Genomic DNA, 115,343 nt, shown 5'->3' with positions numbered 1-115,343 from the left:
TAAATCTTCAGAATGAATACCATGCCCATTATCAATAATTTCTATTAGGGTCGAACCACCTTGAGCAATTCGCACGATGAGTTCAGTTGCACCGGCATCGATAGAGTTTTCTAATAATTCTTTAACAACAGATGAAGGACGCTCAATCACCTCACCAGCAGCAATCTGGTTGGCTAACGCTGCGTCTAATGTATGGATACGACGTTGTGTTAGCTTTTCATCAGTCATGAAGCTGTTCCTGCAAAGTCTGATACAAATGTTCTGTAGGTAAAGTTAGGGTTACTAAACGGCTCAACTCATCATCTGACTTTTGAATATCAATAATGATATCGGCCTCTGGAATTTCATCACCACCTTTTGATGGCCATTCAAATAAAAATAATGCGTCTGCGATATCTAAATAATCACGGATTCCCATTAATTCAAGTTCGTACGGATCATTCAAACGATATAAGTCAAAATGAAAAATTTCTTTATCATTAATTTTATATGGCTCAACGAGTGTATAAGTTGGACTTTTAACAGAGCCTTTGTGGCCCAAAGCCTGTAAGAAATAGCGCGTAAGTGTGGTTTTACCCGCACCTAGATCCCCAATTAAATAAATTACACCCGACTGAACATGCTGCGCCAAAGCTTGAGCTAAACGCTCAGTATCTTCTTCATGATTTAAGACCAATTTCAATGAATACGACATAGCACACATAACATGATTCGAAATAATCGATATGATAACATTGCCCTGCCTTAAAAGCCTACTTAAGCCCTAGAAGTTGGCTTTTTTTATATCAATTTTCTTACATATTTACACTTTTTTATGACTAGTCCGAACGATTTTTTGCCACCTATGATTGATGGTGTAAGCGCAAGCCAAGTCTATCTTCCTGCACACACGAATACTCAAACTATTTATGAGTATCTATGCCAACATTTCCAACATATTAAAACGCAAGAGTGGCAACAACGATTTCAAGATGGACTTATTTATGGGGCGAATGGACAAAAACTAACATTAGACAGTCTATATCAAAGTAATACTCATATTTTTTATTATCGCTTTCTTGCATATGAATCACATGTTCCATTTGAACATCGGATTTTATTTGAGAATGATGATTTACTGGTGGTCGATAAACCCCATTTTCTAACGATCAGCCCGACTGGACAATATGTTCAAGAAACGCTTTTAGTCCGACTAAAAAAACAAACAGGCAATGAATTTTTAACTCCTATTCATCGTCTAGACCGTGAAACTGCTGGTGTTGTTCTATTTTGCAAACGGGTTGAGTCGCGTGGTATTTATCAACAATTATTTGCAGAGCGCCAAGTCAATAAAATTTATCACGCTATTGCACCTTATAAAAAAGATTTAAATTTTCCTCAGACACTACATTTGCATTTAGATAAAGGTCATCCTTTTTACACCATGCGGGTTATAGAAAATGCAAAAACAAATACCGAGACCTATATTGAACTCATCGAGCATAACCAGATTTGGGCCAAATATCGCTTAACACCGACAACAGGCAAACAGCACCAACTTCGCGTGCATTTAAGCCATTTGGGAATTCCGATTAAAAATGATCCATTTTATCCAGTAGTTCAACACAAGGCTGAAGATGATTTCTCGGAACCATTACAACTACTAGCTAAGCACATTTCATTTATAGATCCCCTCACAAAAGAGGGAATGTCTTTTAATTCTGAGTTTGAATTGACATTGTAATGTAACCGTAATGACAAAAAGATTATTTTTTATGCCAAAAAGCATTGAAATTACATTGCGATGGTTTAAAATAAATTCCTAAAAATTAAAAATCATTTGGTTTTGTTATTCATGCGAAAAACAGAAGTTTATCAGGTTCGACTTGACTCCCAAGAAAAAAAGCAGGCTTTTGCTGTTTTTAAACAACTGGGAATTACCCCTGCCCAAGCAGTACGACTTTTTTTTAAACAGGTCGTATTAACTAAATCTATTCCTTTTGCTATCGAAAATCAGAATATTAATATGGAACAATTATTAAAGCTGAGAAAAGCAAAAGCATCTTCATTAAGCCAAAATCCATCAACTTTAGCTGAAGATGATGACCATGAAGATTTATTTGAAGAACTTAATGCACTTCTTGGTGAAAGCGACAAAACTTAACACTGTTGCATTTATAAACAAGTTTTAACGTCAAAAAGCTGTTTTTTTCGTTATGCTCTCTTTGTAAAAACATAATGATAAGTTACAAGGAGTGCCAAATGATCGTTAGACGAGCGACTTTTGAAGATTTAGAGCAACTCGCCGTTTTATTTGATGAATACCGCCAATTTTATGGGGCCTCTTCTAATTTTAATGAATCACTTCACTTCCTTAAACAACGTTTTGAGAATAGAGAAAGTGTGTTTTTCATTCATATTAAAGACGATAAAATTACGGGTTTTATTTTACTCTATTTAGGTTTTTCTTCAGTTGCTTGTTCAACTTACTATATCTTAGATGATGTATATGTTACGCCCGTTTTCCGCCGTCAAGGTTCTGCTAAACAGCTAATCGATACAGCAATCTTATTTGCAAAACAAGAAAATGCTTTGCGGATTAGTTTGGAAACTCAAAGTAACAACCATGAATCTCATCGTTTATATGAACAAATGGGATTTATTCGAGATAGTGAGTTCCAAACCTTCCATTGTTTTCTCAAATGATATTTTGAGCGAGCTGTTTTTGTTGTTCAGATAAATAAACCCACTCACCATCTTCAAGTTCAGGCAAAACCAATTGCCCTACTTGATGGCGATGTAATGCTTCTACCTTATTTCCTACAGCTGCAATCATTCTTTTTACTTGATGATAAACACCTTGATGAATCGTCATAGTTAATTGATGCGTTTCTAATATCTTCACATCTGTTGCAGCAAAAACACCTTTTTCTTGATGCAAGCTCACACCTTGGCTCAACATCTCAATTTGCTCAGGTGTAACCGGATCTATAGTCGTAACATGATAAACCTTTGGTACATGTTTACGGGGATGAGTTAAAGCTTGAAGATATTTACCGTCATCGGTAAGTAAAAGTAAGCCCGTCGTATCTTGATCTAAACGACCAATGGCTTGCACACCACGTTGAATCAGGATTTCTGGTAAAAGGCTAAATACGCTTTGATGATGATGGGGCTGGTGTGAACACTCAAAACCTTTTGGTTTTTTTAGAGCAAGGTAAACTTTTTCTCGATATTGATAAGTTTCTCCAAAGAGAGAAAACTCTAAATTTTCTGGAGAGAATTGCTTTTTGAGATCATCTGCAACCTCCCCATCAATACTTACAGATCCGTTTTTTATTAACTGCTGACAATATTTACGTGAACCAAACCCTTGTGATTGTAAAATTTTTTCCAGCAGCATGAAGTTTTCTCATTAGAACTAAGCTGTTATTTTAACGTAGTTTCCACTTTTTACTAAACGCTACGAGCAGCTCTTTACATTTACTTCATGTAACTCGCACACTATTCTTCGACTACTCGATAAATATTTTCGTTCTGTTCACTTTCAAATAATAATTCGGTAGTAGGCAAAATAATTTCATTATCAACAATAATATGTTCAATACGTTGGCTCAGCTTTAACGATTCATTCTCATGTTCAACTAAATTTTTCTTTAGTTGCGCTTTTGCATCATGAATCTGATCAAACTGATCTTTGATTTTGATATCTATAATGTCCATAAATCTGTCCTGTACTCATGAGTAATGACTATTTTTATATCACAATTTTTAAAAACTAAAATTTTTAACTTGTTAATTTATATAACATTGTTTCCAAGCGTAACCAGAAATTAAAACTCTTTAGGATTGAGAGATATACAATCATTTATTCTTAAAAATAAGATTTAAAATCGGCTATATCTTTTAAAGCATTCACATTACGTGTCTTAAATATTATACAATTCCATTTATTTACTTCCTCCGCACTCCCCATGCTTGCCCAATTTGATGTTAATTTAGTTGTTCTACTCGTTCTGTTGATCTGCGGCTTATTAAGTCAAAATGCAGCTGTAACGATTGCAGCCGGTGTGCTCATTGTCGTTAAAATTACGCCATTAAATGAGTTTTTCCCCTATATTCAAGCTCACGGTCTTAATTTAGGAATTCTTATTTTAACGATTGGTGTACTTACTCCCATTGCCAGTGGGAAGCTCAGTGGGGAGAGTATTTTAAAGTCATTTGTTAGTTTTAAATCACTTCTGGCTATTGCAATTGGCTTATTAGTCGCTTGGTTGGGTGGTCGTGGAGTAAAACTAATGTCAAGCCAACCTGACGTGGTTGCAGGCTTACTGATTGGTACAGTTGCTGGTGTTGCTTTACTCCGTGGTGTACCAGTCGGTCCTCTGATTGCGGCAGGCTTACTCTCTTTATTTATTGGTAAATAAGAAGTCGATATAAAAAAGGTGCAATTAAGCACCTTTTTAACACTTAGGCTAAATTTTTATTTTTAGCCAGAATAATATGCATTCCGTTTCAAAGAGAACTTTTCTAACTGCTTTAAAAATCCTTCAAAATAACTTTTTTCTTTTTCTTCAGTTCGATAACCCGCATATAAAGTTCGTCTTAAACCTGTAGGAGAAACACAATCTAAACGGCGGCTTGTGACCCAACCTTTTTGTTCATATTCATTTACTACCCAATCAGGTAAAGCAGCAATACCTCGTCCACTTGCAACAAGCTGAATAAGCATTTGTGTTAAATCAGTTGTTCGTATTTGCCTAGGCTGAATATTCGCAGGAATGAAAAGTTTAGACATGATATCTAAACGGTGCTTATCAACAGGATAAGTAATTAAAACTTCTTCGGCCAACTCTTGAACTGTAATATTTTCAGCTCGTACCAAAGGATGCGTATTTGATAAGACTAACCGTGATTCATATTCAAAAATCGGAAAATACTCAATTCCTTTTAACGCAATTGGATCAGCTGTAATCAGTAAATCAAATTCTGCATTTTGCAAGAGTTCATGCGGATTGGCTTCAAAACCTGAAGCGAAGTCTAAATCGACATCTGGGTATTGCTGGCGATATTGATTTAATAAAGGCATTAACCAGTCAAAACAACTATGACATTCCGATGAAAAAATAATTCTGCCAGTCTGCCCATGCACAATACGCGTGATATCACTGTGGGTAATCTGAATTTGTGGCAAAACATCATCTGCTAACTTTAATAAGCGCTGTCCAACATTAGAAAAACTAACAGGTCTGCTTCGACGATTAACAACCTCTACCCCATACCAATGATCTAATTCTTTTAATTGATGGGAAATGGCAGATGGCGTTAAACAAAGGTCATTTGCTGCCGAAACTAATGAACCATGCTCGCGTAAAGCAACTAGAGTTTTAAGGTGTCGTATTTCTAACATGAGCACAAGCCTACAAAAAGAGATTTATCTATAAATGGGTAAAGCTCATGTTTGCTTTTCCATAAAATTTTCGACAAATCTTCATTAATGAATTTCATTCACTTTAACACAAAATTAGTTAGTTTGTCTCAACATGAATTTTATTTCACTATTTTTACATGGGATGAATGTAGGTATCTTCAAAAATAAAGGAAAATTAAAACGATTTTATAAAAATTTTAAAAGTGGTTAAAAAGCATAAGACAAAAATAGACCTTTATTAGGTCTATTTTTATAAAAAACTAAAAACTACTGTGCTAATACATTTAAACTAATAATCGTATAACTCTGATCTTTAGGTTTTAATTTCAAATTTAGAGGAGCTGTTACTTCTACTAAGTACTCTCCAGCTTTTGGAAAGCTAAGCTCGACCTGACCATTCTTTTCTACCTTAAACTGCTGCACTTGTTTGTCAGTCACACCCTTTTCTCTTACATTAACTTCAGCATAAGCTAAAGGCTGGCCCTTTTCAGTTATAGCTAATTTAACTGGTTGAGCAGCTTTAATCTGGTTTGGATGCACAGAGAAACTAACTTTAATCGGTGTATTAGGAAGCTGAATATCTGAAATTTTTCCCTTAGAAAGATAACTCTGCAATATCCACTCACGTGTTACTTGTTCTGTTTTAATTGTTTTTGTTTTAAGGTCAGTCGGAATCAAATATTCACGTTCTGCTTTCGATGGTGCTTTATCAGCTGGCATATCAACAAATAGATGCCATTCTTTTTGGTCATATACATATTTCAAAGGATAACTCGCCTGAGTTTGAACAATGTATGTGCCCTCTTCAGGTAGATCTACATCAAAAACAGTTACAGACTTATGCATAACTTCTGAGTTGACGGTTTTAAGCTCATTTTTAGGTGTAATTACAGTAAGCTTGGCATCCTTTAAGGCATATTCACTATTTAATGCTTCTTCAGCATAACCAGCAATTACAGGTACTTGAGTCTGTTCAGTTTTATAAGCTACAGGCGCTACATAAGGTTCATGAGCAAAGCCCGTTGTACATATCAATGCAAGTGACGTCATTAGAAATCTATTCATTATTACAAAATCCTGTTGTATGCAAAGTTGAAAAATCAGACAAAATATAAGCGAATATAGTATACACAAATAAAAATAATTCTTATTATCATTAATAGATTTAATTTTACATACAAAAAGACCCGAAGGTCTTTTCTTATTTAATTTGATTTTATTGCTGCTTTATCTTTGGAAATGTCTGATCGAAATCAATTAGCTTATAGCTTTTCACTAAATCATCTGGTCCGTAAGATACTTCGTATGAAGTTTCTTTACCATTAAAATATGCTTCTGTCGGAGTCCCAAATACTTCCCAAAGGCCGATTGAAGCCACATCTGCCACACCATGACCAAAAGCTCTGCCGACTTTCACCCACTTTGAATAACCTTGCTGAAAAGTATAGATCTCAACGCGTGTTCCATCACGGTATTCTGAAAGTACAGGCGCACCAAACTCAGCAATCACATAATTACGAGAACTGCCTGGATTTAGAACATTTAAATTTTTTTTACTTGGTTGATTACCCGCCATAAATACTGCGCAACCAGACATAGATAACATAGCCATACCCATAAGGCAGGTAATAAATAATTTTCTCACGTTTTAGCATCTCTTTTTTTAGATATTTATACAACTTGTTGTAATGCTTAAAGTATTACGCGCTAATCATATATAATTTTTAAAAGTTTTTCGATGAATTATTTCATATAAAAATTTAAATTTACCTCATTTAAATACGTAATCATTTTCTCAATATTTTAGTTTTTTATTATTCTGTTCTCTTTTCCCTTATACTTCTCTTTTTTTGTGTCTTCCCTTAACTTATTATGGCGTCCCCGCAATCCCCTCTTTCTACACATCAACACTATTCTCTCTTTTTAGCAATTTTCTCTCTCGCTGTAGGTGGTTTTTGTATTGGAACTACCGAATTCGTCGCAATGGGACTGATTCAAGAAATTGCAAATAATTTACATATTACAGTACCTGAAGCTGGCCACTTTATTAGTGCCTATGCATTAGGTGTAGTTATTGGTGCTCCTATCATTGCTATTCTCGGAGCCAAAGTTCCGAGAAAAACGTTGTTGCTTGGCTTAATGCTTTTTTATGGTGTAGCTAATGCCTGTACTGCTTTAGCTCATACACCTGAAACTGTTTTAATCTCACGTTTCATTGCAGGTTTACCACACGGAGCATATTTTGGAGTGGGTGCCTTAGTTGCAGCAGAACTAGCGGGTCCATCAAGAAGAGCTTCTGCGGTTGCCCAAATGATGATGGGTCTTACAGTGGCAACTGTAATTGGTGTTCCTCTCGCAACGTGGTTAGGTCAAAATTTTGGCTGGAGAGCAGGTTTTGAATTTTCAGCAACCATTGCATTCGTTACTTTAATTGCTGTTGGCTTCTTTGTACCCAATATTCCAGTCCAAGCTACTGCGAGTATAAAAACAGAGTTAGCTGGCCTTAAAAATATCAATATGTGGCTAACACTAGCGGTAGGTGCTATCGGTTTTGGAGGCATGTTTTCTGTTTATAGTTATGTCTCACCAATTTTGACTGAATATACTCAAGTTAATATCCAAATTGTCCCTATCGCTTTAGCTATCTGGGGTATCGGTATGGTTATTGGTGGTTTAGCAGCGGGATGGCTTGCTGATAAAAACCTAAACAAAACGATTGTAGGTGTATTAATTAGTTCAGCAATCGCTTTTGTTGTTGCCAGTTTCTTAATGAGTAATATCTATAGTGCTATTGCTTCATTATTTTTGATTGGTCTCACCGTAATGGGATTAGGCGGAGCTTTGCAAACCCGTCTAATGGATGTTGCAGGCGATGCCCAAACATTAGCAGCCTCACTTAACCACTCTGCCTTTAATATGGCCAATGCATTAGGTGCATTTTTAGGTGGATGGGTACTCAGCCACCAAATGGGTTGGATCGCGCCAATCTGGGTAGGTTTTGTTTTGAGTCTCGGTGGTCTTATCATTTTACTTATTGCATTTGCTGTTGAAAAAGCCAGTAAGTAAATTTAATCAAAGCAGATGCTAACTTATTATTTCTAATCAGTTAGCTTTCCACCACAGTGTGGACAATAACATTTTTTCTCTCTGACGGACTCTTCTTGTTCTAATACTTTTTCTCGCATAATTTGAACAATCAGGTTATGCGCCTGCTCTTTGGGTAAACCTACTTTTTGACGGATTCGTTCTATTTCAACTTCATCATGTAAAATATCAATGCCTCGTACTTGAAGTAATTCACGAAATTCTTGCTCTAGCCTTTGATTACGCTGGTTAAGTTCATTTGCAAGCCCCGATGCCAAAATACCAGCTGGTAAAGCCGCAATACCAACACCCAAAATTGTAATGAGTGCCCCCAATAACTTTCCTAAACTTGTCACTGGTGTTACATCGCCATAACCCACTGTGGTTAAAGTCACTACAGCCCACCACATAGATTTAGGTATTGAACTAAAAGCTTCTGGCTGAGCCTTGTTTTCAACCACATAAATTCCAGAAGCGGTCATAATAATCATAATGATTAAAATAAAAATAACTGCCTGAAAAGAACCTTTCTCCCGTTTGATCACGCATAACAATATCTGTAGTGAGATGAAATAGCGTGTTAATTTTAATAAACGAAGCAAACGTAAGATTCTGAGCATACGAAGATCAATTCGTACAAAGAAATTGAGATAGGCAGGCAAAATTGCCATCAAATCAATAATTGCTTCCCCGCTTTTCATCCAGTTCAAGCGAATTTTCCATGCAGATTGTGTCGTATCTCGATCTGCAACACTCCACAATCTTAATAAATATTCAATACTAAAAATTGCAATTGAAATAGCTTCAAAATAGTCGAACCAAACACGATAGCTTGTGTACAAATCATTTACTGTTTCTAATAAAACGGCAGCGACATTACCAACAATTAAAACAACTAAAAAATAATTAATACATCTACTTACGGTAGTTTCATAGTCATGATTATGAAGATTATTATAGAAAAACTTACGCAATCCCTTCAACGCTGAATTTTGCATATTGATCTGACCACTTGATATTGTAGATATAGTAAGCTCTCACTGCCTATTCACCAATACGGTCTTTAATAAATTTTCCTTAACACGCTTCGATAATTAAAATTTTATATTTTTCTACTTCAGCTCGCCGCTACACATCGGAATTCATTTTCTTTCCACCACATCACATCATAGATTCCTGGATGTGATTTTAAGATAATATTTATATAATTTTGCAGCACCATAATATGATGGGTAATATCAATTTTTCGAAATAAAAACTTTCTTAAAATAGGTGTATTGGGTGAAATAAAAATTGCGAATCCATTTCTATATTCTTCATAGACACTTATTCCCAGATACATCGTTATTTCAGGCAATGGAATTTCAATTTGCCATCCCCAATTTTCACTATATAGTTCAACATTTAAATGATATCTATTTCTCAATATACTAAAAATATATTGCGCGATGTCTTCAGTTTTTTGAACTAAAATTCCTCCTTCGCTGGAGTTTATTTTTTGTTCATATAGTTGATAATCATCAAATTTAAATTCAACTATTGTCTTTAGCATTCTCAAATTCCCTATATAAAATACCCATATTTTTTTTAATTATTTTTAAGTTCGTTTAATTATTTTAAAACAAAAAACCAGTTAATTACTACTACTATATTCAATTTTATATATATCAAATTTTAAAATGATATATTTAACGTTTTTAAATAAACTCATGACTCATTTCACGCTTTCAATAAAACCAACAACTCAGAAAGACCAATTTTTATCCAATATTATATCTAAGTTATTTTATTTAATAATTTTTTACACCCGTTATACCTTAATCTAGATATATAATTTATTTTTTGATCTTTAATATTTTCTAAAAATTAGTATTAGAATATATTAATTTAATTAGATATCTTTATAGCTTTTTTTAAAATTAACCATACTAAGTACTATTTATTAGACTGATATCTATACAAAGAATTTATCATTCTGACATCCATTTCAGAGTTAAAAGTTCAGAAAAAATTAATAATTTAAGTTTAAATTAAGAAATATTTAACTTAAAAGAATGACGTTTTCATAGAAATGAAAGCTAGTACTTATTGCTTGTGATTTTTTGAATTCTTGAATCATTTAATCGATAATAGAACTTTAATACTTATGTCTTTAGCGATTTACTCATAAAGAACTTTAATTCTTAATCATATGAAAACAAGGGGAAATTACATGGGATTTAAAGCCCTCCCTACACTTATTTCTTTATTTATTACATTGTTAATCTGGTTCGTGATTCCTGTACCAAATGGTGTTGATCCTGATGCTTGGCATTTGTTAGCGATGTTTGTCGGTGTAATTGCCGCAATCATCGGTAAAGCGATGCCAATTGGTGCCATTGCCATTATTGCAATAACTTTAGTCGCTATTACTGGTGTGACTAACACGAGCCCAAGCGGTGCAATTCAAGATGCCCTTAGTAGCTTTGCTAACCCACTCATCTGGTTGATTGGTATCTCCATTATGATCTCTAAAGGTTTGCAAAAAACTGGATTGGGTGCAAGGTTAGGCTATTTATTTATCGCAGTTTGGGGCAAGAAAACCATTGGGATTGGCTATAGCATGGTACTTTCAGAACTCATTCTCGCCCCTGTAACGCCAAGTAATACGGCTCGTGGTGGTGGAATAATTCATCCGATTGTACTGGCAATTTCTACTAGTTATGATTCTGATCCTGCTAAAGGTACCGAAGGTCGGATGGGAAAATATCTATCATTAGTTAACTACCAAGCCAACCCGATTACCTCTGCAATGTTCATTACGGCAACTGCCCCTAACCCATTAGTCGTTGATTTAGTGGCAAAGGCGACCAATAGTGAAATTTCATTGAGTTGGAGTACTTGGGCACTGGCAATGTTACTGCCTGGTTTGATTGCTTTAATTATTATGCCTTTGATTATGTATTTGATGTATCCACCCGAAGTCAAAGAAACACCTAATGCAGCTCAGTTTGCTAAAAGTAAATTAAAAGAAATGGGCCCAGTCAGTAAAAATGAAATCATCATGCTTGGTGTATTCGGTATTTTATTGATGTTATGGGCAGGAATTCCCGCCATGCTTTTGGGCTCTGCTTGGGCTGTTGACCCAACGACGACTGCTTTTATTGGTTTAGGATTATTGCTACTTACAGGTGTGCTCACTTGGGATGATATTCTGACGCAAAAGAACGCATGGGATACAATTACTTGGTTCGCTGCATTAGTCATGATGGCAACTTATTTAAATAAGCTTGGTTTAATCACGTGGTTCTCGAGTATGTTAGAAACCAGTATTGGTCATTTAGGTCTAAGCTGGATGCCTGCTTGTTTATTATTAATGCTTGCTTATCTCTATGCACATTATATGTTTGCTAGCACCACGGCGCATATTACCGCCATGTTTGCAGCCTTTTATACGGCAGGACTTGCACTTGGTGCACCGCCAATGCTCTTTGCTTTAATGATGGCAGCAGCTTCTAGCATTATGATGACCTTAACCCATTATGCGACTGGCACTTCCCCTGTTGTGTTTGGTTCAGGCTACACCACACTTGGTGAATGGTGGAAAGCTGGCTTTGTCATGAGCGTGGTTAATATCATTATTTTTGTAGTGATTGGCGGACTTTGGTGGAAAGTGTTGGGTTATTGGTGATTTTATAAATATGGAGGAACATTCTTATATTAATAGGAATGTTTCTCTAAATTTAAATGCCAATGTATAAATAATATTACCATCAGTATAGATATCTCTTAATCTTAAAAATCTTTTGCCTAATTTTAATTTAAATAAGAATTCTCTCTATCGATCAAGGCATTCCACTCTTCATGACTATAAAGTTTAAGATTGGTCAATTGAGTACCGACTAATAAAAAGTGATCATCCCATGTCAATACTTCTCTACTGTCCTCTAACGTTCTGTTTGAAAAAATGGGGAATAAAATCTCGTTAAAATGCATTATTCCAATTTCAAGTAAATGCTTCACCTCTTTAGGATTCTCAGGAATTGAATAAAAGACAGGTATATGTTTGATTAATTTAGAGGCGATTTCGCGCGGTTCAGAATATAAATCATCTAAATACCATTTTTCATCATCACATCTCCATAGATAGGCAGTAAAACTATTTTGCTTAATTAATAAGGTTTCAGTAATGGCATTTGGGTCTTGATACCAAACAATAAACTCTAGAGCCCTTGTTGGAATTATTGAAAACGTCGGTAATTTTAGATAAGGATAATCTTTTAATATTAGGGAGAATAATTGCTGAATTGAGCTTTCCAACTCTTCAATTTTTTGTTTTTTATTCAAAATATTTTCTAATTCAAAAATATTTTTTTCTATATTTAAAATGCTTTTCATTATAAAAAAATAAGGGCTGATTAATCAGCCCTTATTTTTAGCTAAATCAACAAATTAAGTCAATTGAGCAGCTTGGATTTTCTTAGTATCAACTTGATCAGCTTCTTTAGTATATTCGCTCATCTTGTCGAAGTTTAAGTATTTGTAGATGTCAGCAGAAGCGCTATCGATTTGCGACGCGTACTGTTGATATTCTTCTGGGCTTGGTAATTTACCAAGAACCGCAGCTACAGATGCAAGCTCAGCAGAAGCTAAGTAAACGTTTGCACCTTGACCTAAACGGTTCGGGAAGTTACGAGTAGAAGTCGATACACATGTTGTGTTCGGTGCTACACGTGCTTGGTTACCCATACATAATGAACAGCCTGGCATCTCTGTACGCGCACCAGCACGACCATAGATGTTATACAAGCCTTCTTCCATTAATTGGTGCTCGTCCATACGAGTTGGTGGAGCCAACCATAAACGAGTAGACAATGAACCACCAGGTACTTTATCAAGTAACTGACCCGCTGCACGGAAGTGACCGATGTTCGTCATACAAGAACCGATGAATACTTCATCAATTTTGTCGCCTTGAACGTCAGAAAGAAGTTTCGCGTCGTCTGGATCGTTCGGGCAGCAAAGAATTGGTTCTTTGATGTCAGCAAGATCGATTTCGTAAACTTTTAAGTATTCTGCATCAGCATCAGCTTTTAACAAGCTTGGGTTGTCTAACCACTTCTGCATGTTTTCAGCACGGCGCGCCATTGTACGAGCATCGCCATAACCTTCTGCGATCATCCACTTCAACATGGTGATGTTAGAACGCAAGTATTCAGCAACTTTCTCTTCAGAAAGTGTGATTGAACAGCCAGCAGCAGAACGTTCAGCAGAAGCATCAGAAAGTTCGAATGCTTGCTCAACAGTCAAGTCATTTTCCATTTCTGACAAATCAATCTCAAGGATACGACCAGAGAAGATGTTTTTCTTACCTTTCTTCTCTACAGTTAAGTCACCCGCTTGAATTGCGTAGTAAGGAATTGCATGTACAAGGTCACGTAAAGTGATACCAGGTTGCATTTTACCTTTGAACTTAACAAGTACAGACTCTGGCATGTCAAGTGGCATAACACCAGTTGCAGCTGCGAACGCAACCAGACCAGAACCCGCTGGGAATGAAATACCGATTGGGAAACGAGTATGTGAGTCACCACCAGTACCTACTGTATCTGGAAGTAACATACGGTTTAACCAAGAGTGGATAATACCGTCACCTGGACGTAAAGATACACCACCACGGTTCATGATGAAGTCAGGTAATGTATGGTGAGTTGTTACGTCAACTGGTTTTGGATACGCAGCAGTGTGACAGAAAGACTGCATTACCAAGTCCGCAGAGAAGCCCAAGCAAGCTAAGTCTTTTAACTCGTCACGAGTCATAGGACCAGTTGTATCTTGAGAACCAACTGTAGTCATCTTAGGTTCACAGTAAGTACCCGGACGGATACCTTGACCTTCAGCTAAACCACATGCACGACCAACCATTTTCTGAGCTTGCGTGAAGCCTTTACCAGTGTCAGCAGGTTGTACAGGTGTACGGAACAATGTAGAAGGTGCAAGACCTAATTCTTCACGTGCTTTAGCAGTTAAACCACGACCAATGATCAAGTTAATACGACCACCAGCACGTACTTCGTCTAAAAGTACTGGAGTTTTAAGTTCTGCTTCTGAAATTTGTACGCCATCTTTAAAAGCAGTAACTTTTGCAGCAGCGTGGTCAATTTTCAATACAACTTCGTCGCCCATGTTCATGTTAGCAACGTCGATTTCAACAGGTAATGCACCTGCATCTTCCATTGTATTAAAGAAAATTGGAGCGATTTTAGAACCTAAGCACACACCACCGTCTTTTTTGTTTGGAATGTGTGGAAGTTCGTCACCGAAGAACCAAAGTACAGAGTTAGTTGCAGATTTACGAGAAGAACCTGTACCAACAACGTCACCAACATAAGCAACTTGGTTGCCTTTCGCGATGAGTTCTTTGATTTGGCTTAATGGACCAACTTCACCTGGTTTTTCAGGGTTGATACCATCACGCTCGTTTTTCAACATTGCATTTGCATGTAATGGGATATCTGGACGGCTCCAAGCATCTTGAGCTGGAGACAAGTCATCAGTATTTGTTTCACCAGTTACTTTGAACACAGTGATTTTGATTTCTTCTGGAACATCAGGACGGCTAGTGAACCATTCTGCTTCTGCCCAAGATTGTAAAACAGCTTTAGCTGCAGCGTTACCAGCTTTTGCTTTATCTGCTACGTCATGGAATGCATCAAATACAAGAAGTGTTTTCTTTAATGCTTCAGCAGCTAGGTTTGCAAGTTCAGCATCGTCAAGAAGCTCAACAAGTGGCGCTACGTTATAACCACCAAGCATTGTGCCAAGTAAGTAAACTGCACGTTCTTTAGAAACGAGTGGTGAAGTTGCTTCGCCTTTTGCAATCGCTGCCAAGAACGCTGCCTTTACGTAAGCTGCTTGGTCAACACCTGCAGGAACACGGTTTTCAAGCAAATCAACCAAGAACGCTTCTTCGCCTGCTGGTGGATTTTTTAATAGTTCAACAAGCTGAGCTGTTTGAGCATCATCAAGTGGCTTCGGTGGGACTCCGAGTGCGGCACGTTCTTCAACGTGTTGGCGGTAAGCTTCTAGCACGGTGTTCATTCCTCTTTTTTTGAAAAATTACTTGCAAATTCCAGCTTTCTTAAAAAGCTTCACAAGTAATATGGACTACAAAAGTTTACTAGAGTTCAAGGTAAAAGTTAATGAAAACGGGGTGTTTCTCCGTGATGCCCATTATTTTGTATCTAAATACCCATGTATAAATAACGAACAAATTAGCTAAATTTGGATTGTTTTTGAGCAAAAACACCCCTCAAGAGAGGAAATTCAATAACCTTACACAATTAGAACGATTTATATTTTGGCATTTTGTCATGAGGCGTTATCAAACATTCATCCATCGCTTGCTTTCTAACTTTTTCTTGGAGTGCTTGAGAATCTTGAGTTAATTCTTCTTTTGGAATCGCATAGACTTTGTCAATAATATTAAGAATGAACTTTTTGGTAATATCATCTTCAATTTTATTTGCATGCTCAACGGCCTGAGTTTTTTCAATTGCTTGCTGACGGTCAAAAACAATGCTTCTAGCCGCATTTCCTACGCTAGTACAAAAGCCATGCCATTGCTCTTCAGGTGTTAATGGCTTCTTCTCTGAACAACCAACAAAAAATAAACTCACTGCAATCAATAAAATCTTTTTCATCATTTCACTACACTAATTATTGCTGCCCATATCATACGGAAAATCATCATTTTTGCAAAAACAGTCAAAAAAACCGAGATGATTTCCCCTCGGCCTTTTTTATATCAAGCATTAGAAATGCTAGTTTGAGTTAATTAAAAAATTTGATATCAGTCGGTGTTGATATTTTTGCTGCATCGCCAACGGGTTTTAAGGTGCCTTTGTTGGCATCAAAACGGAACAAGCTAATGTTATTACTATAAACATTGGTTACATATAGATATTTACCCGATGCATCGAATGAGAAAGCACGTGGTTCAATACCATTAGCTTTATAAACTTCTGGTTTAGCTAGCAATCCATTCTGCTGAATTTTAAATACCAAAAGTTTGTTGTCTGCCCCTCGGTTAGCAGCAATCACATATTTGCCATTTGGACTAAGAATAATTCCACTCGCGCTCTTAAATTCAGGTGTTTTGTCTTCATGAATTAGTTTTAACTCAGCCACTTTTTTCAAATGACCATCTTGCACATTAAATGTCACAATTTCGCTTCGCATTTCTGCGGTAACGTATGCATGTTTGCCATTTGGTGAAAAGACCATATGACGTGGGCCAGAACCATGCCTAAAAGTCACATCTCGGCTATTGTCTGCTTGGAGTGGTTGAGATTTATTTGGGTTATAGTGAAAAGTATAGACTTTGTCATTTCCAAGATCGCTTGCATATAGATACTTACCATCTGGACTAAATGTGGTCGAATGCGCATGACCACTGTCCTGACGACCTTTGACGTGACCAGAACCTTCGCTAAAAACAATATTTTGTACTTTTTCACCTAAATGACCGTTTGGCAAAATTGGAAAAACAGCTACCCCACCACGACCTTTATCAAATGCGGAATAGTTCGACACAAATAGGAATTTGCCATCTAAACTAATTGATGCGTGTGTTGGATGTCCACCATGGCTATCCACTGTGTTCAACACATTCACCTTTCCATTTTGAATTGATAATGCAGTCACCGCTCCTTCATTTTCTTCATTAGTGGTATAGGCAAAGCGGCTATCTTTCGATTTCACAATCCAAGAAGGGCTTTTCATTTTCAAGACATTAACATGAGTTAATGTGCCATCGCTGTTCACTTTAAACTGGTACAAACCTTCACTGGCTTGTTTTGGTTTTTGCGCAAGTGGTGCATTAGGGATCGATGTCCATGTCCCTACTAAAGCAATTTGTTGTTGTGCAGCATTTACGCTAGAACCCCATCCAAATGACAAAAGTGTCATCGACAATGTTGCTGTTAGTTTTTGAATTAGCCCACGATATTTAGTATTTGTATCGTTTTCCTTGTCATATTTAATTTCAACAGAAGTATCTATTTTCACTGCTATATCCTTGGAAAAAACCACCTTATTTGCACTTATCAACAAGGTATTATCAATTTAGTTTCATTTAATGATTCTGAAAACTAATTTATAAAATAGTAATTTTCAAGTGAGTTTTCTTTAATTAAAAGCCCCTGCAAGCTTTAGTTCTTTTTAAGAGAATCGATACTCTATATCGATAAATATTCAATTTTTTAAATTCTATAGAAGCGCTTAAAATAAAAGCCCACTAAGAAGTGAGCTTTTATTTCGTTATTACTTGAGACTAATCAAATCATTATAGGTACAAAGGTACTTTCTAATGTTTAATTTCCATCTACTAGAAACGCCAGTTATAGAAAAGATCGATCGCTCTTTCTAAAGACTGACTTGCTTCTAAGTATAAACGTCGATTCATTTGATAACGTAAAGTCAGTTTGTTCACTGGAGTGAATACGCCAACACCATAACGAATAAATAGATCAGGTGTGATATAACCCGTTAAGCTCACCTGCGTATCTTCACCCGTACCTTGTGCATCTAGAGCTAAGCCACTCAAACCGAAAGTACGTCCAATCTGATTCGTTAAAGCACGTGTACCACCCAAGCCCATACTAATCCCTGCGGCAGCAATGGTGTTATTTACATCGGACTTAAATCCTTCTGCATTACTTAAACCACTTGAACCTTCATTAATACGTCCCGTAACGAGTGCATTCAATGCTTCTTGCTCAGATAGTCCGGCATCATTGTAAACCTGAATGTTCGGCGATGTTGCAGTACCTGTAACACGTACCCCAACCATACTACCCTGAACATTTTTGTTTGCATCGATATCTAAAGTCGGATTTGCCAATGGACCATTAAAACGCGCAATTGCTCGATTCAAATCTAGACTTTGTCCATAGGCTTCGATTTTCACTTTTTGGCTGACACCAATTGCTCCATTCGCTCGCATTGCAGTCTCGTAGCCACGTTGGCTTAAATTTAAACGACCAACTAATGGAATATTACTATTGAAGCCTTGGAATATCACTTGGTTTCCAATATTAACAGCAATATCAGCTCGAATATCCCAAGGTTTAGCAGCTCGTAAAATTGCAAGCGGATCTTGGCCTTGTCGAACTATGCGAACATCTGATGAGGTGTTAATGACTGGAGCAGTTGTTTCTGGCATTGAAATACGTGCACGAGGAACATCTACCGATCCTTTTAAGCTTAAACGCTTATCGAAAGGATACATATCAAGTGTAAGGTTTGGATTAGCAATTGCAGTAATTAACGGAGCCTGACGTACAAGTAAATTATCACCTTTGAGGTTTAATTGAAGACGTGGCGAATCTTTCCATTCAAAACTACCTTTTAAAAGCCCTACACCTTGACCGCTGTTAAACGCACCATCAATTGTTGCCATGTCCTGACGAATTGATGAGTAAACCTGAACATTCGTTAAATTAACTGGAAGCGAAATCATACTGATTGCGCCATTTTTCAAACGCATTTCACCAGTAAATTGTGGCTGAGTTAATGTACCGTTGACTTTACCTGCTAAAGCTAAGGTACCACTCAGCTTTCGGACATCTTGAATAAATGGTTTTAAGACTTTTAATTGAACATCATTAAATGCGACTTCACCATGCATTGGCATTGATGGCTGGAATGGATTGATAATGACGTTCGCATAACCCGTACCAATATCAGGTGTTTTCACATCAACACGGAATAACAGTCCTTCAGATACACTTTTTGCAATAACACCCAGCTCATCATAAGCCAGCGTGGTTGCAGGATCTTGTGGATCTTCAGCAGCCAAACCAATTTCACCTTTACGCGTAATTAAACGTGCATCAAGTTTTGGATGTCCACCATTTACCCACGCAGCCTTAGCATAACCATTTAATTGCCCAGTCATCGCCAAGCCTTCTGGCATAAATGCCGCGAAGTCACTTAAATCCATGTTTTGGGTTACAAACGAAATATTACCGCGAGCCTTACTTACTCGTACTGGCTGATCAAAGCAGAGCTGGCTATTCGCACTTTGCCAACAATGTTGACCTACATATAGCTCAGATCTTGCAGAAGAATAAATCACCGGAGCATTTTGATTTTGTGCAAGACGAATACGTCTTGAATCAAAACTACCTTTTTGGATTTGACCTAACCAATCATTGTTCTGGTTAAACCCACCTGCTAACTGAACATAGAACTTAGAAATACTATTATTGCCAAGTACTTTCAATAAATGCGCTTTTCTTGTTCCTGTCAGATTCACTTCAGCGGACTGAATTTGTCTATTTCCACTACGTAAATTATCTAATTTTGCGGTTAATTGAGTTGGCGTTGTTTCCGATGTTGGAAGTTCACCCTGAATACTCAATCTCTTCACGCTCACTAAAGTATTAAAAGCAAAATCATCTACGGCAATATTTGCTGTTGCTTTTAAACGTGGCTGTGATTGTACATTCAGATCACCATAAGCTCGACCGCGTAATCCTGGGTATAACTCGTAAAGTGCTGGTGCATTGAGCTTGATTTTTAGATTTTGAGCATTACCTGTCGCTTGTAGCTGATTCTGCCCATAGACTAAAAATAAATTATTTGCTTCAAATTGCTGAGGTAAAAAGCCGTTTTGGTTAGAGTCCATCAATAAAGATAGATTACCCTTACCTCTAACAGGCTTATTATTTATAAAGCCAGCAAGATTCAGTTGTTGAATATTAATTCGTTTTAAATGATCTGCCCACACCCCTTGAGTTTTCAGATTACCTGAAATTTCACCTTTTACAGCTGAGGTAAAATATTGAGGTTTAAAGCGCACCAATGAACTATTAATATCCCATGCAATGCGATCTTTCAAATTTACAGAACCTGTTGCATAGATTTTCCCAGCGACACCATCATGCTGTAGCTGGTTAATTCGAATAAAATCTGGTGTGCCCGCTATAGAAAACTTCAATAAACCATTTGCCTGTTTTAGGGCTTTTAAAGATCCATCATAATTAACCGCAAAACCTTTAAAGCCACCACCAGCTTTTACATCATGGAATAATAATGCTGCGGTACTTTTCCCACCCAAACTAACAGTCTCTTGACCTGCTTGAGCCAGTCGACCAGTTAAATCAATTTTCTCAAATTGAATGATTTGCTGATTTGGTTTAGCAAAACCATTTGCTTTAATCGAACCATTTAAAAGATTAACAGGTGCTGCCGCATGAATACTTTGTGGATTAAAATCTTTTGCATTTAATAATGCATTCCAAACCAATTGACGTTTTTCAGTCGGAAGAAACACTTTAGCCTGACCAGTTAAGCTACCTTTTTCAGCAGCAAAACTAAAATTAGGAACATTTAAAATATTATCTTTAACATTCAGATTGGCTAGATATTGTCCTGCTGGCAATAAAGTTTTTTCATGCTGATATACTTTTGTCGCAACTTTAATATCTTGCTGGCCATCACGTAACATTAAATCGACCTGACCACTGTCACTACTTAACCACCCAATATAAGGCATTGCACGATCTATTTTCGTCCAAGCTACATTCATGAGCATTGGTTGAGGTTTATTATTTTTTTCAGGAGCCTGATTAAACTTAAGCTTCCAAGACTCATAACGGTCAAAGTCAACGTTAGCAAATACTTCAGTACCTTTTTCCAAGGAACCAGTTGAAGCAACAGCTGCGTCTAAACTTGGCGGTAAAAAGTCTTGTACAACCTGAGGAATGGCTTTGTCCTTCGGATTAATATGGTCTAAACGGCCTTTGATATCCCAAGTAACATGATCTTTCCAGCTGACTAAACCTTTCAGGTTAACAGCGCCTTTCATGACTTGGCCATTAAAATCAGTGATATTCAACTGATGAACCAAATCAGTATTCATTAAAGCGTTATATTGGCCTTCAGGTAAATTCTCACCTTTTAAATCTGTATCAACAGCCAAATTAAGTTGTTTAATATCACCTTGAAACTTGATCACACCATTTTTGGCAAATAATTTTTGTTCAACCAATAAAGGTAAGTGATAATTTTTTAGTAGTAACTCACCTTGCATTGGAACTTCATCACGAACAGGATGCAATACCACCCAACCCGTTAATAAATCGGGAGTTGTTGTTGCAACCCCAGCTTTTAAAGTATCTAAACTTCCACGTGCTACGACTTTAATATTTTGAATATTTAAACTTTTTAAAGATGGGATTCTTAAATCTGCTGTAGCATCTAATGGATATTTACCACTGAAATCCATTTTTCCTGTGGCATTGTGGACTGAAAGATACCCCATATCCATACTGGATTTTTCAAATTCCAGTTTAGTCTCTGACCAAAGTGCATCTTGCAAGTGAACATCATGGAAATTTACATCTGAGGTTGCTAGCTTAATTTCTAAATGATCAACATCAGCTTCATCGACGCGTAGAACAAATGGTAATTTAATTGGCTTAAATTCGAATGCCTTACCAGACGGCGGTGTTTTATTAATAATACGTAAATTACGCACATCTGCATGGCTTAAATGTACTTCTTTTTCTAATAATAAAGAGCGCCAACCTAAGCCTACGTCAGCTCTGTCTAATGAAACATCAACTTCCGTTAATTGCACCAAAACATTCTTAAGAATAATTCCGCGCAGTAAGTTTCCGCCTTCGTATTCATATTTAATTATTTTCTGAGCTTCTAAAACCCGATCTAATAAAAAACGACTTCCACGATCTGTTGACATCATGATGACTAACGAAGACGCTAATAATAAAAATATGATCAATATCGTCAGCAGGAAACTACGCAAAATGCGCCGCTTCTTAGGTGAGCGAGGTGCCGAAGTTGGCTGCTGTTCTACATCCGCCATAAAATAAACCTAATAAAATTTTATTTTTAAAGTTGTGGGCCTATAAAGAAATGTAAACGAATCGGATGGTTTTCATCTGAAATACCCGATGCGACATCTAAACGGATTGGTCCGATTGGAGACTTCCAGCGAATTCCAACCCCAACGCTATAAGCTGCTGGATTATTAAAGTCTTTATCATAGGCATTACCAAAGTCTGAGAAAACAGCGGCTCGCCAACCGTCTTTAAACTGATAGTTATATTCTAAAGAACCTACAGCCAAAGCTTGCCCCCCAATTTTATATCCATCTACTTCTGGAGAAAGACTCTTATAGTCAAAACCACGAATTGTCTGGTCACCACCAGTAAAGAATCGAAGATTGTACGGAACTTTGTCAAAATCGTCGGTAAAAATGTAGCTAAGGTCAGATCTTCCAACGAATTGATGATCATCATTTTCACCAAGAGAATAAATAAACCTCCAACCTGCACTTGCAATAGCCATATTGGCATCGGACAGTAAACTCTCACTACCTAATTCTAATTTATAAGTTTGTTTAAAAGCTTTCGTTGGGTTTAACCTTGTATTACTTGAAGTTTTAGAGGTTTCATAACTAAATAATAACGCTTCTTGCTCTGATGCCGCAGTTTTAAATGCGTCTGGTAGCTCAGAAATATCAACATTACCCTGTTGGGTTAAACGGTCTAAACGGTAGCGGACACCAAAAGTATGTTGCCAGTTCCCTAGTGGACGCTTAATTATTCGCTCGCCACCAACAACAGCGGATTCAGTAAGCAAACTTACATCTGGACCAATGTCATCACGAGTTTCACGCTCATAACCGCCCACGATGTTAAAATAGTCATTTAACGGATGCTTATAGGGAATACTATATCGGCCATCAATAGATTGACGAATTTGTGAGACTTCTAAGTTGGCATCAAAAGAATGACCATATTTGTTCACAATAGAGCGGCGATACTGACTACGTAAACGTGCACCTGTATCGGTCCCATAACCAATACCCGTTTCTAAACTATTTAGCTTATCTGCATTTAAAGTCACAATAACTGGAATTCTTTTCGTTTCACGTGCTTGAGCTTGTAAACGATCTTGTTCAGTTTCTTTATCATCTTGCTGACTTGGAGCACTTTGCAACATTGCTGTTTGAGGTTCTCCCTCTTTTACTTTTTGTGTTCCAGCAAACTGTTTTTCATCTACTACGTTTTGTGTAACTTCTTTATTAGATGTGGCTAATTGACGTGCTTTAGCAAGTTGCCTTTCTTCAGGTGAAAGTAAATTAGATTCATCAACATCGATATTTTGCTCATCGACTAAAGCTTGCAAATCTGGTGGTAGTTCAAGTGGTTTTTCAATTGGATCGGGCTTGATGCTATCAACTAAGGTGTAGTTAAAATAACGAGAGTTAGTTAGGTTATTTGCTAAAGTATTTACACGCCAAAATGCATAGTCATCACCCTCTTTCCAAGGGGCCATACTTTCTAAAATATTTTGATTCAAAGGCAACGGTTTCGATGGATCGCTCATGCGAAACTCAACCTTATCTAATTTATAGCGCTCACCTGTTTCGTAGCGCAAATTGATATCAGCCTTGTTTTCGGGCTGACTCACTTTCACATCATGCAACCGCCAATAAGCATCAAAATAACCGTTATCAGTGGCTGCGTTAACAATTCTGGTTTTCGTGGTTTCATATAAACCATGGTTAAATATATCCCCAACATCCTGATCAGGAATTAAGCGAATAACCTGAAACTGGGGGCGTTTTTCACCAGCACCAGTAAATTCGATATTTTGCTCATTAATTCGCACTGGTTCATTTGGGGTAACCTTAACGCGAACTCGGCTCGGACTTAATTTTTCAAATTTAAACTCAGCATTATAATAACCAACCGCTTGAGCTGCCTGATTACTTAATGTTCTGAGCTGAGGTAAAGCCGCATTAAAATCTTCGAATGATTCTTGGGTGAAGGTTGATAATTTCCCTTTAATATTTTTAGCCAGTGCATCTGAAGCACCCTCCACATCTGCACTAATACGCGGCACTTGCTCCATCGGAATTGCACGTGGTGGGCGCACTTTATTTAAAATACGTTTAAAGAAACCAGCTTGCTCAGGTGGCTGCTCAGCCTCCGGAGTTAACTCAGGTAAAGTTTTTCCAGTTTCATTGGCTTCGACTACAATCTGACTATCAGATTTAATCTCTTGCATAAGCTGATCAATATTTACAGGCGCTTGATTAATCTCATTTAATTCAGATTGAGTTGCATCACTGACTGTAACTTCGGGTAGCTTCTGAGTACCATTTTGGAAGTTTTGCGCCTCACTTTTAGCTTCTTCAGCGACTTTATAAATCTCGTTTGCCATGTTTTGATCAACAGGCATGTCCGGTAAATCATCAAGATTATCAAGCGTAATTGGCTTAAATTCGTCAATTTGATTTGGAAATTGTTCTTGTTGTTGCAATATAGCCAAGCTATCTTGTTGTTGCTGCGCTTGAGTCACAAGTGTAGCAATGTCTGTTATTGGAGCAGTTGTTTGCTGACTCACTGGAACTGATTGTTCAGTTGACGCATCAGACACCGTTTGATTTAAAGTTGAAGTGTCACTATCAACTGAAGTTTGAGCAAAACTTTGTGTTACACAAACTGTGAACAACAAGCTGCTACAAATAAGTTTAGGAATCCCCTGCATTTTTAAAATTAAATGCATAGAATGAGAGAGAGTTGACTGTTTAAACTTAATTTTAGAAGGCATAGAAAACTCTAGACTTATTTTTTAATAAAACGCACCAAGGTAAGTGTAAAACTCACTCAAAACCATTGATTTTTCATTTAATCAAGCGTTAAAAATATCATACATGGTTTTCGATGCAAATTAACAATCGGTCACATTTTTTTATAAAACACAATGAAGTTTGCACATGATGAAACAAGATGAGCACCTGATGACATCACGTCGGTTCGTACCGATGTTTTTTACCCAGTTTTTTGGCGCATTAAATGATAACGTTTTTAAGCAGGCTTTATTATTAGTGATTACTTATGGCTTGATTCAGCAGCAATCTGCCCCTGTAAGTACTCTCAATAATTTAGCAGCTCTCTTGTTTATTTTGCCCTATTTCTTTTTTTCGGCAACTGCTGGACAAATTGCAGATAAATATGAGCGCTCACAGCTCGTCCGTGGCATAAAAGTTTTAGAAATTATTATTATGCTCATTGGTACTGCTGGTTTCCTGTTGGGACACTTATGGTTGCTTCTTTTTGCCTTATTTTTGATGGGGACACATTCAACATTCTTTGGTCCTATCAAGTACGCAATTTTGCCTGAAATTTTAAAACCGCAAGAATTAATGTCTGGTAATGCTCTGTTTCAGTCAGGCACTTCAATGGCAATTTTATTCGGGATGATTTTAGGTGGTGCTGTAATTGCATCATCGCATGGGAACTTATTGTGGATTAGTCTTACTGTTGTAATTATTGCTTGTATTGGCTATTTATGTAGTCGCTTCATCTTGCCACAGAAAGTTGCTGCTCCCGATTTAAAGATTGATTGGAATTTTCTTCGCACAAGTTTTCAAACGATTAAATATGCTAAAAGCTTACCTTTAGTGTTCACCATTTTGTTAGGTAACTCATGGTATTGGTTTTATGGCGCTACTTATTTAACGCAAATTCCACAGCTTACCCAACAAAATCTGCATGCATCAGAAAATGTCGTTAGCCTTCTGCTGACTTTCTTTTCAGTCGGTATTGGCGTCGGGTCTCTTCTTTGCCGTAAAATTGGTGGTTCAGAAATTAATATTAAAATGGTACCAATTGGTGCGATTGGCCTTACCCTTTTTGCGCTTTACCTTGCTGCCAGTTTAGCTTTTGTACCCGAAAGAACTGGCGCATTACTCACGTTAAAAGATATTTTTACCCAAGGTTGGGTTTACTATCACGTCATGTTAGCGGTGACTTTACTTGGGATTAGCGGTGGTTTTTATATTGTTCCTTTATATGCCATGATGCAGGCTTATTCACCACGTTCACATCGTGCTCGTGTTGTAGCAGCAAACAATATTTTAAATGCCGTTTTTATGGTTTCATCTGCAATTTTTTCAATCTTAATCTTAAGTGTTTTAAAAATTGATATTAAAATACTATTTATTATTACAGCTGTACTTAGTGCAATCTTTAGTATTTGGCTTCTAGCCCGTCTAAAACCAATGCTTGCCACAGCACATCTTTCTTTGGAGGACTAATTTATGCGCCACTATACTGGAATTGATCAGCTCATTAACTCTTTTGATCAAGCATTACGTAGTCTTGTTCCGGGTGCAACCGCAGCACAGCGCCAAAATCCGGCCGAATCGGTTGAAGCAAAACTAGGAGTAGAAGATGCTCGCCATGTCGCAGGTTTAATGCGTGTTAACCATAGTGGTGAAGTATGCGCACAAGCCCTTTATCATGGACAAGCATTAACGGCGAAATTGCCAAATGTACGCAAAGAAATGCAACAAGCAGCAATTGAAGAACAAGATCATTTAGCGTGGTGTGAAGTTCGTTTAAAAGAGCTAAATAGTCATACCAGTTTATTAAACCCAATTTGGTATGGGCTTTCGTATGGCATGGGCGCACTTGCTGGTATTGCGGGTGACAAATATAGCTTAGGTTTTGTGGCCGAAACCGAACGCCAAGTGAGCCTTCATTTACAAGATCATTTAAACCAGTTACCTGCTCAAGATGATCGTTCTCGTAAAATTTTAGAGCAAATGAATGAAGATGAATTACATCATCGCCATACAGCGCTTGAAGCAGGTGGTGTTGAATTACCATATGCAGTAAAAATTACGATGACTGCGATTTCAAAGCTAATGACAAAAACTAGTTATTACCTTTAAAAAACAAAGGATTGATCCGAATTGGATCAATCCTTTTTAAAATATTATTTTAAGCCGTGATCGTATTTAAAACGCTCGATATCTCGAATTGAGTTCCAATAGTTTCGATTAATACGGTCACGATCATTTTGTAATTCTCTTAAAAGCTTACGATAACGTTCACGCTCTTCTGGCTTTAATTTTTCGTTATAAGCACTGTCAGAATATTGCTTAAACTTTTCGTCATAACGATCATATTCATTTTTTGCATTATAGTAGTCGGAAGCTGCCTGATAATACGGTCTTAAACGATTACGCTGCTCGACTGGGCACACATTGATATTGCCACTACCTTCTAAAGCACTATAAAAAATATTTGTTGGCTGACAATAATACCCTAAACCTTCTTTATACCCACGTTCATATGACTTTTGATCTGGAACAATATTGGCTTTTCCACATGCTTTGTAATATTGATCTAAACGTGGCGACGAACCTTTTGAACCATCTTTCTCACCCACTAATGACCAATTCGCAGTCTTACATTCTTCTACGCTCATTGCAGCACAACCTGAAAGGCTGATTGCTAGAATGGCTAAACCGATATTTTTCATATTAAGAGAACTCAAAAAATAAATTAAAAAAAACGCAAAAATAAAATTCCAGTAAACACCCTAAAAGGTCCTGCTCTATTCAAGACTTCAAAAATAAGTGCCTCACTGGATAAGCCTTAAGTTTAAATCAGTTTGACCCTCTCACCAAATTGAAAGGTCATAATTCTTAATATTATTTAATTAAAAAAATCAAATTCGCAGAAATTTACTCGCTCTTAAACGACCTTTATACACTAATTTTACTTAAAATAATTACCTCAAAATTTAATTACAAGTTTATGATTATTAAAATAAAAACTAAAACCATTCATAAATTACTGTTTAATCATTTTACTCTTTTTTTACGCGATTAACTTCCAAGGCTAAGGTAGGATTTTAGCTAAATAACCACCAAGGTTTTTTTATAATGAGTACGCATATTTACCCAAGTTTAAACTTACAAAATCCTCACTTTAAGGCATTTAAAATATCAGATGATTTTATTCCTCCAACACAACCTCATATTTTCAATTCCGAGCTTTTTTTAAAAGAGGTTGATGATTATTTAAATTTATATCCTCATACCCAACACATTGATATTTGTCTGCACGACTTAAACGGACATATTCGAGGGAAACGGATTGATGTTAAAAGTTTAAAGAATCTCTCTAATGGATGTTATTTTCCACTTTCTGTGTATGCTATGAGCCTTGATGGAAAAGTGATTGAAGAGACAGGTTTAGGAAAATATATTGGTGAACCAGACAGACTTTGCTTGCCCATTTTAGGCAGCTTGCAACCAAGTGCATTATCTCCTGAATTGAATGCTCAACTTTTCCTATCAATGCAAGAAGAAGATGGTTCAGATTGTCATTATGAACCACGTAATATATTAAAAAAATTATTAAATCAGTTACATGCTACCAATTATTTTCCTGTTATGGCTGCCGAACTAGAGTTTTATCTTTTCTCACCTCAGCATCAGTCTGAAGCATATTTAGAAAACCAATGTTTTGATATAGATGCACCGAATAACTATCAACAAGTTCTAGATGAAGTTGAGAAAGCAGCCCTACTTCAATCTATTGAAATTACCGCTATTGTTGCGGAGTCATCACCTGGACAATATGAATTAAACCTCCAACATAGCCATGATATTTTAAAGCTCTGCGATCAAATTAATGCTTTAAAAAGAATTGTAAAGCAAGTCGCAAGAAAGCATGACTTAACTGCCTGTTTCATGGCAAAGCCTAACTTAGCAAAGGCTGGCAGTGGCATGCATTTTCATATGAGTCTGCTTAATCAATACCATGAAAATATATTTAGCTCAGAAGAAGAAAAAGATAAGCTTTCCGTCAAATTACTAAACGCGATTAGTGGACTCATTGAGTTAATGCCTGCATCCATGGCGATTTTAGCGCCTAATATTAATTCTTATAGACGTTTTAAAATTGGTCATCATGTGCCATTAGAAGCCAATTGGGATACCAATAACCGTAATGTCGCAATTCGCATTCCATGCTCAGATGTACAAAATCAACGTTTAGAATATCGTGTTTCTGGAGCCGACTGTAACCCCTATCTGGTTGCAGCGACTATTTTAGCTGGTGTGTCTTATGGCTTATCTCACAAGTTACCACTGCCAAAACCTGCACATCTTTTAAAATTTCAAGACGAGCATATTTTATTAGCCAACAACCAACCAGAAGCCTTAAAAATATTTAAAGGAAGTCTTATTTTAAAAGGATATTTAGGCGCTGACTTTGTCGAGCATTGGTACACAGTGAAACAAGCTGAATATCAAAATATTTACAGCCAAATGACTGAGGCAGAACAACATTGGGATATATAAATAAAAAAAGCTAAAAAACTATAAATCACTTTGCAAACCCTTAGGGAGAAATACCCTAAGGTTTTTTTATATCTCATTAATGATTTTTCTGTTGAGCTAAAAAACGCAATCCAACACCAGGTTCAGTAGCAATATAGCGTGGTTGAATCGCGTTATCCCCCAGTTTACTACGTAACTTACCCACCAAAATACGTAAATAGTGAGTATCTTCCTGATGAGTTGGCCCCCAAAGTTCTTTTAAAAGCTGTGGCTGTGTTAAAAGCTGTCCTTGATAGCGCATTAATAGTGTCAAAAGTTGAAATTCTTTTCGAGTTAAAGTAATTGGCTGTTGCTCAACCCAAACTAAACGTTGCGTGACATCGACTTTAAGGTAGCCATCGTCATAAATATGTGCTTCTTGCTGAATCGGTTGGTTTCTTAAAATGACACGTATGCGCGCCAAAAGCTCTTGCACACTAAAAGGCTTGGTCATGTAATCATTTGCGCCAGCATCGAGCAGAGCAACTTTTTCATATTCATCGGCACGTACAGATAACACAATAACAGGCACATTCGACCAGCTACGTAATTCTTGGAGTACTTCTTTCCCGTCTAAATCGGGTAAGCCTAGGTCAAGAATAACCAAGTCAGCACCTTGGGTCGCCAAAGTTTCTAGGCCTTTGTAACCGGTCTCACAGAGCGTGGTTTTGTATTTTTGTGTTCTTAAGGCGATGTCTAAAAATTTACGGATTTGCGGCTCATCATCAATAATCACAATACGTGTTTCTACAGGAGATGTTTCTGAAGTTATCATGACTTTACAACTTATTCTTTTACTGGATGAATGGGTAATCTGATTTGAATTAAAGTACCTTTATTTTGGCGCCCTGAAAATGCTTCTATTGTACCCATATGAGCACCAATAATCGCTTTTACAATTGTAAGCCCTAAACCTGTACCAAATTTTCCACGGTCTCCGCGCTCCATGGTGTAAAACATATCAAAAATGCGGTTTCTTTCGTCTTCAGGGATTCCAGCACCTTTATCTTCAATTTCTATTTTTACTTCATCTTCTGATGAAAGTTGAGCACGAATCATGACTGGTTCATCTGGAGGTGAAAAGTTTGCGGCATTTTCTAAAACATTAAAAATGGCTTGCTCTACCAGTGCTGGGTGTACATATAAACTAATCGCTTGTTCAGGTAATTCAACCGACACTTGAGTATCTGGTTTATAGCGCTTTAAACGGCGGGTTGCAGAACCAATTAATTCATCCACACCAATCCAGTCTCTTTTTAAAGATAGACCTTCATGCCCCAAACGTGTCATATCAAGTAGGTTTTGAATATAACGATCTAAGCGTTCGCCTTCTAAATGAATGGTTTCGAGTAAATCCTGTTGGTCTTGTTCTGACATATCAGCTTTAAAATGGGCGAGTGTGTCTGCTGCACCAATAATAGAAGCAAGCGGTGAACGTAAATCATGCGATACCGAAGATAATAAAGCAGAACGTAATCGCTCTGTTTCACTGGTGACTTTTGCTTGTTCAAGTTCATTGACCAATTGAGTTCTCAGTGCTGCTTGTGCAATATACTCAATTACACTTTCCGTCAGTTTCTTTTGCTCAAAATTTAGAGAAACCACATCATCCTTAAAATAAATTCCCACTATACCTAGGCTATTTTTTTGCTCTAAAAGTGGTAAAAACCACCAATTCGACTGGCTGAGTGTATCGGTAAAACGTCCGCACGGTTGTTGATGTTTTAAGCACCAATCTGCCGCAACTTTTTCTTTATCGCTTAGCTCTATATCAGATGAAATGACTCTCTCTTGAATAGAAATCCACACCTTCGTTTGAAGTTGGGTTTCTAAAGTCATACGACCTGTTTGCATAACTTCTTCAAGATTTACTGCACTAGAAAGTTTACGTGCTAAGTCTTGCATTACCGTAGTGTAAGCATTTGCAGCTTTTAAAGATAAAACCTGCTGACGTAATTGAGAGGCCAAACGCCCAGCGATTAAAGCTGCCGCAAAAAAAGCTACAACGGTAACTACACCTTGGTGTGCTGAAATTTGTAAGGTAAAACGTGGGGCAATAAAGAAAAAATTATAGGCCAAGAAACAAATAAGAGCGGCTACTACCGCAGCAAGCATTCTAGTTTTCGTTGCTACAATTAAAACTGAAATAATAAAAATGACAGAAAAATCTTCAATACCTAAGAGAACTTCGGCAAAGTGAGCTATAAAAATACTTGCACATGTAACCGCTAGAACAAAAATACTTTCTTTTAATGATAAAAATGATGGCTTTTCAATCTGATTGATTTTTTTGGTACCCTGTTCTGGGTGCAAAATGGTTAAAGCAATCGAGTTTTCTTGATTTAATAATTGCTGTGCTAAATTTTTCTTAAATAACTTTAACCACCACGGCGAAATACTTTTACCAATGACTAGATTGGAAATACCTCGATCAACGGCGGCATCCATTAATACTGACGCAACTCGATGGCCATATAAAACCTCTGTGCGACCACCGAGTTGCCGAGCCAATTCAAACGCACGATCGATCTCAATATATTCTTTTTTATATGAATTTGCTGAACTCTGACCAAAGTCCAGACTTTTAGCAACATTCACTACCGTCCATGTAGCACCATTACGCTCTGCTAATCGACAACCTGCTCGGACTAAATATTCAGAAGAACCTTGTCCGTCTATCGCAATCATCAGTTCATTTTGCAGCGAGATAGACTTCAAACCCTTAGAGGCATAGCTCTCTTTTAAATCTGAATCGACATGCTCAGCAACGCATTGCATTGCAAGTTCACGTAATGCTGTTAAATTTGAAATGCTAAAAAAGCCTTGCAATGCCAGATTTGCTTGCTCTGGCACATAGACTTTTCCTTGGTGGAGCCTTTCAATGAGCTCACTGACGGGTAAATCAATTAAGCGAATGTCTCGAATACGATCAAATACCCGATCTGGTACCGTTTCATTTACTCGAATCCCCGTAATCTGGTAGACCACATCATTTAGGCTTTCTAAATGCTGAATATTAATGGTCGTAAATACATCAATACCTGCGTCTAGCAATTCATTGACATCTTGCCAACGTCGTTCATGACGACTATTTGGGACGTTGCGATGAGCCAACTCATCGACTAAAACAATTTCTGGATGCCGAAGCAGAATAGCATCCAAGTCCATTTCTTCTAATGTATGACCCTGATATTGCATTTCCTTTCTAGCAATTTCAGGTAAGCCTTCCAAAATTTTTAGAGTTTCTATTCTTCCATGGGTTTCAACTATCCCCACAACAACATCTGTGCCCTGTTGAAATAACTCTTTGGCGCGGGCAAGCATGGCATAGGTTTTTCCAACACCCGGTGCCGCACCTAAAAAGACCGTTAGTCGACCGGCTTGATATCTGTTGACATGATTTAATAAGGCCTCAGCCTGATTTTCGCGATTGCTTTGCACTTGATATCATCCGGTAAACTAACAACTTTATTTTTAAGTTAATGTGTAGATTGTAATTGATCTAAAGCAATATTGAGTTCTAATACATTAACACGAGCTTGCCCCAATACACCAAACTGCTTCGGTTCAATATGCTTTTGCAAAAGCTCTTCCACAATCTTAGGGTCTAAATGACGAGCTTGAGCCACTCGAGCAACCTGTAACTGAGCAGATTCAGGACTAATATGCGGATCGATACCGCTCCCTGATTTAGTCACCAAATCACTTGGAATCGGTGCATTACCTATGTGATCTTGTTTTTTCACCGCAAGAATCTGAGCATCAATTTGTTGCTGTAGTTCAGGATTAGTACGAGCTAAATTTGTACCTGCCATAGCCATCGGATCATAAGCGACTGCCGAAGGACGTGGATGAAAATAAGCCTCTCCAACAAATGGCTGAGCGACTAATTTTGACCCTAAAACCTTATGATCTATTTCAATCAAACTGCCATTGGCTTGATTGTTGAATAAAACCTGTCCCGCGCCTGTAGCAATCGCACTATAAACAGCGCCACAACCCACCAGAGTAAAAATTAATAATCCCAAAGATGCTCTTAAGGTCTGACCCAAATTTGCTTCTGAATTTTGTGCATAAGTTTTCATTTCAAACTCCAGATTACAAACCAAATAATTGAACAATCACTACATCAATCGCTTTAATGGCAATGAATGGTAGAACCACACCGCCCACCCCATAAATCAACATATTTCGACGTAGTAACTGAGTTGCAGTTGAAGGTTTAAATTTCACGCCTCGGAGTGCAATTGGAATTAATAACGGGATAATAATCGCGTTAAAAATTAATGCAGATAAAATCGCACTACTTGGACTTGCTAAGTGCATTACATTCAATACTTGCATTTGTGGAATCGCAGCAGCGAACAATGCAGGCAAGATGGCAAAGTATTTAGAGACGTCGTTTGCTAACGAAAATGTTGTTAAAGCACCACGGGTAATCAGCTGCTGTTTCCCAATCTCAACCACAGCGAGTAGTTTGGTTGGGTCAGAGTCTAAATCGACCATATTGCCAGCTTCTTTTGCAGCTTGTGTACCTGAGTTCATGGCTAAGCCAATATCGGCTTGTGCTAGTGCTGGTGCATCGTTGGTTCCGTCACCGACCATCGCAACTAAACGACCTTGTTGTTGTTCAGTACGAATACAAGTCAATTTATCTTCTGGTTTTGCTTCGGCAATATAATCATCTACACCAGCTTCAGCAGCGATCGCGGCGGCAGTTAATGGGTTATCACCTGTGACCATAACGGTTTTAATACCCATTTCTCTTAAACGAGCAAAACGCTCTTTAATGCCGTGTTTAATTACATCTGAGAGTTCAATTACGCCCAATACATGATGTTGATTTGCGACAACCAATGGTGTTGCCCCTTTTTTAGCAACTTGCTCAACACGTGCTTTCAACTCTAAATCTTGCAAATAATCTTCATCTACAAACTTCAAGATCGCATCTAAAGCTCCTTTACGAATTTGCTCACCATTCGGTAAATTCACACCGGAAATTCGAGTCGAAGCACTAAAAGAAATAAATTCGGCTTGCTCAGGTTCTTGCTGTTTTAAGCCTTGCTCTTTTGCTAACTTAACAATAGATTTCCCTTCTGGTGTTGGGTCGGCAAGTGAACTTACCCAAGCAGCAGCTCTCAACTCAGACTCGGTTACCGAAGTTAAAGGATAAAAAGAAGTCGCTTGACGGTCACCATAGGTAATGGTTCCTGTTTTATCGAGTAAAAGCACATCAATGTCACCCGCAACTTCGACCGCTTTCCCCGATTTCGCCAAAACATTGGCTTTGAGTGCACGGTTCATCCCCGCAATACCAATCGCAGGTAACAAGCCACCAATGGTTGTTGGAATCAAGCAGACCAACAGCGCTACGAGCACGACTGGATCAAGTTCAATATGCAAATACTTGGCAATAAATGGCAAGCTAATCACGACAATTAAAAACGTGATTGTCATCACCATTAACAAGAAGCCAAGTGCAATCTCATTCGGTGTTTTTTGGCGATTTGAGCCTTCAACCAAAGCAATCATACGGTCTAAGAAACTTTGACCAGATTCAGCAGTCACTTGCACAACAATACGATCTGTAAGAACTTTGGTTCCGCCAATAACACCTGAACGGTCTGTTCCAGCTTCACGTAGCACGGGTGCTGACTCACCTGTAACAGCTGATTCATTAATAGTGGCAAAGCCTTCTACAATCTCACCGTCGGCAGGAACAAGCTCACCTGCATGTACTTCAATGAAATCATTTAAATGAAGTTCAGTAGCTGCAATTTGAGTGGTTTGACGGTCTGTCAAAGAGTTGAGTCTTCGAGCCGTTAAATTTTCTCTTGCTGCACGTAATGAAGATGCCTGTCCACGACCTCTGGCCTCTGCAACTGCTTCAGCATAGTTAGCAAATAAAATGGTAATAAACAGAATTGCTGTAACCACTAAACCAAATAACAGCGTGGTGTAACCCAAGATTGTACTAATGCCTGTAACTACTGTTCCAAGCCATACAATTGCCATCACAGGATTTTTAATTGCATGCTGCGGTAGCAGTTTCACAAATGCATTTTTCCAAACTTCAAAATTTGGCACTGCCATGGTTTGTTTATGGCTATTTACATGAGTTTGTGTATTCATTTTCACTCGCCTCCTTAGCCTTTAACCAACAAAAGTTGATCGGCAATTGGCCCAAGGACAAGAACTGGCATAAATTGTAATAAGGTAAGCAACACAACAATCGTAATCAGCGTTAAAGCAAAGGTTGGAGTTTCAACTTGAAGACTACCTGCTGTTTCGGGTGCTTTTCTTTTTGCTGCTAAACGTGTCGCAATCATTAATGGCAAAATTAAGGTCGGAAAACGTCCTAACAGTAGAGCGATACTACAAGTGACATTCCACCATACAGTGTTGTCTCCAAGACCTTCAAAACCTGAACCATTGTTGGCAAATGCAGAAACATATTCGTAGAACACTTGGCTAATACCATGTAGTCCCGGATTACTAATTCCAGATATGCCTGGAACGCTGAGGCTTAATGCGGTGAATGCAAGAATGACTAAAGGTTGAATCAAGATAATAATCGCGAGCAATTTAATTTCTGCTGCTTCAATCTTGCGCCCAAACAATTCAGGGGTACGGCCTGTCATTAAACCTGCAATAAATACTGCAAGTAATAGATAAATCATAAACTGTTGTAGACCACAGCCCACACCACCCCAAATCGCATTAATCAACATGTTGATGAGTTCAACCAGCCCAGTAAGCGGCGCAGAAGAATCATGCATCATATTGACCGAACCGTTATTCACCTGCGTAGTGATCGCTGCCCAAACTGCTGATGCGGCTGGTCCAAATCGTTGTTCTTTACCTTCCATTACGGCAAGTTGAGATGCTGTCGATGACATACTCTCAGACCAGACAGCCGCTGCACCTGAAATAATCGACATGAAAAGCATGCTACCAAACACAAAGTAAGCAAACTTTTTACGCTGGGTAAAATGTCCCACCATAAAAATCACGGTAAGTGGAATAAGTAATATCGCAATCATTTCTAATAAATTAGAAAGTGGTGTTGGATTTTCTAAAGGCACACTACTATTTGGACCATACCAACCACCACCATTACTACCCAATTGCTTAATCGCTACCATTGGTGCAACTGGCCCTAAAGGAATTTTTTGGGTTTGAACTGTATTGGCTTTATCAATCAGCTGTACTTCTGGCCCGCCTTGGAAAGTCGCTGGTACGCCTTGGCTGTTGAGCAATAAAGACCAGACAAAACAGAGCGGAAGTAAGAATCGGACTGTAGGGCGAATTACATCTGCCCAATAATTACCAATTAAAATTTGATCTGGCTGCTCGGCAACATCTGCTGCAATATGGTTAGGACGTTGATAAAAGAAAGCTCTTAAGGTCGCGACCACCAAAGCCAGCCCCATCATTGGAGTAATGACTTGCAAGCCCACAATACCTGTCATTTGCGACAAATAAGATAACTGAGCTTGACCAGAATAATGCTGTTGATTGGTATTAGTTAAAAATGAAATAACCGTGTGTAATGCTAAATCCCAACTCATATTTGGTGCATGATTTGGATTTAATGGTAGCCATGCTTGCGTCATAAAAATAGCAAAAACGGCTACAGCTAGAACAACACAGCTAACAACAAATGCTAGAGAATATTGTTTCCAGTTCATTTGTTGTTGTGGAGATATACCTAACAAGCGATAAACAGGATTTTCAATCCAGCGAAATAATCCATCACCCCACATTGGCTGATTTGTCATCACTTTGGATAGATATTTTCCGAGGCACCATGCTAGAAAAATAGCAATAAATAAAACAAGTATAAGTTCTAACATGGTTATTCTCCTCTATACCCCTTGGCTTGATTTGCCAAACTGGAAATAAGGAGAGATGAAGAAATATCATTTGTTTTAAGTCCGCATAAGACAATGCTAGACTGATGCAAGATGCGCATTTGAGAATTTATAAGCATCTTTATTGTCCTGAAATAACACTAATTTAGTGAATTTCAGTATGGATAAAATGCCCGTAAATTCTCTATTGAGGAAATTAAAGACCGCGTAAAGTTTGCGTAAAATCTAGTTTGAAAGCCTTTAAACTTTAAAATTAACGACTGGATAAAGCGTGCTATCAGCCTTTAATGTTTCATAAGGCCAAAGTTCATTTAAAGGAATTTTTACATCAAGCGCTAAAGGTAATTTTTTAGAATTAAATTGCATATGGTCCAGATCACTTCCCCATGCAATCAAATCTACATCTAAAGAAATATGATGCGATGGACGAACTCGCCCCGAATCTAACTCAAGTTTCTTTAAAAAAGATTCAATTTGGTCACACGATAAAGTGCTTTTTAATATACATGCTGAATTCCAATAATCATCTCCAATACCATCTCGGCATGGAATTTGATAAACAGATGAAAACTGCACTTTCCCCAAAGTTGCTAATTGCGTATACGCAAAAGTAAAGTGCTGATCTGCGTCTAAATTACTCGCTAGGGCGAGCGCAAAAATTGTTTCTGGTGCGTTCAAGACGAATTCCTACAGCATTAGCTTCTGCAATGATGGCGGGCTTACGGATGGTTATGGTAATTTTTTCAATTGTTGGAAAGGTTTCAAATAAACATTTCAAAACAAGATGTGCTGCATGTTCAATTAATTCAGGTTTAGCTTGTTGAATGGTTTGAGCCGATAACTCACAAATTTGGGCATAGTTGAGTGTGTCCTCAAGTTTGTCAGACTCTGCTGCTCGGCTCAAATCATTATGGATGGTTAAATCCAACATTAAAGGTTGAATAATTTGTCTTTCCCAGTTGAAACAGCCAATCACTGTCTCAACCTTCAAGCCTTCAATAATAATGGCATCCATAAATTTAAACTGACCTTAGTGCTTTAACAACGAAGCAGGTTCCATATTTTGAACCATTTTCAAACGTTGGTCTGCATAAATATCAGTATATGGTGCGAGTACGCGCATAAAACGATCGAAATAAAGCATTTGCTTAAATAATAAAGCAAAATCACGTGGGAATTTAATCCCGTGGCGCTCTCCAACCCCTACCATATCCATCATGATATCGTTTAAATCGGCTGGATTTGAAGCGAGAATTTGTTGAGGATCAGACATTAATACGCCATTAAATAAGCGCTCTAAATCTTGTGCCAATACATCAACATCAACTTTGTTATGAGTCATACCCATTTTCAGCATGTTTTCAGCCATTGCCTGATAATCAGTTTTTTGCAATGCATCCATAAAGGCCATACATGCTGTCCAGACTTCTGGCTTTAACTGCCCCACAATACCAAAATCGATAAAACCAATTCGACCATCTTCAAGCAACATTAGGTTTCCAGCATGTAAATCCGCATGGAAACTCTTACATAGCATGAGGCTACCGAACCATGTATTCATGGCAGTAATCAGTACTTGCGATGGATCTTTAGCATATTGCTTTACAACACTAAAGTCCGTCAAAGACACACCGTATAGGCGTTGCATAGTTAATACACGACGTGTAGAAAACTGATGATAAACTTTGGGTGCAGTCGCAGCTTTGTTTTGTGAAATATTCAGATATTCAATAAAGTCATCTAAGTTCTGGGCTTCTTCAATGAAATCGACTTCACGCACCATACGGGTTTTAATTTCATCAACAATTTCGGAAAGAGCAGCAAATTTGATTTTTGGTACTGCACGTTCAAGTAGCTTGGCAGCCCAATGCACCACACTTAAGTCTGTATATAAAATGGTTTCAACGCCAGGCTTTTGTACTTTAATAACAACATCTTCACCTGTGGTCAGCTTAGCTGCATGAACCTGAGCAATTGAAGCAGAAGCTAATGGTTTTTCATCGATATAGCTAAAAATTTGGCTTAAATCACGCCCTTCAAATTCAGATGCAAGCACACCTTGAATATAACTAAATGGGAGTGTTGGTGTCTGGTCTAAACAACCTTGAAATTCTTCTACATATTCTCGCGGGAAAAGCGATGGTGTACTCGCAATAAACTGACCAAGCTTAATATAAGTTGAGCCAAGCGACTCAAAAGTCTCTCGCATGAGTTTGGCATTACTTGGTTTTTCAGTTGCGTATTTAATTCCAGCTTTGGCCGCAACCACTGCTGTTTCACCAATGCGGGCGACGGAACGTAACCCATCAAACAAAATATTTTTTTTCATATTTCTTCAAAACCAAATCATTCAGGTTGAGTGTAGCAAATTTTGTTTCATTTACTGATTAGCTTGCCTGACAAAGTGGACAATTTACATCTTTATCAAAACTAACAATACGTTGTGTCATATTTAAACCATCCCACAATAATAGTTTCTGCTTTAAAGGTGTACGATTTAAACCTAAATACAGCAATGTGTGATGTGCTTGTAATGACGCTATCATTACAGGAGTAGTCGCAAGCACCCCTGACTCTGCACAGCGAAGGCCTTCATTAGTATGTTGTTCTTTCGGAAAAAGACATTCATAGCAAGCTGAATCTCCTTCAACCATAAACATTTGTGCCTGAAAACCAATTGCTGAAGCACTAATTAGTGCGACCTGATGCTTCTTACAAGCTGCATTTACCAAATAGCGGGTTGTAAAATTATCACATCCATCTAAAACCACATCTTGGTGTTCAACCAGTCTATCAATGTTATGTTCATCTAAACGTTCGTTATAGTATTCGACACAGATATAAGGGTTAATTTTCTGTAAACGTTTAGCCAAAATTTCTGCTTTATAACGTCCGATATCTTCATGACCAAATGCAATTTGACGCTGTAAATTACTTATCTCAATAATATCTGCATCAATCAGTGTAATTTTCCCAACCCCTGCTCGCGCAAGTAGCTCTGCACTGCTACAGCCTATTCCACCAGCACCTACAATTAGCACATTAGCAAGTTTGAGTTTTTCCTGAGCTTCAATATCCCATCCATCAAGTAAAATCTGACGGCTATAGAGATGCATTTCTTCATCACTTAACTCTACAAAATCGATATCTTGAAGCTCGGTCACACGTTAATCCTTTCACTTAGAAGCGAAATGATTTTATGACTAAGTTCGTTATTATGAAAGCTATAAAATAGAAACAACTTTTTTATTCTAATAAAGCTTATTTACCAACATTGCATCTATCAAGCTTTCTGCAACAATAGAAATATCTATTTTCTTTATTACTTAGGCTAAATATGACGCAATCATATATTGCACCTGTAGAGTTAGAAAAAGCTTATCGTTTATTAAATCATGGTCCAACTGTGCTTGTTTCTGCACAACATGGTGATGACCGCAATGTGATGGCTGCCGCTTGGGCATGTGCCTTAGAGTTCAAACCAGCCAAAGTGTCCGTGGTTCTTGATAAAAGTACTAAAACCCGACAGCTCGTTGAGCAAAGTGGCTATTTCACACTACAAGTTCCTTGCTATGCACAGCTTGATCTGACTCATCAACTTGGAACCATTAGTAAGTTGGATGATCCACAAAAACTTGAGTATTGTGGTGTTGAACTATTTTATCAAGAAGGTCTTACTAGCCCGCTTGTATCAGGTTGCATTGCATGGCTTGTCTGTAAACTTATTCCAGAACCCCATAATCAGTCAGCTCATGATTTATTCATTGGTTCTGTTGTGGGTGCATGGGCAGATAGCCGCGTTTTTAGAGATGGGCACTGGCATTTTCAAGATGCACCGAAAGAACTTCGAAGCCTGCATTATATTGCTGGAGGAATCTTTTATTTAATTGGTGAAGAAGTCAAAGCTCAGCTTTAATCATCAAAAAGCGAGTTTCATTTAAATTTTTGAAGTGTATTGAATCGAATTCAACCTAGAAAATCTCTGCTCAATGGCAAAAGACCGCATAATAATTGCGGTCTTTTGCAGTCAGTGACTATTTTTTAAAATTTCATATTTAAACTTGAGCAACTTCACGAGCAATCACCAAACGTTGAATATCAGAAGCGCCTTCATAAATCTGGCTTACACGAACATCACGATAAATTCTCTCAACTGGGAAGTCACTGACATAGCCATAGCCACCATGAATCTGGATCGCATCTGAACAAACTCGCTCAGCCATTGTTGATGCAAATAGCTTTGCCATCGAGGCTTCTTTTAAACAAGGCAGCCCCGCGTCTTTTAAAGTTGCAGCATGCAAAACCAACTGATGCGCAGCTTCAATCTGGGTCGCCATATCGGCTAAACGGAAACCAACCGCCTGATGCTGAACTAATTCGACTCCAAAAGCTTTACGCTCATTTGCATATTGCACCGCTGCATCAAAAGCCGCTCTTGCCATTCCAACAGATTGAGCAGCAATTCCAATACGTCCAGCTGCCAAATTAGATAATGCAATTTTATAACCTTCACCTTCTTGACCCACCAAATTTTCTAAAGGAATCCGGCAGTTTTCGAGAGTAATGGTTGCGGTGTCCGAAGCATGTTGGCCCATTTTGTCTTCAATTCGAGTCACCAAGTAACCTTGTGTATTGGTCGGCACAAGAAAACACGAAATGCCTTTTTTGCCAGCTTGTTTATCTGTGACCGCAAATACCAAAGCCACTTGGGCGTTTTTACCGCTGGTAATAAATTGTTTTACGCCATTTAAAACCCAATGGTCACCATCTCGCTCGGCTTTACATAAAATCGCGCTCGCATCAGAACCGACATGAGGTTCAGTTAAACAAAAACATCCTAGCCATTCACCAGATGCAAATTTTGGCAAATAGGTTTGTTTTTGCTGTTCTGAACCGTACGCGAGCGTAATACCGCAAACCAATGAGTTTTGTACGCTTACGATGGTCGAAATAGCGCCATCACCTGCGGCAATTTCTTCAATTGCAAGCACCAAAGATACATAGTCCATTCCCGCACCGCCCCATTCATTTGGAACAGTCATCCCCATAGCACCTAGTGCACCTAAATCTTTTAATTCCTGAGCAGGAAATTCATGAGTTTTATCGCGATGTGCGGCTGTTGATTTTAACTGATTTTGCGAGTAATTACGCATCATCTCCTGAACCATACTTTGTTCAGCATTTAAGATCATTTAAATATCCTTATTTTTATTATTTTGCTGCCATACGAATTGCACCATCTAGACGGATGACTTCACCATTTAAGTAAGAGTTTTCAGCAATATGCCCAACTAAACGAGCAAATTCTTCGGGTTTTCCTAAACGAGATGGATATGGCACCATTTGTCCCAAAGCATCTTGCACATTTTGTGGCATGCCCTTAAGCATTGGCGTTTCCATAATTCCCGGTGCAATGGTCATAATGCGAATGCCATGGCGCGCAAGCTCACGAGCAATCGGCAAAGTCATCGCCACAATAGCGCCTTTAGATGCTGAATACGCAGCCTGACCAATTTGACCATCAAATGCAGCAACAGAAGCAGTGTTTACAATCACTCCACGATCCTCTTCACCTTCTTCAACCGTATTTTTACTCATTGCATCTGCTGCAAAGCGCAGCATATTAAATGTACCTGTGACATTAATTTGCAGTGTTTTTGAAAATAACGCTAAATCATGAACACCTTCACGTCCAACCACTTTTGCAGAAGGGCCAATACCCGCACAGTTAACTAAACCATGCAAGCTGCCATGTTTTACTAACACATCTTTAAAGAACTGTTCAGCAGCAGTTTCATCGGTTACATCTAGTTTTACGAAGTCAGCTTTTCCCCCTAATTGTTTTACTTGCTGCTCGCCTGCATCTACATTCATGTCGACCAAGGTAACTGAAGCACCTTGCTGGACTAAATACTCAGCTGTAGCAGCCCCTAAACCAGAGCCACCACCTGTAATCACGAAATGTTTCCCTTGAATTTTCATTATTTACGATCCTATAGAAATGTTCTTTAACTTTAGTTGTGAGAGTAAAAGTTGTTGTTTTCCGATACAATTTCAAAAAGCCTCAAAATGCTTGCAGCTTTTGATCAATCCAAATTTTAAATATGAAATATTTCACTTGAAATATATGAAGAAAATATGAGTCTTTGACATGGTTGTCCAATCTTCTTTAAGTAAAGGCACAATTTCGATTGCACTAGTACATGAAGCACTGAGTGCGGCTTATGCCAAAGGCCTAAATACACAAATAATTCTAAATAAAGCAGGCATTCCCGCTGAATTGCTGATGTCCCCAAAGGCTCGTGTGCCTGTTACGACATATGCCCAATTATGGATAGAGCTTGCTAACACCATGAACGATGAGTTTTTTGGTATGGATAGGCATCCTATGCGTCGTGGCAGCTATAAATTATTGACTAAACTTGTCAGTACAGCCGAAACTTTAGAAAAGGCACTCCACGATATTTTGAAGTTTTTTAACTTTGTTTTAGATGACATGCGCGGAGAATTAATACGAGATCAAGAAAAAGCTTATTTGGTGATTCATGATCGTGAACAACCTAAACGTATGTTTACCTATGCAACCTTTTTAATATTAGTACACGGACTTATGTGTTGGTTAGTAGACCAACGAATTGGCTTAAATAGTATTAGAGTACGTTGTCCTAAACCGAACGATATTCAGGATTATCTCGTACGTTTTGGTGAAGATATTCAATTTAATGCCGAGATAAATCGAGTTGAATTCGATGCTCACTATTTAGATATTAAAATTAAAAAAGATAAAAAAGCGCTTTATGATTTTTTAGAACAAACTCCACAAAATCTTTTAGTTCGCTTTAAAAATGAAAACGCCTTAAGCGTTCTTATTCGTCGTCATTTATTGAAACTCCACCCCGCCCAATGGCCCGAACTCAAAGATGTTGCAAAACAACTCAATATTTCAGAAGCCACCATTCAGCGCCGCCTCAAACATGAAGGAGTCAGTTATCAACAAATTAAAAATGAAATCCGATGTGATATTGCCGTTGAACGTTTAAGTAAAACGAATGATTCAATTCAAGATATTAGTGAAAATTTAAGCTTCCAAGACCCTAGCGCCTTTCACCGTGCCTTTAAAAAATGGACTGGCGTCAGTCCAGGGGCCTATCGAGATAATTTAACTGCACACAAGCAATAAAATCCACACTCAATGAAGCTTGAGGCATAAAACCTTAAGCTTATGATATTTATGTCTTTTAAATTCAATATTTCAGATAAGTGTATTACTTAAAACTTAATAATCACTATAGAAACAGTGATTTATAATTCTATCTAAACTTTTATCTTTCAATCTGATTTACAAATCAAAATAACTAAGTTTGTAAGCCATCAAACGCGTGAAAGGATAATCTCTTATTTCATTTCGGTTCTATTTTTATCATGTCTTTAAAATCAAAATTTTCTTTATCAAAGACTTTGTTGGCATCAACATTGGGGTTTGTATTTGCTTCATCTGCTTTTGCAGCAATTCCGACTACACTTAAACTTGATTATGCTTACTACGCACCAACCAGTTTAGTCGTCAAAGATCAAAAACTTCTTGAGAAAGCACTCCCAAATACTCAAATTAAATGGGTTTTTAGTCAAGGCAGCAATCGTTCATTAGAATATCTCAATAGTAACAGCATCGATTTTGCTTCTACCGCTGGATTAGCAGCTGTATTAAGCCGAGCAAATGGTAGCCCAATTAAAACTGTGTATGTACAAAGCCAACCAGAATGGACCGCCCTTGTTGTTGCAAAAGACTCACCAATTAAAAGCCTAAAAGACTTAAAAGGTAAGAAAATTGCAGCCACCAAAGGAACCGATCCATTCTTATTTACACTACAAGCGCTAGACACTGTAGGCTTGAGTAAACGCGATGTACAGCTGGTTCATTTACAGCACCCCGATGGAAAAACTGCATTAGAACGCGGTCAAGTAGATGCTTGGGCTGGACTTGATCCTTTAATGGCTTCAGCTCAAATTCAATCGGGCGCGAAATTACTTTATCGTAATGTAGCATTTAATAGTTATAGCGTACTGAGTGTTAAAGAAGACTTTGCAAAGCAAAGCCCTGAAGCGGTTGAAGCCGTTATTAAAGCCTACGAACAAGCCCGAAAATGGGCAAAAGCCAATCCAGATAAAGTGGCAGCACTTTTAGCTCAAGAATCAAAACTCCCTCTACCTGTGGCTAAGCTACAACTGAGTCGAACCAACTTTGATCAAAGCACTCCATCGGCAACTCAAGCACAAGCGCTAAAACGTTCTGGGAAAATTTTGACAGAAGAAGACTTGGTTAGAAAAGGTACTAATGTCAATCAAGTGGTTGATCAGTTGTTAGACCCACGTTTTGCTCAAAAAGTCGTGAAATAGTATATGAGTGATTCACTTAACAAAGCTGAGCTAAATCATTTCTTAGCTCAGCAGGCTTTAAAATTGCAGAAAAAGCATTTAAACAATAAATTTACACGTTGGTTTAAAGCGCTACTCATTCCACTCATCTTTTTGGGGGCTTGTGAATTTTTAGTCAGAAATGGCTATATCGATGCTTACCTACTCCCTGCACCGTCTAGTTTATGGCAATCTTTTTTAGATTTAGCTCATAGCGATCTATTTGCCCACATTTATATTAGTACATGGCGTGTTCTGTTGGGCTTTATTATAGGAAGCGGTTTAGGTTTAGTTTTTGCGATTTGGGTGGGATTAAGTAAAGAGGCAGAAGCATATTTAGAACCAACTTTTTCAGCAATTAAGTCGATCCCAAGTCTTGCATGGATCCCCCTGCTATTACTTTGGTTAGGAATTGACGAAGGTTCAAAAATTACATTGATTGCAATTGGAGCATTTTTTCCAACCTATACCAATACAGTTGCAGCAATTCATAATGTAGATAGAAAGCTCATTGAAGTTGGAAAAGTTTATCGGCTTAATGCTTTTCAGCGGATTATATCTATTATTTTACCGGCAGCCTCTCCGGGCATTTTAACGGGTTTACGCAACAGTTTAAGCTTATCTTGGATGTTTATGATTGCAGCTGAACTGATTGCAGCTACTCAAGGGATTGGCTATTTACTCAGTGATGGCCGAGAAACCTCTCGCCCAGATATTGTTATCATTGCAATTATTTTATTAGCCCTATTGGGTAAAGTAACCGATACCTTAATGAAACTTATTGAAAACTGGTTATTACGTTGGCGGGATACACTACAAAAGTAATTTTAAATCCAGCATGCCAAAGTGACTCGATCATTTTGGCCATAGTCTTGAATGGTTTTAATCTCACTAAAACCATGCTCAGCAAATATATTTCGAACAGCTTGCCCCTGATCATAACCATGCTCTAGTGCAATCCAGCCTTGTGGTTTTAACCAGTTTTTCCCTTGAGCAATAATAATTTCAATATCAGCCAGTCCCTGATGATCTGCAACCAATGCACGGCGTGGTTCTGTTGCCAAAGCTTGCATGTGTTCATCTTCAGGATCGATATACGGCGGATTAGAAACAATTAAATCAAATTTTTGTGGCTCTAGTGCTTCAAACCAAGCGCCACAAGCGAATTTTACACGTTGCAAATTATGAGCTAGTGCATTTTCTTTTGCGACTTCTAAAGTAGGTGCATAAATATCAGTTGCTGTGACGAACCAATCCGGACGTTCACTCGCTAACGCAAGCGCAATTGCACCTGTCCCCGTTCCTAAATCAACAATATTTGCAGTATTTGGCAAAGTTAGATTTAAAACGGTTTCAACTAAAATTTCAGTATCAGGTCGTGGCACTAAAGTATCAGATGTTACTTTTAAATCGAGCGTCCAAAATGGCTGTGAACCCGTCACATAAGCTAAAGGCTCACCATTTTGGATACGTTCAAGACCAGCTAAATAGTCTTGCTCTTGTTGGGCAGTTAACTCTTGCTCAAGTCTAAACTTTAATTCAAGCGAATTGATTTTTAGAAAATGCTCAAGTAACCAAGCATTTTCTTGTCGTTCATAACTGTCAGGCTCACCACGAATTGCAAGCGCTTGAGCAATATTCATTAGCCGCCATTTTCCTGTGCAAGCATCGCAAGCTGATCTGCTTGATATTCACGATGTAAGCTATCGAGCAATTCAGTTAAATCGCCTTCCATAATTGCATCTAATTTATATAAAGTTAGGTTAATACGGTGGTCAGTCATACGACCTTGTGGATAGTTATAAGTACGGATACGCTCAGAACGGTCACCAGAACCAACTAAATCACGGCGCATTTCAGAAGTCGCTGCATCGGCTGCCGCACGTTTTGCATTTTCTAAACGTGATACCAAAAGAGCCATCGCTTTAGCTTTGTTTTTATGCTGTGAACGTTCTTCTTGGCACTCAACTACTGTACCTGTTGGAATGTGGGTAATCCGTACCGCCGAATCGGTTTTGTTAATGTGCTGACCACCTGCACCAGATGCACGGTAAGTATCAATACGCAAATCTGCCGGGTTAATTTCAACGTTAGTATCAACATCAATTTCAGGCAAGATTGCAACTGTACAAGCAGAAGTATGAACACGGCCTTGTGATTCAGTCGCTGGAACACGTTGTACACGATGCGCCCCACTTTCAAACTTTAAGCGGCCATACACACCATCGCCATCTACACGGCAAATGACTTCTTTAAAGCCACCATGCTCACCTTCATTTTCAGAAAGTACTTCAATACGCCAATTTTGTGTCTCAGCATATTTACTGTACATGCGGAATAAGTCACCAGAGAAAATTGCAGCCTCGTCACCACCCGTTCCAGCGCGAATTTCTAAATAAGCTGCATTAGAGTCATTTGGATCTTTTGGAATCATCAAAATATTGAGCTGGCTTTCTAACTCTACAAGCAAATCTTTATTTGCTTGAATTTCTTCTTCTGCCATATCTTTAAAGTCAGGATCAGACTTCATCATTTCAGCAGTTTCAATGTCTTCTTCTGCTTGACGGTATTTGCCCCAAACTTCGGTAATTTCAGATAAATCACTATGTTCGCGAGACAATTTACGGAAACGTTTGTTATCGGAGATGACTTCCACATCTGCAAGCAATGCGGTAAGTTCTTCATGTCGATCACAGAGTTGATCAAGTCGTAAACGGAGTGACGCTTTCATAAGAGGAAATATCTCAAAAGTCCAAAAAGCTTATCGAATGCTATATAAATAGAAGATAAGCAAAATCGTAAAAATAGCGCATAGTTTACAGATTATGCCGCTTAAATGACATATATAATCAGCCAATTCATCAACTTTCACTGTAAATAGCGACTTATCAATGTAATGATTTCAGATGAGATTTGCAGGTCAATCACGCCCCTTCTCTTTATTGTATGCACAGCATAAACATAAGTCTTCTGCGACAAGAGCTTTGATCAATTTTCTCTGTTCAGATCGCGAGTAATTAACTCATTAAAATTAAATGAGACTCATATTTATTTATATGGGTATTAAATATTCTATTTTAATAGAAAACATACAAACCAGACACTAAACTACAATAATGAATTGATGGTTCTCCATATTTTGAGAAACGTGTTTTGTTACATTTGCCGTAACAAAAGATATAGCGTCCTGCTGCTAAGGACACGGAGTAGAAAATGAAATTAAATGCTTGGTTATGTAGTGCTGTTTTAGCAACTTCTATGGTTACTGTAGCGCATGCTGACAACACAACACATGTAGCAGCTGCTTCTGCTTTAGGTAGTGTTGCTGGTACTGCAATTGGTAAAAGCATGGGTGGTACATCTGGCGCAACAATTGGTGCTGCTTTAGGTGGTGCTGGTGGTGCAGCAGTTGCAAGTGACCGTCGTCACCGTACAGAATCTGCAATTGGCGGTGGTTTAGGTGGTGGTGCTGGCTATACTGTTGGTAAAAGCATGGGTGGTACAAACGGTGGATACATCGGTGCTGCTTTAGGTGCTGCGGGTGGTTCTGCTTTAGGTAATAAAATTTCTAAAGACCGCGATTATGATCGATCTTCTAAACATTGGAAGAAAAAACACCGTCGTCATCACTAATCAAATTTGATGAAACGACTCTAAGCACCTTCGGGTGCTTTTTTATTAGGATCAATAAATATTCATAACCTCTTACTTGCTCAGCATTTATCCATAAATTAATAGAAACCATACAAACAGACACAAAACTAACGTATCTCCTTTGGGGTTCTCCATAATTATCACGAAATTTTTTATTACATTTATCTCAAGATAAAAATACTGTCCTTCTCAGTAAAAGGACATGGAGCTGCAAGATGAAAATGAATATTTGGTTAGCTAGCGCATTAATTGCAACATCGTCTATGGTGACAGTTGCACATGCAGATAATGGTACTCGTGTTGCTGCAACCTCTGCGTTAGGTAGTGTTGTTGGTACAGCAATTGGTAAAAGCATGGGTGGCACAACAGGCGCAACAATTGGCGCTGCTTTAGGTGGTGCTGGTGGTGCAGCGGCAGCGAGTGACCGTCGAAATCGTACCGAAGCTGCCATTGGTGGTGCTTTAGGTGGTGGTGCTGGTTATACCGTCGGTAAAAATATGGGCGGTACCAACGGTGGTTACATCGGTGCTGCGGTAGGTGCTGCGGGTGGTTCAGCGCTAGGTCGTAAAGTTTCTGAAGATCGTAACTACGATGATCGATATGATCGTGGTAGCCGCTATGATCGAGATGATCGTAGATATGACGATGGTGACCGTCGTTACTATAGTAAAGGTGGCCATCATCGCCGTCATGACAATGGTTTACACCGCGGCTGGTACAAAAACCGCTAATACACATATGAATCAAAAGAGCACCTTCGGGTGCTTTTTTATTAAGAGGTAAAAGTTAATATCGAAAAAAAACGATATACATTAACCCTCATATATCGTAGTATTTCGATATACCCCTATTCGAGAATATCGCATGCGATCACTTCAAGATACCAAGTTTTCAATTTTGGAACTTGCCCCCATTCGTAATGATAAAACCATCGAATTTTCGTTACGTCATGCATTAGAGTTAGCACAACATGCAGAGACATTAGGTTATGAACGTTTCTGGCTTGCAGAACATCACAACATGGATGGAATTGCGAGTTCTGCTACAGCGGTCTTACTCGGTTTTATTGCAGCACATACACAGCATATTCGTTTAGGTTCCGGTGGCATTATGCTTCCGAACCATGCTCCTTTAGTTGTCGCAGAACAATTTGGAACACTTGCTACGTTATATCCAAACCGTATTGAACTTGGGTTAGGACGTGCTCCTGGTACAGATCAACTTACCATGCGAGCTTTACGTCGTGGTCATCAAGAAACAGAAGATCAGTTTCCAAGAGATGTTGTCGAAATCTTAAAGTATTTTGACGCCCCTCAGGCGGGACAAAAGATTATTGCAACGCCAGGGCAAAATACTCATGTTCCTGTTTGGTTACTTGGGTCTAGCCTTTTTAGTGCACAACTGGCGGCAAAACTTGGACTTCCCTACTCATTTGCCTCTCACTTTGCCCCACGTATGTTAGGTCAAGCAATTCAGCTCTATCGAGAGAACTTTGAGCCTTCTGAGTACTTAGATAAACCTTATGTTTCAATGGGTGTGCCTGTAGTTGTGGCAGATACAGATGAGGAAGCCCAGTTCTTAGCAACGAGTGCGTACCAACGTGTATTAGGTTTAATTCGTGGCGAAAGTTTAAAGCTTAAACCACCGGTTGAATCAATGCAGGGATTATGGAATACAGCAGAACAGCTTTCTGTTGAGAACTTCTATGCAATGGCACAAATTGGTTCTGTAGATACAGTTCGCTCTGGTTTACAAAAACTTTTAGCGACATACGATGTTGATGAATTTATTTTCACATGCGATGTATACGATACCGCTAAACGTTTAGAAAGCTTTGCACAACTAATGAACGTAAAAACAGAACTTTAAACTCCCTTCACATTCCCATACTTGAATTGATTTCGAGTATGGGATGACCATCTATCTGAAAAGACTTTACCCCGACTTCCTGCTTGGTTATTTATATTAAAACGATAAAAACATCATGATTTAAAAACCAAAAGGACTTTTGGAAAAATGAGTATTAATATTAAAAATAACACTTCAAAATCAGCAATTTTTCAAAATACCTCTCAAGATTTTGAAGACTTTACTGGTCAAGTGATTTCATCAACCTCAATTAAAGAATTTGATTTTTCACATTCATCTGTCGCGATTATTGGTACAAATCAAGATACCGTGACCCATCTTGAAAAAATCTGTCAACAAGCAAAATTTGTGACCGTATTTCAAATCACACCTCACTTTATTTTGCCTCATAGTCAAATGGGCACAAATAAGTTAATTACCCATCCTCTCATTATCAAAAACCGGAGATTATTTAACAATCGAGTAAAAAGTCTTTTGGCCTTACGTTTTCTTGATACTCAGGTGAGTGAAACATGGCTTAAGCGCCTTTTAACCCCCAATATGGCAACGGCTAAAAAGGTATTTTTTAAATCTGATAGTTATTATGCAGCACTCCAAAAATCCAACTGTAAATTACAAACTTGGCCCATTGTTAAAGTCAACCATAAGTCAATTCATAGTATGGACGGCATAGAACAACCTGTTGATATCATTATTAGAGCAACCGCATAAAAATAAAAAAGCATGGTTTTTAAGCCATGCTTTTTTATTTACTCATACTTTTGCAAATTCCCATGATCATCGTAATGCAAAATGACACGTTGTTTCTTTTGCAATTCACTTAAAATCTCGGAACTAACCGAAAATTGAGCAGCTAACAGTTCAACAGAACTATTAGGAGCCTTAGCTCTTCGGTCCTCACCACTAAACCTGATCCAGTTATAACTCGCCCATAAAATTAAAATGAGCGCGCTAATTCCAATGAGTAATGCTAAATGTAATAAGGTCTTAACTTCTGATATATGGTCAACCCAGACATAATCATAAATTAAATGTCCTTCAAAAACCCATAAAAACAGAGAAACCAGTGGAAACAATAACCACATCAAACAAAACCAACCAATGGTTTGTAATGTGTAGTTTGCCGTTTTATTCTTGACGTATTCTGGCTGGTCAATATATTCAGGGATATCTAAGGTTTCGATATCTTTATTTTCCTCTGGTTTCATGGGTTATCTCCACGGAAGCCTCGGTCTGGACTTACCCAGCGGGCACGTTTTTTAGTGTTAAATAAAGTCTTTGGTACTGCAACAACACTTGTAAACAAAGTCAGTAGCCAGAAAAATAACGGATACCAAATGACCCAAAAATAATTTCTAAAGAAGCGGCTACGATCATAGCGTTGATCAATCCACAGACTAACCAAAAACTGGATTAAACATGTGCCACCGAGTATTACACCATACCACTGTGGCATAAGCGTTTTGATCTGCCATTGCTGAGGCAACTCAATAAATAATCCGACAAAAAATAGCGTAAAAATCAGAATCATCACATAAGACCAGATAATACTGACTAGCGCCTCGATCATGACAGGCCACATTCTGCGGACACGCAGTTTGAACATTTGTGGAATATATTCTATAAGAACCTCTACCCCACCTTGAGCCCAACGAAGGCGTTGCTTCCATAACCCTTTAAATGTCTCAGGCATATAGATATAACAAAGCGCTTGTGGAATATACTGAATATCCCAATGGTCAAGCTGTAGTTTCCATGAAATATCAATATCTTCGGTAATTTTATCGTCTGACCAAAAACCGACTCGAACGAGTGCTGTTTTACGAAATGCTGCAATCACACCCGATACTGTAAAAATACGACCATATGTACGCTGTGCACGCTTGATCAAACCAATAATCGAAGAAAACTCACCAACCTGTAATTTTCCTAAAATACTAGATCGGTTTAAAATTCGTGGGTTCCCCGTTACAGCACCAATTCGCGGGAAGTTAATAAATGGCTGCATTAACCAAAGTACCGCATGCGGATGTAACAATGCATCACCATCGATACAAACAAGATATTCGTATTTACTAACCAATACGCCCGATCTTAAAGCTACGGCCTTACCCTGATTTTCTGCTAAGTGCACAACCCGAAGTCGTGAGTCTTGCGCTGACAATTCATCTAGAATTTCAGCTGTCCTGTCACTACTTCCATCATTAACGGCGATCACTTCAAAATTAGGATATTTGGTTTGCAGTGCATAACGAATTGTTTGGCGTACTTGAGCTTCTTCGTTAAAACACGGAATAATGATACTGCATCCTTCGCTGGTCGGTTCAGGAAGTGCTTGTTCACGGTATTCTCTTTTAAAGAAGAACCAAAGTCCTCCTACCATCCATGTCCAAGCCATCAGTAAGGGATATAAAAAGGCAAAAGCAAATAGAATATCAAGTAATACTCTCATTACTTTTTCCCCTCTACCAATTCAGCAAAAGGCTGATACATCACAGGACTAGCATTCAGACTAATCGGATTATATAAATATTGATGAACATCTTTTGATTTTTCAAAGTCATAGCCATCGATACCGAATTTCTGGATTCCGACTCGCTGAATCGAAAAAAGTCCTTGCTGTACTTCTTCCCAAGCCGTTTTTTGCGAGTTTTCTGGTAATTCTAAAGTCAGCATTATTCTTTGCTTATCATTTTCATCAAGTGTATTTAAAAGCATTAACAACTCATTAAATTGCTTTTTCTTGCCAATCACATCGAACTTCAAATTGACTAAATCATGTTGTAATAAAAGCGTTTTTATCAGCTCAGGTAGATTTTCCACATGATCTAAATCAGGTGTAAGCAATAAACTAAACTGCGCCTGATTACTCATATTTAAATAAGGTTTGACCGCTTTTTTATTCAATTGGGTCAGTTGTTCGAGCTGTTTTGATTGCTCAATACAACTGTTTTCTTGCACTGTTATTTTTTGCATTGCACAGTTTAAAGCTGTTCCTGCATTGAGCTGAACACCGCTTAAATTACTGTTAAAGCGTGCTATATCTTTAGCCAAATCTACTGTTAAAAATGGCTTATCTTTTTGAGGATAAGCTGGCAACTCTAATATTACCGATTGACCTGCCCGAGTTTGAGCCTGCCATAAACTACGGTTTAAAATATCTTGTTGAACTGGCATTTTATTTGTAGGGAAATAAGCAACATCATATTGCCCATCTCCGTTTTTATCTTCCAAAGGCTTTAAGATTAGAGCATTGTTTTTTAGGCTATATAGTTTTGATAACAACTGCCCTAGTTTTTCATCGGTCTGAGCATTTTGTTGAGCTGCTAATTGCTTTAAATCCATACTCACAAAATGACGAGGTTGCTTAAATAAATCTGACTCTTCGAAATTCAGAATATTTAACATACCTTCGGTGAGCTGTTCAGCTGTAGGGTTACCTATAACCAAGCTACGCTTAAAAGTTGAATCATTCACACGATTCATACCATCACGACCCAAACTGAAAGAAAACTCAAAGCCTGCTTGCTGTGCTAGTTTTTCCAGTTGCTCATTCACAGCGCCATAAGGCCAAATAATTGCTTTCGGATTAACACCGACTTCTTTTTTCAAAACGGCGTAGGATTTTTTCAAATCCTGCAAAATACGTTGTTGATATTCCGCATCGGTTTCATAACGTGATTGCGATTTTAAATAAGAATAAGAAGTTGCAGCCGGTTGCTCATTACCTTGAGGATTTGCCAATACACCATGATGTAAATCATCACTATGGCTTGCAAACTCGGCTAAGCCCGATACTTGCATTTCACGAACTTGAGCCCAGTTCACCAAGTTACCCTGCCCATAAGCTTCATAACCTGCCTGAGTATTGCCATTTAACCAACTGGTTGGAAGAGCAAAAACTGCTGGAATTTTATATTGCTTAAGTAAAGGAAATACTCGGCTATAACTACTCAAAGCACCATCATCGAAGGTAAGTAGAATAGAGTTATGAGGTAATTCTTTAGCTTGCTTACGAGCCTCTTCAATATCTTTCAGACGAATCGGTTTCCAATCAGACTGACTGAGCCAATCAAGAAATTGCGCCAGATTATTGGTCTGAATCGCATAAACATCACGGTCGCCTTCCTTTAGTACGTCATCTCGCACATCATGAAAAGTTAAAGAAACCGTATGATTTTTTGGTAGTTCAGTTTCAATGCGGGCATGAGAAAATTGTACGGGTAATAATGTTGAAGCAAACACACAGCTCAACATTTTTGACTTCATATTATTCATTAAAAACGCCCTTCAAATCCGAAAATACCGTAGGTATGTTGTTCATCATGACCATCGTATGGATGGTATTGCCAACCAATTCCATAATTAAGTTGCCAAGTCCGTGAGAGCTGCCATTGATGTTGATATTGCAAAGAATATGTTGGTCGAGCTGAGTAATCTGCTTGTTTATAAAGCCCGACACCAGCTTCAAAATGCTGTTTAAATGAGCGTTCGTATTCTCGCCAAGTGACCCAGTCATGACTTAAATTCAACTCAGCACTGTAGTGATTGCTTGGGCTAAAGTAAGCTGTCTGATCTTGGCTATTGCTACCATAAAACCCACGAACGGTTCCGTAGGTAATATGGTGAGGCGCATCAAATAATCGCTCGCGCCAAAAAGTAGAAAATTCTTGTTGTTTATTACCATCACTTATATCGGTTAAGCCATAACTCGCCCCAATTTGACGCGACTCATCTTTTTGCCATGTCAAAGCGGCACGGTAAGCCTGCCCATCCTCACCAGCGTCAATTGCCTGCAATGGAATATTAGCTTGACTGTCATATTGCAATTGATATTGCCAGTGATCGTTTAACCATTGCGACCAATCAAGACGAACTCCTGCTTGTCCACCATCCGTACTTTGCGAAAAAATTGCCGACAATGCCTTACGGTTCGCTTGCCACTCAGCACCGACGCCATAACGTTGGTCATGCACATCACCAAAACGATATTCTCCGAAACGGTCTTGATGCCAAGCAAATAGACGATAATTATCTTTAATCCACGGGCTATTAAGACGAGTTTCCATTTCGCGGTCTTTTAAACCATTTTGCCCACTCACAGAATCGCTATTCTCTGCTTTACTCTGCCCCCAAGTCGTTGAGTGCGAGATGGTTGCTCTATCACGATCATCCAACTCTTTTCGACTTTTAACTACGCCGCTATCTTCAGGATAATATTGCAAAAGAGTTTCTGTGCTTTTGCGCCACTCAGGAATATCCCCTAAAGCCTGAGCATTTTGCATCTGGTTAATTCGAGTATCTTTGGCAACTGGTGTTAAACCATTTAAACGAGCAATTGTTTGTTTAGACTGTAAAGGTTTATCTCTCCAGCGCTCAACACGAGCCAAATTATTAATTAAACCTTCGTTGGCAGGTGCAAGATCTACTTGTTTCTGGAAGTGTTTTTCAGATTGATCCAAATGATTTGCATAAGCTAAATGCATACCTTGTAAAGCAATATAATCATCACGATCAGGATGGCTTGATTTATCTACCCCTTTGGCTTGACTATATTTATACGTAGGAATTAGCCGATCAACATCACTTAAAAGTTGTTCAGCTTGTTTATATTTTTCTTGTTCAATATATGAGTAATACAGTCCAGTATATACCGTCATATCTGAATAGTTTTTTTCAGTAAGCAAGGTTTTAAAAGCAAGTTCAGCTTGTTGCGGCTGTCTTTCAGCCAAATAACTATCAGCGATCGCATGACGAATATAGGCAGGTAGTTTTTCTAAAGGTACATTTAATTTAGTAAATTGATCCAGGACCGTACGAGCACGTCCACGGAAATCTAACGCATATATATAGTCATAATGGAATCTTAAATAATTAGGATCTGACGGTTGAATCAAAGGCTGCATTTGCTCGCCTTGCTTCAACACAGCATCAAGTTCAGCAAAGCCTTCACTATCGGACATGCCTTCCCGATTTAAATATTTATAGCGAGCAATTGCGTTATTCACACGTTGAGAAAACTCACTGACTTGGAGCCAGTGTTGTAACGATTCTGTTTGTGCATTTTTATCGCTAGCAAGCAATAACTGCTGAGCCTTGTTATACGCCCCTACAGCTGCTAAGTCAAAACTGTATTCTTGTAAAACTGCAAAAGACTTCGGCTGCTGCTTATGTGCTTGTTCAATTATAGATAAAGCATCTACAGGCGAATTGATGAGTCGATATGCATAGGCGATTTGTACAAGCTGATCAGTCTTCAGATTTTTACTATTAATTTTTGCTAACTGTGCTTTAGCATTTACAACATCTTTAGCTTCAGCATATAAAACTGCTAACAAAATCTGCCCATCAGGCGTTTTTTGAATATTAAATTTATTCGACCAATCAATCGCATTTTTAAAGTGTTTAAAATCACGAAAATTACGTATTAAAGGTAACTGTCCATATTCTGGAAAAGTAACTAAATTAATATTCGCTAAATGCTGAGAAAAAGTTACTAGATCTTTTTTTTCATTTGACATTACAACTAAATAATCAGCTAGCAATTTTTGATCATGCGGATAGGTTTTTAGCAATTGATCCAGTTGAAATATTGCTTGGTGAGTTTGTCCAGTTTTGTAGGTGTGAATAGCCTGCTCTCTCAATTCATCCACTTGAGCAGCATATAAATTGAGAGGTAAGATGTATACCAATGAAAAAACACATTTTTTTAGCATTTTGATAATCGGATAGTCCCATATCGAGGTGGGAAAGTATAATTAAAATCAAAAACTAATCACACAACACAAAAATAATGTGACCTATTTATCATTTTTAAATATTTAATGTATTTTTACATGACTTTTAAAAATATTTAGCAAAATTAAATAATTAGAATTTTTAAACTTACTCAAATATATACATTTCTTTTCAATATTCTTATTTTATTTCACAATTGAATTATAAAAACGTTACAGGCTGATAACTAATAAAAACGTTTTAATAACTTTTTGTTTTATATTTAAAACTTTTATTTTCCTCATGTTTTATATTTAAAACCATTCAAATTACCTATAAATTAATATAAAAAATTTGAATGGTTAAAATAAAGATTTGATTAAATTAACCAATACGACGTTTTAATCCTGTCATTTGTAAAACGCGCGTTGAAATTTCTTCAATAGACATTTCAGTCACATTTAAATATTTAATCCCTTCTGAAATATAGATTCCTTCAATTGCTCTGAGTTCCATTTGGCATTGGCTAAAACTTGCATAACGACTATTCGCTTTACGTTCACTACGAATCGCAACTAATCGCTCAGCATCAATCATTAAACCAAACAATTTACTGCGATGCGGTCTTAGTACTGCTGGCAAACGGTTATCATCCAAATCTTCTTCTGTTAAAGGATAGTTTGCAACACGGATACCAAATTGAAGAGATAAGTAAATAGAAGTTGGTGTTTTACCCGAACGAGAGACGCCAATTAAGATTAAATCCGCTTTATCATAATGACGAGTACGCGCTCCGTCATCATTATCAAGCGCAAAATGAACAGCATCAATACGAGCTTTATAAGATTCAGAATCGGTTACGGCATGTGTCTGCCCAACTAATGTCGTAGGTGGCGTACCTAACTCTTGTTCCAATTTACTGATTAAACCTTCAAACACATCAAGATTAACTGCTTTAGCAGTATTAATGATTTCTCGTACGTGTGGATCAACTAAAGTATCAAAGACTAAAGGTAGACAACCATCTTTGGTTTGACATCTATTAATTTCAATCACAACATCCATTGCCGCCTCTTCAGTTGTAATATACGGCATGATATGAATATCAAAATCAACATTGGGAAATTGTGCTAATAACGAATGTCCAAGAGTCTCGGCAGTAATTGCAGTTCCATCAGAAATAAAAAAAACGCTCCGTCTAAACTGTTTACTTTCTGACATTAAAATTCTCCTTAAACATTTGTCTTAGTGCTATATAATCTTTATAGTAAACTGATCTTACATGACTGTCGCTTAGTATAATTCTCAACTAAGCACTTTATTTTTATAATTTCATGCCAAGATAGACATTAATACTGCAAAAGTGGAGTGAAAACTTTGGAAGCGCGCGTAATCGGTCTAGAAAAATTAGGGAAACACGATGTCGAACTCGTAGGTGGGAAAAACTCATCTTTGGGTGAAATGATCAGCCATTTATCAAATGCTGGTGTATCGGTACCAGGCGGTTTTGCAACTACTGCTGATGCCTATCGTGAGTTCTTAGATCAAAGCGGTCTTAACGCTCGAATTCAAGCAGAACTTGCTCAACTCAATGTTGATGACGTAAATGCCCTTGCAGAAACAGGTGCTAAAATTCGTCAATGGATTGTAGAGACTCCACTCACTGCAAACCTAGAACAAGAAATTCGCGCCGCTTTTACAACACTTTCTAACGGCAACCCAGAAATCGCGGTTGCCGTTCGTTCATCTGCAACTGCTGAAGATTTACCAGATGCTTCGTTCGCGGGTCAGCAAGAAACTTTCTTAAATATTCGCGGTATTGATAACGTTCTTATTGCGATTAAAGAAGTATTCGCTTCTTTATATAATGACCGTGCAATTTCTTACCGTGTACACCAAGGTTTTGACCATGACGTAGTTGCTCTTTCTGCAGGCGTTCAGCGTATGGTTCGCTCTGAAACTGGCGCTGCGGGTGTAATGTTTACACTTGATACTGAGTCTGGTTTTCGCGACGTTGTATTTATTACAGCATCTTATGGTTTAGGTGAAATGGTTGTACAGGGTGCCGTTAACCCAGACGAATTTTACTTATCTAAACCATTATTAAATGCTGGTAGACATTCAGTTTTACGCCGTAACCTTGGTTCAAAACACCAGAAAATGATTTATGGTGAGGAAGGTTCTGCTGGTAAATCAGTTGTCGTTGTTGATGTTGAGAAACAAGAGCGCCAACAATTTGCTTTAAATGATCATGAGTTACAAGAGCTAGCTAAACAAGCGCTTATTATTGAGCAGCACTACGGTGCGCCAATGGATATCGAATGGGCAAAAGATGGCGATGATGGTCAAATTTATATTGTTCAAGCTCGCCCTGAAACAGTAAAAAGCCGTCAAAATGTAGGCACAATGGAGCGCTACCTTCTTAAACAAAGAGGTACTGTTCTTTGTGAAGGCCGTTCAATTGGTCAACGTATTGGATCTGGTAAAGTCCGTATCATTAATTCAATTAAAGAAATGGACAAAGTTCAAGAAGGCGACGTTCTTGTATCAGATATGACCGATCCTGATTGGGAACCGGTAATGAAACGTGCTGCGGCAATTATTACTAACCGCGGTGGTCGTACATGTCACGCGGCAATTATTGCACGTGAACTTGGTGTACCTGCTATTGTCGGCTGTGGTAACGCAACAGAAGTCTTGACTGATGGACAAGAAGTAACTGTTTCTTGTGCTGAGGGTGACACTGGCTTCATTTATGAAGGTGCTTTAGATTTCGAAGTTCAACGTAACTCAATTGAATCTATGCCTAAGCTATCGTTCAAAATTATGATGAACGTAGGTAACCCTGACCGCGCGTTTGACTTTGCTCAAATTCCAAATGAAGGTATTGGTCTTGCTCGTCTTGAGTTCATTATTAACCGTATGATCGGCGTGCATCCTAAAGCCCTACTCAACATTGATAGCCTACCGCGTGAAACTCGTGCTGCGGTTCTAACTCGTACGGCAGGTTATGCTTCACCAGTAGATTTCTATGTTGAAAAATTGGTTGAAGGTATTGCGACTCTTGCTGCTGCATTCGGTGACAAGCCAGTTATCGTTCGTATGTCTGACTTCAAATCAAATGAATATGCAAACTTGATTGGCGGTAAGTTATACGAGCCTGAAGAAGAAAACCCGATGCTCGGTTTCCGTGGTGCAAGCCGTTATGTATCTGATAATTTCCGTGACTGTTTCGAATTAGAATGCCGTGCACTTAAAAAAGCTCGTGATGAAATGGGTTTAACCAATATTCAAATCATGATTCCTTTTGTACGTACTGTATCTGAAGCAAAACGCGTTATTGAGTTACTTGCACAAAATGGTTTGAGACGCGGTGAGAACGGCTTAAAAGTAATCATGATGTGTGAATTACCAACTAACGCTTTGTTAGCTGAACAGTTCCTAGAGCATTTTGATGGCTTCTCTATTGGTTCGAATGACTTAACTCAGTTAACGCTCGGTCTTGACCGTGACTCTGGCATTGTTTCACACCTATTTGATGAACGTGATGCAGCAGTTAAAGCCCTTCTTTCAATGGCAATCCATGCCTGCCGTAAAGCGGGTAAATATGTAGGTATCTGTGGTCAAGGTCCTTCAGACCATCCAGATCTTGCAAAATGGTTAATGGAACAAGGTATTGAGTCTGTCTCTCTTAACCCAGACTCAGTTTTAGATACATGGTTCTTCCTTGCTGAAGAAAAAATCAAGCAAATCTAATATGTTATAAAAAAAGGCCCATCCGTGGGTCTTTTTTCATCTTTAGAATAGAGAATTTTTATTTATGCAAATTTACTTGGCACGTAATAATCAACAAGCTGGGCCTTACACCTTAGAGCAAGTAAATCAAATGTTGGCTAGCCAACAAATTTTGTTAACTGATTTAGCTTGGCATGAAGGCATGACAGAATGGAAAGCTTTAGGAGAATTAACCCAAGGTAAACTTGTATATCAACCTATCGGTTATTCTGCACCTGTCATAAACACCAATAGCTCACCTAATGAGACTATTCGTCAAATTCGTGTAGAACCTAAAATTCACGAACTTGCCTCTATTCAATCTCGTGCTTTGGCAAAAATTATTGATTTATTACTTTGGTTACCAATAGCTGCGATTCCTTCTTTTTTCTTTAATGAATCTCAATATAAGCAATTATTTGAATTGCAAAAACAAATGCAATCAGCTGAAGTTGCTTCAACTAAAGCAGCAGAACTACAACATCAACTTTTTACTTTAATTCCTATTGAAGCTTGGCATTCTATGCTTGCTTACGTCGTAATCATGCTTGCAATTCAAGCCTTTCTTTTAACAAAATATGGGCAAAGTATAGGTAAGAAAATTGTTGGAATTAAAATCGTAGATGCTGAGAGCAATGGTAAAGTTAATTTAACTCGCATCTTCTTATTAAGAAGTGTTGTTTTCATCATACTCAACTTGTTGTTTATGCCTATTAGTACAATTATTGACTACGCTTTTGCATTAGGGCAAAAGAGACAGGCGCTACATGACAAAATTGCAAGAACAAAAGTGATCAAATGATAGTGAATGACTCATTCATTTAAGGTCTAAAAAAAAAGGAGGCACCCCGCCTCCTTTTTTCTATAGAGAGTTGATATTTAAATAAAAGCTCCATATTGATTCGATACCCTACAAAAAAAATCGGGTTTTAAAACAATTATTTCAGACTACTTTATGTATAGCTTAGTTTGTCGATATGAGGCATAATGCCCTACAACGTAGCGGTGTCATATAATTGAGAAGTCTAAATTTAAGGATTAGCGTTCTCAATCATGCGACACTTTAATCGCTATCCCATATTTAATTAGGGAATGGGACTCTTCACCGAGGTTGTAAAATGAGACAAACGATTTTAGCTGTATTGTCTTTATCAACGCTTGCCGCACTTTTGACTGGGTGTGGTGGTGATATGGTACTTCTAAACTCTAAAGGTCCAGTTGGTCAAGGTCAAAGTGACCTTATGATGACTGCGATCTATTTAATGTTACTTGTGGTGATTCCTTCAATCATCATGGCATTATGGTTTGGTTGGAAATATCGCGCGTCAAATAAAGATGCAGACTATAAACCTACATGGGCACACTCAACTACAATTGAAGTTGTAGTATGGGGTATCCCTGTCATTATTATTGGTATTTTAGCTTGGTTAACTTGGTGGGGTTCCCACAAGTATGACCCATACCGTCCTTTAGAATCAGATAAAGCTCCTTTAACTATTCAAGTTGTTGCAGAACAGTTTAAGTGGATCTTCATTTATCCTGAACAAAACATTGCAACTGTTAACGAAGTACGTTTCCCTGAAAAAACTCCGTTAAGCTTTAAAATCACCTCTAACTTTACAATGAACTCTTTCTTCATTCCACAGTTAGGCGGCCAGATTTATGCAATGGCAGGTATGCAAACTCACCTTCATTTGTTAGCAAATGAAACTGGCATATATCGTGGTTTCTCTTCTAACTACTCAGGTTACGGTTTCTCTCAAATGCGTTTCAAGGCGCATAGTGTTACAGAGCAACAGTTCAACGAATGGGTAGCAGCTGTAAAAGCGGGTAATGGTTCTACTATTAACCCAGAAGCAGTTCAAAAAACTACGCTTGACCAAGCTGAATTAGCAACCTTACGTGATGGTGACCGTTCTAAGCACCAGATCGAGCATTTAGTAAATCGTGCTAAAGCTGCTGGTGATCAAGAAGCGCTTGCTAAAGCTGAAGCTATGAAACCGTTCCCGACTAAGCCACACCCTGTGACTTATTACTCTTCAGTTGAACCACAATTGTTTGAAACAATTATCAACCATTATATGAGTAACTATCATGGTGTTGACCACTCTGCTGCGCATGCAACAGCTGAACACGCTGCTCAAGGGGAATAAGACATGGATATGATTTTTGGTAAACTGGGTTGGGACTCTATCCCGACAGAGCCAATCGTGCTTGTCACCATGGTCCTTATGGCACTTGGTGCAATTGTTGTGCTTGGCGGTATCACCTATTTCAAAAAATGGGGATACTTGTGGAATGAGTGGTTTATTACGGTAGACCATAAAAAAATTGGTATCATGTACATTCTTGTATCTGTGGTCATGCTTTTGCGTGGTTTCGCCGATGCAATTATGATGCGTCTACAACTTTTCCTCGCTAAAGGCGGCGGCGAAGGTTATCTACATCCAGACCATTACGACCAGATCTTCACCGCACACGGTGTAATCATGATCTTCTTCGTAGCAATGGGTCTTGTTGTTGGTATGATGAACATCTCTGTACCATTACAGATTGGTGCTCGTGACGTTGCATTCCCATTATTGAACTCTTTAAGCTTCTGGTTATTCGCTGGTGCTGCTGGTTTGATGATGCTTTCACTTGTATTAGGTGAATTTGCTGCGACTGGTTGGATGGCTTACCCTCCTCTGTCTGGCATTCAATATTCTCCTGGTGTAGGTGTTGACTACTATATCTGGGCACTTCAGGTTTCTGGTCTAGGTACGCTTTTATCTGGTGTTAACTTCTTCGTTACCATCATCAAAATGCGTGCACCTGGCATGAAATTAATGGATATGCCTATTTTTACGTGGACTTCACTTTGTACGGCTGTATTAATCATTGCATCGTTCCCTGTATTAACAGGTACACTTGCAATGTTAACTCTAGACCGTTACTTCGGCTTCCATTTCTTCACAAATGAGCTTGGCGGTAGCCCAATGCTTTATGTGAACTTGATCTGGACATGGGGTCACCCTGAGGTATATATCTTAGTATTACCAGCATTTGGTCTATACTCAGAAATCGTTGCAACCTTCTCTCGTAAAGCGTTGTTCGGTTACAAGTCTATGGTGTATGCAACTATCGCGATTACAGTTCTTGCGTTCGTTGTATGGCTTCACCACTTCTTTACCATGGGTGCTGGTGCGAACGTTAACGCGTTCTTCGGTATCATGACCATGGTTATTGCGATTCCTACTGGTGTGAAAATCTTCTCTTGGTTATTCACTATGTATAAAGGTCGCATCACCTTTACTACTCCAATGTTATGGACGCTTGGCTTCCTTATTACATTTGGTATCGGTGGTTTAACTGGTGTACTTATGGCTGTTCCACCTGCGGACTTCCTTGTACACAACTCATTATTCTTGATCGCTCACTTCCATAACGTAATTATCGGTGGTGTGGTGTTTGGTATGTTTGCCGGCATCATTTACTATTGGCCAAAAATGTTTGGTTGGAAGCTCAATGAAGCATGGGGTAAAGCTGCGTTCTGGTTCTGGTTCTTCGGTTTCTATTTTGCATTCATGCCACTTTATATCCTTGGTTTCATGGGTATGACTCGTCGTTTGAATACATATGACAACCCAGAATGGGACCCTTACCTTGCAATTGCATTATTTGGTGCTGTTCTCGTTGCGATTGGTATTGCATGTTTCTTAATGCAAATCATTGTTGGTTTCTTACAACGCAAAGATAACATGGACCTTACGGGCGATCCATGGGATGCACGTACGCTTGAATGGGCGACTTCTTCCCCTGCTCCGTTCTATAACTTTGCGCATGAACCAGATGCAAGCGGTATTGACCGTTTCTGGACTGACAAAGAAAATGGTGTAGCATACGCACGTAACACTAAATATGAAGACATCCACATGCCGACTGATCGTGCTGCTGGTTTTGTCATTGCAATGTTCATTACTCTTCTTGGCTTTGCACTCATCTGGCATATTTGGTGGCTCGTTGTTGTTTCATTCGTTTCAGCTGTTATTAGCTTGATCGTAAGCTCATTCACTAAGAATGTTGATTACTACGTTCCTGCTGCTGAAGTTGAGCGTATTGAAAACGAACGCTATGCTTTACTTGAAAAACACTTGAAGAAGGACTAAGGAAATGGCTGAAGTACTTCATCACGACAACCACGGCCATGATGGTCATCATGAGCATGATGATACAGATTTAACGGTCTTTGGTTTCTGGACATACTTGATGAGTGACTTGATTCTTTTCGGATCACTCTTCATTGCGTTCGCTGTGTTAAGCAGTCATGTTCCAGAAGGTACTCCAAGTGCATATAAACTGTTCCATGAATCACTAGGCTACGTGTTAACTGAAACATTTGCCTTATTGATTTCATCGGTAACTTTCGGTTTTGCTGTACTTGCATCTTATAAAAAGAATGTAAATCAAGTTATCACTTGGTTATTTATTACATTCCTTTTTGGTGCAACGTTCATTGGAATGGAGCTTTATGAGTTCCATCACCTTGTAGAAGAAGGTCATGGTCCAACTCACAGTGCATTCTTATCATCGTTCTTTACTTTGGTTGGTACACACGGTATCCACGTAACTTCTGGTTTAGTGTGGATGTTGGTATTGATGTATCAAATCAAAACTAAAGGTTTGACATTACCGAATACACGTCGTCTAGCTTGCTTAAGCTTGTTCTGGCACTTCCTTGACATCGTTTGGATCTGTGTATTCAGCGTCGTTTACTTACTGGGAGTTCTCTAATGAGTAGTCATGACCATAATGCTGCAGGTGCGTCACACGGTAACTTTAAGCAATACACTGTTGGATTTATCCTTTCTGTTATCCTCACCATCATCCCGTTCGGGATGGTGATGGCGGGTGGTTTCAGTCGTGGCATCTTAGTTACAGTAATTGCTATTGCTGCTGTGGCTCAGGTTCTTGTACAACTTGTGTACTTCCTACACATGAATACATCATCTGAACAACGCTGGAATATGATTGCATTCATCTACACAATCTTATGTATCGCTGTGCTTTTAATCGGTTCTGTGTGGATTATGAATTACCTTCACTACAATATGATGATCTAAACTGATTGTCATGTTGAAAAAATATTTATTCCTGACTAAACCAGGAATTCTCTTCGGTAATTTCATTACCACCTTGGGCGGCTTCTTCTTAGCCGCCCAAGGCTCTATAGACATCTTATTATTACTACTCACCTTACTTGGAACAACTTTAGTTGTCGCTTCTGGTTGTGTTGTAAATAATGTGATAGACCAAGACATCGACACAAAAATGCAGCGCACGCAAAACCGTGCATTAGTCAAAAAAACCATCTCTCCTACTGTTGCACTTATATATGCATTTGTTCTTGGACTTATCGGTTTTAGTATTTTGTGGTTCGGTGTAAATGCTTACGCTTTCTTGTTTGCAATGATTGGTTTTGTTGTCTATGTCGGTTTTTATAGTTTGTGGACAAAACGCACCTCAATCCATCAAACCGTCATTGGTAGTATTTCCGGAGCGAGCCCTCCTGTTATTGGTTATACAGCAGTAACTCATCATTTTGATGTAGCCGCTTTACTTTTGTTTTTAGCTTACGCGCTATGGCAAATGCCACATTCATGGGCAATTGCTATTTATCGTTTTGACGATTACAAAAATGCGGGAATCCCCATTCTGCCTGTTGCACGTTCTATTTATCGTACGAAAGTAGAGTGTGTCATTTATATTGTGTTGTTTGCAGCCGTATTGAATGGTTTATATTGTTTTGGCTATACCAATATATTTTTTCTAGTAACTTTTAATGCATTAACAGCGTATTGGTTCTATTTATCAATTATTGGCTTTAAAGCTGAAAATGACCAACTTTGGGCTAAACGTTTTTTCCTTTACTCGGTCATATTAATTACCTTGTTAAGTTTGAGCTTTAGCTTTACCTATCAATCCCCTGCTCCAAATCTTCCTCTCTTTTAAATAAGGGAGGATTTCCTCCTCGATAGTAAAGAAGTTTTACTTTTCTCATCAAAAGATTTGTTTTTAGTCGAACTTTTACTTATAATTCAGCCTTCGCAAATTTTGCGACATAACTTTCAAGTTATGACTCCTTGCTTCTAATTTTTTATTTATTAGGGGCTGTTTAAACCGTAAGGAGCTGACAATGCGTCATTACGAAATCGTACTTTTAGTACACCCAGATCAAAGCGATCAAGTTGTAGGTATGGTTGAACGCTATATCTCTCAGATCAAAGAAGCTGAAGGTCAAATTCACCGTTTAGAAGATTGGGGCCGTCGTCAATTGGCTTACCCAATTAACAAAATTCACAAAGCGCACTACATTCTTATGAATGTTGAGTGTGGTCAAACTACACTTGATGAGTTAGAAGAATTGTTCCGTTATAATGACGCGATCATTCGTAACCTTATCATTCGTCGTGAACACGCAATCACTGAAGAGTCATTGCTTGCTAAAAGTGCTGAAGAAAAGCGTGCGCGTAAAGCTCAACGTGAAGAAGCACAGCAAGTTGCTCAAGACGCTGAATAAGGAGAACATCAATGGCACGTTTTTACCGTCGTCGCAAGTTCTGCCGCTTTACAGCTGAGAATGTTGTGTACATCGACTACAAAGATATCGATACTTTAAAACAGTACATCACTGAAAACGGCAAGATTGTTCCTAGCCGTATCACTGGTACTAAAGCTCGTTATCAACGTCAATTAGCTCTTGCTATCAAGCAAGCTCGCTACTTGTCTTTGATTCCGTACACTGACAACCATAAGTGAGGTGATCTGTGGACGTTATCTTATTACAACGCATTAAGAACCTTGGTAAATTAGGCGATAAAGTATCAGTTAAAGCTGGTTACGGCCGTAACTTCCTTATCCCTCAAGGTAAAGCAGTTGCAGCTACTGAAGCTAACACTGCTGCTTTCGAAGCTCGTCGCGCTGAACTTGAAAAGCAAGAAGCTGAAATTTTAGCTGCTGCTCAAGCACGTGCTGAACAATTGAATGAAGTTAACATCGTTATCACTGCTAAAGCTGGTGACGAAGGTAAACTCTTCGGTTCTATCGGTACTCGTGACATCGCTGACGCTTTAACGAATGCTGGTCTTACAGTTGACCGTGCAGAAGTTCGTTTACCGAATGGCGCGCTTCGTCACACTGGTGAATTCAACATCGCAATCCAATTGCATCATGATGTTGTTGCAGAAGTTCTCGTTACTATCGTATCTGAGTAATTTCTCATCAAAAAAAGAGCATGCTTCTGCATGCTCTTTTTTTATGTGCCCTATTTTTAAAATAAGATATATTAATTCCTGATCAGTTCTTTAGTTTAATTGGTTTTTTAATTAGGTAGTTTATTTCATTTTGTTTTAAGATAGTTCTCGGCCTTACAGGCTATTTGCGTACATCTTTCTTTATCATCAGGTCTAATTATGTCTCAGGCGAATGCCACTTCTTTAACCCTTTCATCTCCAACAGAAAATAAGACGAGTGAATCAGGCCAACTTAAAGAGTTTCGCACTCCCCCACACAATTTAGCCATTGAACAGGCTGTTCTTGCGGCCTTAATGACAGTTGCCGAATCTTTTGAACAAGTCAGCGACTTATTAAAAGAAAATGATTTTTATGCAACACGTCACAAATATATCTATCGTGCCATTGAGAAACTAGCACAAGAAAACTCTCCTTATGATGCTGTGTTAGTAAGTGACTGGCTCTTAAAACAAAATTTACTCGATGCAATTGGTGGTGAAGAGTATTTGATGCAGCTTATGGCTGATTCACCATCAAGTTTCTATAACTTAGAAACGTATGCCAGTAAAATTAAAGAATTCTCTACGCTTCGCAGCATGATTAAAGTTAGTACTGAAATTTTACAAAATGCTTATGACACAAAAGGTCGTGGTGTTAGCGAAATTCTAGACTTGGCCGAAACAAGTATTTTCTCTTTAGCAGAACAGCACAATAACAATAAAAAGGATGCAGGTCCTAAATCTATTAGCTCTGTTACCGCCGATGTAATTAGTAAACTTGATGAGCTCTCAAAACTCGATGGCAATATTACAGGTTTAACCACAGGCTTCTTAGAACTTGATAATAAAACATCTGGTATGCAGCCTGGTGACTTAATTATTGTTGCTGCACGTCCATCGATGGGTAAGACTACTTTTGCCATGAATTTGGTTGAAAGTGTTTTGCAATATAACAAGCTACCCGCTCTGGTTTTCTCTATGGAGATGCCAGCAGATTCGATTGCGATGCGTCTTATTTCTGCAATGGGTAAAGTTCACCAAGGACATTTACGTTCGGGGAACTTAGATGCAGATGAATGGACCAAAGTGACTGGTACCATTTTACAACTTCAACAAATGCATTTGTATATTGATGACTCATCTGCCCTACCTCCAACGGAACTTCGTGCCCGCGCTCGACGCGTTGCAAAAATGCATGATGGCAAAATTGGATGTATCATGGTCGATTACTTGCAGCTCATGAAAGTTCCTGGCATGGGTGATAACCGTGTAGGTGAGATTTCCGAAATTTCACGTAGCTTGAAAGCATTAGCAAAAGAAATGCAATGCCCAGTTATCGCACTTTCCCAGCTCAACCGAAGTCTGGAAAACCGTCCAAATAAACGCCCAGTAATGTCCGACTTACGTGAATCTGGTGCGATCGAGCAGGATGCCGACTTAATTATGTTTATTTACCGTGATGAGGTTTATAACAAAGAGTCTAAAGAAGCTGGTACCGCAGAAATTATTATTGGTAAGCAGCGTAACGGTCCAATTGGTTCAGTCCGTCTTGCCTTTGAAGGTCAATATACTCGATTTAGTAATCTCTCTCCTGAGTATTACAGCCAATATGATGATGAAGAATAAACTCTATCTCTAGCCCAAAGGAGTAAATGAGGGTGCGCCAAGCAACAGTTTATATTGATCGTAATGCGCTTCAATATAATTTAAACCGTGTCAAACAACTCGCAGCAAATTCAAAAATTGTAAGTATGGTGAAAGCTAATGGTTATGGACATGGAATCAAAGACTGTTTAGCAGCCTTAAATGCCTCAGATGCCTTTGGTGTCGCCTGCCTACAAGAAGGTTTAGAAATTCGTGAACTCGGATTTCAACAATCTGTTACTTTAATTGAAGGGGTATTTTCTGAAGATGAAATGCCAATTGCAATTGAACAAAAATTTGAATGTGTAATTCACCATCAACAACAATTTGAATGGTTAATTAAGTATAAGCAAAAATACATCGCTCAAGGTTTAAAAGTCTGGGTTAAGCTTAATAGCGGCATGAACCGTTTAGGCTTTAAAGTTACTGAAATTATTGAAGTTATTAAAACTTTAAAAGCCGAAGGATTTACCTGTGTGCTGGCAATGCATTTCGCAAATGCAGATGTAGACCACCCGCTTAATGAACAACAAAAGCAACAATTTTTACAAGTTAAACAAGCTTGTGAACCAGTTTTAGCATCTTGCTGTAACTCTGCTGCTATTTATAAATGGCCAGAATTACATTTTGATTATGTTCGTCCGGGTATTATGCTTTACGGCGCTTCACCTTTTGCAGATAAAACAGTCCATGATCTTGACTTAAAACCAGTCATGACTTTTTCAGCAGAAGTCATTGCACTAAACCATATTCAGACTAATGAGCATGTCGGTTATGGCTCCACTTTTTGCGCAAAGCAAGCAATGGATATCGCGATTGTTTCTATAGGTTATGGTGATGGTTATCCACGAGCTTATATTAAACAAAATTATGTCGCTATTGATAAACAGCTCTGTGCAGTTGTAGGTCGAGTAAGTATGGATATGCTTGCTATCGACGTGACAGGTATGCAAGTAAAATTAGGTACGCCAGTCGAACTTTGGGGTGCACACCGTTTAGTGGATGATGTTGCAGATGCAAACGGAACAATAGGATATGAATTACTCTGTCGCTTAAGCAATCGCCCTACTCGTAAAAGCAGTTAAATAATAAAATTAAAAAAAATCCAAGCATGCTTGGATTTTTTATTTATGTACTCAAAATTTTATCGCCAGTAGTCATCAGTCGGTTTTGGCATTTCCTGTAAGCCGCGGCGTAGAGTATCGGACCATTGCCGACTGATTTGTGAAAAATAAGGATCATCTTCTGTAATTCGTTTTCCCATCGGAATTACAAAGCTATCTTTTATATAAATCAATGCATCCAGTGGTAAACCAACAGAAACATTTGAACGTAAAGTCGAATCAAAAGAAATTAAGCTACAACGTAATGCATCATCTAATGGCATTGCATAATATAAAGCTCGGTCCAGAATCGGTTTGCCATATTTACTTTCACCAATTTGAAAATAAGGCGTATCCGTCGTTGCACAAATAAAATTGCCTTGTGGATAGACATTATAAAGTTGCATGTCACCACCTTTAATCTGTCCACCCACCAAAATACTACAGGCGTAATTCATTTGTTCTTGGGTGTCCGAACTAATATCCTCTAAAACAGCTTTTAAAGTTTTACCAATAAGTTCTGCTGCCTCAAACATCGTATTAACACTATATAAATTAGGCTCTTGCTGTAAAGTAAGCGCATTTTGCAAATGACCTATAACAGCTTGCGTTGTGGCTAAGTTACCTGCTGTTTGCAAGGCAATAAAACGTTCTCCGGTAACGCCAAAAGTATGCAATTTTCGGAACACAGAAATATGGTCAACTCCTGCATTAGTCCTCGTGTCACTAATAAACACTAAACCTTGTTCCAATCTTAGCGCACAACAATAAGTCATTTCATTCTCTTTACATTCAACATGCCAACACTTGAACCACAGACATCATGTTCTCAACTCCACCTTGCTCTCTTACACCACGAATAGGTGCCACATCGAGATAGTCACGGCCAACTGCAAGGTAGATATGATGTTTGGGTGTAAACAACTGATTGCTTACATCAAAACAATACCACTGATTTTCTACAAATACTTCCGCCCAAGCGTGACTGGCAAGGTGCGGATAGTTTTGATCAAATAGATAACCAGAGACATAACGTGCTGGTAATTGTAGCGCACGACACATTGCAATTAAAACATGAGCATGATCTTGGCATACACCTTCTCCAGCATGAAAGGCTTCAGCTGCAGTTGTCTGAACTGAAGTACTTTCAGGCTGATAAAGTATTTTCTGTAAAATATATTCACTTAATAATGCAATATGCTGTCGATCTTTGACTAATACAATATTTCTAGCAAAATCCAACATTTCTGGATCACATCGTGTTGCACCTGTCATCTGCAAAAACAAATTTGTAGGTGTAGATAAATTTACACAACCCAGCTCTACATCTTGAAGCTCAACAATCCCTTGAGCCATGAATGTAAGATGTTGGTATTGATAGCGCTGACTAGCCGTCATCCAGACATTGTTAAATATGTCCCTTTTAATCGTTTTGTCACCCGGCACGCTAATTGCCCAATTCATAACATGTTGATGCGGCGATGTTTGAGGCATCATTTTAATATACTGAATACTGTTTTGAGCAGTTTCCGTATAGCTATAATGCGTTTGATGATTAACCATCAATTTCATAATTAGACCTCAAACATATTTTCCAACTGCTGCGTAAAAGTATAATAAGCGTCCCACTTAAGTTGCTGTTTCAGCACTTGCCAATTTTGATCTATAGTCTCCCAACCTAAGTCAGCAAGCCGTTTCACCAAAATATCTAGCTCCAACACCAGAGCAGATAAATCTTGTCCAAAACGTAACTCAATATCAAATTGCTCTATTTTTTGACCTAAATGCAGAAATAAACATACATCTTCATTTTCCGCTTCTAGTATTTGAGTACATTGTTCAACTGCATTTCTCAAGATTTCAGGTTGAGCTTCAAGCGTGTTAATAACATGATTTAATTCTGCATAAGCCTTTGATGACAATATACCTCTTAGTTCCTGAATATTATCTTTAGCAATAATGAACTGGTTCAGTAATGAAAATGTTTGCTTCTTGTCTAACATATAGTGATTTAGTAATTCAGCATTTTCTATGACCAAACCAAATGCTGCTGCAAATTTTGTTGCTTTCTCATCTTGTGTAAAGGGTAAATGAGAGGCTGCGAATTTAACTCGCATTAAATATCGACCCAACCAATATATTTGATGCGCACTCGAATTGAGTAAAACCATAAAGTTCCTCTTTAACCCACAATCAGGAATGTAATGTTTCGACAACCCATGTATCTTTTATACCGCCACCTTGGGACGAATTTACGACTAGAGAGCCAGCCTGCATCGCCACACGTGTTAAGCCACCCGGTACTATTTCTGTACGATAAGGTGAGCTCAATACAAATGGACGCAAATCAATGTGACGTTCAGCCACCCCTCCTGTCGTTAAAGTCGGAGCAACAGATAAAGCTAAGGTAGGTTGTGCAATGTACATATGAGGCGTGGCGATCAATTTTTTTCTAAAGTCATCAATTTCACACGAACTGGCTTTAGGCCCAATTAACATGCCATAACCACCTGAACCCTGTGCTTCTTTAACAACCAATTGATCTAAATTAGACAGCACATAATCTAAATGTTCATCTTTACGGCACTGATAAGTAGGTACATTTTTTAAGATTGGTGTTTCACCCAAATAGTATTGGATCATTTGGTCTACGTAAGGATAAATAGATTTATCATCAGCCACGCCTGTTCCAGGTGCATTTGCAATCACCACATTTTTTTGCAAATAAGCGGACATAAGTCCTGCTACACCTAAGGCACTGTCTGGTCTAAATGCTAAAGGATCTAGAAAATCATCATCTAATCGGCGGTAAATCACATCTACTTTTTGACGCCCGCGAATAGTTTTGACAAATACTTGATCATTTTCGACAAATAAATCCCGATTTGTAACTAGTGGAACATCCATTTCACGTGCTAGAAAAGCATGCTCATAAAAAGCACTGTTAAAACGTCCCGGTGTTAGTACAACCACAAAAGGTTGATCCGCAGGTGAATTCTCCTGCAATATTTCTTTTAAAAGTTTTGGATAATGCTCAATTCCCTGTAAATTATTGGCTGCACATAGCTCCGGCATCAATTGTTGGCTAATGTTTCGGCTTTCGATCATGTAAGACACACCAGAAGGTGTTCTTAAATTATCCTCCAATACAAAAAACTCTCCTTCTCCATCACGGATAATATCAATTCCGCTAATTTGTGAATAAATTTTACCTTTCAAAGCATGTTTGAGCATATGGGGTTGGAAAGCCTCATTCCCCATGATTTGATCTTCGGGAATCAGTTGTTCTTTTAAAATATGTTGTCCATGATAAATATCATCTAGGAAATAATTTAATGCTTTAACGCGCTGCGCACAGCCCGAAGCTATTTTCTCCCACTGTTTTTTTTCAATTATCCGTGGAATTAAATCAAAAGGAATCGTTCGCTCTGTACCTTCTTTATCACCGTATACGTTAAAAGTAATTCCATGATAAAGAAAATGCCGCTTCGCTTGAGCATTTAATTCTTTTAACTCATCTAAAGTACGAATACTCAACCATTGTTCAATTTTTTTTAGAAGCCGCTCCATTTGATGTCACATCATCCAGCATCTCATTAAAAAATTCTGATTTTAGCTGTTCAAATAGATTGGTTTGTACGGAAATATGTTCTAAAAAAGAGGTTGGGTTAATGAGTGCCGTAGTTGTCTGCTCTTGTATAAAAAAATCATTATCTATATGTAATTCATGCTCTTGTTCTGACATAACCACCTCGTCTTATCATTTATCTATATTTCATTTTTAAATAAGCAATTTCAGTGCCACTTATATATGTTTAATATTTTTACGGTGTTTTGTTATAGCTTTCTTCTTCTAAATCTTAACATCGATTGTAAAAGGTTCAGTAAACCGAATCTGACAAACTTGCTAAATGTGTAAAGATTTTTTATTGTGTTGACACCAAAGCAATTGGATATAGATGTATTACGCTTATGTCTGTAATAGAAAAAGAAACTTCGAATAGTTTATATCGCCAATGGCAGATCTTGTCTCGCCTTCCAACCGGTAAATGGATCGGAACACGGGAATTACAAGAAATGCTTGAACGTGAAGGTATTGATATCAGTTTAAGGACTATTCAGCGTGATTTAAATCAAATTGCTCAGCGCTTTCCGATTGAAAGCAATAAGGCCGTACCTCAGGGCTGGCGGTGGCAATCCGATGCGCCTATTCAGAGCTTACCTCACATGACGAGCTCTCAGGCAGTAACCTTTATGATGGTTGAGGAGCATCTTAAACACTTGCTTCCACCTAGTCTTCTTGATGAGATGGGACCTTGGTTTGATTTAGCTAAACGCAGCCTCTCTACACAAAATAATGTAAGACAGTGGATTAACCGAGTACGTATTGTCCCCGCAAGCCAACCACTTATTCCACCTGTAGTCGACCGTGCTGCTCAACAAGCAATTTATGAAGGTCTACTCCAAGACAAACAAATTGAATGTGTTTATCAGGCTCGAGTAAATCAAGGTGAAGACAAAACTTATGTTTTAAATCCTTTGGCTTTGGTACAAAAAGGTGCAGTAATTTATTTGATTTGCACACGGCATGACAAAACTGAAGTTCAAACATTTGCCTTGCACCGTTTTAAATCAGCAAAAGTCTTAGATAGTCGAGCACTGCATCCTGTCAATTTTGATATTGATCATTATATTGATTCAGGTGCTTTAGGCTTCAGAGTGGACTATAAACAGCCAACTGAATCAATCCGGCTCACATTAACTATGACAGAGCAAACTGCTCGAACTTTCTATGAAAGTCAGTTAAGTAAGGACCAAACTATCATTCCACTTGAAGAAAATATTGTAGAAGTTACCGCAACAGTACCTTTTACATCTCAACTTGTGTGGTGGCTACGTAGTTTTGGCAAAAAATTACTGCATATTGAACCAATTCAAGTACACAACGCTGTACGAGAAATTGAGTCTGAAAATAAATAGATATAAAAAAGAGAACCATAAGGTTCTCTTTAGATTTTGAATTATAATTTTCTTAATTTTATATTGGCTCTTATATTTATAGTTGTTTCAGATCAGCCTGTTCTCCCCCTACAAAACTGATCTGCTCTTTCTTTTGCGCTATTTTGAACATGAACATTGGCATGCCATTTCATATCCATTGTAGCGAATTGATTTCATTGTCATGGTTAAAGCCCTCTTGTTTGAACGTGAATTTAATATAACTGGCTACCTGAAATATGTGAAATAAGAAAAAAAGGAAGCGAAATCTATTTTCTTCCTTAGGAAGTTTCCATATATTTTTTGAACAGAAAATAAAAAAGCCCAGTCTTAACTGGGCTTTTTGTACACTTAAATGATTAAGCTGTTTTCTTAATCATATTGTTTTTACGAATTGTGATCATTACAAGCTGAACAGCTGCTGGTGTAACACCAGGAATACGGCTTGCTTGAGCTAATGTTTCCGGAAGAACTGTTTTTAATTTCTGGGTAATTTCGCGAGATAAACCAGACACGACGTCATAATCAAAATCGGTAGGAATTTTAGTTTCTTCAAGACGCTTTAACTGTGCCACATCTTCATGCTGACGGTTAATATAACCTTCGTATTTCACAGCAATCTCGATTTGCTCACCAACCTGCTCAGAAACTTCAGAACCTGTAAGTTCTGCAATTTGACCAAAGCTAATATTAGGGCGTTTAAGCAAATCAATTGCGCTACATTCTTTACTTAAGTCAGCACCCGTCATCTCAACGAATTTCTTACCCATAGGGTTATTTGGTGCTGCCCACAAATGTTGTAAACGAGAGGTTTCACGCTCAACCGCTTCCATTTTTTCACAATAAGCAGCCCAACGAACATCATCAACCAAACCAAGTTCACGACCAACAGTCGTTAAACGCTGATCTGCATTGTCTTCACGTAGCATCAAACGGTATTCCGCACGTGAGGTAAACATACGGTACGGTTCTTTGGTTCCTAAAGTGATGAGGTCATCAACCAACACACCCATGTAAGCTTGGTCACGCTTAGGTGTCCACTCTTCTTGCTCCCACGCACGGCGCGCAGCATTTAAGCCAGCAAGTAAACCTTGAGCACCTGCCTCTTCATAACCTGTCGTACCATTAATTTGGCCAGCAAAATATAGACCATTAATCGCTTTAGTTTCGAGGGTGAATTTCAAAGCTTGCGGATTGAAATAATCGTATTCAATCGCATAGCCTGGACGCAAAATATGCGCATTTTCCATACCACGAATAGAGCGAACAAGCTCAAACTGCACATCAAATGGAAGCGAAGTCGAAATACCATTTGGATAAAGCTCGTGTGTATCTAAACCTTCTGGTTCCAAAAATACTTGATGTGAGTCTTTATCAGCGAAACGGTGAATTTTATCTTCGATTGATGGGCAGTAACGTGGACCAACACCTTCAATAACACCGGTATACATTGGTGAACGATCTAAACCACCACGAATAATGTCGTGAGTTTTTTCATTCGTATGCGTGATATAACAATTTACTTGTTCTGGGTGCATAGAAGCATCACCCATGAATGACATGACCGGAGACGGGAAATCACCCGGCTGTGGAATCATGACTGAAAAATCAACCGAACGCGCATCAATACGTGGTGGAGTTCCAGTTTTTAAACGCCCCACAGGTAGTTTTAATTCACGTAAACGTTGAGCAAGTGCAATAGAAGGTGGATCACCAGCACGGCCACCGCTTGATTTTTCTAAACCAACGTGAATTACACCGCCTAGGAATGTACCTGTAGTCAACACCACAGTTTTAGCATCAAAGCGAATACCCATTTGGGTAACTACACCTTTAACTGTATCACCTTCAACAATCAGGTCATCAGCTGCTTGCTGGAAAATATCAAGATTTGCTTGATTTTCCAAAGTATCGCGGATGGCAGCTTTATAGCGCACACGGTCAGCTTGAGCACGTGTTGCACGCACTGCTGCGCCTTTACGCGAGTTTAAAATACGGAACTGAATACCACCTTTATCGGCAGCTAACGCCATTGCGCCACCAAGTGCATCAATTTCGCGTACTAAATGCGACTTACCAATACCACCGATTGCTGGGTTACAACTCATTTGACCCAAAGTCTCAATGTTATGGGTCAAAAGCAAAGTCTGTCGTCCCATACGCGCAGCAGCAAGGGCCGCTTCCGTACCTGCGTGACCGCCGCCGATAACAATAACATCATAAACTTTAGGGTAGTGCATGAGTACAAAACACCAGAAAAAAAAGACGGAACATTATAGCAAAATTATCTGCTTATTGATGTACATAATTACAAAATTGTCTCTACACGGTTTACGGTACTCCACATGTTTTGACATTTTGTTGCATGAATTCAATACAAAGTGAATGTTTTTAAGAATTTTTCATCTTAGAATAAAAAATGTACAGCACTTCTACGACTTTAAAATTAACGCAACGAGAAGGAACACAAAATGAAAACGACTATGTTAAAAATCTTAACCGCATCTCTCCTTTGTTTTTCAGGCGTAACGTTTACTCACGCTGCGACGAATCATACTGCTAAATCGACTCATACGGCTAAATCAAGCAAAACAGCTAGTCATACTGCAGATTCGAGCAAATCAGTTGCGCAAAAAGAACTTAGAGCTTGTGTAAAAAAACAGCAAGGTGAATGGGTATCTTATAGCCATAATGGTGTAACCTTTAATGGTACTTGTGAACCAAACGAAAACGGTAAACTACAATTTAAAGCCCCTGCTCCTTAAGCAGTTTTGAAATAAGGTAGAGAAGAAGTTATTTATTTTCCGCCACATCTCATCAGTATTTTCAAAGACGGCTCATTAAAGATGAGCCGCTTTCTTTTTTAAAATGATCTAGTCCGCTACAATACGCCTTTAAATAAAATTTTTAGGTCCTTTTCGTGAAGTGGTTACAAATACACATTACCGTTGATCAAGAACAAGTTGAGTTCACAGAAACACTTTTAATGTCTCTAGGTGCGGTAAGCGTAACTCTGGATGATGCTGAAGATCAGGCTTTACTTGAACCATTACCAGGTGAAACACCTTTATGGAACAAAGTAATCGTGACAGGCATCTATCAACAAGACGAACAAGACCCAATTGATGTCGACACTTTAGAAGCTTTCTTAAAAGCTCAACTTCCAGATGCTCCTATACGTCACGAAGAACTTGAAGACCAAGTATGGGAACGCGCCTGGATGGATTATTACGAACCAATCCAAATTGGGGAAAAGTTCTGGATCGTACCTGAATGGCTAGAGCCACCAGAAGCAGATGCAACAAATATTAAGTTAGATCCAGGTCTTGCGTTTGGTACAGGTAACCATGCAAGTACCTTCTTATGCTTACAATGGCTAGGTAAAACTGACGTTAAAGATAAGATCGTGATTGATTATGGTTGTGGTTCAGGCATTTTAGGTGTAGCCGCTTTATTATTAGGCGCAAAAAAAGTATATGCCACAGATATTGACCCTCAAGCTGTTTTAGCAACAAAACAAAATGCTGAACTTAATGGGGTATTAGACGGACTATATGTAGGCCTTCCTGAAGAATTCGATCAAGAGTTCAAACCTCAGCAAGCAGATGTTCTAGTTGCAAATATTTTGGCTGGTCCATTAATGGTACTTGCGCCAGAGTTTGCAAATTTAATTAAATCTGAGGGTGAGTTCGCACTCGCAGGTGTAATTGAAGAGCAAGTTGCTGATGTTTCAGGTGTTTATTCTGAATTTTTTGATATATTAGATGTCGAAAAGCGCGAAGAGAACTGGTGTCGCATTTCAGGAAAACGTAAAACAATAAATTGAGACTTTTAACTCATGAATGAAAAACAAACCCGCTGCCCTAAGTGTTTAACAGTTTATAAAGTATCTCTTACTCAATTGACTGTTGCTCAGGGTATGGTTTGTTGCCCTAAATGTGATTCGAGCTTTAATGCACTCACCCATCTGATTAATATTGAAAATCCTGTCATAGTTAATTCATCTACATTAGCCAATGGTTCAATGCAAACGAGATATATGACACATTCACATGTGTTAGATATCTTTGATCAAAAAGTTGAAAATTCCAATATTGATCTTTTAACTTATCTCAACAACTTAAATTATTTTCATAACGAACCTATTAACGCCCTACCAAATCTTAATTTAGCTGAACAAACTTCCTCGCAAGAACAAGACAATAATAAAAAGCATAGTTGGCTGTACTACACGCTCTGGAGTTCTGCTAACCTTATTTTAATTTTAGTTTTTACTTTTCAAATTCTCTGGTTTAATCCTAAGCTCATGCATGCAAGCCCGACCGTTAGTCATGCGTTTAATTATGTTTGCGGAATAATGCACTGCAATAAGTCAGCCGAACAATATCAACTTATTTATATAGAAAAGTTAAAACTCCGTAAAGTTGATACAAGTCATACGCAATTCTCAGGCATATTGCTTAATCAGAATGATAAAAGTATTGAACTTCCAAACCTAAAGTTGAGTTTTTCAACAGAGCCAAATAAAACAAAAGAAATTATATTGACTCCTCAACAATATCTTGTTGAAAACTTACGAGGTATTCAACGCATTCCCTCTGATACCCCTTTCCGATTCCAATTTGAGCTAAACAAAAGCAAAAAAAGCCTATTAAATTATCGATTAGAAATTGTCCACCCCTAAAATGTAAAAAAAGTGAAAAAAAAATAAAAAAAAATGCAGTTAATTTGCTCACTTTTTCCTAGACAATGGTATGATACGCGCCACGAAAGCTTTGACTCATATACTCCTCGCTCTCAATCCAAAAAAAATACTGTTAAGCATGTGTGCTTTTCTACTTTAAGCACATAGCCTAACTTTTTTTGTTTTTGAGGGAGCTGTAACAAATATTTAACTATTGTTACGCTTATTTTTTATTCAATACGAAGAAATATGGCAAGCTAATTGTTCTTATGTTTTAGAGTCACTGTTTTAGGATCTAAAACAGGACTCCGTATTTTTAGACCACATTTATATACTACTTTATCCAAGTTAGTATTTGATTTTCGGATTAACTCGCATGAATAGCAAATCTCCTATTTTTACTGCACAATCTGATGTTGCTCTTCGCATCCACGTGGATCGCGCAGTTCGTCATTATTTTGCACAATTGCAAGGTGAGCAACCATCTCAGGTATATGACATGGTGCTAGCAGAAATGGAGAAACCTCTTTTATCTGTAGTTCTTGAATATACACGTGGTAATCAAACCCGTGCTGCAGAGATTCTTGGACTCAACCGTGGCACTTTACGTAAAAAGTTAAAAGCTCACGGTTTAATGAGTGAATAAATGATAAAATGCTCACGACTTCGTGGGCATTTTTTTATGCTTATTGGTTTTAATCCGTAGACTTGAAATTGTTGAATTAAACATCATGACTATTAAACGTGCTTTGATTTCTGTATCTGATAAGACAGGAATTGTCGAATTTGCTCAAAACCTTGCAGCTTTAGGGGTAGAATTATTATCTACAGGCGGCACATACAAGTTGCTTAAAGATAATAACATCGCAGTTGTTGAAGTATCTGAACATACTGGCTTCCCTGAAATGATGGATGGTCGTGTTAAGACATTACATCCAAAAATTCATGGCGGTATTCTTGCTCGTCGCGGCTTAGACGAAGCAGTAATGGAAGAACACAACATTGATCCGATTGATCTAGTTGTTGTAAACCTTTATCCATTCGCTGCGACAGTTGCAAAACCTGACTGTACCCTTCCTGATGCAATCGAAAATATCGACATCGGTGGTCCTACAATGGTTCGCGCAGCTGCTAAAAACCATGCTTCTGTAGGTATTGTAGTAAATGCTTCAGATTACGACACCGTAATCAATGAATTAAAAACTGCTGGTTCACTTTCTTATGAAACACGTTTTGATTTAGCTGTTAAAGCATTTGAACATACTGCTCAATATGATGGCATGATCGCTTCTTACTTAGGCGCTCGCGTTGGTAAGACCGAAGGTGAAGCTGATTTATTCCCTCGTACGTTCAATACTCAATTGAACAAAGCACAAGATCTACGTTACGGTGAAAACCCACACCAGTCTGCTGCATTTTACGTTGAAGCAAATGCAAAAGAAGCATCAGTTTCTACGGCAAAACAGTTACAAGGCAAAGAATTGTCTTATAACAACATTGCTGACACAGATGCTGCACTTGAATGTGTTAAATCATTCGCAAAACCTGCTTGTGTAATTGTAAAACATGCTAACCCTTGTGGTGTTGCTGTTTCTTTAGACGGCATTAAAGCTGCTTACGATTTAGCTTATGCAACAGATCCAGAATCTGCTTTCGGTGGCATTATTGCATTTAACCGCGAGTTAGATGTTGCAACTGCTCAAGCAATCGTTGACCGTCAATTCGTTGAAGTTATTATTGCTCCAAGTATTGCTGATGGTGTGCTTGAAGTTACTGGCGCTAAGAAAAACGTACGTGTTTTAGTATGTGGTGAATTACCTGCGATTGATGCACGTGCACCACAACTTGACTACAAACGCGTTAATGGCGGTTTATTAGTTCAAGATCAAGACTTAGGTATGATTACTAAAGATGATCTTAAAGTAGTAACTAAATGCGCACCAACTGAACAAGAAATTGATGACCTCATCTTTGCTTGGAAAGTTGCTAAATATGTAAAATCAAATGCAATTGTTTATGCGAAAAATCGCCAGACTATTGGTGTTGGTGCAGGTCAAATGAGCCGTGTTAACTCAGCTCGTATTGCTGCCATCAAAGCTGAACATGCAGGTTTGGTTGTTGAAGGTGCTGTAATGGCATCTGATGCATTCTTCCCGTTCCGTGACGGGATTGATAATGCAGCTAAAGCTGGCATTAAATGCATTATTCAACCGGGTGGTTCTATGCGTGATGAAGAAGTAATCGCAGCAGCTGACGAAGCTGGTATTGCAATGGTCTTCACTGGTATGCGCCATTTCCGCCACTAATTTAAATTTAGTCCTCCCTAACCCTCCTTTTATTCAGGAGGGTTTTCCACAATAATGGAGCTAACTCTCCAACTTGAGGGATAGAGGGAGATGAAAAGGATTAAAGTTAAGGAACAAATTAAAAATGAATATTTTAGTTTTAGGTAGTGGTGGTCGTGAACATGCTTTAGCATGGAAAATTGCGCAAGATACCAATGTTACTCAAGTTTTTGTTGCACCAGGTAATGCTGGAACTGCAACAGAAGACAAATGTGTTAATGTTCAACTTGATATTTTAGACAACTCAGCAATCATTGCTTTTGCTAAAGAAAATAATGTTGATCTTATTATTGTTGGCCCAGAAGCACCATTAGTTAATGGCGTGGTAGATGCTGCACGTGAAGCAGGTTTAAAAATTTGGGGACCTACTCAATATGCAGCGCAGCTTGAAGGTTCAAAAGCATTTGCTAAGCACTTTTTAAAGCGTCACAACATTCCAACTGCTTTCTATGACGTTTTCACTGAAGTAGATGCAGCTAAAGCATATGTTGAAAAAAATGGTGCACCAATTGTAATTAAAGCTGATGGTCTTGCTGCTGGTAAAGGCGTAATCGTTGCAATGACCAACGAAGAAGCTTTTGCAGCAATTGATGACATGCTTGCTGGTAACAAATTTGGTGATGCTGGTTCACGCGTTGTGATTGAACAGTTCCTTGCGGGTGAAGAAGCTTCTTTCATTTGTATGATTGATGGTAAAAATATTTTACCAATGGCAACTTCACAAGATCACAAGCGTATTTTTGAAGGCGATCAAGGTCCGAATACCGGTGGTATGGGTGCCTACTCTCCTGCTCCAGTGGTAACTTCTGACATTTTCGAACGCGTTATGACTGAAATCATGCGTCCGACTGTTGATGGTATGGCTGCTGATGGACATGTTTACACTGGTTTCTTATATGCTGGTCTAATGATTGATGAGCAAGGCCAACCACGTGTGATCGAGTTTAACTGTCGTTTTGGCGACCCAGAAACTCAACCGATCATGATGCGTTTAAAATCATCTCTTGTGGAATTGGTAGAAGCTGGTATTGCTGGTAATTTACCAAAAGAAGCTGAATGGGATGAGCGTAAGTCAATCGGTATTGTACTCGCAGCTGAAGGCTATCCTGATAGTGTACGCAAAGGCGATGTAATTTCTGGTATCGGACAATCACCTGAAGATACTAAGATTTTCCATGCAGGTACTGCAACTCGTGAAGATGGTCATATCGTGACTTCTGGTGGTCGAGTTCTTTGCGTAACAGCATTGGGCGACAGCGTTCTTGAAGCACAAATTAATGCGCTAGAAGTATGTGGTCAAGTTACCTTTACTGGTATGCAATATCGTAATGACATTGGCTACCGCGCAATTGCACGTGAAAAAGCTTAAAAAGCCTACAAGTTTAAAATGCTAATAAAAAAGCCTCTATATAGAGGCTTTTTTATTACGTATTCCGATATAAGAAAATCGTATAAATCTTTAAAATTTTGCTAAAGATATCAACAAATAAAAAGAAGCCCACTATATCAAGCATACTTTTATTGATATCATTAGTACATAGTTGTAACTGTCATCAGACACTGCTGTTTTAATAATTTCCATAAAGACTTGCTCTACAAATTATGCCTGTAGAGAGTTTTTTAATATTCTAAATTTATGAATGCTCGTTTGGCTACTGTTGGGGATGAACTGTTTGGGGAAACAGTTTTTGTTTATTAAACAATTACCCTCTGTTATAGCCAAAATATGCAAGCAAATTATGGAACCCCAGAAAAAGATCACAGAGTTTAGACTAGTTGTAATTCCAACTCCTCTCTTTTCATATTGATATAGATCAATCGTTATTGTTCTATATCTTAATCAGGACTTTTTTAAATGAAAAAGCTGATCAGCCTTTTTTTAAGCATGTCAGTAGTATTATTGACAGCATGTAGCAAACAAGAAAATGCTCAACAAGCCGAACAAAACAATGATAGTACCAAAGTACAAAAGGTAGTAATTGCCTCTACAGGTTCGGATGCTGAAATTTGGCGTTATATCGCATCTTTACCTGAAACCCAAGCTGCTGGCTTAAAGTTAGAAGTGAAAAACTTCACAGACTCCGTTTCAATGAATACAGCAATTGCAAATAAAGAAGTAGATTTGAACGCATTCCAAGCTTATTCTTATCTTACTGCATTTAATAATTCAAACCCGGATAAGATTGCAGCGGTTTCTACCACTTATATTGAGCCAATGGGGATTTATTCAAGTAAATACAAAAAAATTGAAGAACTTCCTGAAGGTGCAATTATTTCAATCCCGGATGATGCTGCCAGCGAATCTCGTGCGCTACTCTTGTTACAAACTGCTGGCTTAATCAAGCTTAAAGCTGACTTTAATCCTATTCAGGGCAGTCCAATTGATGTTATCGAAAATCCCAAAAAGATCAACATCAAACCAATCAAAATGGAAACTGCATTACGTCTTAAAAATGAATTTGATGCAGTTGTATTAAATAATACCATAGCACTCGAGGGAGGTTTAAACGTACTCAAAGATTCTATGTTCTATGAACCTATTGATCAAATCTCAAAAATTAGTGTCAACGTTCTAGCAACTGCTGAATCACGTAAAAATGATCCTGTCTTACAAAAAGTTGGTAAGCTTTACCACAATGCAGCTGTTAAAAAATACATTGAAGAACACTTTGGTGGAACAAAAGTTGACGTAGACAAACCAATCAGCTATCTCTCAGAAGCTAAATAGTAATATAATAGCCCAAACGTGAAACAGGCAAATTCTCTTTGCCTGTTTTTTCTTTCCAGCATAGCTTCTGAAGATATGATTCAATTTAAAAACATTTCAAAGCACTATCAGCTCAAAAATCAAACCATACGCGCACTCGACGAAATCAATTTAGAGATTCCAGAGGGCAGTATTTTTGGCATCATTGGCTATAGTGGTGCAGGTAAAAGTACCTTAATCCGCCTGATCAACCTTCTTGAGCGACCAACTGAAGGTCAAATCATTATTAATCAGAAAGATTTCACTGCTTTGGATGCACGCTCATTACGTCAGGAACGTGCAAACATTGGAATGATTTTCCAGCACTTCAATCTGCTACAAACCAAGACAGTTGCTGAAAATATTGAAATGCCAATGCGCCTACTGAATTACAATAAGGTAGAACGTGAAAAACGCCTGAATGAGTTATTGGAGTTCATTGATCTTAAGCATAAAAAAGATGCTTATCCAGATGAGCTTTCTGGCGGACAAAAGCAACGTGTCGGTATTGCCCGTGCTTTGGCAAATCATCCAAAAATTCTTTTGTGTGATGAAGCAACTTCTGCTCTAGATCCGCAAACTACCAAATCAGTTTTAGAACTGCTGAAGAAAATTAATCAAGAGCAAAAAATCACGATTGTTATGGTGACCCATGAAATGGATGTTATTGAAACTATTTGTGATCATGTGGCTGTAATGGAAGCAGGTAAAGTCATTGAACAAGGTTCAACGATTGATATTTTTAGCAAACCTCAACATCCAACGACTAAAAACTTCATTCAAACTGTTTTACATCAACAGTTGCCTGTAAATATTTTAAATCAGCTCGAAAACCAGCATCATCATAGTATTTACTGCTTACAGTTTTTAGGACGTTCTGCTCAAGAACCTGTAATTCAGTCACTGATTAAAAAATTCGATATTAGCTTAAATATTTTATTTGCGAATATGACTGAAATTAATGGTACAGTCATTGGTCAAATGTTTGTGCAGCTTTTAGGTGATCCTCAGCTAATTAAGCAGGCTATTGAGTTTTTGGAACAAAATGAAGTAGGTGTAGTTCAATCAGGAGATCAAGTATGAGAGATTTAATCGTACAATGGTTAACTGAACTTACTCAACCTTTCTGGCACAGCTCCCTTTCTATTGATCAATTCGTTACAGCTTTGCAAGAAACCTTTAATATGGTTTTCTTCGCACTTGTGTTTGGTGGTATTTGGGGATTTATTCAGGGAATTATTTTATTAGTTACCCGTCCAGAGGGCATTTTACCGAATAAAGTGATTTATCATTTACTTAATCCAATTGTAAATGCTTTACGCTCCCTTCCTTTTATTATTTTACTTATTGCAGTGATTCCTCTTACTAAGCTATTAGTAGGTACTTCAATTGGTACATGGGCAGCTATTGTTCCATTGACTATTTATGTTGGTCCTTATATGGGACGTCTGATTGAAACTTCATTGCTTGAAGTCAATGAAGGAATTATTGAATCTGCTCAAGCAATGGGTGCTACACCTTGGCAAATTATTTATCGCTTTATTTTGCCTGAAGCACGTAGTTCACTCATTTTAAACCTTACAACAGCAACAATCAGTCTTATTGGTGCAACCGCTATGGCTGGTGCAGTTGGTGCAGGTGGTATTGGTGATTTAGCGATTTCTTATGGTTATCAACGTTTTGATACAAGCGTTGTGATTTTAACAGTCATTATCCTATTACTATTAGTACAGATTGTACAAACACTAGGAAACTGGCTGGCTAAACTCCGTTAAGTCATCCATACAAAAAAGCTCTCTTCTAGAGGGCTTTTTTTGTTTTATACAACTCGCTTCTTAAAGATAGTTGAGTACATGGCTCAATACCATTTTCTGGTATGATCAGACTTAGTCATTATTATTCATTTACTCTTTGGATTTAGTTTCAGGATAAAACAATGCGTTATAGAATTCATTTTATTGATGTGCAGAATGCCCTCCAAAACTATATCTGGATTTTAGAAGATACTGAAACCCAAGAAGCTGTAGCAGTTGACCCAACAGAAGCAGAATTAGTCACCCAATTTTGTCAGAAGCATCAGTTAAATTTAAAACAAATTTGGCTTACTCATTGGCATAAAGACCATATAGGTGGTGTTGCTGATTTAACGGCTGCCCAAAATATTACTGTCTATGGTCCCCGTGATGAGCTCACAAAAATTCCGGGAATTACCCATCCCTTACAACATGACGATCATCTAAAATTTAATGATTTAAAAGTAGAGATTATTGCAACCCCAGGTCATACCTTAGGACACATTGTATATTTTATTGAAGAATTAGAAGCTGTATTTTGTGGTGATACTTTATTTGCAATGGGATGTGGTCGATTATTTGAAGGCACGGCTGAACAAATGTATCACTCACTGAGTCGTCTAGCAGCATTACCAACCAGCACAAAAGTTTATTGCACACATGAATACACGCTTTCAAATGCCGAATTTGCTTTAACGGTAGAACCGCATAATCTTGCCTTAGCAGAACGAGCTCAAGAAGTCCGTGAACTACGTAAACAAGGTTTAATCACGCTACCAAGTACGATTGAACTTGAATTGGCAACCAATCCCTTTCTTCGTGCAGAAAGTGTTGAAGACTTTGCACATATACGTACTCTTAAAGATAATTTCTAAAATTGAGCTTTAAAAAAAAAGATACGGTTTCATTTTAAGAACTGTATCTTTTTGCCTATTAGCTGTTGCCTGTAATTATTTTTTACATTTACTCTGTTTTTTATTTGCTCACTATTCTAAAAATAACGTTGAATTTATATTTTCAAAAACACTCAAGAAGACAGCTCTTTAAATAAAAAGTTATTATTTTTCATATATATAATTAATTTATTATTTTATGAAAATGAAATCTTTTCTTACTTTTTTACAAGTTGAAAAATAAAAAAAAGTTTTACCCCTTTAAAAAATCCAATTAAAACCCTATTAATAAATAAGATGTAATGCCACGGATAGAAGGAGTTCTCACGTGAAAAAGGTTGTTAAAGCTAAAAATTTGATTGCGTTTCGTATTTGGTTAGAAAAGTTAGGGTATTCAGTTAAAAATCTCGCTGACGGGAAAGGTTTTACTTTTAGTTTTAAAAAAGAATATGGTTTGGTCACTTGTGAGTTAGCAGGTAATTCATTAGCTATGCAATTAGGTGAAGAGTTTGAGGATCACTTAAAAGCATAATTTTTTACGACTTGATTTTAATTACAGTACGGTCTTTCTTGAAAGACAAGTAATGTTGCAGAACTTTAGAATGGCTTAATTAAAATATATTTTTTAGTTATTAAATAAAAAATCTGTAACAGGGCTACTCTCCCAAATTGCCCTTAGCTACAGATTTTTTTATTTTGTAAGGTTAATCTGCTTTATGGTTCTTTAATGCTTTATCAAGAAGATCTTTATCTAAAGCCTTATCCCAACGTGCCACCACAATTGTTGCACAAGCATTACCAACTAAGTTTGTTAATGCACGGCATTCAGACATAAAACGGTCGATACCAAGAATTAAAGCCATACCTGCGACAGGAACAGCCGGCACAACGGATAGAGTTGCAGCCAGAGTAATAAAGCCTGCACCAGTCACCCCTGCCGCACCTTTAGAACTTACCATTGCAACAAGAAGCAAGGCAATTTGTTCACTAATTGATAAATCTACATTACACGCTTGTGCAATAAACAGAGCTGCCATAGTCATGTAGATATTTGTACCATCAAGGTTAAATGAATAACCTGTTGGAATCACTAAACCTACCACCGATTTTTCACAACCTGCTTTTTGCATTTTGTCCATTAAAGATGGTAAAGCTGCTTCTGAAGAACTTGTTCCTAAAACCAACCAAAGCTCATCTTTGATATAACGAATTAAATGAATAATTGAAAAACCGTTGTAACGAGCTACCGCACCTAAGATCACTACGACAAATAACACCGCAGTAATATAGAACGTCATAATTAATAGTAATAAATTACCAATTGATTCGATTCCATAAGCACCGATCGTGAAAGCCATTGCACCAAAAGCACCAATTGGAGCAAGCTTCATTAACATACCAACCAAGTAGAAAACTGGAGCTGTTAAGTTATTTAAGAAATCGGTAATTGGGCGCGCTCGGTCGCCTAAAGCAGCCAAAGAAATACCAAATAGAACCGCTACAAATAACACCTGCAAAATCTCGCCACCAGCCAGAGGACTGACTAAGGTTTGCGGGATAATATTCATGAAGAAATCGGTAATATTTGTTGCATGTGCCTTCTCAACGTAAGTATTTACTTTATCGTTGACTAAGGTAGCAGGATCGATGTTAAGGCCTTTACCCGGTTGGATAATATTTGCCACAATCATACCAACTACAAGAGCCAAGCTTGAGAAGGTCAGAAAATAAAGCATCGCTTTGCCAGTTACACGACCCACACGGCTCATGTTTGTCATACTGGCAATGCCTGTAACAACTGTTAAAAAGATGACGGGAGCAATAATCATTTTAACGATCTTGATGAATGCATCACCAAGCGGTTTTAAACTTTCGCCAAGTTCTGGGTAAAAATGACCAATTAAAATGCCCAAAATAATTGCAAAAATGACCTGTACATACAAAATTTGGTGAAATTTCTGTTTTTTCTGTACCGTTTCTTGGTCAAGGGTATTGAAATCCATTATCTAAATACCTTTTCGATGGGGATAAAAAAATAAAATATAAAGCTAGCACCACAAGCTGCTTTAACAAGGAAAAGCCATTGTAAAGAATAAAAAACACCCTGTGTTATAAATTTAAAAAATGTCAAATTCAAAAATCATGCATTAATTTGTATAGAATACTTTTTATTTTAAGATTTAAAAAATTATAAAATTCATTAAACACAATATTAACTTATTGTTTATATTAAAATTAAACCCTATTTAAGTTAATAAAATCGGCTTTAGCAACTTGTATAACTTATTCAGGATTACCATTTATTAAATAAATGATTTTATTAAAAACATGTAAATTATAAATTATGAAAATTTAATTTAAAAATAATAAGAAAAATTGATATATAATTTTTTAACAAGAGAAAGTGTCTATTTCTTGTTAAAAAATTACACTAATAAGCTGCGATAAATTAATTAAAATTAGGGTGGGCCTTAAACAACCGCTCTAATAAAATATGGACATAGTCTAAGCTTAATGTACGATCAGTGAATAAGATGCGGAATAACATTGGTGCAATCACAGCTTCGATAATTTCTTGATTTTCTATAGTTAATTCACTACGCGCCTTAGCTCTAGCTTGAATAATATCAAGTTGTTGAACAATTAAAGTTTCACACTTTCGAGCGTTTGAAGATTCAGTTGCATATAGCAAATCTCGTAACAGTGTTTGCCCTACTTCAGAAGAGTATTCTTCAAAATATTGTTCGACCCATGTCGTGATATCAAGCTGAAATGAGCCTAAATCTTTTGGCTCCATATCGGGTTTCAGTTCATTAAGGGCTACATCTGAAAATAACTGATTGATATCTCCCCAACGACGATAAATTGTAGAAGGTGTTACACCTGCTTTATCAGCAATCATGGGTATAGTAATTTGGCTTTGCTCCAAGTTTTTTTGAAGCTCTTTTACGGCTTGATGAACTGCAGTTTGAATTCTTTCACTACGACCACCCGGGCGTAACCCAGTAACAACTTTTGCCATTAATTAGCTCTACTTCAATAAAAACGATTAAAATAATATTTGTATATACAAAATACACTAAAGCTAATGATTTGCTTTAGTGTAAAAATCATGTATAAAAGCTAAATATTCGCTTTTATGTTATTCATCTTATATGAACAATTCAAGTTCAAAACGGTCTGGATCAGTTTTTCAGTTAGATTCAACAGTAGCATTGACCTTAAACACAATCACGCTTATGACCTTTATGGCGGCGTCTAGTGCCCCTACGCCTTTATATCGTTTGTATCAGCAGATATGGCAATTTTCGCCCGTTATCTTAACTTTAATTTTTGCGACCTACGCGTTTACCTTACTTGCTTCTTTACTCATTATTGGTTCTTTATCTGATTATATCGGACGTCGGCCCGTCATTATTTCAGCAATTTTTTTGCAAATCGCTTCAATGAGCTTTTTTCTTTTTGCCTCAGATGTTTCTATGTTATTTATTGCGCGTGGCTTACAAGGTATCGCAACAGGTCTTGCCGTTTCTGCAATTGGAGCTGCAATTTTAGATTTTAGTAAGCATCATGGTTCCCTAATTAATAGTATTGCTCCAATGGTCGGCATGGCAGTAGGCGTTTTTATTACATGTTTTATTCTGCAATTTTCAGCTCAACCATTACATTTGGTTTTTGAACTCTTATGTGTTTTGTTTGCACTTGAACTTATTCTAAGTTTCTTTAATCCTGAGACTGTCCGCAAAAGATCTGGAGCTTTGGCTTCATTAAAACCCAACATGGCTATTCCTCATCAAGCAAGAGGTGCTCTATTAAGTATTAGCCCTATTAATATTGCACTTTGGATGGTCAGTGGTTTTTTCTTATCACTTATGCCCTCTTTACTGGCAAAAATTTTTCAGACATCTTCAGCTTGGCTAAACGGCAGTATGTTTATGGCGCTCGCCCTTTCAGGTGCGGCAGGGATTCTGACTCTTAGAAAATCTACCAATTTTCGTATTTTGCTCACGGGCACCTTATCCATCATTATTGGTGCAACCGTTTTATTTTTAGCGATCAATTTTACAAGTGCTGTGATTCTACTTATTGGTTCTATTATTACCGGAGTGGGTTTTGGTACAGCTTTTATGGGAGCAATTCGCACAGTCATGCCCCTCGCTTTACCCGAAGAACGTGCAGGCTTGATGGCTGCATTTTTTGTTGAAAGCTATTTGGCTTTTAGTGTGCCAGCAATTCTGGCAGGCTACTTTGTGGGTAAAATCGGACTTATGAACAGTGCCAATATTTATATGAGTTTAATTATTGGTCTTGCTCTGATCGCCCTTGTAATGATTTTTAAAAATATTAAAAGCAAATAAGGATGTGTTAAAAAGTCAGCCTCAAATGAAGCTGACTTAAATAATTTAAAACAAATGATACTTAAATAAATAATTTAACTTCCGATTACTACATTGATGTCTATTGAAATTCGTTAGACTATTTTTAATATCAAAATTCACTCGTAAGCTGAACTTCGATACTAAATAAATAAAATGCTCAAAAGGATTTTCTATTTATCATTATAAAATATAAGGAAATTTATTATGAATAATTTCATTTTGACAACTTTTGACTGGGTTCCAGAATTACCACGAGGTTTTGTAAGAGATATAAGGATAAGATGGGCATTAGAAGAGGCAAAAATGCCCTATCAAATAAATAGCGTATCTTTTTATGAACGAGGAGATGATCATTTTTCTCACCAACCTTTTGGGCAAGTTCCTTGGTTAACAGATGGTGATATTTCAATTTTTGAAAGTGGCGCTATCTTATTTTATTTGGGTGAACGTAGTGATGTACTTTTACATACAGATCCGAAACAGCGTAATGAAGCTATAGAATGGTTATTTGCAGCACTTAATTCAGTAGAAATGGCGAGTCTTCCTTGGGCTTTATTAAGATTTTCTAATGCTCAGACAGATAGTCCCGCACACAAACAATTTGATGCCTTTCTTCAGTCTCGCCTTCAACATATGGAGTCATTTCTTGCAGAGCGTGAATGGTTAGCTCAGTCGTTTTCTATTGCCGATATTGTTATGGCTGACGTATTACGTTTGGTGAATAAATTTGATGGGTTGACAGAATTCCCCCATTGTCTCGCATATGTTCAGAGAGCGACTATACGCCCTTCTTTTCAAAAAGCGTATGCTGACCAAATGGCTCATTTTGCAGTGGCAGATGCCAAGAAGAATGCTTAAACATGTCATCATTTAAGCATTCTACATTTATTAAGCTAAAACTTAAGATTTACTGATCACGCCAAGGCTTCAAAAAACGTTTTACATATTTTTTAAAAGGCCACGTAAACTGTTTTACAAAACTATTTGGGATTTTATAGCCCACGGTTCCATATACACTCGCCAAATGACTAGGCATATATACGCTTTTAAAAATGACATCATAGAGTGGAATAAACGCAGCGTAATTTTTATCAATGGCAGGTTTTTCTGAAGAATGATGCCAATGGTGAAACTCTGGCGTTGCGATAATCCAGCGCAAATATGGAAAACGAAAACGCACATTAGAATGAATAAAAATAGCGTGAAATGAAATAAAAACTAAATAAGCAAAAACTGCTGAAGTATGAAAACCTAACAGAAAAATCGGTAAAGTCGCAATAAAGCGAGTCATTAGCACTTCAATGACATGCAAACGAGAAGATGCTAACCAATCCATATATTCAGTCGAATGATGAATTGCGTGAAAACGCCATAAGAAATTAACTTCATGCATAGCGCGGTGCAACCAATACACCGTAAAGTCGACCACAATTAATAGTTCAATAAATTGCAGCCAAATTGGCTGAGCTTGTACATAAGGCACAATTGGATTATCAGGTAGATGCGTAATCCAATATTGAATCGGCATGACGGTTAAAAAGCTAAATAATTGAATGCCAACATGGCTGACCATGAAATATTTCATATCAGTCACCCAGCCCACCCTTAATATTTTCTGTTCAGGATTTTTAGCAAAAAAACCTTCAAGCGGAATAAAAATGAACGCTAAAATGAATAAGGTTAGTACAAAATAATCGATACCTGCATAAAACGGTACACTTGGTAAAACGGGTGCTTCAATTACCCCACACCCCAAAACTGCTGCTACAAGTGAAAAACATAGTCCGTAAAAGCCATATCTGTTTTGACGGACAATTGCACTAAATGCACCGAAACCAGCGCTAATAATAATGCCCGTAATCAGGCCATAATAAAAAATATGATAATGTTTTGCGTAAAGAGGACGGAGTTCTGGAGTCGTTAATACACTGGGAAATAAAAAGCATAATGCACCAAACAGACAAAGTAAGCTGAGTGACATTGAAATAAAGGCACTGATTTTCCCTAAACCTGCGTTCAGTTCTAAATTCTCAAATTTTGCTCTTAATTGATCTGTCATAATTCATATACAATTCTTATTGTGTATAACGCGAATGCTATCAAAATTTAATAATAAATTGGAAAGAACTTTAACTTCTCAGATCAAAGCCATTAATCTGAAAATGAATTTTAAATAGCTGTAAATTGTTCTTATAAAACTTCAAATATTTGACCGACAGATTGAATCAGCCATTTTCTGGCAATAATATCATCACTGCGATTAAACCAGTTCAAGCTCACTTTAAAAGAATCCATGGCAAAAGGTAATTCAAACATTTGGACATTACCATGAGCTAGATAATGCCGAGCTGCTCGCGATGGTAATGTCACCAACATATCTGAACTCTGTAAGACACCCTGTAAAACACTAAAATGCGGAACTTCTAAACGAATGCGTCGCTTCAAATCCATTATTTTTAGATATTGTTCAACTTGGATATGCCCGGTCGATGACTTGATGGCAACATGATCTTCTTGCAAATATTGCTCTAATGTCAGTTGCTGCTGTAGCCTTGGATGGTCAGCTCTAGCAATGCATACATATCTTTCTTCAAATAAAGTACGTGTTTCTATTTTAGGCATTATGGTCTGTGTACTATTAAATACGGCTAGATCTAAAAAGCCATCAATAAGCCACTGTTCGACCTTAGACGACTGAATCTCTTCAATCTCAATTTGAATATAGGGCGCTGTTTTCTGCAAAAAGGCCATAAGACTAGGCAAGAGACAAATCTCCCCTGCGTCGGACAGTCCGATTCGGAAAGTTTTATTTGAGTTTTCAGGGTGAAATTCCTGTGCTTGAGCAATCGCTGACTCAATATTAAAAATTGCTTGATGAAAAATTGGATAAAGCTCATGTGCAACTTTTGTAGGTTCGACACCGCCTCTGCTTCGAGTAAACAACTCGTCATTTAACTGACGGCGTAAACGGTTCAAATTATAAGTCACAGAAGGCTGGCTCAAATTTAATTTATCAGCAGCTTTACTAATATGACGAGACTCATAGATACAGACAAAAACTTTAATCAAACCTAAATCCATGGTTCTGATCCTTTAAATACTCTAAACAAAGACTTTAACTTCTTTGCTTAGAGTTTAGTTCCTTTTACAGGAAGAAAAATGCTTAATTCTTATGGAGATATACTTGAATTCAGCATTACATGTTTAGTTCGATTACAAATACTTATGGCAATAACACTTAAGGTTGCCAGCACGCAAGGAATGGCTAGCACGATAAAATTATATTTAATGGGTAGGTGCAAACTTAAAAGCCAGCCGCATAAAATCGGTCCTAAAATCGCCCCAATACGGCCTATACCTAAAGCCATACCAATGCCAGTACTGCGAATTGGTGAAGGATAAAACTGAGCCATATAAGCTAGCAATAAAATTTGCCCGCCGATAGAAGCCGCTCCTGCAATGGCAATACAGAGATATAAAATGACCATGGGTAAAGCATAGCTCAGCAAGTAAAGTGAAATTGCACCCGCCGAGAAAAGTGAACAAATAACTTTACCTAAGTGAAAACGATCAGCAAAGTATCCTCCACCGATTGCACCCAACATCCCACCCAAGTTTAGCGCCAATAAAAAGACCAGACTGGTTGATAAATCATATCCCGCCTCGACCATGAGTTTTGGTATCCAGTTACCGAGCGCATACACCATCAGTAAAGCCATAAATACACTCAGCCAGAAAAACACAGTAACTAAAGCACGGTTCTCGGTAAAAAGAGCAACCAAAGGTCGAGCCGCAGTTTGTTGATTTTCTTGATGTAATATGATGCTCGTATGATCAGCTATGTTGTGTTCTGGCGCTAACTGTTTAAGTAAATCACGCACCTCATTCCATTTTTTCTGGCGAACCAGATAATCGATTGATTCGGGTAAAAATTTCCAAATAATCGGTAATGAAATAAGTGGAATACCCGCCAAAATAAACATGATTTGCCAACCAAATTTAGGAACCAACCACATGCCTAAAAGTGCTGAACTCATCCCACCAATCGCATAGCCGCTAAACATGAGCGATACTAAAGTTGATCGTAATTTCTTTGGGGCAAATTCGGTCATTATGGCAATGACATTTGGCATTACGCCGCCCAAACCGAGGCCGGCAATAAATCGATAAATGGCAAACTCTTTAGGACTGTTGGCAAAACCACATAACACCGTAAAACCACTAAAAATGAAGACACAAAGCATAATTAAACGCTTACGGCTAAAGCCATATGACTCTAATTTGTCAGCCAAACTACCGAAAATCATTGCACCAAACATCATGCCAAATAATGCAACACTGCCCAGCAATCCAGCAGTCATACTATCTAACTGCCAATGTTGCATGAGCTTAGGCAATGCCACACCATAAATGACTAAGTCATAGCCATCAAAAATAATAATGAGCGCACTCAGCAAGATCACCCGCCAATGTAATGGTGTTAATCTTGCATCATCAATCAATTGATTTGCATTTAGTTTTTCCATAATTGCTTTCCTTAGCAAATTGTGTGTAAAACAAAAATTTATTTAAATGGTTGCCATTCCTAGCTGATGCAATTGTTGCTGTGCTTCTGCAACATCCTGTTCTAGATCGTGTTGCCATAACCAGTCAAAACGATGCTCAAGATGTTCGCCAATTTCGGCAAACGTTGGGTACTGAGTTGAATAACACTCATAAATTTCGCCAGACTCACGAGAGGTTTGCTGAACACGACAAGCACGTTTTAAACGGAGCTTTTCATATATTGAAGACACATCGGTTAACTGATTTGCTTGTAAGTTTTTTGTCGACAATAAGGCTGCAATGATTAATGCATCTTCAAGACCTTGGCCTGCTCCTGCTCCTTGGTGAGGTAACATGGCATGTGCAGCGTCGCCCATGACAATGACATGACCTGAGGTACTTTGATATGTCGAAAGTTCTTCAATTTCATGTAAGGCCCAAATGGTAGGCTGTTCAATTAAACCGAGTAATGTTTGGCAGCTTTCACTCCAGTCTGAAAAATCGGAAAGCATTTGAGCTTTATCGACAGGCTTAGTCCACGGTGTATTGGCTGGTAGTACTGTATCTTCGCGGTTTGAGCAGAAAGCAACGATATTAATTTGCTCCCCCTTACGAATTGGGAACGTTAAAATATGTTTGTCTTTGCCCAATAACATTTGGGGAATATCTGCTAAATCTGTATCGCCATTTACTTGTTGCAAAGCTTCTTTAAATGAAGCGTGAGAAATAATGCCACGATATGCCCAAGTTCCTGAAAAACGCGGATGAACTGGTGGTAAATGATGAGAAGCTAAAACATATTCGCGAGCCACAGAGCGAATACCGTCTGCCCCGATCAAATAATCGCACTCATGCTGACTACCATCATTAAAGTGCAAAATCACCTGATCATTTTCTTCTTCAATTGCCTCTAGGCGTTTAGAAAAGTGGACATTTTGCGTAGGCATGTGAGGAATAATGGCATCAAGAAAGTCAGCACGATGAACAGATGACTGCCCTACACCTGTCGCGATCGATGCCGATAAATATTCATCGGTATAACCATTGCGCCATTGAAACCAAACATCTTGAAATGGTGGCGATACTTTATCTGCAATTGCATGATATTCGTTAGCTAAACCTAACAATTCAATGGCTTTGACTGCATTGGCACCAAAGGAAATCCCTGCCCCAATTTCAGAAAACTGAGGTGCAGATTCAAACATTTGGACATCTAAATGGGCGTGTTTACTTAAATTACTTGCTAAAGCCAGACCAGCAATACCACCACCGACCACGGCAATTCGAATATGTGTGTTCATGTGTTTGTTCCTTAAACATCATTATCGTTTTCACATATTCATTTTTGAGAAGTTGGCTTATAAAGTCCAATTAGTATTTTTTTTGTTCAATTATTTAAAAATTAAATAATAGCCATTTGGGCGAGCCTCTATAAAGTCTAAAGGTCGCCCATGCTAACAAATGATTGTTAAAACACTTTATGGTGTACCTGGCGGGGTTCCAATAGCATATTTCATTGGAGCTTCATAAGTTGTCTCTGCAACTGGCGAAATGCGCCAAATCGTATTGCCCACATCATCTGCAACTAACACAGCACCTGAAAAATCAATTGCTACACCCACAGGGCGACCATACGCTTTGCCTTTATCGCTGAGGAATCCAGTCAAAATATCTTGCGGTGGACCAGAAGGTTGACCACTTCTAAATGGCACAAAAATGACTTTATAACCACTGTGGGGTTTACGGTTCCAAGAACCATGCTGACCGATCAATGCACCTCCTCTAAATTGTGGCATGAGTTCGGCTGCATAAAATGTGAGGCCTAAAGAAGCCGTATGGTTGCCTAGTGCATAGTCTGGTTTAATTGCACGAGCAACCATTGCTGGATTTTGTGGTTTTACTCGTACATCAACATGTTGACCATAGTAGCTGTAAGGCCAGCCATAAAAAGCTCCATCTTGAACCGATGTCATATAATCGGGTACTAGGTCACTCCCAATTTCATCGCGCTCATTAACCACAGTCCAGAGTTTGCCATTTTGAGGTTGCCAAGCCATACCATTTGGATTACGTAGGCCCGTTGCAAATGGGCGTGACTGACCACTTGCGATGTCAAACTCTGTAATTTGTGCTCGGCCTTTTTCTTGATCTAAACCATTTTCAGCAACGTTACTGTTAGAACCAACGGTAATGTACAGCTTGGTACCAGCTGGGTTAGCAATCACATTTTTGGTCCAATGGTGATTTAAAGGGCCACCCGGTAAGTCCAACACTTTGGTTCCACTGGCTGTAATTTGAGTTTCACCTTCCTGATAAGGAAAACGCACCAATGCATCTGTATTGGCGATATATAAGTTATTACCAACCAATGCCATACCAAATGGAGAATTTAAGTTTTGAAGAAATACCGTTTTCTGGTCAGCGACACCATCCCCATTGGTGTCACGAAGTAAGCTAATACGGTTTGCACTTGGATGAGATGAGCCTGCACGTCTCATCACAAAAGACATAATTTTACCTTTAATCCCTTTGCTGTCTTCTGGTTTAGGCGGGGCATCCGTTTCAGCAACCAATACATCGCCATTTGGTAATACATAAAGCCAACGTGGGTGTTCAAGTCCTTTGGCAAATGCTTTGACCTTTAAACCTTCCGCGGGTTTTGGCATTGCCCCACTCGGCCAGCCTTCTGCTGGAGCTATATTAACAGTTGGTAATAGGCTTGATTTAGGTTCAGGAAGTTTTGGGTCCGGCCCATAACTGTCGGTAATTGGATATTGAGAGGATGAAGCGCATCCAGCTAATGTAATTAAAACCGTAGTGCCAAAAATTGGCAGTAAAAAACGTGTCGCCATGGGTTATCTTATCTCCATTTATTTTTTGTCGTCATGGAAGTAGCGTAATTTATGTTTGCAATTAAACAAGCAACTTTAATGGAGTCTTTTGTTTATGGCTTGAAAAAAACGTTCTTTATCTTTTGGTGAAATCATCACTGAAGTAATTTCTCCATTTTTCATATAATAAATTTTGAGTCGATCTAATGAGAGCGCTGGAGATGAAAGTGGATTATGAGTAGGCTCTATTTCGGTAATATCATCAATATTAATTTTCCATCGGAATACCAAACTCTTAATCATTAAAGTGTTGTTTTCTACCACATAATAAGTATTAAAAATGGGAAGCCAAATAAGAAAAATGATTAAACTATAAATGACGAGATGTGGAAAATTTGAAGCTAAAGAATAATGATGATTTGCTTCATAAATCTTCATAAGGATATTGGCAGTGATAACAACAAATATTAATAAAAGCCACCAATCAATTTTTGATCTAAATTTCAAAAGTTATCCTCCACGTCTAAATCTCATTTATAACGAGTATTTCTATATATTTTTTATAAAATAATTGAACTAAAAATTAGCTTTAAATGTTAATGATACAAAATCTCGATCATCTATCGTGCTAAATTCATTAGAACCAAAAAAGTTATTATAGGCAATCTCTGTTGTATATTTTTGCTGATAAGTCATAGATAACGCTGCACTTACACTCATTTGCCCTTCTTGAAAGTTTTGGCTATATCCATAAACATCATGTCTAAAACTAAGACTTGGCGTAATCACTGTAGAGGGTAAAATATCTTGATAATTTAATGCGCCACGTAATCGGTAGCCAAATGACCATTCATTAAAAAATCCGTTTTTATTACAAAAGCGTTCATTTAAATTGTCTATTTCTGCATTTGTAAGATGAGCTGTACCATACGGCGTACATTTAAACTCACCTGTTTCAGGATTATAAGCCCCTGTTGAAAGCTCACTACGACCAAATGCGCCTGTCCGGCCAATCCGATGATTACCAATATCTGCAATATGGTTTAAGGCAAACTCTGTAGACCATGTCAGCGAATTTGCGCCCCAAATATTGAATATGCTGTCAGTTGCACCAACCGAAAATTGTGTTACGGGTAAGCGTACATATCCTTGAATATATTGACCTAATTCAACAGTTTTTCCCGGCGGTGTAAATGGTGTTCCTTCCGATAGCACTTGAGCATAGACAATGTCTGTACCGTTTAGTTGTAAAGGTTGATTAGGTTTGTGGGTTAACTCACTAAAAACAGTTGTTGTTCCTACTTTCCCAGTCAAACTTAATCCAAACATTTTGATATTTTCAGGATAGATAGAAAAATAACTCGCAGTATTAAAATGTTCAGGTCCTGCTGCTGTTACAGCTGTTCCATCAAAGTTTGCATTACGGCTATGGTAGTTCGCATAGTAAATACCTAACTCAGCATTATTTAAACTTGGTAATGCTTGTTTTAAAGCAATGCCATATTGGCCATTATCCTTTGCTTTTCTACTTTCTGCACGTGGAATATAGGTACGTAAACGAATTGCGGTATCCGATAATTTATCTCCACCTCCAGCAATCAGAACTGGACCTGCGTTTTCGGGCACAAAGTCTGAAATCTCAAAGAAAGTTCCGTTACCATCAACAACTGAAGGTCTAAATTTAAATTGATAGAACCCTTCTATTTTCAAATTTTTATTAATGCTTGTGTCGAATGAAAACATTTCGGTTGGAATGATTCTTTCTTTTACATCACCACCTGGTCGGTTAATTGCAGCAAAATCGAATGCACTTACCGAATTTAAACCGTTTTGAAAAAACTGAGATTTCCCCCAATTTAAAGTCTGTTTGCCTAATTTTAAATTGATGCTTTTTCCATCGTCTAATTCAAAATCTTTCCATATATAGGCATTCCATAAATCGATACCTTTGAACTTTGCGAGCCTTGGCCACGCTGAATCATTAAAGGGTTTAAAGTCTCCGTGCCCTGTCTCATAGGCATGGTCATACCAGTATTTAGTGCTAATGACCGCACCCTGCTGTTTTCCATCTAGCTTAACTTCGGTTATGCCTCTGATGATCTGTGAAATAGCATCATATTTACTAAAATTCATACGCCCATCATCACCATTCACATCAATGCTAGCGCCTTGTTTGCCTATTTTGTTTGCGTCAGGCCGATAAAGTAATGAAACGGATGGATCTTGTGTACTCCAACTGGCACCTAGGCTTAATGTCGTTTTTGTCTCGAACTTCCAGTCTTTATCAATATCAAAACTGGCTGCATTTGCTTTAGACATGAATAAAATTAGGCTTAATGAGACACCTATTTTTTGAATATATAAAACGTGATTATTTCTTTGATTTAAATAGACGTAATGACCCATCATATTATCTCCTTATCAATATGATTTTTCTTATTTATTGCTTATTACTCAAAGCCATCCATTGGCTTTTAAATGGTTTACATAAGCAGGTATTTTTTGTACTAGGCAGGTTGTTCGACCTGCTCTAACTGTTGAATGAATTGTTCAGCTAAAGGCCAATAGCCAAAGCCAGATGCAGGGTTTAAATGTCCCACTTCCCCCAGATTTACGAGTTGACTACCCCACTTTCCTGCCATTTCACTTACAGCTTCATAACGAGCTAAACGGTCATTGGTGCTTGCAACCAAAATACTGGGGAAAGGTAGTGTTTGATTAGGTAAAGGACTCCATCCTTCTTGATGCAGTACAACTGGGCTTGGATAATTTTCTGGCCAGCTTTCGTTTAAGTCAGGCGGAGCTACAAGTAAAGCACCCTGAATTGGTCTTTGATATTTTGCAGCCCAGTGTGTTGTCATCAATACGCCTGCGCTGTGTGCAACCAAAATGACAGGCCCTTGTATTTGTTCGAGTTGTGCTTGTATTGCAGCAACTCTATTTTCACAATTGAGTTTATTGGTTTGCACAGGTGGTACAGAGCGAACCTTTGCTAGCTTTGTTTCTAAGATTGTTTGCCAATGCTCGGGAACATGATCGCGTAACCCCGGAATAATTAAAATTGTTGCTTTGGTTTGTATTTTTTCCATTTCAACGCCTGTGAATTTTGCCATCTAGGAGGCTTAAGAATTTTTATAAAACTCCCCTCACAATAAAGGCTCATTTCAGTTAATGGTGTACATAAGACGTCACGGACTTTTCATTTGACGACACATCTTTTTAAAATTTCGTAAATTAATTAAAGTAATTTTTGTAATTACAAATAAATTAAAAGAACAGGTTTAAAATTAAATAGACATCACGATTAGGCTCTTAAATAAAAGCTTTTGTAATGTGGATATTTTAGTTATAACTAGATATGAGCTGTAAGGAATATGGCTGATTAATAACAGGAGATAATAAAATGGTGCCTCTTGCGCATACCGCCTCTTTAAAAAATTATTTGGCAGTTGCTCAGCAATTAGATCTAAATCCCTACCATTTATTATCACGTGTTGGGCTTAGCCAAACTCAATTGAATGATCTCAAACAACGTATTCCTGTAGATAAAGCCATTACCTTGCTTGAAGACTCAGCTCAAATGAGTAATTGTGATGTTTTCGGTTTACATATGGCAGAGCAACGTGAAATCGCGGATTTTGGTGAACTGAGCTTATTATTAAGTTACCAATATACTTTGAGAGAAGCGCTGCAAACGATTGTTCGTTATAGGAATTTACTCAATAACTCACTTGAAATATATATAGAAGAAATTGACGATACAGTAGTTATTCGAGAAGAAGTAGTGACAACAACTTGTGGATATAGTCGTCAAGCCACTGAACTTGCTTTAGGAATCACCCATCGTTTTTGTGCAGCACTCATGATGCAAAAATGGCGGCCGTTAAGTGTACATTTCACTCATAACCCGCCTAGTGATTTAACTCTGCATCGGCGGATTTTTGGTTGTGCGCTCGAGTTTGGTAGTGACTTTAATGGTATTGTTTGTACGGCGGCCGAACTTGATACAACAAACCCTCAAGCAAATTTGGCTATGGCCAACCATGCGCAGCGTTATTTAGATATTTTGCAGAATAGCAATGAATCGACCATGATTTTTGATATTCGTAAAAGTATTTATCTTCTTTTGCCAATGGGGCGCGCTACGATTGATCAAGTCGCTCAAACACATGGTATTCACGTACGGACCTTACAGCGTCGATTAGAAGAAGCTCAGACGAGTTTTAGTGATTTAATGAATGAAGTACGCAAAGATCTCGTATTTCGTTATTTAAAAAATCTAAATTATTCACTTGCTCAAGTGTCTGATATTTTAGGTTACTCAATGCCGAGTTCTTTTACGCGTTGGTTCATTAGCCAATTTGGTATGTCACCGAATACGTGGCGTAATCACAATAAAGCTCTGCTCAATTAATTCCTCTTTATTTAAAGCTAAATAAAGTCATTTAAAATATAAGGAAGCTGGAGAACTATTCCATAACTTCCTTTAAAATCTAATTTTTAAAATTAAAACCACAAGCGCATAAGCCCAAGAACCAATACCACTAAAAAGATGCTTTCGCCGATCATTAAAAGAATCGGTTTAATGCCGACAGATGCTAATTCTTTTAACTGAGTTTTCATTCCTAAAGCACTAATTGCAATGACTAAAAACCAGCGTGATAAATCATTAATTCCATTTTGAACCATTGTTGGCACCCATCCTGTACTGTTAATACAAGCGAGTAGTAGAAAGCCAACGGCAAACCAAGGTAGTAATGGCGGTCGTTCTCCCGTTGAATCTGCACCTTGCATACGGGTAATCATAGCCGCACAAACAATTACTGGAAGCAGCATTGCCACACGCATCAGTTTAACTACAGTCGCCGTATCACCCGTTTGAGTAGACATGCTATAACCAGCGCCGACCACTTGCGCCACATCGTGAATCGTAGCACCTAGAAACACACCAGCTGCTTGTGGAGATAACTCTAGCCACTTCGCAATCATCGGGTAGACAATCATTGCAAATGTTGAAAGTGCCGACACGCCAATCACGGTAAATAAAGTCGCTTTTTCTTTTTGCGGATGATTTGGAAAAGCAGCCGATAGTGCCAATGCGGCTGAAGCACCACAGATTGCCGTTGATCCACCAGTGAGCATGCCAAATAGTTTTTGGAAACCTAAGATTTTAGCGGCAATAACAGAAACGGCGATTGTGACAATAACCAAAGTGACAACTAACGCAACAGGCTGCCAACCTAGTGCGGTAATTTGCCCCAAAGTGATACGCATGCCGAGTAACGCGATGCCCATCCGAAGCACACTACGTGCGGTAAACTCGATACCTACCTTACATTTACTTTCAGCAGCTAAAAAATTCACGCTCATGCCGAGTAATAGTGCAAATAGCATGACTGGCGCACCATAGTGCTCTGATAAAAAACAGGCAGCCGCAGCAACGACCGAACTGACCACAAAGCCTGGTGCTAATTCTCTTGTACGCTGGGAAAAATTTTTCAAAACTAAACTACTCATGATTTTCCCCACAGCCCATCACAATAAATACCTTGTCCTCGATTACTTCTACGGGATAGGTTGCAACTTTGAGCTGAGAAGAATTAACTAAACAGCCATTTGTTAAATCAAAGCGTAGACCATGGGCACAACACTGAATCACTCGTCCTTCTAGACGTCCACTAAATAGCGATGCCCCCTGATGAGGACAACTGTCATCGATTGCATAAAATTGAGTCGCAACGTTAAATAATGCGAGAGTTTTATCTCCAATTTTTAAAAAAGCCCGCTCCCCTGAATTCGGTATTTTCTCAAAAGGCACTTCAAATCGGTTGGTCATATCAACTCTCCTTGTGCCAGCATTGCCTCTTGCATCGCTTGATAAAGTACATCTGCTGATTGCGCACCCACCAAGGCAGAAGCCCGATCAAAAATAAAGTAAGGCACGCCATTACCTCCTGTACTTGCAGAGATAAAATCTTGATGATCTTGAATAAGTAAATCTTTGATAAGCTCAGGTGAGAAGCCACAACGTTTCGCGATTTTGTATAAAGTAGTGGTATTTCCGATGTCTAACCCATCATAAAAATATGCAGCAAAGAGTTGTTCTAACAATGCATTACACTGCTCAGGAGTTCCTATCTTTAAAGCTTTATCAAATAAGCGATGAGCTTTGGCCGTATTTGGCATGCGTTTAATTTGCTCAAAATCGATCTTGAGCCCAACTTTATTTGCAGCTTTATTGACTTGTTCTTGTCTCATACGAACTGCTGTCAAGCTACCTAACCGTTTCAAATAAAACGTTTGAAACGGTACACCTTCAACAGCTAAATCAGGTATGAGCTGAACACCTCGCCAATGCACAACAACTTTGACTCTGGGGTGAAGCTGATAAAATCTATTTATAGCGATCAGTAACTGACGTTTTCCGATCAAACACCAAGGACAAATAAAGTCAAAAAATACATCAATGTGTAATTGCCGAATCATCATTTGTTATTCATCCCGCATTTTTGTATTTGGTTACCTGAATGATTTTTAAGCTCAGTTATTCCTTGCTGCTCAAAGCGTGCAATATCTTTGTGATAATGGCGTTTGGCATAAAAAAATACGGCTGCGGCTGCAATACTGACCAATGGCATAAGTTGAAATGCGCTATGTAAACCAATCACATCAGATATTCTGCCGACCACCAAAGGACCAAGCGCTAAACCAAGAAAATTGTTAGCTAAAGTGAGTGTTGCAAATGCAGAGCCATGAACTGAGTTATGTGTGAGATTGGCCACCATGGCACTAGATGGCCCATTGGTTCCTAGGGCAATAAACATTCCGAGGCAGATGAGAAGTAACTGGTTACGTCCCGCAGGCATAGCAAAAGCAATGAATAAAAGAACACAACCGAGCAAGCAGTATGTAATCGCTAAACTGACCTTACGATCTGGACAATTACGGCCCAAATAATCACACAACATGCCGCATAGAATTGTGCCTACTGCACTACATAGCAAAATGACCGCTGCCATCACACCTGCCTTATCGGTACTCATGCCGTAATAGCGATTGAGATAACTCGGCATCCAGACAATTACTGTGCCACCAACAAATAATTGCAGACCACTACCAATGTAAGTGGCAATGACTGAACGACTTGAATATAAAGTTTTTAAAGGGCTTTTTATGTGCTGGGTTTTACTACGAATTTTATTTTGAGGTACTGCGTTTATTCTGTTTTCTTTCACTAAAATTGGATATAGAAAGGCCAAAATGAGACCAAATAAAGCAATGCCTCCAAAAGCCCAACGCCACCCGAAGTGCTGTGCAAGTACACCACCTAAAGCCACACCCAAAAACGAGCCAAATACACCGCCCGCCATAAAAGCACTAGCAAGTGTTGCACGCATTTCCCTTGGAAAAACAGCCACCACTACCGCGATACCCACACTGCCATAAGCAGCTTCACCCACACCAACCATAAAGCGAGCAATAAACATTTGCTCATAATTTTCAGCCAGTGCACATCCTAAAGTCGCCAAACTCCATAAAGCCGCCATAATGGCCAAGCTTTTCACTCGCCCAAAACGGTCTGCCATTAAAGACAAAGGCAGAGTCAATAAACCCACCATTAACGCGACAATGCCACTGAGCAAACCTAACTGACTATCGCTGAGTAACCACTCATTTTTAAGTAAAGGAAAGACTGCGTTTAAGACTTGTCGAGACATGTAATCTGAAATGAGCAAACCAAATGTCAAAGCAAAAACAAGCCATGCATAACGACGAGGTATACTGATTGACGTATCAACATCGCTCATCTGATCTGAATACTGATGTGCATTCATACGACCTCCTTGTATTTTTATAATTTCTATTTAGCTAGTGCAGCAACGCACTTTTAAAAACAAAGCGAATAAGCTGCACTACATTTGAGGTCTACATTCCGTTAGACCTTGTCACATTAGTTACGCTGCGGAACGCCCTTTTGCCCTGCTTTACGATTGGGTGCCATACCATTTGCGATTAGGGTTTCTTCAATACTGTTGTATTGCACCCCAATACGATAAATTTCACGGGCTTCTTTTCCTGAGGCAATTTCACGGCCTAATTCATGGGCAATCCTAACGGTTTGCTTAATTTGCTCTACAGATGAAAAACGGCGTCCGTGATGATCAATGATCGTGTCTTCGTTACCCACACGGGCATGTAAACCCATTGCCATCGACATGGTGTTAAAAGGCAACACATTTTTGAGTAGAGACTCAGATGTCAAAGTACATCCATCGGGTACGCGATGAATAAAATTAAAGAAATTAAATGGGTTTGGACCATCAAAACCGCCACCGATTCCAATCCAAGTTAAGTTTAACGGCCCCATGTACAACCCTTTACGCACCATACGTTCTAGCGTCTCAAGCCCATGCATACCCGTTAACTGAAAGTGCGGTTGAATATTATTTTTGCATAAGCGCTTAATATGTTCGGCAACCCATGCAGGACCTGCTGGCACAGTCATCTCTGCATATGCTGCCTGAGTCGCTGGATGCGCCAGTGAGGTCCCTTCTAAATATTCAGGATAGAGCAATTCCATAATATTCATTTGTGTGGTGTTAATTGCCACCGTAACCTGATCGGGCTTTGGTGTGAGTTCAGCCAACATATGACGGGTGTCATCACTTAGCCATAGAGCCGCTTCACCTTCACTCTCTGGTGCAAATGAAATCGAACCACCTACCTGAATAATCATGTCAGGCACAGCTTCACGAACCCCTGCAATAAGCTCATTAAATTTTGACAAGCGTTTAGAGCCTTTGCCATCAAGCTCGCGGACATGTAAATGCAGCACCGTCGCGCCCGCTTCATAGCACTCAACCGCTTTTTGTATTTGCTCATCCATGGTCACGGGAATATCTTCGGGAAAGTCTTCCGGCATCCATTCGGGGCCATACGGCGCAACCGTGATTACCACTTTTTCCATATTTTCCGGGTGCAATGAGTCGTCAAAGAATTGCATGTGCATCTCCTCATATATTTTTAGAATTTTCAATTAGATAAAATTATTAACCTATAGATTTAATAGGTTGCGTCACCAATAATGCCGGCCCGCTCCATTTTTCGGTGGCAAGGTGGATAATCCATGACTGCGTAATGTTGTGTGCTGCGGTTATCCCAGATAGCAATGCTGTTAGGCTTCCAACGCCAACGCACTTGAAACTCTGGAATATAGGCTTGAGAAATTAAGTAACGTAGTAGTTCAGCTGCGCCCGGATTGGCATCTTGTCCAAATCTGACGCGCTCTTTGGTGTGATAGTTACTGAAGTGGGTCGTAAACGCATTGACGTATAAAATTTTCTCACCTGTTTCAGGATGAGTGCGTACCACAGGGTGCTCAGCATCAGGAAACTTTGCTTTTAAGTCCAAGCGTTTTTCAAGTGGCATAGCCGCGCCAAAACTCGCTTCTATGCTGTGATAAGCGCGTAAGTCAGCAATCTTATCCTTAATATCGTTGGGTAACGACTCATAGGCCATCACCATGTTGGTCCACATGGTATCGCCACCCACTGGTGGGCATTCAACACAGTGCAGCACACATCCCATCGGTGGAACCTTGCGCCAGCTTGCATCACTGTGCCAAGCATTTTCATAACGATCGACGGGACTTTCCGGATGTTTATAAATCTGCACCAAACCCGGATGATCAGGATGGCTGCCTACGGCAGGATGATCTTCTAACTGTCCAAATTTTTCTGCAAATGCAACATGATCCTGACGGGTTAAGTGCTGATCTCGTAAAAACAACACGCGATGTTTAAGTAGTTGTGTGCGAATTTCAGCAAATAATCCATCATCATAAATCGCATCAGCAAGTTTGATGCCACTGAGCTCTGCACCAATATTGCAAGTTAACTGTTCAATTTGCATAAGAAATCCCTTCAAATTACAAAGATTGATGAACCTATTGTTTTACGTGCTTCCAAATCACGATGAGCCTGCACAGCATCCTTTAGCTCATAGCGCTGATTAATTTCAATTTTGATTCGCCCATGTCGAACATGATCAAATAATTCATTTGCCAGCTCTTTCTTCTCGGCAGGATCTGCAATGTAATCTGCCAAAGCTGGACGTGTGACAAACAATGATCCTTTTACGGCAAGTAATACTGGGTCAAAAGCAGGGATTGGACCAGATGCTGTTCCTACGCAGACCAGCAAACCACGGCGTTTGAGAGAGTCTAATGAACTCATAAAAGTCGCTTGGCCGACACTATCGAAAACGACATTTACACCAACGCCGCCTGTTAACTCACGTACGCGTTCGGCAACATTTTCATGGCTGTAGTTAATGACATGATCACAACCATGAGCTCGCGCTACGGCAGCTTTTTCTTCTGAAGATGTGGTACCGATAACAGTCAAGCCAAGTAATTTAGCCCATTGAGAAACGATCAGCCCAACACCACCTGCGGCTGCATGTAATAAAATTGAATCGCCCGCTTTAAAGTCATAAATGCGGCGCATCAGATAAGCAGCGGTCAGCCCTCGCATGGTCATGGCTGCCGCTGTTTCACAAGAAATTTCTTCGGGTAATTTAATTAAAGCATTTGCTGGAATTAGACGATGGGTACTATATGCACCTAACGTATTTAAAAAACCTGTATAAGTAACTCGATCGCCTACTTTAAGCTGAGTGACTCCTTCGCCTAAAGCTTCAACGATACCTGATGCTTCGACGCCCATGCCATTAGGCATTGGAATTTGATAGGTTCCATTACGAAAATATGTATCGGCATAATTTAAACCGACTGCCACATGACGTAGGCGTACTTCTCCAGCTTTTGGATCTCCTACTTCTACATCCTCATAGCGCATTACTTCTGGCGTTCCTGTTCCATAGAAACGTATAGCTTTCGTCAACGTCATGTCCTATTCCATATTTTGGTTTTTTATTGAGTGCCTATAAAAGCAATAACCAAAATTACAACAGTTAGGATATGGGCCACTTTACATTTCACGACACAAGCTTAACGTTTAATGACAAAGGATATTCCAAATATTGCTAAAGAATACTCCCAGCAATTGCAGCAGACTTATGTAGATTGGCGCTATTAGAGTTTTTATTTTCATTTAAGCTAAAACTGACCGCCTCTTTTGCATGAATGGTGGTCGTATCAAATAAAGGAACTGAGAATTTAAGCTCACCAATCAACATACAAATTTCAGTACAACCCAAGATAACGCCTTGGGTGCCTTCAGCTATGAGTCTCTCTACAATAGCGATGTACTGTTGCTGAGAATCTGGGTTGATCACACCTAAACAAAGTTCTTCATAAATGATGCTATGAACTATCTTTCTATCGGCTTCATTTGGAATAACGACATGAATTCCATAATCCTGCAATCGAGCTTTATAAAAATCTTGCTCCATTGTAAAAGCTGTCCCTAACAATGCAACTTTACCAATGTTTTGACTCAAAATTTCTTTTGCAGTTGCGTCAGCGATGTGTAAGAAAGGAATCGAAATTAAATCTTCAATCTGTGCAGCAACTTTATGCATGGTGTTGGTACAGACTAAAATACAATCCGCCCCTGCTTTTTCTAAATTTTGTGCTTGCTCAGCTAAATATGCGCCAGCTTCTTGCCATAAACCCTTCGCTTGCAAGGCTGCTATTTCTTCAAAATCGACACTATTAATAATGACCTTAGGAGAGTGTAATTTTCCTAATTTACGATGAACCATTTTATTGATTTGTTGATAATAAAGCGCTGTAGATTCCCAACTCATTCCGCCTAATAAGCCGATTGTTTTCATTATTGAATCCTTCTATTTATGCAAAACTTATCTATATCTCTTATGGGTAAAGCACAGCTAGAATAAAATTGCTTTATTAAATTTTTTCTAGCTTATCTTATTTATTAATTTTAAACGGTGTGACGTCCAAAGAAACGTCTAAGTTGAATAGACCTAATTGATGAAAATTCTAAAACAGAAAATGCTCTCCATTAAACCCAAATCATAAAACAAGAATTCACGCAAAATTCACGACCAGCTCTTTAATTTAATCTTATAAAGTTGGCTCGGATATAGACATGAAAATTATAACTACAGCCCTAGGGTTGTTTACCTTGGTAGGTTTAACAGCGTGTAAAAGTGTGCCTAGCTACTCAGGTGATTACGGCAAAGCCGAACAAAAAATTACTGGAATAGAATTAAATGACCAGCAAGCGCTAGACATTGGCAATCGTTTTGTTGCTGCATTTAATACGCTTGGCACCCCTTCTTTTGTGAATAACGCGAGTCATCTTTACGCTGATCAACTTTATATCAACGATACACTCTCGCAGTTCTCTCAGAAAAAAGATCTGATTAAGCATTTTGAAGGTATGAATGCCCGAGTGAGTAATGTCACTGTAAAACTCATTAGTGCAACTCATCACCAAGATACAGCCTACATTCATTGGTACATGACCTATGACTTTAAAATGTTAGGTCGCTCAAAAACCATGGCTTCTTATGGAATTAGTCAAATTAAGATTAATGAGCAGCAAAAAATTATTTTCCAGCAAGATTATTGGGATCCGGCGAATGGCCTTTATCGTTCTTTACCAATATTTGGAGGAGTATATAAATGGGTATTACCGTTCAAAAAAGTCGAATCTTAATATTTCTAGGAATCTTAATCGTATCTCAAGCGAATGCGGCTGAACTAAAAAAATGCAGTTCAGCACCTTTAATGGTGACGAGCAAGAAGGTAGGAAATGTCAGTTACTTTGCTGAAGATTGCCTAAAAAATTGGCAAAGCCAAAGCATCAAAATGGAGTTTAGCTATAACCGCGATATTCCCGAGTGGGCATTTAAACGCGCAGCCACCCACTTTTTGAAGAAAAATGTTAGCGGCTTTGATGCGAAATCCCCGCTTAATCATATTAATGGACTATATAGGCCAATTAAGAGTGGAGATCTCTATAGTCTCTACTATCAACATGAAAATCAAAAACTAGAATTAAAATTAAACCAGAAGTTACTCGGCTCTTTGAACAATCCGAATGCAAATCAATATTTTAAAATCTGGTTTGGTAGCGAACCGTTTAATGCTAAATTAAAACAACAATTATTAAATTAATGGCTTAATAAAATCTCATGGGTAATCACTTTATCCTCATGGTTGAGGACCATTTTGAACTCGCAGCAACGGTCTGCGAATTTCTTGAAGTGCATGGTTATATTGTCGATCATGCACGTAATTTAGATGCTGCACGGACTTTTCTCAAATCGCAGCATTATCATCTTTTGTTGCTCGATATAAATTTGCCCGATGGCTCGGGTTATGACCTATGTAACTGGCTACGTACCGAACAAGGGGTTGATATTCCCGTTCTTATGCTCACAGCAAGAGATACTTTAGATGACAAACTTAAAGGTTTTACTGCTGGAACAGATGATTATTTGGTAAAACCTTTTGATTTTAATGAATTAGTGATGCGGATTCGTGCATTAATAAAAAGAGCAGCTGGCGAAGTCACTCACCATAAAATTCAAATTCACGACTTAATTCTTGATAGTGCAACTCAAACCGTGGTTCGTGCCGGAAATAATATCGAGTTACCCCCTATTCAATTTAAACTATTAAAAATTTTGATGCGTCAGTCTCCAAAAGTGGTGACCAAGCAAGAACTGATGATGGAATTATGGGGCGACGAAGAACCTGAGAGCGATGCGTTACGCAGTCATATCTACAACTTAAGAAAAATGGTTGATAAACCTTTTGACCCAAAACTATTACACACAGTAGCAGGTGTCGGTTTAAAAATTGCTTTGGAAGATTCCCCGACTTAACTTAAATAGACCACAACAATTAAGCCAGTGGTCGGCTCCAAATCGAGTTCAGGATGAGTAGTTAAATAATATTGTCGATCAAACAACTCAACTCGCCATCCTAATTGTTTGCAAAGCTTTTGTACCAATTGCAAACCAATTCCATGGCCTTTAGCCTTTAACGAGAGTTGTGAATCGCTAAGCTCTTGTACCTTTACATCGTTAGGTAAAGAAATTCCAATTCCATTATCTGCAATAATTAGGCTGTTTTTTTGTTGAATGATGTCGATTTGTGAGCCTTGAGAATAG

At 38.3% G+C, this 115,343-nt stretch carries 104 protein-coding genes and 2 pseudogenes (2 of these 106 running past the window's edge); 48 read left to right on the top strand and 58 right to left on the bottom strand.

What is annotated here, in order from left to right:
• Nucleotides 1-228: the 5' portion of a DNA mismatch repair endonuclease MutL gene (gene mutL, locus AOLE_RS06735; protein ID WP_013197376.1), read on the bottom strand. It extends 1,722 nt beyond the left edge of the window; the window shows 228 of its 1,950 coding nt (coding positions 1-228); it begins with the start codon at nt 226-228; its stop codon lies off the left edge, out of view.
• On the bottom strand, nt 221-694 hold the full coding sequence (gene tsaE / locus AOLE_RS06730) for a tRNA (adenosine(37)-N6)-threonylcarbamoyltransferase complex ATPase subunit type 1 TsaE (protein WP_013197375.1): 474 nt from the start codon (nt 692-694) through the stop codon (nt 221-223). The genes mutL and tsaE overlap by 8 nt, the downstream gene beginning before the upstream one ends.
• Before the next feature lie 120 nt (nt 695-814).
• On the opposite strand from tsaE, the gene AOLE_RS06725 reads away from it, so the two are divergent.
• The 3 genes from AOLE_RS06725 (at nt 815) to AOLE_RS06715 (ending at nt 2,685) form a co-directional block, all read left to right on the top strand.
• Nucleotides 815-1,723, top strand: coding sequence for a pseudouridine synthase (locus AOLE_RS06725; RefSeq protein WP_013197374.1), 909 nt, complete (start codon nt 815-817; stop codon nt 1,721-1,723).
• Between the two features lie 111 nt (nt 1,724-1,834).
• A complete protein-coding gene (locus tag AOLE_RS06720; protein ID WP_013197373.1) occupies nt 1,835-2,143 on the top strand; it encodes a type II toxin-antitoxin system RelB/DinJ family antitoxin in 309 nt (102 codons plus the stop codon).
• A 98-nt stretch (nt 2,144-2,241) separates the two neighbouring features.
• On the top strand, nt 2,242-2,685 hold the full coding sequence (locus tag AOLE_RS06715; RefSeq protein WP_002122286.1) for a GNAT family N-acetyltransferase: 444 nt from the start codon (nt 2,242-2,244) through the stop codon (nt 2,683-2,685).
• On the opposite strand, the gene AOLE_RS06710 is transcribed toward AOLE_RS06715, so the two are convergent.
• Both AOLE_RS06710 and AOLE_RS06705 read right to left on the bottom strand, forming a co-directional pair.
• The gene (locus AOLE_RS06710; RefSeq protein WP_013197372.1) at nt 2,678-3,382 is read right to left on the bottom strand and encodes a pseudouridine synthase; all 705 of its coding nucleotides are present in this window, start codon (nt 3,380-3,382) and stop codon (nt 2,678-2,680) included. The genes AOLE_RS06715 and AOLE_RS06710 overlap by 8 nt on opposite strands.
• Nucleotides 3,383-3,483: 101 nt before the next feature.
• Nucleotides 3,484-3,702 (bottom strand): hypothetical protein, encoded by a 219-nt coding sequence (locus tag AOLE_RS06705; protein WP_004791556.1) that lies wholly within the window; start codon nt 3,700-3,702, stop codon nt 3,484-3,486.
• Nucleotides 3,703-3,953: 251 nt separating this feature from the next.
• Between AOLE_RS06705 and AOLE_RS06700 the strand changes: the two genes are divergently transcribed.
• On the top strand, nt 3,954-4,406 hold the full coding sequence (locus AOLE_RS06700) for a DUF441 domain-containing protein (RefSeq protein ID WP_004791554.1): 453 nt from the start codon (nt 3,954-3,956) through the stop codon (nt 4,404-4,406).
• Nucleotides 4,407-4,468: 62 nt separating this feature from the next.
• Here AOLE_RS06700 and AOLE_RS06695 read toward each other — a convergent pair whose 3' ends face one another.
• The 3 genes from AOLE_RS06695 to AOLE_RS06685 form a co-directional block, all read right to left on the bottom strand.
• Nucleotides 4,469-5,389 carry a LysR family transcriptional regulator gene (locus AOLE_RS06695; RefSeq protein WP_013197371.1) on the bottom strand — a complete coding sequence of 307 codons (921 nt, stop codon included), beginning with the start codon at nt 5,387-5,389 and terminating at the stop codon, nt 4,469-4,471.
• 288 nt (nt 5,390-5,677) lie between these two features.
• Nucleotides 5,678-6,475 carry a DUF4198 domain-containing protein gene (locus tag AOLE_RS06690; protein ID WP_013197370.1) on the bottom strand — a complete coding sequence of 266 codons (798 nt, stop codon included), beginning with the start codon at nt 6,473-6,475 and terminating at the stop codon, nt 5,678-5,680.
• Nucleotides 6,476-6,626: 151 nt separating this feature from the next.
• A complete protein-coding gene (locus tag AOLE_RS06685; RefSeq protein ID WP_005306633.1) occupies nt 6,627-7,055 on the bottom strand; it encodes a hypothetical protein in 429 nt (142 codons plus the stop codon).
• A 227-nt stretch (nt 7,056-7,282) separates the two neighbouring features.
• Between AOLE_RS06685 and AOLE_RS06680 the strand changes: the two genes are divergently transcribed.
• A complete protein-coding gene (locus tag AOLE_RS06680) occupies nt 7,283-8,476 on the top strand; it encodes an MFS transporter (protein WP_023274179.1) in 1,194 nt (397 codons plus the stop codon).
• Between the two features lie 32 nt (nt 8,477-8,508).
• Here AOLE_RS06680 and AOLE_RS06675 read toward each other — a convergent pair whose 3' ends face one another.
• Both AOLE_RS06675 and AOLE_RS06670 read right to left on the bottom strand, forming a co-directional pair.
• Nucleotides 8,509-9,492, bottom strand: coding sequence for an ion transporter (locus AOLE_RS06675; RefSeq protein ID WP_013197367.1), 984 nt, complete (start codon nt 9,490-9,492; stop codon nt 8,509-8,511).
• Between the two features lie 119 nt (nt 9,493-9,611).
• A complete protein-coding gene (locus tag AOLE_RS06670; RefSeq protein WP_013197366.1) occupies nt 9,612-10,046 on the bottom strand; it encodes a hypothetical protein in 435 nt (144 codons plus the stop codon).
• 660 nt (nt 10,047-10,706) lie between these two features.
• Between AOLE_RS06670 and AOLE_RS06665 the strand changes: the two genes are divergently transcribed.
• The gene (locus AOLE_RS06665) at nt 10,707-12,164 is read left to right on the top strand and encodes a DASS family sodium-coupled anion symporter (protein WP_013197365.1); all 1,458 of its coding nucleotides are present in this window, start codon (nt 10,707-10,709) and stop codon (nt 12,162-12,164) included.
• Between the two features lie 125 nt (nt 12,165-12,289).
• On the opposite strand, the gene AOLE_RS06660 is transcribed toward AOLE_RS06665, so the two are convergent.
• From AOLE_RS06660 to AOLE_RS06635, 6 genes are all read right to left on the bottom strand, one after another.
• Nucleotides 12,290-12,871, bottom strand: a complete 582-nt coding sequence (locus AOLE_RS06660; RefSeq protein WP_013197364.1) for a hypothetical protein — start codon at nt 12,869-12,871, stop codon at nt 12,290-12,292.
• Nucleotides 12,872-12,925: 54 nt separating this feature from the next.
• Nucleotides 12,926-15,565, bottom strand: coding sequence for a bifunctional aconitate hydratase 2/2-methylisocitrate dehydratase (locus AOLE_RS06655; protein WP_005306651.1), 2,640 nt, complete (start codon nt 15,563-15,565; stop codon nt 12,926-12,928).
• 251 nt (nt 15,566-15,816) lie between these two features.
• On the bottom strand, nt 15,817-16,179 hold the full coding sequence (locus AOLE_RS06650) for a hypothetical protein (RefSeq protein WP_004791531.1): 363 nt from the start codon (nt 16,177-16,179) through the stop codon (nt 15,817-15,819).
• Nucleotides 16,180-16,306: 127 nt separating this feature from the next.
• Complete coding sequence (locus tag AOLE_RS06645) at nt 16,307-17,542, bottom strand: lactonase family protein (RefSeq protein WP_013197362.1); 1,236 nt, start codon at nt 17,540-17,542, stop codon at nt 16,307-16,309.
• 319 nt (nt 17,543-17,861) lie between these two features.
• A complete protein-coding gene (locus AOLE_RS06640) occupies nt 17,862-22,367 on the bottom strand; it encodes a translocation/assembly module TamB domain-containing protein (protein ID WP_013197361.1) in 4,506 nt (1,501 codons plus the stop codon).
• A 26-nt stretch (nt 22,368-22,393) separates the two neighbouring features.
• Nucleotides 22,394-25,126 carry an autotransporter assembly complex protein TamA gene (locus AOLE_RS06635; protein WP_013197360.1) on the bottom strand — a complete coding sequence of 911 codons (2,733 nt, stop codon included), beginning with the start codon at nt 25,124-25,126 and terminating at the stop codon, nt 22,394-22,396.
• 166 nt (nt 25,127-25,292) lie between these two features.
• On the opposite strand from AOLE_RS06635, the gene AOLE_RS06630 reads away from it, so the two are divergent.
• Together AOLE_RS06630 and coq7 are read left to right on the top strand one after the other, a co-directional pair.
• Nucleotides 25,293-26,615: an MFS transporter gene (locus AOLE_RS06630; RefSeq protein WP_013197359.1), complete on the top strand. Its 1,323-nt coding sequence runs from the start codon at nt 25,293-25,295 to the stop codon at nt 26,613-26,615.
• A 3-nt stretch (nt 26,616-26,618) separates the two neighbouring features.
• Nucleotides 26,619-27,254, top strand: coding sequence for a 2-polyprenyl-3-methyl-6-methoxy-1,4-benzoquinone monooxygenase (coq7, locus tag AOLE_RS06625; protein WP_004791519.1), 636 nt, complete (start codon nt 26,619-26,621; stop codon nt 27,252-27,254).
• 44 nt (nt 27,255-27,298) lie between these two features.
• On the opposite strand, the gene AOLE_RS06620 is transcribed toward coq7, so the two are convergent.
• Nucleotides 27,299-27,847, bottom strand: a complete 549-nt coding sequence (locus tag AOLE_RS06620; protein WP_004791516.1) for a DUF2799 domain-containing protein — start codon at nt 27,845-27,847, stop codon at nt 27,299-27,301.
• Nucleotides 27,848-28,253: 406 nt separating this feature from the next.
• On the opposite strand from AOLE_RS06620, the gene AOLE_RS06615 reads away from it, so the two are divergent.
• Nucleotides 28,254-29,678, top strand: coding sequence for a glutamine synthetase family protein (locus AOLE_RS06615; RefSeq protein ID WP_013197358.1), 1,425 nt, complete (start codon nt 28,254-28,256; stop codon nt 29,676-29,678).
• A gap of 76 nt (nt 29,679-29,754) precedes the next feature.
• On the opposite strand, the gene AOLE_RS06610 is transcribed toward AOLE_RS06615, so the two are convergent.
• The 9 genes from AOLE_RS06610 to AOLE_RS06570 form a co-directional block, all read right to left on the bottom strand.
• Nucleotides 29,755-30,471, bottom strand: a complete 717-nt coding sequence (locus AOLE_RS06610; RefSeq protein WP_013197357.1) for a response regulator — start codon at nt 30,469-30,471, stop codon at nt 29,755-29,757.
• A gap of 11 nt (nt 30,472-30,482) precedes the next feature.
• Nucleotides 30,483-33,137 carry a sensor histidine kinase gene (locus tag AOLE_RS06605; RefSeq protein WP_013197356.1) on the bottom strand — a complete coding sequence of 885 codons (2,655 nt, stop codon included), beginning with the start codon at nt 33,135-33,137 and terminating at the stop codon, nt 30,483-30,485.
• Nucleotides 33,138-33,175: 38 nt separating this feature from the next.
• Nucleotides 33,176-33,781: a potassium-transporting ATPase subunit KdpC gene (gene kdpC / locus AOLE_RS06600; RefSeq protein WP_013197355.1), complete on the bottom strand. Its 606-nt coding sequence runs from the start codon at nt 33,779-33,781 to the stop codon at nt 33,176-33,178.
• Between the two features lie 13 nt (nt 33,782-33,794).
• Nucleotides 33,795-35,834: a potassium-transporting ATPase subunit KdpB gene (gene kdpB / locus AOLE_RS06595; protein WP_081399124.1), complete on the bottom strand. Its 2,040-nt coding sequence runs from the start codon at nt 35,832-35,834 to the stop codon at nt 33,795-33,797.
• An 8-nt stretch (nt 35,835-35,842) separates the two neighbouring features.
• The gene (kdpA, locus tag AOLE_RS06590; protein WP_013197353.1) at nt 35,843-37,552 is read right to left on the bottom strand and encodes a potassium-transporting ATPase subunit KdpA; all 1,710 of its coding nucleotides are present in this window, start codon (nt 37,550-37,552) and stop codon (nt 35,843-35,845) included.
• Between the two features lie 258 nt (nt 37,553-37,810).
• Nucleotides 37,811-38,248, bottom strand: coding sequence for a 2-amino-4-hydroxy-6-hydroxymethyldihydropteridine diphosphokinase (locus tag AOLE_RS06585; protein WP_013197352.1), 438 nt, complete (start codon nt 38,246-38,248; stop codon nt 37,811-37,813).
• The gene (folB, locus tag AOLE_RS06580; protein WP_004791498.1) at nt 38,205-38,585 is read right to left on the bottom strand and encodes a dihydroneopterin aldolase; all 381 of its coding nucleotides are present in this window, start codon (nt 38,583-38,585) and stop codon (nt 38,205-38,207) included. Before folB ends, AOLE_RS06585 begins: the two co-directional genes overlap by 44 nt.
• Before the next feature lie 15 nt (nt 38,586-38,600).
• A complete protein-coding gene (locus AOLE_RS06575; RefSeq protein WP_013197351.1) occupies nt 38,601-39,899 on the bottom strand; it encodes an ABC1 kinase family protein in 1,299 nt (432 codons plus the stop codon).
• A 58-nt stretch (nt 39,900-39,957) separates the two neighbouring features.
• The gene (locus AOLE_RS06570; protein ID WP_013197350.1) at nt 39,958-40,734 is read right to left on the bottom strand and encodes a HesA/MoeB/ThiF family protein; all 777 of its coding nucleotides are present in this window, start codon (nt 40,732-40,734) and stop codon (nt 39,958-39,960) included.
• Between the two features lie 173 nt (nt 40,735-40,907).
• Between AOLE_RS06570 and AOLE_RS06565 the strand changes: the two genes are divergently transcribed.
• Nucleotides 40,908-41,486, top strand: a complete 579-nt coding sequence (locus AOLE_RS06565) for a flavin reductase family protein (protein WP_013197349.1) — start codon at nt 40,908-40,910, stop codon at nt 41,484-41,486.
• Nucleotides 41,487-41,625: 139 nt separating this feature from the next.
• On the opposite strand, the gene AOLE_RS06560 is transcribed toward AOLE_RS06565, so the two are convergent.
• On the bottom strand, nt 41,626-42,762 hold the full coding sequence (locus tag AOLE_RS06560) for an acyl-CoA dehydrogenase family protein (protein ID WP_013197348.1): 1,137 nt from the start codon (nt 42,760-42,762) through the stop codon (nt 41,626-41,628).
• Nucleotides 42,763-42,781: 19 nt separating this feature from the next.
• Nucleotides 42,782-43,552, bottom strand: coding sequence for a 3-hydroxyacyl-CoA dehydrogenase (locus AOLE_RS06555; protein ID WP_013197347.1), 771 nt, complete (start codon nt 43,550-43,552; stop codon nt 42,782-42,784).
• Nucleotides 43,553-43,721: 169 nt separating this feature from the next.
• Here AOLE_RS06555 and AOLE_RS06550 point away from each other — a divergent pair, with 169 nt between their 5' ends.
• The 3 genes from AOLE_RS06550 to AOLE_RS06540 all read left to right on the top strand — a co-directional run bounded on the left by AOLE_RS06550 (nt 43,722) and on the right by AOLE_RS06540 (nt 46,810).
• Complete coding sequence (locus AOLE_RS06550) at nt 43,722-44,750, top strand: AraC family transcriptional regulator (RefSeq protein WP_013197346.1); 1,029 nt, start codon at nt 43,722-43,724, stop codon at nt 44,748-44,750.
• Between the two features lie 242 nt (nt 44,751-44,992).
• Nucleotides 44,993-45,967 carry an aliphatic sulfonate ABC transporter substrate-binding protein gene (locus AOLE_RS06545; RefSeq protein ID WP_013197345.1) on the top strand — a complete coding sequence of 325 codons (975 nt, stop codon included), beginning with the start codon at nt 44,993-44,995 and terminating at the stop codon, nt 45,965-45,967.
• A gap of 3 nt (nt 45,968-45,970) precedes the next feature.
• A complete protein-coding gene (locus AOLE_RS06540) occupies nt 45,971-46,810 on the top strand; it encodes an ABC transporter permease (protein ID WP_013197344.1) in 840 nt (279 codons plus the stop codon).
• A 2-nt stretch (nt 46,811-46,812) separates the two neighbouring features.
• On the opposite strand, the gene prmC is transcribed toward AOLE_RS06540, so the two are convergent.
• Together prmC and prfA are read right to left on the bottom strand one after the other, a co-directional pair.
• On the bottom strand, nt 46,813-47,628 hold the full coding sequence (prmC, locus tag AOLE_RS06535) for a peptide chain release factor N(5)-glutamine methyltransferase (protein ID WP_013197343.1): 816 nt from the start codon (nt 47,626-47,628) through the stop codon (nt 46,813-46,815).
• The gene (prfA, locus tag AOLE_RS06530) at nt 47,628-48,716 is read right to left on the bottom strand and encodes a peptide chain release factor 1 (protein WP_005306718.1); all 1,089 of its coding nucleotides are present in this window, start codon (nt 48,714-48,716) and stop codon (nt 47,628-47,630) included. The genes prmC and prfA overlap by 1 nt, the downstream gene beginning before the upstream one ends.
• A gap of 181 nt (nt 48,717-48,897) precedes the next feature.
• On the opposite strand from prfA, the pseudogene AOLE_RS20260 reads away from it, so the two are divergent.
• From AOLE_RS20260 to AOLE_RS06510, 5 genes and pseudogenes are all read left to right on the top strand, one after another.
• Nucleotides 48,898-49,002 (top strand): annotated as a pseudogene (locus tag AOLE_RS20260) (LysR family transcriptional regulator); the annotation flags it as partial.
• Nucleotides 49,003-49,198: 196 nt separating this feature from the next.
• Nucleotides 49,199-49,618 (top strand): glycine zipper domain-containing protein, encoded by a 420-nt coding sequence (locus tag AOLE_RS06525; RefSeq protein ID WP_005306721.1) that lies wholly within the window; start codon nt 49,199-49,201, stop codon nt 49,616-49,618.
• A gap of 236 nt (nt 49,619-49,854) precedes the next feature.
• Complete coding sequence (locus tag AOLE_RS06520; RefSeq protein WP_005306723.1) at nt 49,855-50,370, top strand: hypothetical protein; 516 nt, start codon at nt 49,855-49,857, stop codon at nt 50,368-50,370.
• 133 nt (nt 50,371-50,503) lie between these two features.
• Complete coding sequence (locus AOLE_RS06515) at nt 50,504-51,508, top strand: LLM class flavin-dependent oxidoreductase (RefSeq protein ID WP_013197342.1); 1,005 nt, start codon at nt 50,504-50,506, stop codon at nt 51,506-51,508.
• Nucleotides 51,509-51,655: 147 nt separating this feature from the next.
• Nucleotides 51,656-52,219 (top strand): NAD(P)/FAD-dependent oxidoreductase, encoded by a 564-nt coding sequence (locus AOLE_RS06510; RefSeq protein ID WP_013197341.1) that lies wholly within the window; start codon nt 51,656-51,658, stop codon nt 52,217-52,219.
• Nucleotides 52,220-52,257: 38 nt separating this feature from the next.
• On the opposite strand, the gene pgaD is transcribed toward AOLE_RS06510, so the two are convergent.
• The 5 genes from pgaD to ppsR form a co-directional block, all read right to left on the bottom strand.
• The gene (gene pgaD / locus AOLE_RS06505) at nt 52,258-52,716 is read right to left on the bottom strand and encodes a poly-beta-1,6-N-acetyl-D-glucosamine biosynthesis protein PgaD (protein ID WP_013197340.1); all 459 of its coding nucleotides are present in this window, start codon (nt 52,714-52,716) and stop codon (nt 52,258-52,260) included.
• Nucleotides 52,713-53,960 (bottom strand): poly-beta-1,6-N-acetyl-D-glucosamine synthase, encoded by a 1,248-nt coding sequence (gene pgaC / locus AOLE_RS06500; RefSeq protein ID WP_004791476.1) that lies wholly within the window; start codon nt 53,958-53,960, stop codon nt 52,713-52,715. Before pgaC ends, pgaD begins: the two co-directional genes overlap by 4 nt.
• Entirely contained in the window at nt 53,960-55,786 is a 1,827-nt protein-coding gene (gene pgaB / locus AOLE_RS06495; RefSeq protein ID WP_013197339.1) for a poly-beta-1,6-N-acetyl-D-glucosamine N-deacetylase PgaB, read from the bottom strand. The genes pgaC and pgaB overlap by 1 nt, the downstream gene beginning before the upstream one ends.
• Nucleotides 55,786-58,224 (bottom strand): poly-beta-1,6 N-acetyl-D-glucosamine export porin PgaA, encoded by a 2,439-nt coding sequence (gene pgaA, locus AOLE_RS06490; RefSeq protein WP_013197338.1) that lies wholly within the window; start codon nt 58,222-58,224, stop codon nt 55,786-55,788. The genes pgaB and pgaA overlap by 1 nt, the downstream gene beginning before the upstream one ends.
• 385 nt (nt 58,225-58,609) lie before the next feature.
• Complete coding sequence (ppsR, locus tag AOLE_RS06485; RefSeq protein WP_004791471.1) at nt 58,610-59,446, bottom strand: posphoenolpyruvate synthetase regulatory kinase/phosphorylase PpsR; 837 nt, start codon at nt 59,444-59,446, stop codon at nt 58,610-58,612.
• 147 nt (nt 59,447-59,593) lie between these two features.
• Here ppsR and ppsA point away from each other — a divergent pair, with 147 nt between their 5' ends.
• The 12 genes from ppsA (at nt 59,594) to alr (ending at nt 71,999) form a co-directional block, all read left to right on the top strand.
• Nucleotides 59,594-61,981, top strand: a complete 2,388-nt coding sequence (gene ppsA / locus AOLE_RS06480; RefSeq protein WP_171056848.1) for a phosphoenolpyruvate synthase — start codon at nt 59,594-59,596, stop codon at nt 61,979-61,981.
• A 64-nt stretch (nt 61,982-62,045) separates the two neighbouring features.
• Nucleotides 62,046-62,801, top strand: coding sequence for an RDD family protein (locus AOLE_RS06475; protein ID WP_013197337.1), 756 nt, complete (start codon nt 62,046-62,048; stop codon nt 62,799-62,801).
• A gap of 316 nt (nt 62,802-63,117) precedes the next feature.
• Nucleotides 63,118-64,152: a ubiquinol oxidase subunit II gene (cyoA, locus tag AOLE_RS06470; RefSeq protein ID WP_013197336.1), complete on the top strand. Its 1,035-nt coding sequence runs from the start codon at nt 63,118-63,120 to the stop codon at nt 64,150-64,152.
• 3 nt (nt 64,153-64,155) lie between these two features.
• A complete protein-coding gene (gene cyoB / locus AOLE_RS06465; protein ID WP_013197335.1) occupies nt 64,156-66,147 on the top strand; it encodes a cytochrome o ubiquinol oxidase subunit I in 1,992 nt (663 codons plus the stop codon).
• Between the two features lie 4 nt (nt 66,148-66,151).
• Nucleotides 66,152-66,772 (top strand): cytochrome o ubiquinol oxidase subunit III, encoded by a 621-nt coding sequence (gene cyoC, locus AOLE_RS06460; protein ID WP_004700835.1) that lies wholly within the window; start codon nt 66,152-66,154, stop codon nt 66,770-66,772.
• Nucleotides 66,772-67,101, top strand: coding sequence for a cytochrome o ubiquinol oxidase subunit IV (locus AOLE_RS06455; RefSeq protein WP_004643325.1), 330 nt, complete (start codon nt 66,772-66,774; stop codon nt 67,099-67,101). Before cyoC ends, AOLE_RS06455 begins: the two co-directional genes overlap by 1 nt.
• Nucleotides 67,102-67,111: 10 nt before the next feature.
• Nucleotides 67,112-67,990: a heme o synthase gene (gene cyoE, locus AOLE_RS06450; protein WP_005306754.1), complete on the top strand. Its 879-nt coding sequence runs from the start codon at nt 67,112-67,114 to the stop codon at nt 67,988-67,990.
• Nucleotides 67,991-68,174: 184 nt separating this feature from the next.
• A complete protein-coding gene (rpsF, locus tag AOLE_RS06445) occupies nt 68,175-68,558 on the top strand; it encodes a 30S ribosomal protein S6 (protein ID WP_004791455.1) in 384 nt (127 codons plus the stop codon).
• A gap of 11 nt (nt 68,559-68,569) precedes the next feature.
• The gene (gene rpsR, locus AOLE_RS06440; protein WP_004791454.1) at nt 68,570-68,797 is read left to right on the top strand and encodes a 30S ribosomal protein S18; all 228 of its coding nucleotides are present in this window, start codon (nt 68,570-68,572) and stop codon (nt 68,795-68,797) included.
• 8 nt (nt 68,798-68,805) lie between these two features.
• Nucleotides 68,806-69,252 carry a 50S ribosomal protein L9 gene (rplI, locus tag AOLE_RS06435; RefSeq protein WP_004700828.1) on the top strand — a complete coding sequence of 149 codons (447 nt, stop codon included), beginning with the start codon at nt 68,806-68,808 and terminating at the stop codon, nt 69,250-69,252.
• Nucleotides 69,253-69,450: 198 nt separating this feature from the next.
• A complete protein-coding gene (dnaB, locus tag AOLE_RS06430) occupies nt 69,451-70,896 on the top strand; it encodes a replicative DNA helicase (RefSeq protein ID WP_004791451.1) in 1,446 nt (481 codons plus the stop codon).
• Between the two features lie 32 nt (nt 70,897-70,928).
• A complete protein-coding gene (gene alr, locus AOLE_RS06425; protein ID WP_013197334.1) occupies nt 70,929-71,999 on the top strand; it encodes an alanine racemase in 1,071 nt (356 codons plus the stop codon).
• Nucleotides 72,000-72,058: 59 nt separating this feature from the next.
• Here the strand turns inward: alr and AOLE_RS06420 are convergent, their stop codons facing one another.
• The 4 genes and pseudogenes from AOLE_RS06420 to AOLE_RS06405 form a co-directional block, all read right to left on the bottom strand.
• A complete protein-coding gene (locus AOLE_RS06420) occupies nt 72,059-72,793 on the bottom strand; it encodes a proteasome-type protease (protein ID WP_013197333.1) in 735 nt (244 codons plus the stop codon).
• Between the two features lie 16 nt (nt 72,794-72,809).
• Nucleotides 72,810-73,589: a transglutaminase family protein gene (locus AOLE_RS06415; RefSeq protein WP_013197332.1), complete on the bottom strand. Its 780-nt coding sequence runs from the start codon at nt 73,587-73,589 to the stop codon at nt 72,810-72,812.
• 2 nt (nt 73,590-73,591) lie between these two features.
• The gene (locus AOLE_RS06410; RefSeq protein ID WP_013197331.1) at nt 73,592-74,188 is read right to left on the bottom strand and encodes an alpha-E domain-containing protein; all 597 of its coding nucleotides are present in this window, start codon (nt 74,186-74,188) and stop codon (nt 73,592-73,594) included.
• A gap of 22 nt (nt 74,189-74,210) precedes the next feature.
• Nucleotides 74,211-75,762 (bottom strand): annotated as a pseudogene (locus AOLE_RS06405) (circularly permuted type 2 ATP-grasp protein).
• 227 nt (nt 75,763-75,989) lie between these two features.
• On the opposite strand from AOLE_RS06405, the gene AOLE_RS20590 reads away from it, so the two are divergent.
• Complete coding sequence (locus tag AOLE_RS20590; protein WP_013197330.1) at nt 75,990-76,997, top strand: helix-turn-helix transcriptional regulator; 1,008 nt, start codon at nt 75,990-75,992, stop codon at nt 76,995-76,997.
• Between the two features lie 377 nt (nt 76,998-77,374).
• On the opposite strand, the gene mnmG is transcribed toward AOLE_RS20590, so the two are convergent.
• Complete coding sequence (mnmG, locus tag AOLE_RS06395; protein ID WP_013197329.1) at nt 77,375-79,255, bottom strand: tRNA uridine-5-carboxymethylaminomethyl(34) synthesis enzyme MnmG; 1,881 nt, start codon at nt 79,253-79,255, stop codon at nt 77,375-77,377.
• A gap of 231 nt (nt 79,256-79,486) precedes the next feature.
• Between mnmG and AOLE_RS06390 the strand changes: the two genes are divergently transcribed.
• From AOLE_RS06390 to AOLE_RS06340, 11 genes are all read left to right on the top strand, one after another.
• Entirely contained in the window at nt 79,487-79,780 is a 294-nt protein-coding gene (locus AOLE_RS06390; protein WP_013197328.1) for a lipase chaperone, read from the top strand.
• Between the two features lie 155 nt (nt 79,781-79,935).
• A complete protein-coding gene (prmA, locus tag AOLE_RS06385) occupies nt 79,936-80,841 on the top strand; it encodes a 50S ribosomal protein L11 methyltransferase (RefSeq protein WP_013197327.1) in 906 nt (301 codons plus the stop codon).
• Between the two features lie 12 nt (nt 80,842-80,853).
• Complete coding sequence (locus AOLE_RS06380) at nt 80,854-81,699, top strand: DUF3426 domain-containing protein (RefSeq protein ID WP_013197326.1); 846 nt, start codon at nt 80,854-80,856, stop codon at nt 81,697-81,699.
• A 376-nt stretch (nt 81,700-82,075) separates the two neighbouring features.
• The gene (gene fis / locus AOLE_RS06375; RefSeq protein WP_001086304.1) at nt 82,076-82,345 is read left to right on the top strand and encodes a DNA-binding transcriptional regulator Fis; all 270 of its coding nucleotides are present in this window, start codon (nt 82,076-82,078) and stop codon (nt 82,343-82,345) included.
• A gap of 85 nt (nt 82,346-82,430) precedes the next feature.
• Complete coding sequence (gene purH / locus AOLE_RS06370) at nt 82,431-84,005, top strand: bifunctional phosphoribosylaminoimidazolecarboxamide formyltransferase/IMP cyclohydrolase (RefSeq protein ID WP_013197325.1); 1,575 nt, start codon at nt 82,431-82,433, stop codon at nt 84,003-84,005.
• 124 nt (nt 84,006-84,129) lie between these two features.
• Nucleotides 84,130-85,413, top strand: a complete 1,284-nt coding sequence (purD, locus tag AOLE_RS06365; protein ID WP_013197324.1) for a phosphoribosylamine--glycine ligase — start codon at nt 84,130-84,132, stop codon at nt 85,411-85,413.
• A gap of 486 nt (nt 85,414-85,899) precedes the next feature.
• The gene (locus AOLE_RS06360; protein ID WP_013197323.1) at nt 85,900-86,772 is read left to right on the top strand and encodes a MetQ/NlpA family ABC transporter substrate-binding protein; all 873 of its coding nucleotides are present in this window, start codon (nt 85,900-85,902) and stop codon (nt 86,770-86,772) included.
• A gap of 75 nt (nt 86,773-86,847) precedes the next feature.
• The gene (locus AOLE_RS06355) at nt 86,848-87,873 is read left to right on the top strand and encodes a methionine ABC transporter ATP-binding protein (RefSeq protein ID WP_013197322.1); all 1,026 of its coding nucleotides are present in this window, start codon (nt 86,848-86,850) and stop codon (nt 87,871-87,873) included.
• Nucleotides 87,870-88,565, top strand: a complete 696-nt coding sequence (locus tag AOLE_RS06350; protein WP_013197321.1) for a methionine ABC transporter permease — start codon at nt 87,870-87,872, stop codon at nt 88,563-88,565. The genes AOLE_RS06355 and AOLE_RS06350 overlap by 4 nt, the downstream gene beginning before the upstream one ends.
• Nucleotides 88,566-88,726: 161 nt before the next feature.
• Nucleotides 88,727-89,458 (top strand): hydroxyacylglutathione hydrolase, encoded by a 732-nt coding sequence (gene gloB / locus AOLE_RS06345; RefSeq protein ID WP_004791421.1) that lies wholly within the window; start codon nt 88,727-88,729, stop codon nt 89,456-89,458.
• Nucleotides 89,459-89,804: 346 nt separating this feature from the next.
• Complete coding sequence (locus AOLE_RS06340) at nt 89,805-90,008, top strand: hypothetical protein (RefSeq protein ID WP_003652518.1); 204 nt, start codon at nt 89,805-89,807, stop codon at nt 90,006-90,008.
• A 172-nt stretch (nt 90,009-90,180) separates the two neighbouring features.
• On the opposite strand, the gene AOLE_RS06335 is transcribed toward AOLE_RS06340, so the two are convergent.
• The gene (locus AOLE_RS06335; RefSeq protein WP_004791418.1) at nt 90,181-91,479 is read right to left on the bottom strand and encodes a dicarboxylate/amino acid:cation symporter; all 1,299 of its coding nucleotides are present in this window, start codon (nt 91,477-91,479) and stop codon (nt 90,181-90,183) included.
• A 446-nt stretch (nt 91,480-91,925) separates the two neighbouring features.
• Complete coding sequence (locus AOLE_RS06330; RefSeq protein ID WP_013197320.1) at nt 91,926-92,498, bottom strand: TetR/AcrR family transcriptional regulator; 573 nt, start codon at nt 92,496-92,498, stop codon at nt 91,926-91,928.
• A gap of 133 nt (nt 92,499-92,631) precedes the next feature.
• Here AOLE_RS06330 and AOLE_RS06325 point away from each other — a divergent pair, with 133 nt between their 5' ends.
• Nucleotides 92,632-93,834, top strand: a complete 1,203-nt coding sequence (locus AOLE_RS06325; protein ID WP_013197319.1) for an MFS transporter — start codon at nt 92,632-92,634, stop codon at nt 93,832-93,834.
• Between the two features lie 225 nt (nt 93,835-94,059).
• On the top strand, nt 94,060-94,713 hold the full coding sequence (locus AOLE_RS06320; RefSeq protein WP_013197318.1) for a glutathione S-transferase family protein: 654 nt from the start codon (nt 94,060-94,062) through the stop codon (nt 94,711-94,713).
• Between the two features lie 49 nt (nt 94,714-94,762).
• Here AOLE_RS06320 and AOLE_RS06315 read toward each other — a convergent pair whose 3' ends face one another.
• The 8 genes from AOLE_RS06315 to AOLE_RS06280 form a co-directional block, all read right to left on the bottom strand.
• The gene (locus AOLE_RS06315) at nt 94,763-95,914 is read right to left on the bottom strand and encodes a sterol desaturase family protein (protein ID WP_013197317.1); all 1,152 of its coding nucleotides are present in this window, start codon (nt 95,912-95,914) and stop codon (nt 94,763-94,765) included.
• Nucleotides 95,915-96,045: 131 nt separating this feature from the next.
• On the bottom strand, nt 96,046-96,936 hold the full coding sequence (locus AOLE_RS06310) for a LysR family transcriptional regulator (RefSeq protein ID WP_013197316.1): 891 nt from the start codon (nt 96,934-96,936) through the stop codon (nt 96,046-96,048).
• A gap of 89 nt (nt 96,937-97,025) precedes the next feature.
• A complete protein-coding gene (locus AOLE_RS06305) occupies nt 97,026-98,381 on the bottom strand; it encodes an MFS transporter (RefSeq protein ID WP_013197315.1) in 1,356 nt (451 codons plus the stop codon).
• A 42-nt stretch (nt 98,382-98,423) separates the two neighbouring features.
• Nucleotides 98,424-99,701 (bottom strand): salicylate 1-monooxygenase, encoded by a 1,278-nt coding sequence (salA, locus tag AOLE_RS06300; protein ID WP_013197314.1) that lies wholly within the window; start codon nt 99,699-99,701, stop codon nt 98,424-98,426.
• Between the two features lie 177 nt (nt 99,702-99,878).
• Entirely contained in the window at nt 99,879-101,252 is a 1,374-nt protein-coding gene (locus tag AOLE_RS06295) for a PQQ-dependent sugar dehydrogenase (protein WP_013197313.1), read from the bottom strand.
• A 75-nt stretch (nt 101,253-101,327) separates the two neighbouring features.
• Complete coding sequence (locus tag AOLE_RS06290; protein ID WP_013197312.1) at nt 101,328-101,738, bottom strand: PH domain-containing protein; 411 nt, start codon at nt 101,736-101,738, stop codon at nt 101,328-101,330.
• 69 nt (nt 101,739-101,807) lie between these two features.
• Nucleotides 101,808-103,637: a DUF1302 domain-containing protein gene (locus AOLE_RS06285; protein WP_013197311.1), complete on the bottom strand. Its 1,830-nt coding sequence runs from the start codon at nt 103,635-103,637 to the stop codon at nt 101,808-101,810.
• A 101-nt stretch (nt 103,638-103,738) separates the two neighbouring features.
• Entirely contained in the window at nt 103,739-104,344 is a 606-nt protein-coding gene (locus AOLE_RS06280; RefSeq protein ID WP_013197310.1) for an RBBP9/YdeN family alpha/beta hydrolase, read from the bottom strand.
• Nucleotides 104,345-104,634: 290 nt separating this feature from the next.
• On the opposite strand from AOLE_RS06280, the gene AOLE_RS06275 reads away from it, so the two are divergent.
• Complete coding sequence (locus AOLE_RS06275; RefSeq protein ID WP_013197309.1) at nt 104,635-105,645, top strand: AraC family transcriptional regulator; 1,011 nt, start codon at nt 104,635-104,637, stop codon at nt 105,643-105,645.
• Between the two features lie 92 nt (nt 105,646-105,737).
• Here AOLE_RS06275 and AOLE_RS06270 read toward each other — a convergent pair whose 3' ends face one another.
• The 8 genes from AOLE_RS06270 to AOLE_RS06235 form a co-directional block, all read right to left on the bottom strand.
• A complete protein-coding gene (locus tag AOLE_RS06270; RefSeq protein ID WP_013197308.1) occupies nt 105,738-106,748 on the bottom strand; it encodes a YeiH family protein in 1,011 nt (336 codons plus the stop codon).
• Nucleotides 106,741-107,049, bottom strand: a complete 309-nt coding sequence (locus AOLE_RS06265) for a Rieske (2Fe-2S) protein (RefSeq protein ID WP_081399287.1) — start codon at nt 107,047-107,049, stop codon at nt 106,741-106,743. Before AOLE_RS06265 ends, AOLE_RS06270 begins: the two co-directional genes overlap by 8 nt.
• Nucleotides 107,050-107,063: 14 nt before the next feature.
• Complete coding sequence (locus AOLE_RS06260; RefSeq protein ID WP_013197306.1) at nt 107,064-107,720, bottom strand: DsbA family oxidoreductase; 657 nt, start codon at nt 107,718-107,720, stop codon at nt 107,064-107,066.
• Nucleotides 107,717-109,066, bottom strand: a complete 1,350-nt coding sequence (locus AOLE_RS06255) for an MFS transporter (RefSeq protein ID WP_013197305.1) — start codon at nt 109,064-109,066, stop codon at nt 107,717-107,719. Before AOLE_RS06255 ends, AOLE_RS06260 begins: the two co-directional genes overlap by 4 nt.
• 116 nt (nt 109,067-109,182) lie before the next feature.
• Complete coding sequence (locus AOLE_RS06250; protein ID WP_004643365.1) at nt 109,183-110,235, bottom strand: BKACE family enzyme; 1,053 nt, start codon at nt 110,233-110,235, stop codon at nt 109,183-109,185.
• A gap of 59 nt (nt 110,236-110,294) precedes the next feature.
• On the bottom strand, nt 110,295-111,143 hold the full coding sequence (locus AOLE_RS06245; protein WP_013197304.1) for a TauD/TfdA dioxygenase family protein: 849 nt from the start codon (nt 111,141-111,143) through the stop codon (nt 110,295-110,297).
• 11 nt (nt 111,144-111,154) lie between these two features.
• Nucleotides 111,155-112,141, bottom strand: coding sequence for a quinone oxidoreductase family protein (locus AOLE_RS06240; RefSeq protein ID WP_023274173.1), 987 nt, complete (start codon nt 112,139-112,141; stop codon nt 111,155-111,157).
• 136 nt (nt 112,142-112,277) lie between these two features.
• Nucleotides 112,278-113,030, bottom strand: coding sequence for an aspartate/glutamate racemase family protein (locus tag AOLE_RS06235; RefSeq protein WP_013197302.1), 753 nt, complete (start codon nt 113,028-113,030; stop codon nt 112,278-112,280).
• Between the two features lie 278 nt (nt 113,031-113,308).
• Between AOLE_RS06235 and AOLE_RS06230 the strand changes: the two genes are divergently transcribed.
• Genes AOLE_RS06230 through AOLE_RS06220 form a run of 3 tightly spaced genes read left to right on the top strand, consistent with a single transcriptional unit; the run spans nt 113,309 to nt 115,055 of the window.
• Entirely contained in the window at nt 113,309-113,881 is a 573-nt protein-coding gene (locus AOLE_RS06230; RefSeq protein WP_013197301.1) for a nuclear transport factor 2 family protein, read from the top strand.
• On the top strand, nt 113,848-114,342 hold the full coding sequence (locus tag AOLE_RS06225; protein ID WP_013197300.1) for a chalcone isomerase family protein: 495 nt from the start codon (nt 113,848-113,850) through the stop codon (nt 114,340-114,342). The genes AOLE_RS06230 and AOLE_RS06225 overlap by 34 nt, the downstream gene beginning before the upstream one ends.
• A gap of 17 nt (nt 114,343-114,359) precedes the next feature.
• Nucleotides 114,360-115,055, top strand: coding sequence for a response regulator transcription factor (locus AOLE_RS06220; RefSeq protein ID WP_013197299.1), 696 nt, complete (start codon nt 114,360-114,362; stop codon nt 115,053-115,055).
• Here the strand turns inward: AOLE_RS06220 and AOLE_RS06215 are convergent.
• A protein-coding gene (locus tag AOLE_RS06215) for a sensor histidine kinase (RefSeq protein WP_013197298.1) crosses the window boundary here: on the bottom strand, nt 115,052-115,343 show its 3' end. The gene runs 1,037 nt beyond the window's last position; only the last 292 of its 1,329 coding nucleotides appear in the window; its start codon lies beyond the right edge, outside the window — the gene reads right to left on this strand; it ends in the stop codon at nt 115,052-115,054. The genes AOLE_RS06220 and AOLE_RS06215 overlap by 4 nt on opposite strands.

The sequence above is a fragment of the Acinetobacter oleivorans DR1 genome, assembly GCF_000196795.1.
GTDB lineage: Bacteria > Pseudomonadota > Gammaproteobacteria > Pseudomonadales > Moraxellaceae > Acinetobacter > Acinetobacter oleivorans.
Note: the sequence above shows the minus strand (reverse complement) of the source record. Positions and strands in the feature narration are given on the sequence as shown.

Bases quoted from the DNA above. Each gene is read 5' to 3' on its own strand.
- tsaE (WP_013197375.1), bottom strand. From the start codon at position 694: ATGTCGTATTCATTGAAATTGGTCTTAAATCATGAAGAAGATACTGAG.
- AOLE_RS06725 (WP_013197374.1), top strand. From the start codon at position 815: ATGACTAGTCCGAACGATTTTTTGCCACCTATGATTGATGGTGTAAGC.
- AOLE_RS06720 (WP_013197373.1), top strand. From the start codon at position 1,835: ATGCGAAAAACAGAAGTTTATCAGGTTCGACTTGACTCCCAAGAAAAA.
- AOLE_RS06715 (WP_002122286.1), top strand. From the start codon at position 2,242: ATGATCGTTAGACGAGCGACTTTTGAAGATTTAGAGCAACTCGCCGTT.
- AOLE_RS06710 (WP_013197372.1), bottom strand. From the start codon at position 3,382: ATGCTGCTGGAAAAAATTTTACAATCACAAGGGTTTGGTTCACGTAAA.
- AOLE_RS06705 (WP_004791556.1), bottom strand. From the start codon at position 3,702: ATGGACATTATAGATATCAAAATCAAAGATCAGTTTGATCAGATTCAT.
- AOLE_RS06700 (WP_004791554.1), top strand. From the start codon at position 3,954: ATGCTTGCCCAATTTGATGTTAATTTAGTTGTTCTACTCGTTCTGTTG.
- AOLE_RS06695 (WP_013197371.1), bottom strand. From the start codon at position 5,389: ATGTTAGAAATACGACACCTTAAAACTCTAGTTGCTTTACGCGAGCAT.
- AOLE_RS06690 (WP_013197370.1), bottom strand. From the start codon at position 6,475: ATGAATAGATTTCTAATGACGTCACTTGCATTGATATGTACAACGGGC.
- AOLE_RS06680 (WP_023274179.1), top strand. From the start codon at position 7,283: ATGGCGTCCCCGCAATCCCCTCTTTCTACACATCAACACTATTCTCTC.
- AOLE_RS06675 (WP_013197367.1), bottom strand. From the start codon at position 9,492: ATGCAAAATTCAGCGTTGAAGGGATTGCGTAAGTTTTTCTATAATAAT.
- AOLE_RS06670 (WP_013197366.1), bottom strand. From the start codon at position 10,046: ATGCTAAAGACAATAGTTGAATTTAAATTTGATGATTATCAACTATAT.
- AOLE_RS06665 (WP_013197365.1), top strand. From the start codon at position 10,707: ATGGGATTTAAAGCCCTCCCTACACTTATTTCTTTATTTATTACATTG.
- AOLE_RS06660 (WP_013197364.1), bottom strand. From the start codon at position 12,871: ATGAAAAGCATTTTAAATATAGAAAAAAATATTTTTGAATTAGAAAAT.
- AOLE_RS06650 (WP_004791531.1), bottom strand. From the start codon at position 16,179: ATGATGAAAAAGATTTTATTGATTGCAGTGAGTTTATTTTTTGTTGGT.
- AOLE_RS06640 (WP_013197361.1), bottom strand. From the start codon at position 22,367: ATGGCGGATGTAGAACAGCAGCCAACTTCGGCACCTCGCTCACCTAAG.
- AOLE_RS06635 (WP_013197360.1), bottom strand. From the start codon at position 25,126: ATGCCTTCTAAAATTAAGTTTAAACAGTCAACTCTCTCTCATTCTATG.
- AOLE_RS06630 (WP_013197359.1), top strand. From the start codon at position 25,293: ATGATGAAACAAGATGAGCACCTGATGACATCACGTCGGTTCGTACCG.
- coq7 (WP_004791519.1), top strand. From the start codon at position 26,619: ATGCGCCACTATACTGGAATTGATCAGCTCATTAACTCTTTTGATCAA.
- AOLE_RS06620 (WP_004791516.1), bottom strand. From the start codon at position 27,847: ATGAAAAATATCGGTTTAGCCATTCTAGCAATCAGCCTTTCAGGTTGT.
- AOLE_RS06615 (WP_013197358.1), top strand. From the start codon at position 28,254: ATGAGTACGCATATTTACCCAAGTTTAAACTTACAAAATCCTCACTTT.
- AOLE_RS06610 (WP_013197357.1), bottom strand. From the start codon at position 30,471: ATGATAACTTCAGAAACATCTCCTGTAGAAACACGTATTGTGATTATT.
- kdpC (WP_013197355.1), bottom strand. From the start codon at position 33,781: ATGAAAACTTATGCACAAAATTCAGAAGCAAATTTGGGTCAGACCTTA.
- kdpA (WP_013197353.1), bottom strand. From the start codon at position 37,552: ATGTTAGAACTTATACTTGTTTTATTTATTGCTATTTTTCTAGCATGG.
- folB (WP_004791498.1), bottom strand. From the start codon at position 38,585: ATGGATGCCATTATTATTGAAGGCTTGAAGGTTGAGACAGTGATTGGC.
- AOLE_RS06575 (WP_013197351.1), bottom strand. From the start codon at position 39,899: ATGAAAAAAAATATTTTGTTTGATGGGTTACGTTCCGTCGCCCGCATT.
- AOLE_RS06565 (WP_013197349.1), top strand. From the start codon at position 40,908: ATGACGCAATCATATATTGCACCTGTAGAGTTAGAAAAAGCTTATCGT.
- AOLE_RS06560 (WP_013197348.1), bottom strand. From the start codon at position 42,762: ATGATCTTAAATGCTGAACAAAGTATGGTTCAGGAGATGATGCGTAAT.
- AOLE_RS06555 (WP_013197347.1), bottom strand. From the start codon at position 43,552: ATGAAAATTCAAGGGAAACATTTCGTGATTACAGGTGGTGGCTCTGGT.
- AOLE_RS06550 (WP_013197346.1), top strand. From the start codon at position 43,722: ATGGTTGTCCAATCTTCTTTAAGTAAAGGCACAATTTCGATTGCACTA.
- AOLE_RS06545 (WP_013197345.1), top strand. From the start codon at position 44,993: ATGTCTTTAAAATCAAAATTTTCTTTATCAAAGACTTTGTTGGCATCA.
- AOLE_RS06540 (WP_013197344.1), top strand. From the start codon at position 45,971: ATGAGTGATTCACTTAACAAAGCTGAGCTAAATCATTTCTTAGCTCAG.
- prmC (WP_013197343.1), bottom strand. From the start codon at position 47,628: ATGAATATTGCTCAAGCGCTTGCAATTCGTGGTGAGCCTGACAGTTAT.
- prfA (WP_005306718.1), bottom strand. From the start codon at position 48,716: ATGAAAGCGTCACTCCGTTTACGACTTGATCAACTCTGTGATCGACAT.
- AOLE_RS06525 (WP_005306721.1), top strand. From the start codon at position 49,199: ATGAAATTAAATGCTTGGTTATGTAGTGCTGTTTTAGCAACTTCTATG.
- AOLE_RS06520 (WP_005306723.1), top strand. From the start codon at position 49,855: ATGAAAATGAATATTTGGTTAGCTAGCGCATTAATTGCAACATCGTCT.
- AOLE_RS06515 (WP_013197342.1), top strand. From the start codon at position 50,504: ATGCGATCACTTCAAGATACCAAGTTTTCAATTTTGGAACTTGCCCCC.
- AOLE_RS06510 (WP_013197341.1), top strand. From the start codon at position 51,656: ATGAGTATTAATATTAAAAATAACACTTCAAAATCAGCAATTTTTCAA.
- pgaD (WP_013197340.1), bottom strand. From the start codon at position 52,716: ATGAAACCAGAGGAAAATAAAGATATCGAAACCTTAGATATCCCTGAA.
- pgaC (WP_004791476.1), bottom strand. From the start codon at position 53,960: ATGAGAGTATTACTTGATATTCTATTTGCTTTTGCCTTTTTATATCCC.
- pgaB (WP_013197339.1), bottom strand. From the start codon at position 55,786: ATGAATAATATGAAGTCAAAAATGTTGAGCTGTGTGTTTGCTTCAACA.
- pgaA (WP_013197338.1), bottom strand. From the start codon at position 58,224: ATGCTAAAAAAATGTGTTTTTTCATTGGTATACATCTTACCTCTCAAT.
- ppsR (WP_004791471.1), bottom strand. From the start codon at position 59,446: ATGTCAGAAAGTAAACAGTTTAGACGGAGCGTTTTTTTTATTTCTGAT.
- AOLE_RS06475 (WP_013197337.1), top strand. From the start codon at position 62,046: ATGCAAATTTACTTGGCACGTAATAATCAACAAGCTGGGCCTTACACC.
- cyoA (WP_013197336.1), top strand. From the start codon at position 63,118: ATGAGACAAACGATTTTAGCTGTATTGTCTTTATCAACGCTTGCCGCA.
- cyoB (WP_013197335.1), top strand. From the start codon at position 64,156: ATGGATATGATTTTTGGTAAACTGGGTTGGGACTCTATCCCGACAGAG.
- cyoC (WP_004700835.1), top strand. From the start codon at position 66,152: ATGGCTGAAGTACTTCATCACGACAACCACGGCCATGATGGTCATCAT.
- AOLE_RS06455 (WP_004643325.1), top strand. From the start codon at position 66,772: ATGAGTAGTCATGACCATAATGCTGCAGGTGCGTCACACGGTAACTTT.
- cyoE (WP_005306754.1), top strand. From the start codon at position 67,112: ATGTTGAAAAAATATTTATTCCTGACTAAACCAGGAATTCTCTTCGGT.
- rpsF (WP_004791455.1), top strand. From the start codon at position 68,175: ATGCGTCATTACGAAATCGTACTTTTAGTACACCCAGATCAAAGCGAT.
- rpsR (WP_004791454.1), top strand. From the start codon at position 68,570: ATGGCACGTTTTTACCGTCGTCGCAAGTTCTGCCGCTTTACAGCTGAG.
- dnaB (WP_004791451.1), top strand. From the start codon at position 69,451: ATGTCTCAGGCGAATGCCACTTCTTTAACCCTTTCATCTCCAACAGAA.
- AOLE_RS06420 (WP_013197333.1), bottom strand. From the start codon at position 72,793: ATGACTTATTGTTGTGCGCTAAGATTGGAACAAGGTTTAGTGTTTATT.
- AOLE_RS06415 (WP_013197332.1), bottom strand. From the start codon at position 73,589: ATGAAATTGATGGTTAATCATCAAACGCATTATAGCTATACGGAAACT.
- AOLE_RS06410 (WP_013197331.1), bottom strand. From the start codon at position 74,188: ATGGTTTTACTCAATTCGAGTGCGCATCAAATATATTGGTTGGGTCGA.
- AOLE_RS20590 (WP_013197330.1), top strand. From the start codon at position 75,990: ATGTCTGTAATAGAAAAAGAAACTTCGAATAGTTTATATCGCCAATGG.
- mnmG (WP_013197329.1), bottom strand. From the start codon at position 79,255: ATGCACTACCCTAAAGTTTATGATGTTATTGTTATCGGCGGCGGTCAC.
- AOLE_RS06390 (WP_013197328.1), top strand. From the start codon at position 79,487: ATGAAAACGACTATGTTAAAAATCTTAACCGCATCTCTCCTTTGTTTT.
- AOLE_RS06380 (WP_013197326.1), top strand. From the start codon at position 80,854: ATGAATGAAAAACAAACCCGCTGCCCTAAGTGTTTAACAGTTTATAAA.
- fis (WP_001086304.1), top strand. From the start codon at position 82,076: ATGAATAGCAAATCTCCTATTTTTACTGCACAATCTGATGTTGCTCTT.
- purH (WP_013197325.1), top strand. From the start codon at position 82,431: ATGACTATTAAACGTGCTTTGATTTCTGTATCTGATAAGACAGGAATT.
- purD (WP_013197324.1), top strand. From the start codon at position 84,130: ATGAATATTTTAGTTTTAGGTAGTGGTGGTCGTGAACATGCTTTAGCA.
- AOLE_RS06360 (WP_013197323.1), top strand. From the start codon at position 85,900: ATGAAAAAGCTGATCAGCCTTTTTTTAAGCATGTCAGTAGTATTATTG.
- AOLE_RS06355 (WP_013197322.1), top strand. From the start codon at position 86,848: ATGATTCAATTTAAAAACATTTCAAAGCACTATCAGCTCAAAAATCAA.
- AOLE_RS06350 (WP_013197321.1), top strand. From the start codon at position 87,870: ATGAGAGATTTAATCGTACAATGGTTAACTGAACTTACTCAACCTTTC.
- gloB (WP_004791421.1), top strand. From the start codon at position 88,727: ATGCGTTATAGAATTCATTTTATTGATGTGCAGAATGCCCTCCAAAAC.
- AOLE_RS06335 (WP_004791418.1), bottom strand. From the start codon at position 91,479: ATGGATTTCAATACCCTTGACCAAGAAACGGTACAGAAAAAACAGAAA.
- AOLE_RS06330 (WP_013197320.1), bottom strand. From the start codon at position 92,498: ATGGCAAAAGTTGTTACTGGGTTACGCCCGGGTGGTCGTAGTGAAAGA.
- AOLE_RS06325 (WP_013197319.1), top strand. From the start codon at position 92,632: ATGAACAATTCAAGTTCAAAACGGTCTGGATCAGTTTTTCAGTTAGAT.
- AOLE_RS06320 (WP_013197318.1), top strand. From the start codon at position 94,060: ATGAATAATTTCATTTTGACAACTTTTGACTGGGTTCCAGAATTACCA.
- AOLE_RS06315 (WP_013197317.1), bottom strand. From the start codon at position 95,914: ATGACAGATCAATTAAGAGCAAAATTTGAGAATTTAGAACTGAACGCA.
- AOLE_RS06310 (WP_013197316.1), bottom strand. From the start codon at position 96,936: ATGGATTTAGGTTTGATTAAAGTTTTTGTCTGTATCTATGAGTCTCGT.
- AOLE_RS06305 (WP_013197315.1), bottom strand. From the start codon at position 98,381: ATGGAAAAACTAAATGCAAATCAATTGATTGATGATGCAAGATTAACA.
- salA (WP_013197314.1), bottom strand. From the start codon at position 99,701: ATGAACACACATATTCGAATTGCCGTGGTCGGTGGTGGTATTGCTGGT.
- AOLE_RS06295 (WP_013197313.1), bottom strand. From the start codon at position 101,252: ATGGCGACACGTTTTTTACTGCCAATTTTTGGCACTACGGTTTTAATT.
- AOLE_RS06285 (WP_013197311.1), bottom strand. From the start codon at position 103,637: ATGGGTCATTACGTCTATTTAAATCAAAGAAATAATCACGTTTTATAT.
- AOLE_RS06280 (WP_013197310.1), bottom strand. From the start codon at position 104,344: ATGGCAAAATTCACAGGCGTTGAAATGGAAAAAATACAAACCAAAGCA.
- AOLE_RS06275 (WP_013197309.1), top strand. From the start codon at position 104,635: ATGGTGCCTCTTGCGCATACCGCCTCTTTAAAAAATTATTTGGCAGTT.
- AOLE_RS06270 (WP_013197308.1), bottom strand. From the start codon at position 106,748: ATGAGTAGTTTAGTTTTGAAAAATTTTTCCCAGCGTACAAGAGAATTA.
- AOLE_RS06260 (WP_013197306.1), bottom strand. From the start codon at position 107,720: ATGATGATTCGGCAATTACACATTGATGTATTTTTTGACTTTATTTGT.
- AOLE_RS06255 (WP_013197305.1), bottom strand. From the start codon at position 109,066: ATGAATGCACATCAGTATTCAGATCAGATGAGCGATGTTGATACGTCA.
- AOLE_RS06250 (WP_004643365.1), bottom strand. From the start codon at position 110,235: ATGCAATTCTTTGACGACTCATTGCACCCGGAAAATATGGAAAAAGTG.
- AOLE_RS06245 (WP_013197304.1), bottom strand. From the start codon at position 111,143: ATGCAAATTGAACAGTTAACTTGCAATATTGGTGCAGAGCTCAGTGGC.
- AOLE_RS06240 (WP_023274173.1), bottom strand. From the start codon at position 112,141: ATGACGTTGACGAAAGCTATACGTTTCTATGGAACAGGAACGCCAGAA.
- AOLE_RS06235 (WP_013197302.1), bottom strand. From the start codon at position 113,030: ATGAAAACAATCGGCTTATTAGGCGGAATGAGTTGGGAATCTACAGCG.
- AOLE_RS06230 (WP_013197301.1), top strand. From the start codon at position 113,309: ATGAAAATTATAACTACAGCCCTAGGGTTGTTTACCTTGGTAGGTTTA.
- AOLE_RS06225 (WP_013197300.1), top strand. From the start codon at position 113,848: ATGGGTATTACCGTTCAAAAAAGTCGAATCTTAATATTTCTAGGAATC.
- AOLE_RS06220 (WP_013197299.1), top strand. From the start codon at position 114,360: ATGGGTAATCACTTTATCCTCATGGTTGAGGACCATTTTGAACTCGCA.